116 protein-coding genes, 2 tRNA genes and 3 pseudogenes (2 of these 121 cut by a window edge) are annotated in these 115343 nt (G+C 32.1%); 44 read left to right on the top strand and 77 right to left on the bottom strand.

Features of this window, described 5'->3' with window-relative positions:
- On the bottom strand, nt 1–222 hold the beginning of the coding sequence (locus Q4Q39_RS05330) for a glycogen synthase (RefSeq protein WP_303281359.1). 1182 nt of this gene lie to the left of the window's left edge; the window shows 222 of its 1404 coding nt (coding positions 1–222); it begins with the start codon at nt 220–222; its stop codon lies off the left edge, out of view.
- Nucleotides 223–635: 413 nt separating this feature from the next.
- Here Q4Q39_RS05330 and Q4Q39_RS05335 point away from each other — a divergent pair, with 413 nt between their 5' ends.
- Both Q4Q39_RS05335 and Q4Q39_RS05340 read left to right on the top strand, forming a co-directional pair.
- Nucleotides 636–2528, top strand: a complete 1893-nt coding sequence (locus Q4Q39_RS05335) for a tetratricopeptide repeat-containing sensor histidine kinase (protein WP_303281360.1) — start codon at nt 636–638, stop codon at nt 2526–2528.
- 3 nt (nt 2529–2531) lie between these two features.
- Nucleotides 2532–3197, top strand: a complete 666-nt coding sequence (locus Q4Q39_RS05340; RefSeq protein ID WP_303281361.1) for a response regulator — start codon at nt 2532–2534, stop codon at nt 3195–3197.
- On the opposite strand, the gene lepA is transcribed toward Q4Q39_RS05340, so the two are convergent.
- The 5 genes from lepA to Q4Q39_RS05365 form a co-directional block, all read right to left on the bottom strand.
- On the bottom strand, nt 3194–4990 hold the full coding sequence (lepA, locus tag Q4Q39_RS05345; RefSeq protein ID WP_303281362.1) for a translation elongation factor 4: 1797 nt from the start codon (nt 4988–4990) through the stop codon (nt 3194–3196). The two genes, Q4Q39_RS05340 and lepA, sit on opposite strands and share 4 nt — an antisense overlap.
- A gap of 161 nt (nt 4991–5151) precedes the next feature.
- The gene (locus tag Q4Q39_RS05350) at nt 5152–5352 is read right to left on the bottom strand and encodes a hypothetical protein (RefSeq protein WP_303281363.1); all 201 of its coding nucleotides are present in this window, start codon (nt 5350–5352) and stop codon (nt 5152–5154) included.
- A 10-nt stretch (nt 5353–5362) separates the two neighbouring features.
- Nucleotides 5363–5566: a hypothetical protein gene (locus Q4Q39_RS05355; RefSeq protein WP_303281364.1), complete on the bottom strand. Its 204-nt coding sequence runs from the start codon at nt 5564–5566 to the stop codon at nt 5363–5365.
- Entirely contained in the window at nt 5566–6957 is a 1392-nt protein-coding gene (locus tag Q4Q39_RS05360; RefSeq protein ID WP_303281365.1) for a radical SAM protein, read from the bottom strand. The genes Q4Q39_RS05355 and Q4Q39_RS05360 overlap by 1 nt, the downstream gene beginning before the upstream one ends.
- Nucleotides 6947–7690, bottom strand: coding sequence for a prolipoprotein diacylglyceryl transferase (locus Q4Q39_RS05365; RefSeq protein WP_303281366.1), 744 nt, complete (start codon nt 7688–7690; stop codon nt 6947–6949). The genes Q4Q39_RS05360 and Q4Q39_RS05365 overlap by 11 nt, the downstream gene beginning before the upstream one ends.
- 69 nt (nt 7691–7759) lie before the next feature.
- Between Q4Q39_RS05365 and Q4Q39_RS05370 the strand changes: the two genes are divergently transcribed.
- Nucleotides 7760–8878, top strand: a complete 1119-nt coding sequence (locus Q4Q39_RS05370; protein WP_303281367.1) for a T9SS type A sorting domain-containing protein — start codon at nt 7760–7762, stop codon at nt 8876–8878.
- Nucleotides 8879–8965: 87 nt separating this feature from the next.
- A complete protein-coding gene (gene dusB / locus Q4Q39_RS05375; RefSeq protein WP_303282025.1) occupies nt 8966–9961 on the top strand; it encodes a tRNA dihydrouridine synthase DusB in 996 nt (331 codons plus the stop codon).
- Nucleotides 9962–9982: 21 nt separating this feature from the next.
- Here the strand turns inward: dusB and Q4Q39_RS05380 are convergent, their stop codons facing one another.
- Nucleotides 9983–11188, bottom strand: coding sequence for an ABC transporter permease (locus tag Q4Q39_RS05380; protein WP_303281368.1), 1206 nt, complete (start codon nt 11186–11188; stop codon nt 9983–9985).
- Between the two features lie 47 nt (nt 11189–11235).
- Nucleotides 11236–11631 (bottom strand): 30S ribosome-binding factor RbfA, encoded by a 396-nt coding sequence (gene rbfA, locus Q4Q39_RS05385; protein WP_303281369.1) that lies wholly within the window; start codon nt 11629–11631, stop codon nt 11236–11238.
- Nucleotides 11632–11769: 138 nt separating this feature from the next.
- Between rbfA and mce the strand changes: the two genes are divergently transcribed.
- Complete coding sequence (gene mce, locus Q4Q39_RS05390) at nt 11770–12174, top strand: methylmalonyl-CoA epimerase (RefSeq protein ID WP_303281370.1); 405 nt, start codon at nt 11770–11772, stop codon at nt 12172–12174.
- A gap of 49 nt (nt 12175–12223) precedes the next feature.
- Nucleotides 12224–12297: transfer RNA gene (locus tag Q4Q39_RS05395), tRNA-Ile, on the top strand.
- 218 nt (nt 12298–12515) lie between these two features.
- Here Q4Q39_RS05395 and Q4Q39_RS05400 read toward each other — a convergent pair.
- Nucleotides 12516–12794, bottom strand: a complete 279-nt coding sequence (locus Q4Q39_RS05400) for a sigma factor (protein ID WP_303281371.1) — start codon at nt 12792–12794, stop codon at nt 12516–12518.
- 1 nt (nt 12795) lies between these two features.
- Entirely contained in the window at nt 12796–13164 is a 369-nt protein-coding gene (locus tag Q4Q39_RS05405) for a hypothetical protein (RefSeq protein ID WP_303281372.1), read from the bottom strand.
- Nucleotides 13165–13617: 453 nt separating this feature from the next.
- Between Q4Q39_RS05405 and Q4Q39_RS05410 the strand changes: the two genes are divergently transcribed.
- From Q4Q39_RS05410 to Q4Q39_RS05445, 9 genes are all read left to right on the top strand, one after another.
- Nucleotides 13618–13851 (top strand): helix-turn-helix domain-containing protein, encoded by a 234-nt coding sequence (locus Q4Q39_RS05410; RefSeq protein WP_303282026.1) that lies wholly within the window; start codon nt 13618–13620, stop codon nt 13849–13851.
- Between the two features lie 539 nt (nt 13852–14390).
- A complete protein-coding gene (locus Q4Q39_RS05415; protein ID WP_303281373.1) occupies nt 14391–15377 on the top strand; it encodes an N-acetylmuramoyl-L-alanine amidase in 987 nt (328 codons plus the stop codon).
- Between the two features lie 31 nt (nt 15378–15408).
- The gene (locus tag Q4Q39_RS05420) at nt 15409–16446 is read left to right on the top strand and encodes a hypothetical protein (RefSeq protein WP_303281374.1); all 1038 of its coding nucleotides are present in this window, start codon (nt 15409–15411) and stop codon (nt 16444–16446) included.
- A 7-nt stretch (nt 16447–16453) separates the two neighbouring features.
- Nucleotides 16454–17368 (top strand): hypothetical protein, encoded by a 915-nt coding sequence (locus Q4Q39_RS05425; RefSeq protein ID WP_303281375.1) that lies wholly within the window; start codon nt 16454–16456, stop codon nt 17366–17368.
- Between the two features lie 25 nt (nt 17369–17393).
- Nucleotides 17394–19433, top strand: a complete 2040-nt coding sequence (locus tag Q4Q39_RS05430; RefSeq protein ID WP_303281376.1) for a hypothetical protein — start codon at nt 17394–17396, stop codon at nt 19431–19433.
- 505 nt (nt 19434–19938) lie between these two features.
- Entirely contained in the window at nt 19939–21270 is a 1332-nt protein-coding gene (locus Q4Q39_RS05435; protein ID WP_303281377.1) for a sugar MFS transporter, read from the top strand.
- A gap of 105 nt (nt 21271–21375) precedes the next feature.
- Nucleotides 21376–21519, top strand: a complete 144-nt coding sequence (locus tag Q4Q39_RS05440; protein ID WP_303281378.1) for a glycoside hydrolase domain-containing protein — start codon at nt 21376–21378, stop codon at nt 21517–21519.
- Between the two features lie 10 nt (nt 21520–21529).
- Complete coding sequence (locus tag Q4Q39_RS20595; protein ID WP_367892711.1) at nt 21530–21673, top strand: hypothetical protein; 144 nt, start codon at nt 21530–21532, stop codon at nt 21671–21673.
- 428 nt (nt 21674–22101) lie between these two features.
- Nucleotides 22102–22299 (top strand): PID-CTERM protein-sorting domain-containing protein, encoded by a 198-nt coding sequence (locus Q4Q39_RS05445; RefSeq protein WP_303281379.1) that lies wholly within the window; start codon nt 22102–22104, stop codon nt 22297–22299.
- A gap of 3 nt (nt 22300–22302) precedes the next feature.
- On the opposite strand, the gene Q4Q39_RS05450 is transcribed toward Q4Q39_RS05445, so the two are convergent.
- On the bottom strand, nt 22303–22902 hold the full coding sequence (locus tag Q4Q39_RS05450) for a riboflavin synthase (RefSeq protein WP_303281380.1): 600 nt from the start codon (nt 22900–22902) through the stop codon (nt 22303–22305).
- Nucleotides 22903–22977: 75 nt separating this feature from the next.
- Between Q4Q39_RS05450 and pdxA the strand changes: the two genes are divergently transcribed.
- The 9 genes from pdxA to Q4Q39_RS05495 all read left to right on the top strand — a co-directional run bounded on the left by pdxA (nt 22978) and on the right by Q4Q39_RS05495 (nt 30402).
- Nucleotides 22978–24018 carry a 4-hydroxythreonine-4-phosphate dehydrogenase PdxA gene (gene pdxA, locus Q4Q39_RS05455; protein WP_303281381.1) on the top strand — a complete coding sequence of 347 codons (1041 nt, stop codon included), beginning with the start codon at nt 22978–22980 and terminating at the stop codon, nt 24016–24018.
- Nucleotides 24019–24097: 79 nt separating this feature from the next.
- A complete protein-coding gene (locus tag Q4Q39_RS05460; RefSeq protein ID WP_303281382.1) occupies nt 24098–24634 on the top strand; it encodes a YceD family protein in 537 nt (178 codons plus the stop codon).
- Nucleotides 24635–24643: 9 nt separating this feature from the next.
- On the top strand, nt 24644–24844 hold the full coding sequence (gene rpmF / locus Q4Q39_RS05465; RefSeq protein ID WP_135877381.1) for a 50S ribosomal protein L32: 201 nt from the start codon (nt 24644–24646) through the stop codon (nt 24842–24844).
- 179 nt (nt 24845–25023) lie between these two features.
- Nucleotides 25024–26025 (top strand): beta-ketoacyl-ACP synthase III, encoded by a 1002-nt coding sequence (locus Q4Q39_RS05470; RefSeq protein WP_303281383.1) that lies wholly within the window; start codon nt 25024–25026, stop codon nt 26023–26025.
- Nucleotides 26026–26043: 18 nt separating this feature from the next.
- The gene (gene accB / locus Q4Q39_RS05475; protein ID WP_303281384.1) at nt 26044–26526 is read left to right on the top strand and encodes an acetyl-CoA carboxylase biotin carboxyl carrier protein; all 483 of its coding nucleotides are present in this window, start codon (nt 26044–26046) and stop codon (nt 26524–26526) included.
- 86 nt (nt 26527–26612) lie between these two features.
- Complete coding sequence (accC, locus tag Q4Q39_RS05480; RefSeq protein WP_303281385.1) at nt 26613–27965, top strand: acetyl-CoA carboxylase biotin carboxylase subunit; 1353 nt, start codon at nt 26613–26615, stop codon at nt 27963–27965.
- Nucleotides 27966–28106: 141 nt separating this feature from the next.
- The gene (locus tag Q4Q39_RS05485) at nt 28107–29222 is read left to right on the top strand and encodes an NAD(P)/FAD-dependent oxidoreductase (RefSeq protein ID WP_303281387.1); all 1116 of its coding nucleotides are present in this window, start codon (nt 28107–28109) and stop codon (nt 29220–29222) included.
- Nucleotides 29223–29252: 30 nt separating this feature from the next.
- Nucleotides 29253–29963, top strand: a complete 711-nt coding sequence (gene mtgA / locus Q4Q39_RS05490; protein WP_303281388.1) for a monofunctional biosynthetic peptidoglycan transglycosylase — start codon at nt 29253–29255, stop codon at nt 29961–29963.
- Nucleotides 29938–30402 carry a GreA/GreB family elongation factor gene (locus Q4Q39_RS05495; protein WP_345075328.1) on the top strand — a complete coding sequence of 155 codons (465 nt, stop codon included), beginning with the start codon at nt 29938–29940 and terminating at the stop codon, nt 30400–30402. Before mtgA ends, Q4Q39_RS05495 begins: the two co-directional genes overlap by 26 nt.
- Nucleotides 30403–30549: 147 nt before the next feature.
- Here Q4Q39_RS05495 and Q4Q39_RS05500 read toward each other — a convergent pair whose 3' ends face one another.
- The 5 genes and pseudogenes from Q4Q39_RS05500 to Q4Q39_RS05520 all read right to left on the bottom strand — a co-directional run bounded on the left by Q4Q39_RS05500 (nt 30550) and on the right by Q4Q39_RS05520 (nt 34431).
- Complete coding sequence (locus Q4Q39_RS05500) at nt 30550–30846, bottom strand: S26 family signal peptidase (protein ID WP_303281389.1); 297 nt, start codon at nt 30844–30846, stop codon at nt 30550–30552.
- 260 nt (nt 30847–31106) lie between these two features.
- Complete coding sequence (locus Q4Q39_RS05505) at nt 31107–32015, bottom strand: ABC transporter ATP-binding protein (RefSeq protein ID WP_303281390.1); 909 nt, start codon at nt 32013–32015, stop codon at nt 31107–31109.
- A gap of 202 nt (nt 32016–32217) precedes the next feature.
- Nucleotides 32218–32916 (bottom strand): YARHG domain-containing protein, encoded by a 699-nt coding sequence (locus Q4Q39_RS05510; RefSeq protein ID WP_303281391.1) that lies wholly within the window; start codon nt 32914–32916, stop codon nt 32218–32220.
- Nucleotides 32917–33147: 231 nt separating this feature from the next.
- A pseudogene (locus Q4Q39_RS05515) lies at nt 33148–33702 on the bottom strand (leucine-rich repeat domain-containing protein); the annotation flags it as partial.
- A gap of 240 nt (nt 33703–33942) precedes the next feature.
- Nucleotides 33943–34431 carry a helix-turn-helix domain-containing protein gene (locus Q4Q39_RS05520; protein WP_303281392.1) on the bottom strand — a complete coding sequence of 163 codons (489 nt, stop codon included), beginning with the start codon at nt 34429–34431 and terminating at the stop codon, nt 33943–33945.
- Between the two features lie 365 nt (nt 34432–34796).
- Here Q4Q39_RS05520 and Q4Q39_RS20670 point away from each other — a divergent pair.
- A pseudogene (locus tag Q4Q39_RS20670) lies at nt 34797–36325 on the top strand (IS1182 family transposase).
- A 73-nt stretch (nt 36326–36398) separates the two neighbouring features.
- Here Q4Q39_RS20670 and Q4Q39_RS05535 read toward each other — a convergent pair.
- The 8 genes from Q4Q39_RS05535 to Q4Q39_RS05570 form a co-directional block, all read right to left on the bottom strand.
- Nucleotides 36399–36698 carry a type II toxin-antitoxin system RelE/ParE family toxin gene (locus Q4Q39_RS05535; RefSeq protein ID WP_303281395.1) on the bottom strand — a complete coding sequence of 100 codons (300 nt, stop codon included), beginning with the start codon at nt 36696–36698 and terminating at the stop codon, nt 36399–36401.
- Nucleotides 36691–36939 (bottom strand): type II toxin-antitoxin system ParD family antitoxin, encoded by a 249-nt coding sequence (locus Q4Q39_RS05540; RefSeq protein ID WP_034041375.1) that lies wholly within the window; start codon nt 36937–36939, stop codon nt 36691–36693. Before Q4Q39_RS05540 ends, Q4Q39_RS05535 begins: the two co-directional genes overlap by 8 nt.
- 165 nt (nt 36940–37104) lie before the next feature.
- The gene (locus tag Q4Q39_RS05545) at nt 37105–37779 is read right to left on the bottom strand and encodes a type 1 glutamine amidotransferase domain-containing protein (RefSeq protein WP_303281396.1); all 675 of its coding nucleotides are present in this window, start codon (nt 37777–37779) and stop codon (nt 37105–37107) included.
- A gap of 37 nt (nt 37780–37816) precedes the next feature.
- On the bottom strand, nt 37817–38233 hold the full coding sequence (locus Q4Q39_RS05550) for a hypothetical protein (protein ID WP_303281397.1): 417 nt from the start codon (nt 38231–38233) through the stop codon (nt 37817–37819).
- 80 nt (nt 38234–38313) lie between these two features.
- Nucleotides 38314–39201 (bottom strand): DMT family transporter, encoded by an 888-nt coding sequence (locus tag Q4Q39_RS05555; RefSeq protein ID WP_303281398.1) that lies wholly within the window; start codon nt 39199–39201, stop codon nt 38314–38316.
- A gap of 10 nt (nt 39202–39211) precedes the next feature.
- The gene (locus Q4Q39_RS05560; RefSeq protein WP_303281400.1) at nt 39212–39781 is read right to left on the bottom strand and encodes a Crp/Fnr family transcriptional regulator; all 570 of its coding nucleotides are present in this window, start codon (nt 39779–39781) and stop codon (nt 39212–39214) included.
- A 336-nt stretch (nt 39782–40117) separates the two neighbouring features.
- Nucleotides 40118–40414, bottom strand: coding sequence for a type II toxin-antitoxin system RelE/ParE family toxin (locus tag Q4Q39_RS05565; protein WP_303281401.1), 297 nt, complete (start codon nt 40412–40414; stop codon nt 40118–40120).
- Nucleotides 40401–40655, bottom strand: a complete 255-nt coding sequence (locus Q4Q39_RS05570) for a type II toxin-antitoxin system ParD family antitoxin (protein ID WP_303281402.1) — start codon at nt 40653–40655, stop codon at nt 40401–40403. Before Q4Q39_RS05570 ends, Q4Q39_RS05565 begins: the two co-directional genes overlap by 14 nt.
- Before the next feature lie 232 nt (nt 40656–40887).
- On the opposite strand from Q4Q39_RS05570, the pseudogene Q4Q39_RS20675 reads away from it, so the two are divergent.
- Nucleotides 40888–42462, top strand: a pseudogene (locus Q4Q39_RS20675) (IS1182 family transposase).
- Nucleotides 42463–42554: 92 nt separating this feature from the next.
- Here the strand turns inward: Q4Q39_RS20675 and Q4Q39_RS05580 are convergent.
- The 7 genes from Q4Q39_RS05580 to Q4Q39_RS05610 all read right to left on the bottom strand — a co-directional run bounded on the left by Q4Q39_RS05580 (nt 42555) and on the right by Q4Q39_RS05610 (nt 50533).
- Entirely contained in the window at nt 42555–43010 is a 456-nt protein-coding gene (locus Q4Q39_RS05580) for a hypothetical protein (RefSeq protein WP_303281404.1), read from the bottom strand.
- Between the two features lie 251 nt (nt 43011–43261).
- Nucleotides 43262–43651 (bottom strand): VOC family protein, encoded by a 390-nt coding sequence (locus Q4Q39_RS05585; protein ID WP_303281405.1) that lies wholly within the window; start codon nt 43649–43651, stop codon nt 43262–43264.
- A gap of 779 nt (nt 43652–44430) precedes the next feature.
- A complete protein-coding gene (locus Q4Q39_RS05590) occupies nt 44431–45513 on the bottom strand; it encodes a toxin-antitoxin system YwqK family antitoxin (RefSeq protein WP_303281407.1) in 1083 nt (360 codons plus the stop codon).
- Between the two features lie 213 nt (nt 45514–45726).
- Nucleotides 45727–46809 (bottom strand): response regulator, encoded by a 1083-nt coding sequence (locus tag Q4Q39_RS05595; protein WP_303281409.1) that lies wholly within the window; start codon nt 46807–46809, stop codon nt 45727–45729.
- 4 nt (nt 46810–46813) lie between these two features.
- Nucleotides 46814–49051 (bottom strand): ATP-binding protein, encoded by a 2238-nt coding sequence (locus Q4Q39_RS05600; RefSeq protein ID WP_303281411.1) that lies wholly within the window; start codon nt 49049–49051, stop codon nt 46814–46816.
- Nucleotides 49033–50304: a DNA cytosine methyltransferase gene (locus Q4Q39_RS05605; protein ID WP_303281412.1), complete on the bottom strand. Its 1272-nt coding sequence runs from the start codon at nt 50302–50304 to the stop codon at nt 49033–49035. The genes Q4Q39_RS05600 and Q4Q39_RS05605 overlap by 19 nt, the downstream gene beginning before the upstream one ends.
- The gene (locus Q4Q39_RS05610) at nt 50294–50533 is read right to left on the bottom strand and encodes a helix-turn-helix transcriptional regulator (protein WP_303281413.1); all 240 of its coding nucleotides are present in this window, start codon (nt 50531–50533) and stop codon (nt 50294–50296) included. The genes Q4Q39_RS05605 and Q4Q39_RS05610 overlap by 11 nt, the downstream gene beginning before the upstream one ends.
- A gap of 147 nt (nt 50534–50680) precedes the next feature.
- On the opposite strand from Q4Q39_RS05610, the gene Q4Q39_RS05615 reads away from it, so the two are divergent.
- On the top strand, nt 50681–50884 hold the full coding sequence (locus Q4Q39_RS05615) for a hypothetical protein (protein ID WP_303281414.1): 204 nt from the start codon (nt 50681–50683) through the stop codon (nt 50882–50884).
- Between the two features lie 281 nt (nt 50885–51165).
- Here the strand turns inward: Q4Q39_RS05615 and Q4Q39_RS05620 are convergent, their stop codons facing one another.
- The 4 genes from Q4Q39_RS05620 to Q4Q39_RS05635 are packed head-to-tail and all read right to left on the bottom strand — an operon-like array spanning nt 51166 to nt 56595.
- The gene (locus Q4Q39_RS05620; protein ID WP_303281415.1) at nt 51166–51891 is read right to left on the bottom strand and encodes a hypothetical protein; all 726 of its coding nucleotides are present in this window, start codon (nt 51889–51891) and stop codon (nt 51166–51168) included.
- On the bottom strand, nt 51891–53813 hold the full coding sequence (locus tag Q4Q39_RS05625) for an N-6 DNA methylase (RefSeq protein ID WP_303281416.1): 1923 nt from the start codon (nt 53811–53813) through the stop codon (nt 51891–51893). The genes Q4Q39_RS05620 and Q4Q39_RS05625 overlap by 1 nt, the downstream gene beginning before the upstream one ends.
- A 9-nt stretch (nt 53814–53822) precedes the next feature.
- Entirely contained in the window at nt 53823–56354 is a 2532-nt protein-coding gene (locus Q4Q39_RS05630; protein ID WP_303281418.1) for a DEAD/DEAH box helicase family protein, read from the bottom strand.
- Between the two features lie 25 nt (nt 56355–56379).
- Nucleotides 56380–56595, bottom strand: a complete 216-nt coding sequence (locus tag Q4Q39_RS05635) for a helix-turn-helix domain-containing protein (RefSeq protein ID WP_159245929.1) — start codon at nt 56593–56595, stop codon at nt 56380–56382.
- A gap of 70 nt (nt 56596–56665) precedes the next feature.
- Between Q4Q39_RS05635 and Q4Q39_RS05640 the strand changes: the two genes are divergently transcribed.
- Nucleotides 56666–56938 (top strand): hypothetical protein, encoded by a 273-nt coding sequence (locus Q4Q39_RS05640; RefSeq protein WP_303281419.1) that lies wholly within the window; start codon nt 56666–56668, stop codon nt 56936–56938.
- Nucleotides 56939–57184: 246 nt separating this feature from the next.
- On the opposite strand, the gene Q4Q39_RS05645 is transcribed toward Q4Q39_RS05640, so the two are convergent.
- From Q4Q39_RS05645 to Q4Q39_RS05670, 6 genes are all read right to left on the bottom strand, one after another.
- Nucleotides 57185–58384: a hypothetical protein gene (locus Q4Q39_RS05645; RefSeq protein ID WP_303281421.1), complete on the bottom strand. Its 1200-nt coding sequence runs from the start codon at nt 58382–58384 to the stop codon at nt 57185–57187.
- A 172-nt stretch (nt 58385–58556) separates the two neighbouring features.
- Nucleotides 58557–58949 carry a lipocalin family protein gene (locus tag Q4Q39_RS05650; RefSeq protein ID WP_303281423.1) on the bottom strand — a complete coding sequence of 131 codons (393 nt, stop codon included), beginning with the start codon at nt 58947–58949 and terminating at the stop codon, nt 58557–58559.
- A 175-nt stretch (nt 58950–59124) separates the two neighbouring features.
- A complete protein-coding gene (locus tag Q4Q39_RS05655) occupies nt 59125–59559 on the bottom strand; it encodes a hypothetical protein (protein ID WP_303281425.1) in 435 nt (144 codons plus the stop codon).
- A gap of 326 nt (nt 59560–59885) precedes the next feature.
- Entirely contained in the window at nt 59886–62864 is a 2979-nt protein-coding gene (locus Q4Q39_RS05660; RefSeq protein WP_303281427.1) for a DEAD/DEAH box helicase, read from the bottom strand.
- Nucleotides 62839–63891, bottom strand: coding sequence for a PDDEXK nuclease domain-containing protein (locus Q4Q39_RS05665; protein ID WP_303281428.1), 1053 nt, complete (start codon nt 63889–63891; stop codon nt 62839–62841). The genes Q4Q39_RS05660 and Q4Q39_RS05665 overlap by 26 nt, the downstream gene beginning before the upstream one ends.
- 5 nt (nt 63892–63896) lie before the next feature.
- Entirely contained in the window at nt 63897–64106 is a 210-nt protein-coding gene (locus Q4Q39_RS05670) for a helix-turn-helix transcriptional regulator (RefSeq protein WP_303281429.1), read from the bottom strand.
- A 168-nt stretch (nt 64107–64274) separates the two neighbouring features.
- Here Q4Q39_RS05670 and Q4Q39_RS05675 point away from each other — a divergent pair, with 168 nt between their 5' ends.
- Nucleotides 64275–64478, top strand: coding sequence for a hypothetical protein (locus tag Q4Q39_RS05675; protein WP_303281430.1), 204 nt, complete (start codon nt 64275–64277; stop codon nt 64476–64478).
- Between the two features lie 318 nt (nt 64479–64796).
- Here the strand turns inward: Q4Q39_RS05675 and Q4Q39_RS05680 are convergent, their stop codons facing one another.
- The 6 genes from Q4Q39_RS05680 to Q4Q39_RS05705 form a co-directional block, all read right to left on the bottom strand.
- On the bottom strand, nt 64797–65090 hold the full coding sequence (locus Q4Q39_RS05680) for a hypothetical protein (protein ID WP_303281432.1): 294 nt from the start codon (nt 65088–65090) through the stop codon (nt 64797–64799).
- Between the two features lie 4 nt (nt 65091–65094).
- On the bottom strand, nt 65095–65880 hold the full coding sequence (locus Q4Q39_RS05685; protein WP_303281433.1) for a leucine-rich repeat domain-containing protein: 786 nt from the start codon (nt 65878–65880) through the stop codon (nt 65095–65097).
- A gap of 160 nt (nt 65881–66040) precedes the next feature.
- Entirely contained in the window at nt 66041–66643 is a 603-nt protein-coding gene (locus Q4Q39_RS05690; RefSeq protein WP_303281434.1) for a hypothetical protein, read from the bottom strand.
- Nucleotides 66644–66806: 163 nt separating this feature from the next.
- Nucleotides 66807–67421, bottom strand: coding sequence for a hypothetical protein (locus tag Q4Q39_RS05695; protein ID WP_303281435.1), 615 nt, complete (start codon nt 67419–67421; stop codon nt 66807–66809).
- Nucleotides 67422–67580: 159 nt separating this feature from the next.
- Nucleotides 67581–68078, bottom strand: a complete 498-nt coding sequence (locus Q4Q39_RS05700; RefSeq protein WP_303281437.1) for a hypothetical protein — start codon at nt 68076–68078, stop codon at nt 67581–67583.
- Between the two features lie 431 nt (nt 68079–68509).
- Nucleotides 68510–69379, bottom strand: a complete 870-nt coding sequence (locus tag Q4Q39_RS05705; protein ID WP_303281439.1) for a tyrosine-type recombinase/integrase — start codon at nt 69377–69379, stop codon at nt 68510–68512.
- A 96-nt stretch (nt 69380–69475) separates the two neighbouring features.
- Here Q4Q39_RS05705 and Q4Q39_RS05710 point away from each other — a divergent pair, with 96 nt between their 5' ends.
- Entirely contained in the window at nt 69476–69841 is a 366-nt protein-coding gene (locus Q4Q39_RS05710) for a hypothetical protein (RefSeq protein WP_303281440.1), read from the top strand.
- Nucleotides 69842–69851: 10 nt separating this feature from the next.
- Here the strand turns inward: Q4Q39_RS05710 and Q4Q39_RS05715 are convergent, their stop codons facing one another.
- The 5 genes from Q4Q39_RS05715 to Q4Q39_RS05735 all read right to left on the bottom strand — a co-directional run bounded on the left by Q4Q39_RS05715 (nt 69852) and on the right by Q4Q39_RS05735 (nt 75452).
- The gene (locus Q4Q39_RS05715) at nt 69852–72011 is read right to left on the bottom strand and encodes a prolyl oligopeptidase family serine peptidase (protein ID WP_303281441.1); all 2160 of its coding nucleotides are present in this window, start codon (nt 72009–72011) and stop codon (nt 69852–69854) included.
- Nucleotides 72012–72097: 86 nt separating this feature from the next.
- Nucleotides 72098–73087, bottom strand: coding sequence for an aspartate-semialdehyde dehydrogenase (locus Q4Q39_RS05720; protein ID WP_303281443.1), 990 nt, complete (start codon nt 73085–73087; stop codon nt 72098–72100).
- A 139-nt stretch (nt 73088–73226) separates the two neighbouring features.
- Entirely contained in the window at nt 73227–73631 is a 405-nt protein-coding gene (gene mscL / locus Q4Q39_RS05725) for a large-conductance mechanosensitive channel protein MscL (RefSeq protein WP_303281444.1), read from the bottom strand.
- 74 nt (nt 73632–73705) lie between these two features.
- Entirely contained in the window at nt 73706–74812 is a 1107-nt protein-coding gene (gene alr / locus Q4Q39_RS05730; protein WP_303281445.1) for an alanine racemase, read from the bottom strand.
- Nucleotides 74805–75452: a thymidine kinase gene (locus Q4Q39_RS05735; RefSeq protein ID WP_303281447.1), complete on the bottom strand. Its 648-nt coding sequence runs from the start codon at nt 75450–75452 to the stop codon at nt 74805–74807. The genes alr and Q4Q39_RS05735 overlap by 8 nt, the downstream gene beginning before the upstream one ends.
- Before the next feature lie 105 nt (nt 75453–75557).
- Between Q4Q39_RS05735 and Q4Q39_RS05740 the strand changes: the two genes are divergently transcribed.
- From Q4Q39_RS05740 to Q4Q39_RS05760, 5 genes are read left to right on the top strand one after another with little or no spacing between them, the layout of a single operon-like run.
- On the top strand, nt 75558–76298 hold the full coding sequence (locus Q4Q39_RS05740; RefSeq protein ID WP_303281448.1) for a DUF8457 domain-containing protein: 741 nt from the start codon (nt 75558–75560) through the stop codon (nt 76296–76298).
- 20 nt (nt 76299–76318) lie between these two features.
- Complete coding sequence (locus tag Q4Q39_RS05745) at nt 76319–76675, top strand: DoxX family protein (RefSeq protein WP_303281449.1); 357 nt, start codon at nt 76319–76321, stop codon at nt 76673–76675.
- Nucleotides 76675–77352 carry a 16S rRNA (cytidine(1402)-2'-O)-methyltransferase gene (rsmI, locus tag Q4Q39_RS05750; protein WP_303281450.1) on the top strand — a complete coding sequence of 226 codons (678 nt, stop codon included), beginning with the start codon at nt 76675–76677 and terminating at the stop codon, nt 77350–77352. Before Q4Q39_RS05745 ends, rsmI begins: the two co-directional genes overlap by 1 nt.
- Nucleotides 77352–77714, top strand: coding sequence for a HopJ type III effector protein (locus tag Q4Q39_RS05755; protein ID WP_303281451.1), 363 nt, complete (start codon nt 77352–77354; stop codon nt 77712–77714). Before rsmI ends, Q4Q39_RS05755 begins: the two co-directional genes overlap by 1 nt.
- The gene (locus tag Q4Q39_RS05760) at nt 77707–78279 is read left to right on the top strand and encodes a uracil-DNA glycosylase family protein (protein WP_303281452.1); all 573 of its coding nucleotides are present in this window, start codon (nt 77707–77709) and stop codon (nt 78277–78279) included. Before Q4Q39_RS05755 ends, Q4Q39_RS05760 begins: the two co-directional genes overlap by 8 nt.
- A 73-nt stretch (nt 78280–78352) precedes the next feature.
- Here Q4Q39_RS05760 and Q4Q39_RS05765 read toward each other — a convergent pair whose 3' ends face one another.
- A complete protein-coding gene (locus tag Q4Q39_RS05765) occupies nt 78353–79135 on the bottom strand; it encodes a toxin-antitoxin system YwqK family antitoxin (RefSeq protein WP_303281454.1) in 783 nt (260 codons plus the stop codon).
- Nucleotides 79136–79286: 151 nt separating this feature from the next.
- On the bottom strand, nt 79287–79877 hold the full coding sequence (locus Q4Q39_RS05770) for a carboxymuconolactone decarboxylase family protein (RefSeq protein WP_303281456.1): 591 nt from the start codon (nt 79875–79877) through the stop codon (nt 79287–79289).
- 59 nt (nt 79878–79936) lie between these two features.
- Here Q4Q39_RS05770 and Q4Q39_RS05775 point away from each other — a divergent pair, with 59 nt between their 5' ends.
- The 3 genes from Q4Q39_RS05775 to Q4Q39_RS05785 are packed head-to-tail and all read left to right on the top strand — an operon-like array spanning nt 79937 to nt 83345.
- Nucleotides 79937–80359 carry an OsmC family protein gene (locus tag Q4Q39_RS05775; protein ID WP_303281457.1) on the top strand — a complete coding sequence of 141 codons (423 nt, stop codon included), beginning with the start codon at nt 79937–79939 and terminating at the stop codon, nt 80357–80359.
- 15 nt (nt 80360–80374) lie between these two features.
- Nucleotides 80375–82066, top strand: coding sequence for a single-stranded-DNA-specific exonuclease RecJ (recJ, locus tag Q4Q39_RS05780; RefSeq protein ID WP_303281458.1), 1692 nt, complete (start codon nt 80375–80377; stop codon nt 82064–82066).
- A gap of 10 nt (nt 82067–82076) precedes the next feature.
- Nucleotides 82077–83345, top strand: coding sequence for an MFS transporter (locus Q4Q39_RS05785; RefSeq protein WP_303281459.1), 1269 nt, complete (start codon nt 82077–82079; stop codon nt 83343–83345).
- Here Q4Q39_RS05785 and Q4Q39_RS05790 read toward each other — a convergent pair.
- The 5 genes from Q4Q39_RS05790 to Q4Q39_RS05810 all read right to left on the bottom strand — a co-directional run bounded on the left by Q4Q39_RS05790 (nt 83342) and on the right by Q4Q39_RS05810 (nt 86859).
- Complete coding sequence (locus Q4Q39_RS05790; protein ID WP_303282029.1) at nt 83342–84094, bottom strand: UDP-2,3-diacylglucosamine diphosphatase; 753 nt, start codon at nt 84092–84094, stop codon at nt 83342–83344. The genes Q4Q39_RS05785 and Q4Q39_RS05790 overlap by 4 nt on opposite strands.
- A 174-nt stretch (nt 84095–84268) precedes the next feature.
- Nucleotides 84269–84724, bottom strand: coding sequence for a 6-pyruvoyl trahydropterin synthase family protein (locus Q4Q39_RS05795; RefSeq protein WP_303281461.1), 456 nt, complete (start codon nt 84722–84724; stop codon nt 84269–84271).
- A 107-nt stretch (nt 84725–84831) separates the two neighbouring features.
- Nucleotides 84832–85002, bottom strand: a complete 171-nt coding sequence (locus Q4Q39_RS05800; protein ID WP_303281463.1) for a hypothetical protein — start codon at nt 85000–85002, stop codon at nt 84832–84834.
- Nucleotides 85003–85027: 25 nt separating this feature from the next.
- Nucleotides 85028–86362, bottom strand: a complete 1335-nt coding sequence (locus tag Q4Q39_RS05805; protein ID WP_303281464.1) for an MATE family efflux transporter — start codon at nt 86360–86362, stop codon at nt 85028–85030.
- Nucleotides 86359–86859 carry a GNAT family N-acetyltransferase gene (locus Q4Q39_RS05810; RefSeq protein ID WP_303281465.1) on the bottom strand — a complete coding sequence of 167 codons (501 nt, stop codon included), beginning with the start codon at nt 86857–86859 and terminating at the stop codon, nt 86359–86361. Before Q4Q39_RS05810 ends, Q4Q39_RS05805 begins: the two co-directional genes overlap by 4 nt.
- Before the next feature lie 60 nt (nt 86860–86919).
- Here Q4Q39_RS05810 and Q4Q39_RS05815 point away from each other — a divergent pair, with 60 nt between their 5' ends.
- Nucleotides 86920–87714, top strand: coding sequence for a universal stress protein (locus Q4Q39_RS05815; protein ID WP_303281467.1), 795 nt, complete (start codon nt 86920–86922; stop codon nt 87712–87714).
- 144 nt (nt 87715–87858) lie between these two features.
- On the opposite strand, the gene Q4Q39_RS05820 is transcribed toward Q4Q39_RS05815, so the two are convergent.
- A complete protein-coding gene (locus Q4Q39_RS05820) occupies nt 87859–88716 on the bottom strand; it encodes an alpha/beta fold hydrolase (RefSeq protein ID WP_303281468.1) in 858 nt (285 codons plus the stop codon).
- Nucleotides 88717–88770: 54 nt separating this feature from the next.
- Here Q4Q39_RS05820 and Q4Q39_RS05825 point away from each other — a divergent pair, with 54 nt between their 5' ends.
- Nucleotides 88771–89400, top strand: coding sequence for a TetR/AcrR family transcriptional regulator (locus Q4Q39_RS05825; protein WP_303281469.1), 630 nt, complete (start codon nt 88771–88773; stop codon nt 89398–89400).
- A gap of 117 nt (nt 89401–89517) precedes the next feature.
- Here the strand turns inward: Q4Q39_RS05825 and Q4Q39_RS05830 are convergent, their stop codons facing one another.
- From Q4Q39_RS05830 to Q4Q39_RS05850, 5 genes are all read right to left on the bottom strand, one after another.
- Complete coding sequence (locus Q4Q39_RS05830) at nt 89518–90132, bottom strand: UPF0158 family protein (RefSeq protein ID WP_303281470.1); 615 nt, start codon at nt 90130–90132, stop codon at nt 89518–89520.
- A gap of 15 nt (nt 90133–90147) precedes the next feature.
- The gene (locus Q4Q39_RS05835) at nt 90148–90762 is read right to left on the bottom strand and encodes a hypothetical protein (RefSeq protein ID WP_303281471.1); all 615 of its coding nucleotides are present in this window, start codon (nt 90760–90762) and stop codon (nt 90148–90150) included.
- Between the two features lie 40 nt (nt 90763–90802).
- Entirely contained in the window at nt 90803–91459 is a 657-nt protein-coding gene (locus Q4Q39_RS05840; protein WP_303281473.1) for a hypothetical protein, read from the bottom strand.
- A gap of 170 nt (nt 91460–91629) precedes the next feature.
- Nucleotides 91630–92106: an NADPH-dependent FMN reductase gene (locus tag Q4Q39_RS05845; protein ID WP_303281474.1), complete on the bottom strand. Its 477-nt coding sequence runs from the start codon at nt 92104–92106 to the stop codon at nt 91630–91632.
- A gap of 253 nt (nt 92107–92359) precedes the next feature.
- The gene (locus Q4Q39_RS05850) at nt 92360–93412 is read right to left on the bottom strand and encodes a glycoside hydrolase family 113 (RefSeq protein WP_303281475.1); all 1053 of its coding nucleotides are present in this window, start codon (nt 93410–93412) and stop codon (nt 92360–92362) included.
- A 324-nt stretch (nt 93413–93736) separates the two neighbouring features.
- Here Q4Q39_RS05850 and Q4Q39_RS05855 point away from each other — a divergent pair, with 324 nt between their 5' ends.
- The 3 genes from Q4Q39_RS05855 to Q4Q39_RS05865 all read left to right on the top strand — a co-directional run bounded on the left by Q4Q39_RS05855 (nt 93737) and on the right by Q4Q39_RS05865 (nt 95071).
- Nucleotides 93737–94243 (top strand): RNA polymerase sigma factor, encoded by a 507-nt coding sequence (locus Q4Q39_RS05855; RefSeq protein WP_303281476.1) that lies wholly within the window; start codon nt 93737–93739, stop codon nt 94241–94243.
- Nucleotides 94240–94830: a hypothetical protein gene (locus tag Q4Q39_RS05860; protein WP_303281477.1), complete on the top strand. Its 591-nt coding sequence runs from the start codon at nt 94240–94242 to the stop codon at nt 94828–94830. Before Q4Q39_RS05855 ends, Q4Q39_RS05860 begins: the two co-directional genes overlap by 4 nt.
- A 167-nt stretch (nt 94831–94997) precedes the next feature.
- Nucleotides 94998–95071 (top strand) — tRNA-Ala (locus Q4Q39_RS05865).
- 198 nt (nt 95072–95269) lie between these two features.
- On the opposite strand, the gene Q4Q39_RS05870 is transcribed toward Q4Q39_RS05865, so the two are convergent.
- The 5 genes from Q4Q39_RS05870 to Q4Q39_RS05890 all read right to left on the bottom strand — a co-directional run bounded on the left by Q4Q39_RS05870 (nt 95270) and on the right by Q4Q39_RS05890 (nt 102763).
- Nucleotides 95270–96397: a glycerate kinase gene (locus Q4Q39_RS05870; RefSeq protein WP_303281478.1), complete on the bottom strand. Its 1128-nt coding sequence runs from the start codon at nt 96395–96397 to the stop codon at nt 95270–95272.
- An 11-nt stretch (nt 96398–96408) separates the two neighbouring features.
- Nucleotides 96409–98055, bottom strand: coding sequence for a sodium:solute symporter family transporter (locus Q4Q39_RS05875; protein ID WP_303281479.1), 1647 nt, complete (start codon nt 98053–98055; stop codon nt 96409–96411).
- Nucleotides 98056–98066: 11 nt separating this feature from the next.
- Nucleotides 98067–98672, bottom strand: a complete 606-nt coding sequence (locus tag Q4Q39_RS05880; RefSeq protein WP_303281480.1) for a GNAT family N-acetyltransferase — start codon at nt 98670–98672, stop codon at nt 98067–98069.
- Nucleotides 98673–98678: 6 nt separating this feature from the next.
- Entirely contained in the window at nt 98679–99986 is a 1308-nt protein-coding gene (locus tag Q4Q39_RS05885) for an amylo-alpha-1,6-glucosidase (RefSeq protein WP_303281481.1), read from the bottom strand.
- Between the two features lie 104 nt (nt 99987–100090).
- Complete coding sequence (locus Q4Q39_RS05890) at nt 100091–102763, bottom strand: TonB-dependent receptor domain-containing protein (protein WP_303281482.1); 2673 nt, start codon at nt 102761–102763, stop codon at nt 100091–100093.
- 139 nt (nt 102764–102902) lie between these two features.
- Between Q4Q39_RS05890 and Q4Q39_RS05895 the strand changes: the two genes are divergently transcribed.
- Nucleotides 102903–103931 (top strand): LacI family DNA-binding transcriptional regulator, encoded by a 1029-nt coding sequence (locus Q4Q39_RS05895; RefSeq protein ID WP_303281483.1) that lies wholly within the window; start codon nt 102903–102905, stop codon nt 103929–103931.
- 171 nt (nt 103932–104102) lie between these two features.
- On the opposite strand, the gene Q4Q39_RS05900 is transcribed toward Q4Q39_RS05895, so the two are convergent.
- The 7 genes in view from Q4Q39_RS05900 to Q4Q39_RS05930 are tightly spaced (at most 49 nt apart) and all read right to left on the bottom strand, a layout consistent with a single transcriptional unit that may run on beyond the window.
- Nucleotides 104103–105704, bottom strand: a complete 1602-nt coding sequence (locus Q4Q39_RS05900; RefSeq protein WP_303281484.1) for a phytoene desaturase family protein — start codon at nt 105702–105704, stop codon at nt 104103–104105.
- A gap of 18 nt (nt 105705–105722) precedes the next feature.
- The gene (gene flxY / locus Q4Q39_RS05905) at nt 105723–107012 is read right to left on the bottom strand and encodes a flexirubin biosynthesis putative acyl-CoA ligase FlxY (RefSeq protein ID WP_303281485.1); all 1290 of its coding nucleotides are present in this window, start codon (nt 107010–107012) and stop codon (nt 105723–105725) included.
- On the bottom strand, nt 107009–108667 hold the full coding sequence (locus tag Q4Q39_RS05910; protein ID WP_303281486.1) for a C45 family autoproteolytic acyltransferase/hydrolase: 1659 nt from the start codon (nt 108665–108667) through the stop codon (nt 107009–107011). Before Q4Q39_RS05910 ends, flxY begins: the two co-directional genes overlap by 4 nt.
- A 49-nt stretch (nt 108668–108716) precedes the next feature.
- Entirely contained in the window at nt 108717–110261 is a 1545-nt protein-coding gene (locus Q4Q39_RS05915; RefSeq protein WP_303281487.1) for a phytoene desaturase family protein, read from the bottom strand.
- An 8-nt stretch (nt 110262–110269) separates the two neighbouring features.
- A complete protein-coding gene (locus Q4Q39_RS05920; RefSeq protein ID WP_303281488.1) occupies nt 110270–113950 on the bottom strand; it encodes an MMPL family transporter in 3681 nt (1226 codons plus the stop codon).
- The gene (locus Q4Q39_RS05925; protein WP_303281489.1) at nt 113943–115136 is read right to left on the bottom strand and encodes a DUF2062 domain-containing protein; all 1194 of its coding nucleotides are present in this window, start codon (nt 115134–115136) and stop codon (nt 113943–113945) included. Before Q4Q39_RS05925 ends, Q4Q39_RS05920 begins: the two co-directional genes overlap by 8 nt.
- 20 nt (nt 115137–115156) lie before the next feature.
- Nucleotides 115157–115343, bottom strand: the final stretch of a protein-coding gene (locus Q4Q39_RS05930; protein ID WP_303281490.1) for a hypothetical protein. It continues 311 nt past the right edge of the window; the window shows 187 of its 498 coding nt (coding positions 312–498); its start codon lies beyond the right edge, outside the window; its stop codon occupies nt 115157–115159.

Consider the following 115343-nt stretch of genomic DNA (forward strand, 5'->3'; position numbering starts at 1 on the left):
TAATATTTTAAAAGGATATGATGTATCCGCTAAGTTTAATTGAGATTCATAAACGGTATTAAAAGTATTTGCTTTGGTAAATTTGTTATCATAAAAAGGCATAATAACTTGAGATGAAAATGAGGCACTATTTTGATATTTTGGTAATGCTCCAACAACATCTGCTAACCCTCCTACTTTAGCTACTGGATAACATTCTGCGCTTATGTGTGTAACGTTCATATATAATATTGCATATCTTATAAACTTACAAAATTATTGTCTAAACTTTTTAGCTGATTTTATTTTTAGGGAAAATAAAGCAGATATAGCATTAATTGATGTTATCAATAACAAAAACTTAAAAAAACATATAAATATTTTTGATTTTTCAATGAGAAATGATAAAAACTCAAAAGATTAACTTTTATTCATCAAAGAAATGAAATACCTCTAGAAGGATATGAGATAAATTTTATATTTGTTTTATGCTGTTATAAAAACAGTTTCTAAATATGTTTAAAAGCCCCTTTTTTCTAACATCCCTTTTTCTTTTTTGTTTAAACACAAATGCGCAAAATAAGAACTTTGAAAAGCAGCTAGATACTATACAAGAGTTAAGGGTTATATCTAAAAATCACGACTTAGATATAGAAATGAGAATTCTGTATGCTAAAAAGGCTAGTAAGTTGTCTTATGAATTAGAAGTTGATTCGGTTATTTTGAATTCGAATAAAATGCTTATGGAGGCCTATTTAGAAAGCAAAGACTTTAATAACCTTAAAAAACTTTCTTATAGAAACTTGAATTTGGCTGAAAAGAACAAAGATTCTTCTGCTATAGCTTATAGTCATTATTATTTAGGAGAATTGTATAGATATACTTTTAAAAATGACAGTGCATATTATTATTATCGAAAAGCAGAAAACTTTTTTAGAAGGTTTAGTTATGATTTCGAAACAGTTTTAACCCTTTATGGTATTTCGGGAATTCAATGTGATGAAAGGGATTATAAAGGGGGTGAATCTACTTCAATAGAATCCCTTGTATTACTCGACAGATTGAGAGAGTCAAATGATGTCTACAAATACAAATCTTTTATCTATAATAATTTAGGAATAGTCTTTAATGAACTAGGGCAGTATGAAGAATCTATAAGGTATCATAATCTCTCATTGAGTTTAAAGAGAAGTTTAAAAGGCAATTTTGAAAGAAATATAGGAAATTCTATAAATAATTTGATTAATGTGTATAGCAATTGGGAAAAATTCGATTTAGCTATTGAAAAATATAATGAAATTTTACATACTACAAATATTATTAATGAACACCCTGATATTTATGCTATGTCATTAGACAATTATGCGTATGTTTTATTTTTATCTAAAGATTATAGTCAGTTACCAGAATTATACTTAAGAGCATTAAAAATTTGTGACGGTATAGGGGAAGTCTATAAAACTATAATCATTCACCAACATTTAGCAGAGTATTATGATTATAAAAAGCAAAAAGATTCTGCTTTATATCATGGCTATAAAGCCAAAGAGATTTCAGAACAGTTTTATAAAGATGATTTATTAAAATCACTATTAGTCCTTTCGAAAATAGAGGATGATAGCATAGCAGTAAAACATTATGAGTCTTATATAAACTTAAACGATAGTATTCAAAGAGAAGAACGTTTAAAGAGAAACAAGTATGCTAGAATAGAATTTGAAACAGACCAGTATATAAAAGAAACCAAACGATTAAGTACTCAAAACATTTTAATTACAATAATAGGAGGCATATTAATTTTGGTATTAGGGCTATTGTATTTTATAAGAGTTCAACGCTCAAAAAACAAGACGTTAATTTTTGCAAGTGAGCAAGAGAAAGCGAATCAAGAAATATATAAGTTGATGCTGCAGCAACAAACTAAGCAAGAAGAGGGCAGGTTACAAGAGCGGCATAGAATAGCTCAAGACTTGCATGATGGTATCTTGGGGAGGTTATTTGGAACAAGAATGGCTATGGGGTTTTTAGATATTAAAGGGGATGAGGCAACCTTGAATACATACAAGGAATTTGCAGACGAATTGCAAGATATTGAAAAGGAAGTAAGAGAAGTATCTCACGCGCTTAAAAAAGAGAATGAGTTATCAAAAACCAGTTTCCAATCTATTTTAGAAGAATATATAGAAAAGCAAAGTGTTATAGTGGGTTTTAGTTGTAAGCTTAAAAAAGATGATGGTGTGAATTTTGAATTGTTGCATGATGGGCAAAAGGTGGAAATTTATCGCATTATTCAGGAATCCATACAAAATATTATCAAACATGCTAATGCTGATAATGTTACTGTTTCTTTTTCGTTAAGAGATAATGTTTTAGAGATTAAGATAGAGGACGATGGCATAGGGTTTGATACCACTAGAAATTATAAAGGCATTGGTTTAAAAAATATAGCCTCTAGGGTATTAAAGCTTCGGGGCAATCATCAAATAATATCAATTTTAAATGAAGGAACGGAGCTAAATGTAAGTGTCCCGGTTTACAAGCGTTTTTAGAATATGAATATATTAATAGTAGAAGACCACCCATTAATTAGTAATGCCTATGAGCATGCACTAGACTATGTAAGTTCTAATAATATAGATTTAAAATTTAATATACATAAAGTCACAAATTGTGATGATGCTTATTTGAAAGTAAAAAAAGCTTTAACAGGAGAGGTTATTGATATTGTTTTTTTAGATATTAAATTGCCACCATCTAAAGATAGAAAGATCATTTCTGGAGAAGATTTAGGTGTTAAAATAAGAATGCTTTTGCCAAAGGCTAAAATAATTATTGTTACAACGTATAATGACAACTATAGAATCAATAATATTTTTAAAAGCATAAACCCCGAAGGGTTTTTAATAAAGAATGATTTAAGCCCTAAAGAACTTGTTTTAGCCATTGAAAAAATAATAGATAATATACCCCATTATAGTAAGTCTGTAGTTCAATTGATGCGTAAATTGACTTCTAATAGTTTCGTGATAGATGATATAGATAGAACGTTATTATACGAGTTATCCCGTGGCACAAAAATGAGCGAATTACCACAAATAATACCGCTTTCTAAAGCTGCTATAGAAAAAAGAAAACGAACACTAAAAGAGCTTTTTAATGTAGATAGTAAACATGACAGAGACTTGCTTGAAATTGCAGAGCAAAAAGGATTTATTTAATCATTCAGTTTTAAAACTGCCATAAATGCTTGCTGAGGTATTTCTACATTACCTACTTGGCGCATACGTTTTTTACCTTTCTTTTGCTTTTCTAAAAGTTTACGCTTACGCGAAATATCACCACCGTAGCATTTTGCAGTCACATCTTTACGAAGTGCTTTAATAGTTTCTCTTGAAACAATTTTAGCTCCAATAGCTGCTTGAACAGGAATATCGAATTGCTGACGCGGAATAAGTTCTTTTAGTTTTTCACACATTTTTTTACCAATACTTTGAGCATTATCGGCATGGATTAAAGCAGATAGAGCATCAACAGGCAGTGCATTTAATAAAATGTCTAAACGTACTAGTTTAGAGACTTTCATTCCTATTGGATGATAATCGAAAGAAGCGTAGCCTTTTGAAACGGTTTTTAAGCGATCGTAAAAATCGAAAACAATTTCAGCTAAAGGCATTTCGAAAGTTAACTCGACACGTTCTGTTGTTAAATACGTTTGATTTTGAACAATGCCTCTTTTTTCAATACAAAGTGACATCACATTACCAACAAAATCTGATTTAGTAATAATCGTTGCTTTAATATAAGGTTCTTCAACACGGTTAACAGTTGAAGGATCTGGTAAATCGGATGGGTTATTTACTATGAAAGCTTCATCAGGATTTTTGTTTGTAAAAGCATGGTACGATACGTTGGGAACTGTGGTAATAACAGTCATATCGAACTCACGTTCTAGACGTTCTTGAATAATTTCCATGTGAAGCATGCCCAAGAAACCACAACGAAAACCAAAACCCAAAGCCGCAGAACTTTCTGGAGCAAATACCAACGATGCATCGTTTAGTTGTAGTTTTTCCATCGAATTACGAAGTTCTTCATAATCTTCTGTGTCAACAGGGTAAATACCTGCAAAAACCATTGGTTTAACATCTTCGAAACCTTCAACAATATTGGTTGTTGGGTTTGCGAAATCGGTAATAGTATCTCCTACTTTTACTTCTTTAGCGGTTTTAATACCTGTTATTAAATAACCAACATCACCAGTTTTTACACTTTGTTTAGCAACCTGATTTAGTTTTAATGTTCCAACTTCATCAGCAAAATACTCTTTATCGGTTGCAACAAATTTAATTTTTTGGCCTTTTTTAATTTCGCCATTAAAAACTCTAAAATAGGTTTCAATACCTCTAAAAGTATTATAAACAGAATCGAAAATTAAGGCTTGTAAAGGGGCGTCCGGGTCTCCTTTTGGAGCAGGAACGCGATCTATAATCGCTGCTAAAATATTGTCGACTCCAAAACCAGTTTTTCCACTGGCATGAATCACTTCTTCTGCATCACAACCTAATAAGTCTACAATATCGTCGGTTACTTCCTCTGGATTCGCACTTGGTAAATCTACTTTATTTAAAACAGGAATAATTTCTAAATCGTTTTCTAGAGCTAAATACAGATTAGAAATGGTTTGTGCTTGAATACTTTGAGCGGCATCTACAATAAGTAAAGCGCCTTCACAGGCAGCAATAGATCGAGATACTTCATACGAGAAATCGACATGACCGGGCGTGTCAATTAAATTTAAGATATAATCTTCTCCTTTGTAAACGTACTCCATTTGGATGGCGTGCGACTTTATGGTAATACCACGTTCACGCTCTAAATCCATACTATCTAGTAGTTGGTCTTGCTGCTCTCTAGCAGTTACCGATCCTGTATAATCTAATAAACGGTCTGCGAGCGTACTCTTACCGTGATCTATATGTGCAATAATGCAAAAATTCCTAATATTCTTCATACTCAAAAAAGCCGTTTAAAACAGCGACTGCAAAGATAGTTAAATATGTTTGTGAATGGCAATAGCTAAAGAATCTAAATTAATGTAGTTTACGAACCCAATTAGTGGTTTACAATAAATAAATATTAGACGCTTTTTATAGGTGTTATTTTTGGTATAAATTAAGCCATCATACCGCCACAAATACCTAAACTCACAATAACATAAACAGCAGCTAGAATGAATAATACTTTGGCTGCTTTTTTGTTTTTTTTACGAACAGCAAGCCCAATGATAGCTAATAAAATAGCTGGACCAAACATGACAGCTATAATTAAGACTATCAAGCCATTTAAATTCATGTTTCCTTCTAAAAATATCATAAGTTATGTTTTATATCATTGAAATTCCACAAATACCTAGACCTATTAAAGCATAAACTGCAGCAATTATTAATAGTACTTTTGATACCCTTTTGTTTTTATTTCTTATTGCTAAAGCTACAATAGCTAATAGTATTGGGACACCAAATGCTAAAAAAAACAGCAAAAGGAAAATCCAAATTAAACCATCACCGTTTATAACTAAAGTATTCATTACATGTCGTTTCTTAAAGTTTCCAATGTAGCTTTTTTATCGTCTCTGTAAAACAAATTCATAGTTTCAAAAGGGATAATTTTATTGTCTTTATCTACAATATGAACGCATGATTTCTTAATAGTGCGTACATCAAAATTATAAGCATCAATAAACTGCATGATAATAACGCGAAATAAATTATCGTAACCCAAATTTGGAGCGTCAATATTAGGTAAGCAACACATAATAGACTTTAAATTTTCTTCAGCGACTTCAACAGAATTTCCGGTGCTAAAAAGTTCTATCATTTTATCTTGAAGGTTTTCGTCTTGCTCGTAAATAATAGTGTTTTTACTAGTGTCTAATAAATCATTCGGGTTTATATATCTGGTTAAAGGAAATACCTCATCTCCCAATTTTAAGGCATAGCCCATGACCAATGCATCTGGATTACAGGGAACAGGAAGTAAGTCGTCTGGATTAAAAATATGGGTTTGTTCCATGATTTTCCGACGTACTTCTGTAAGCGTCATTCTATCGGTTTCGGGATTAAAATTCTCTAATCTTCCCGCTATTTGTGTTGGTTGAAGTGTGACGCCACGAACACACTTTTGTTTTAAAGCAAAGTCTATTATTTTGCCTATTTCATGATCGTTTAATCCTTTTTGAAGGGTTACAACCAAAGTGGTTGATAAATTGAGTTGATTTAAATTTTCAAGGGCTTGTTTTCTTATATCATTTAAATTGGCACCACGAAGTTCTTGTAACACACGATTTTCAAAAGAATCGAATTGAAGATAAATTTCAAAATCTGGCGCATAGGTTTTTAATTTTTCCGCGAAAGCAAAATCTTTAGCAATTTTAATGCCATTGGTATTCAACATTACATGTCGAATGGGTAATGATTTTGCATAATCTAAAATTTCAAAAAACTGAGGATGAATAGTAGGTTCACCGCCACTAATTTGTACCACATCAGGTTCTTTTTCGTTAGCGACTATGGTATCCAGCATGGTTTTTACTTCCTCTAAAGTGCGATGTCTGCCATATGTTGGTGATGACCCCGCATAACAGGTAGGGCAGGTTAAATTACAACGATCTGTCACTTCAACAACTGTTAAACATGAGTGTTGCTCGTGATCAGGACATAAACCGCAATCGTAAGGGCAGCCATAATCAGTTTTGGTATTAAACTTATAAGGCGTTTCAGAAGGTTTATTATAGTTTCTTATGTTTTTGTAGTAGTCTATATCGTCGGCAATTAATACTTTAGAATTACCGTGTTCGTTACAGCGTTTTAACATGTAAACATTGTTATTTTCGAACACGATTTTAGCATCGACACGTTTTAAACATTCTGGACAAAGGCTTAGTGTAAAATCGTAGTAGGTATATTTTCTAACGGGCATTTTTAAAGATGTTTAAAATGGTTTTATGGTAATAGAGCAAACAAATTAGACATAATATTTGAATCGTACTTAATCCGAAGAGGTAAAATACATTTGGTTTTAAAAATTCTATGAAAAATCTAAATGTGAAATAGAGAATCATAAACCATTTAAATAGGTCGCCATTTTTTAAAGTTACTTTGTTTTTTAAGCGGTTTAAGCTAAAAAATAAAATGATTAGAAATATCAATTCATATAAAGCTACCGGGTGACGTAATTGTCCATCTCCTAAATTCATACCAAATATAGAAGTCGTTACTATACCATAAGTAAATTCGTTTATGCCAGAAAGAAAGCATCCAATTCGACCAATAAAAATGCCTAAAATAATGGGAGATACAAATAAATCACCTGATGATTGTGTTTCACCTATACATTTTTTGGCAATTTCTACACCAAGCAGGCCTCCAAACAAACCACCCATAATGGTTTTTGTATTGAGTATTTGAATAATATTCTCTTGTGAAATATTAACAAAAGGGTTTTCTAAAAAACCAACGAATCTGGAACCGATTAAAGCACCAAGCGCGGCTCCTAAAATAATAGAGAGTCTATTATTTGATGAAATAACATCATGGCGTTTCCTTCTTAAGAATACATAATAGCGAAAAGCCACAAAAAATGCAAGGTATTCTAAAACCAGATGTATGTTTATATTACAACCGAATACTTGAGGCTCAAAAGGAATGTGCAAAGGATAAAATTTTCATAAATATAGCAGAATTTTTTATGCTAACTTTGTTACTTACAAGATATTCAACTCATGAGAATTATAATTTCAATAATAGCTTTTGTTTTAGGTGTATTTAATGCCACAAGTCAGATAAATGCTGCTGTTGAGAAATTCGCATTACCGAATAATTTAATCGAATCTTCTGGAGCTATTTTTTTTAATAATAAACTAATTACTCACAATGATTCTGGAGGTGAAAATAAGCTTTTCGAATTAGATACTATTTCTGGTATAGTTACAAGAATCGTTACCATTTCAAATGCTACTAATGTGGATTGGGAAGATGTTACTCAAGATGATACAAGTATTTATATTGGAGACATAGGAAATAATAGTGGCAGCAGAACAGATTTAAAAATCTATAAAATCAATAAGACCGATTTTATAAATGCTACAAGTGTAATGGCAGAAACTATTGCCTTTAGCTATGCTTCTCAAGTAGATTTTACGGATAATCCAAACAATACTGAATGGGATTCTGAGGCACTCATTTCTTTTGATGACACTAATTTGTTATTGTTTAGTAAAAATTGGGTTGATGGTATAACAAAAGCATGTTTAATCCCAAAAACGCAAGGTACTTATGCGTTATCGTCGTTGACCACTACGTTAAATAGTGGCGGGTTAATTTCTGGAGGCACTTATAATCCATTAACTAAAAAACTTTTTTTAGTAGGATATACCGCGCTTTTACAGCCTTTTGTCTGGGTAAGCGAAAATTTTAATGGGAGTGATATTTTTTCTGGTACAAATGTACAAACAGCACTTTCTTCGTTTGGTTTTGAACAAACTGAGGCTATTGCATTTGTTAACGAAAACAGGTATTTTATAACGTCAGAATCATTTAATGTCTCTCCTTTTTCAGATTATGCTAAATTAATTTCATTTTCAACCAACGATGTTGCTCTGTCTTCGGAGGAAATTATTACAGAAAAAGACATTGTATTGTATCCAAACCCGGTAGATGCATTTTTATATATAAAAAGCAAACATGTAAATTCTATCGAAATATACGATACCAAATTAGTTCAGCTTTATAAAGGAAATAATATAAGCGTTGATATGAATACTTTTAGTCAAGGCATTTATATTATTAAAATTAATTTAAAAAATGATACTTCGCAGATAAGAAAAATTATAAAGAGATAGTTTTTTGTAGTAAAGCTTAAGGTTACTTTGTTTTTAGGATGGTTTCTGTTTGATTAAAAAACAGTAATTTTGCCCAAAATTTACAACGTGGTAAAAATAGACAACATAGAACTTCCTGATTTTCCATTGCTTTTAGCGCCTATGGAAGATGTTAGTGATCCGCCATTTCGAGCTTTATGTAAGGAACAAGGCGCAGATGTTGTGTATACAGAGTTTGTGTCTAGTGAAGGTTTAATTCGTAATGCTGCAAAAAGCGTAATGAAGTTAGATATTTACGAGAAAGAGCGTCCAGTTGGTATTCAGATTTTTGGAGCCAATTTGGATAGTATGCTACAGACCATTGATATTGTTTCGGCATCAAAACCAGACATTATCGATATTAATTTTGGATGCCCAGTAAAAAAAGTAGTGAGTAAAGGTGCAGGAGCAGGTATTTTAAAGGATATATGTTTGATGGAGAAACTCACCGCCGAAATGGTTAAACGTACAAATATCCCTGTTACTGTAAAAACCCGTTTAGGTTGGGATCACGATTCTATAAGGATCGTTGAGGTTGCCGAAAGATTACAGGATGTTGGTTGCAAAGCTATTGCTATACATGGACGTACCCGAGCACAGATGTATAAGGGTGATGCCGATTGGAAACCGATTGCTAAGGTAAAAAATAATCCACGTATGCATATTCCCGTGTTTGGGAATGGTGATGTAGACACTCCGGAAAAAGCAGTAGAAATGAGAGATAGCTATGGGCTTGATGGTGCTATGATTGGTCGTGCTACTATTGGAAATCCGTGGTTCTTTAAACAGGTAAAACACTTTTTTAACACAGGGGAACATTTAGGGCCTATTTCTTTAGCAGAGCGCGTTGAAGCTGCTCGAAGACATTTACAAATGGCTATTGACTGGAAAGGTGAAATTTTGGGTGTTTTTGAAACTCGCAGGCATTACACCAATTATTTTAAAGGTATTCCGCACTTTAAGGAATATCGTATGAAAATGGTAACTAGCGATCATTCCGCAGATGTATTTGCTGCTTTTGATGAGGTATTAGAAAAGTTTTCGGATTATCAGTTTACTGAATAAATTGTTTCAAACGATAAGGTATTAATAGCCTTTTATCAATGATTTTGATATTCTTACGGATGCAATTTTAGAGGCAATACTACCTAAAACCGAAATGGTTATAAATACAATAAAAAAGCTCTCAATCTTAATGGTCATTGGATAAGCTAATGATGGTGTTATCATAACCAAGCTGAATACTTTTTGGAGCACAGTGATGATTAGTGCGACACCTAAGCCAATAAAACCACCTACAATACTCATTAAGCTGCCTTGCAAAAAGAAAATTCTACGAATATCTTTTATGGTAGCTCCCATATTGAAAAGAGTGCTTAAACTTCTCTTTTTATCTAACATCATCATTATTAATGATCCGATAATATTAAAGAAGGCAATAATTAAAACTAAAGTGAATATTAAATATACCGCAAGATTTTCGGTATTTAACATTTTATAAAGCGCATCATTAAGCTGTGCTCTATTTTTTAATATAACTTTAGAGCCTAAAGCTTCTTGGATTTTTTGCTTAGCAAGACTTTCATCGACACCTTCATTAAGTTTAAATTCTAACGCAGATACTTGATTTGGACTATAACTCAAAAGGTTTTTTGCTAAATCTAAAGACGCATATACATAGGTGTCGTTTAAAGATTCGTTTATATAAAATACCCCAACATTAAGCGCATTAACACTATTAAACGCTTTCTTGCTAGATGTTATTTGTCCTTTACCAGGTTTAGGCACATAAATATTTATAGTTTTTGATAAATCTAAAACCCCTAGAGATAAATTATTTGAAATGCCCCAGCCTACTACAATGTGATTGGATTTTTGACTTAACCAATCGCCATGATCTATTTTGGATTCAATATTTACGACGTCTTTAAAATGCTCATCAACCCCTTTAATGGTTGCTAAATAGTTTTTATCATTACAGGCAATAGCCACACGCTCCTCAATAGTTTTAGAGAATAATGCAACTTCTTCCAAGCCGTTTAATTTAGAAATATCTTCTTCTGTTAAAATAAATGATTTACCTACAGAAGACTCTGCTTTTAAATCAGGATCAACAATACTAGAAAACTCAAGTGTGAAATCTTTTAAACCTGCAAAACCAGAGAGTACAATAAATAATGATCCAGCACCTAATATAACACCAATAATAGCAATAATGGTTATAAAATTAATAGCATTGTTCGTGCTTTTAGAGCGTAAGTAACGTTTTGCTATGTATAACGGGAAGTGCATATTTATATTAAGTAACGGGAAATGGGTTTTAACTTAAAAGTTTAAAGTTAAGATTTTTTTCTTTTATCTAAAGTTTTGGGATCTTTAATAGGGTTTTCTTCCCCTTTTAAAGACTTTTCTATTTTATCAATATATTCTAAAGAGTCGTCTACAAAAAATTCTAAATTCGGCATGCGTCTTAACTGGTGTTTGGTGCGTTGTGCTAATTCATGTCTAATTAAAGGTGTATTAGACTTTATACCTTCAATAAGTTCTTTAGCCTTATCATTCGGAAAGATACTCAAATATACTTTAGCAACCGATAAATCTACCGTTACTTTAACTTTAGATACCGATATTAATACCCCATGCATACCCCCCTGGGTAGCAGCACCTTGCAATACTTCAACTAAATCACGTTGTAAAACAGATCCTATTTTTTTTTGTCTTTGACTTTCCTCCATAATGCAAAAATAATGGATATTTAAAGATTATCTTACTTTTGATTTACATAATTTGTATCTTGACTATAAATGAAGATTCCCTTCTTTATTTAAACAAGTTCAGCACAGGCAAGGGAATGACAAAAAATAACATTAAAAATGAATAAAATTGAACATATAGGAATTGCTGTAAAAAGCCTTAAAAACTCTAATGATTTGTTTTCTAAATTATTTGGCGAACCTCATTATAAAATAGAGGAGGTGAAAAGTGAAGGTGTTAACACGTCTTTTTTTAAGGTTGGTGACAATAAAATTGAATTATTGGAAGCTACGAACGAAGATAGCCCGATTGCAAAATTTATAAATAAAAAAGGTGAAGGTATTCATCATATTGCTTTTGATGTTACCGATATTGAAGCAGAAATTAAACGTCTTAAAAATGAAGGCTTTAAAGTTTTAAACGAAACACCAAAAAAGGGAGCAGACAATAAATTAGTGGCATTTTTGCATCCAAAATCTTCAAATGGCGTTTTAATTGAACTGTGTCAAGAGATAAAGCGATAATTTTTCTTGCTAAGAAATAAAATAAGTAGTAATATTGCACTCCAATTTCGGTCCCATAGCTCAGTTGGTTAGAGCACCTGACTCATAATCAGGTGGTCCTTGGTTCGAGCCCAAGTGGGACCACTTAGAAATTGTAAAGCCTTACAGAGATGTGAGGCTTTTTTTTGCAAACACTCCAAAATTTAACATTTTTTAATGGAAATGAAAAGCCTCCTTTTTTTCGGAGGCTTGATATTTGACTAGTTCCCCTCAATAAAATTGAATAGTCAATTTTGATTGCTCACAATCAAAAAGATATTTTAACAGGTTTTTTCTATGATAACAATTACAGAAGAAAACCTTCAATTTAAAAAAACACGGGTTTTTAAAAGATGTTTGGTTTTTAAATAATTGAGGCATTCATCTTTTACAGCCTTATAAAAATAGCTTGTTCTATGCTTTTTATTTTGAAAAGTAATTTGATCTTCCCAAACCTTTACAAAAATGGCTTGTACTAAGTCTTTTGAGGTATCCAAATCATTGAGATACTTGTCTGCAAACACACAAAGTTGCGGATACAAACTTTCAAAAAGCTGTTTATAACGCTTAAGCGTGATTTCCTTTTTGCTCCCTCTCATCATTTTAAATCAAGATATTTTCTGCTTTATCTTTTGGAGTGCTTACAATCGTATTAGCTTTAATACAAGACTCTATATTTTTCGCTACGGTATAAACACAAATCCATTTTCTGTTCTCTCTTTTTTCGTTATAGTATTTGGCAGGAAAACGAGCAAAGAATAGGTCAAATTCTTTCTCCATTAACAAATGAGTACCCGTATCGTAATTTAAATCTGCTAAAATGATTCCAAAGACTTTCAAGCCCAGTCTACAATGTTTTTTTACGTCATCTTTAAGGGATGTTTGATTAATCAATAGCGTTAAGGAGTTTGAAAGTGCATCGTGTGTTAAAATCAAGATTTCCCGTGAATAATTAACTTTGGTTTTTTTCATGGATTCGGTTTTTTAGATGTTCCTTTATCCTTGTGGTTACGCATCACAAGGCCACTTTAAATAAAAAATAGCGCATAACTATTTAAAGTTAATAAGCTTAATTTTATAATGTTCTACAAAGTTGAAGTCCTTTAAAAATGAGATTAATATCTCATTAAAACCTTTTAAGTGTGGAAACAAAAAGGCGTGGAACTCAACTTAAACGTTTTCAAGGTACTGGTATACCGTCGCACGAATAAGCGAGCCCACGCCAATAGACGTGAGCATCCTACTTATCATCTCGTGCATTTAAAAATTACCAGTTTTTGAAAACGAGATTCAAAGCGATTGCTTCAAATATTTTTAATATGAAGAATCACAAAATTAGTAAATCAATGGCTAATATAATGAAATTATTTGAAATACGGTCGAACGACCGAAATATTTTATACTTCTTACATTTTCTTTGTTATTATGACAAACATTAATATTGAAATATGTGGCTTTATAACGAAAGAATGGTTACACCCATGGTTCAAAGAAGGCAAGTCTCAAAATGCTTTTGCTATAAGGCATAATATTGATGAAAGTACTGTCAGAAAAATAAAGAGTAAAACTGAATATAGAATTCCTGTTGAAACTCTAATAAAAATCTGTGACGCTAGGGGAATTAAATTATCAGATTTTTTTAAAATGATAGATAACTGATTTTAATAATCCGCTCCGCAAAGTCTCCCGACTTTGAGGTCATTATAATTCCAAAAATACTTATATAAAACTTTCATTTTCAATACTGATTATATTTTGTAATTGATGACTTCTTTAAAATATCTATTACTGGGTTATCTGCAATTTCGACTTCAATTAAACCGCTAAGTCGGGAGACTTTGCGGAGCAGGTATTTTTATGTCTAGAAAATTAAAATAACATATTGTTAATATTTGTTTTATTCATTCTAATCAATACTTTTTTAGTTAAAAAGCACACATTGAAAAACAATACAATAAATTAACTTACATAAGCTATAAATAATTCTCACAAATTATTATCTTTAGTACCTCTCCCTAGAATGATGTAGTTAGACAGAACTATATGACGTTTTCTTTCTAATTTTTAGAATTAAATAAAATTGTGTTTTGCTGTTTTTTATGATTTTGTTTACCTAATTAATTGGTGAATTCTTTTTGATATTAAAAGGAGCTGATGCTTTTTTTGTTTCAAATAATTAGAAATCTAATATTATAATAATGGAACAAAGATTTGGATTTAATAAAATGGCTATCAATGAGTTTGAAAGTTGGCTATTAGAATTTAAAATTGCCAGAACCGTTTTAAGCATTCAAGAACATCATACTTGGCTTCCGTCTTATTCAATGTTTAATGGAGCCAATCATTTTGAGTTACAAAAAGGGATGCGAAATCACCATATGAATAAAAACGGATGGAGTGATATTGGACAGCATCTCACTATTTTTCCAGACGGTGAGATTTTAACTGGCCGATCTTTTGAGAGATCTCCTGCTTGTATTTATGGACAAAACTCAAATGCGTTTTGTATTGAAAACCTTGGCGATTTTGATGCTGGTAAAGATGAAATGACCAATGAGCAACGAACCAGTATAATAAAAGTGACGGCTATTTTGTGTAAAAAATTCGGACTACAAATAAACATGAATAGTATTGTGTATCATCATTGGTTTAAATTAGATACAGGAGAAAGAAATAACGGGAATGGTGGTAATAAAAGCTGCCCGGGAACCAACTTTTTTGGAGGCAATAAGCCTGACGATTGTGAGACTAATTTTATTCCTGAAGTCACCTTGGCATATAACGAATTATTTGAATTATCTGCTAACACTAGCGTTTTAAGGTTTGTTTGTGTGAATTCCGAAAGTCTTAATGTTAGATCTGCCCCGCATTATAAAAAATCCTTAGCTAGAAGTCCTTTGTCTAGAGGTATTGTAGTAAGAGTTTTCGAAATTGCAGAAAACGGATGGCTAAAAATATCAAGTAAAAAGGATCATTGGGTGTCCGGGAAATTTACGCATCAAGTGTGGAAAGTATTTATAAAGAATGAAGGGGTCGTTTCTAGAACTGGGTGCGGAATGGAATTTGATAAAGCGTCTGTTTTTATGAAAGACGAAGCGTTATTTGTTAGTGAGAAAAAAGAAGGTTGGTATAAAATAAATATGATTATGGAATGGCTTAATGAAAACGATTTGACTTTTCAATAAGCTATTTATAATACATTCAAAAAGTATAATTATGAAAATAAAAAAGAAACCTAAAACAATTTGGCTCATTTGGGCTTCAACAATTTCTATTCTATTTATTGCAACATATATCGTAACACATGTTTTTTGTTCTTGTTATGGAGAAGAAGAGGTGTTTTTAAATAGAGATCAACTAAGTGCTATTAATTCAATTATTGCTTTAGAAAGTGATTCTACAAATACGAGGCATTCAGAAACTAATGAAATAGCAACTAAAAAATTAATTCGGAACTACCTAAGGAATGTATTAACAGAAAAAGAAGGCAGTGATGATAGTAGTTCAATAGATTCTTTGCTCTATACTTTCAAAGTAAAACATTTACCAACGGTATTACCAAAATATTCGTTTAAAGTTGACTCATTTTTCTGGTTAACAGGACGCAAAATCTTTTTAGAAATAGTGTTTTGGTCTCTTTTTGGACTAATGGCAAACCTCATGTTTAGCGTAACGATAACAGAGAATTTTGATAAGAAAAGAATACCAGAACATATTGGAAAAATATTTTACACGCCTTTTAGTGCTATCATTATTTATTTGTCTATTAATGCACTGGTTAATGGTGGATCTATTGTTTTTGACGGAGTTGGTAAAAGTGTTATAGTGCTTTCATTCATTTTAGGTTTTTTTACAAGGAGAACGATTGTATTAATTGGTAAGATTAAAGACTTGATACTCCCTTTAGGAAAAGAAGATTTAGAAAGAAAAAAGACCATTGGAGAAGTTGGAATAAACACAATTAGAGGCGTTATTGTTATAGATGAGGTTTCAGATGAAGTTAAAGAGCAGAATAATGAGTATGTAGCGATTAAAATTTCAGGAATGGAATCTGATTACATTAATGTTGTTAACCCAGATAAAACAGGTGCATTCTTTTTTAGTGATATACCAAACGGTAATTATAAAATAGAATCAGAATTGGTTATTAATCAGACAAGGTTTTATGATGAAGATGAAATTCAAGTTTTAAATAATGAGGAGCCTTTAGAAGTAAATATTGTACTAAAGAAAAGTGAGCTTATTGTAAAATAAATGTGTTATGCAAAGATTTAATTTTTCAGAAGATCTTATTATTGCTCATACTATTGCTATGAATACGTACAAAAATGACCCAAACGTATTTGGTATTGATATTGGTAATCGTTATGAAAATGATACTCGTAAAAAAGAACTCTGTGTACGAGTGCATTTGAGTTTTGATGGAGGGTATACCTCAACGAATCCCTTAATCACCTTTATTAATTATGCCAATTTTGGAGTTCAAACCAGACGGAAGGTCATTACTGTTAATTCGGAAAGAAGAAAACGATTTCAAACCATAAAACCAGGAATAAGTGTAGGGACTTTTGCATCAGGAACACTTGGCTTAATTTGTTTTGATAAGCTTAATGGAAAAAAACCGTGCTTGCTTACAGCAGAGCATGTTATAGAGGGAAGAGTAGGCACTATTGTATCGCAGCCAGGAGCCGGACTTGATAGAGGGCGCTTCTTTGCGGATGGGATAGCCAATAAATTACGGTCAGACACACATGGTGACGCTGCTATTGCCACATTAAAAAGAAATAGGAAATATACCCTTGATCAGTTTGAAACCAGTAATGTCATTAATGGTACTCAACAAGTAAAGGTGGGAGACGTGTTAACCAAATCGGGAAGAACCACAGGGTTAACAACGGCTTTAGTTGATGGAGTAGGTGTGTATTTTAAGAAAACATCCTATATGCGTAGAGCTATTAAAGGTTTTAGGTTAGTACCTATAGATGATCAAAATACAGACGACATCCAAATTTCTGATAATGGAGACTCTGGTGCCATTTGGTTTGATTCAAAAACTAATAAAGGTGTTGGATTGCTCTTTGCAGGAGAAAATGGTTCAGTAAAAGCCAATCAAGAGTTTTGCTTAGCACAACACTTACCTGATATTATTGAGCGTTTAAACATATCAATCATATAATATTATAATAAATCCAAAAATTAAAATGATAATTAACCAACGTAACCTCCAGAGACTATTATTTATTTTATTACTGAGTCTTTCGTTTTCTCTAAGTGCTCAAAATGCCTATTACGACGCCTTAAAGATAGATTTTTTAGAAGAAAAATATAAGGAATTTAAAAGTAAAGCAGGAATTTCTGCAACTGAAATAAATACAATAGAAACCCAAATATTAAAGGACAAGAATAATTATGATTCATTTCTTGCTACACCGTTCTCTATTGCTTTGTCAAAGGAAAACATAGAGAGTATTAGAAAGAGTATTGTAATCAACGATTTAGGAGTAATCGCATTTTCTTCCAATTTTGTTGCGCTTGCTGATCAGGCTGCAAATCCTGCGACTTCAAATCTTTTTTCTATTCCAGTTTCAGCACAATCTGCCATAATTGATGGTACCGCTAAGTTTCTAGCCGAACGTTTTAAAGAAGATATAACAACCTTATATATAAACAAGTTTAGGGAAAAACTTGAGTCGATTCCAGAACTAAAAGCATTATATCCTAAAACATTTTCATTTCTTAAAACGGCAGATGTGTTTAATTACAGATCCTTAGGAAATGATTTTAAAGAGGCTTTTGAAGAAGATCTTAAAAACATATTAAGTAACCTTGGAATTTATATTAATGATAATGCAAACTTGAAAGCCAAATTAATAGCAAGTAAGGTTTATTACCCATTCGATTTTACACTAGCATTATCAGACAAGTTAATAAATGGGTATCATCCTGTTGAAATTTTAGATTATCTGGAAAGTAGGTACAAAAGTAATCCAGATGTCGGCTTTAGTAATTACTATAACATTACTCATGGCTTAAATATTCTGCAAAAAAACTTACAAAGAAAAAAATCAGATGAACCTAGTCAAAGCATAGAGCTCGTAAAACCATTTGAAAATATTTGGCTACGGTTTTCAGATTTGAAAAAGATAAATACAGCAGATAAAATAAAATATTTTACAGCATTAATTTACAATCAAGATCGAAACTACTTTTCAAATGTTTTAAAAATTGATGCAAATAACGTTTACGACTTTTTTAATAACACAATTTATCCCATTGCAGGAATATTAAATGATATAGAAAATATTCAATCAAAAGGAAAAAGTATGACCGCAGATGATTATGTAGGTGTGATGTCAAATACATTGAAGTTATTAAAATACATAAACGGTAAAGAAGAGATCGGTTTTAGAGTTGGAGAAATTAAGTTTACGGGCAAAGATGGTGAAGAAGTCATAATAGACGTACTAGATTTGATGGATAAAATGGTTGATTTGTATAAGTCGATTCAAAATAAGGATTATGGATATATTGTAACCAACGGTTTGTATGTAACCGAAAAAATATTATTAGCGAGCGGTGAGTCCAAAGCGAATATCATAAAAGTGACTCAAGTCGTTAGTAAATATGGTGGGTTTATGGTAGATGTTGTTACAGCCGATAATTCTGATGAAGTGAAAGATGCCATTAAAAAGAATGTCACAAAGTTTTCATTTTTAGATAAACGAAATAGTTTGTTTAGTCTAACAATTAGCGGACATCCTGGAATATATGGAGGGGTCGAAGAATTAACTAAAAATAATACGTCTCAAGCAAATTTTGGAATCACAGCGCCTATTGGTTTTGAATTTATGTGGGGTTTTAGAACGTGCAAAGGCACAAAGAATAAGCAGTATGCTTTTGTAAATGAAGATGATACCATTAAGTATCTTTCTGGACATGCATGGAGCATTTTTGTCTCTTTTGCCGATATTGGTGCGGCGTTTAACTATAGATTGAATGATACAGAAAGTGAGCTTCCTCAAGAATTGACCTTTAAGCAAATATTTTCCCCTGGAGTTTCTATTAATTATGGATTTAGAAACTCTCCAATAACACTTGGAGCAGGGATACAATATTCGCCAGAATTAAGAAAAGTTACTGTCGAAAATATAGAAACAGGATCAAATTCACTTAGAGCTATGTTAAGATTGAGTTGGGATATCCCTTTAATAAAAATATACAGTAAGCATGTAAAAAAATAGGGTAGACAATTATCCTACCAGCTATGGTTTTATTATTTATAACAGCTAAAAAAGCATCTTATTTTTGTGAGATGCTTTTCAATTTTCAAATGGGTTTGTTTTGGCTTTCAGTATTCCAAGCGTACTGTTTTTATTCAAAATAGTAAAAGTCAAGATGAGTTCAATGATTATTTTCCTAATCAATTTAAAACTCGACGTAAACTTTATTGAAAATGGTTTTATGCAAGATAATAACCAGTTAAAATTCACAATAATTAATAGCCTAAACTCTAATGAATTACAAAATGTTAGTAAGGGAATTGAAAATGAAAATGCAAAACGACGACTAAATTTACTATTTTCGAGTAATTTACATTTTAAAATTGAAAACAATGATTATAACTTGTTCTTAAAAAATCCCTGTTAGTCGCAATTATATAAAGCAAGCCAAAGAACGCATTTTTAGTATTTAAAGACGATAAAGAAAATCAAAACACTAACTATACTCTAAACCTAATTAATAATCATGTCTAATAACCAAGAAACCACATCTCCATCTAAAAACAACACATTAGTTCCTATACTTATTATTGCAGGATTATTTTTTATTTTCGGATTTGTTACATGGATAAATGGCGCATTAATTCCATTTATGAAAACTATAAATGAACTCACCGATGCACAATCTTATCTGGTGGCAACCGCATCTTATATTTCATTTGTTATCATGGCATTACCAGCTTCTTATATTATTAAGAAGATTGGTTATAGAAAAGGCATGTCATTGGGGCTAATAATAATGGCAATAGGGGCTTTGGTTTTTATCCCTGCTGCTGAGGCCAGAACCTATTGGATGTTTTTAACAGCGATTTTTATACAAGGAGCTGGGATGACCTTATTGCAAACGGCTTCAAACCCATATATAACTATTTTAGGGCCTATTGAAAGTGCAGCAAAACGTATTGCTATTATGGGTATAGCAAATAAAGTAGCAGGTGCATTAGGGTCTGTGATTTTTGGAGCGATTTTGCTATCTGGAATAGACGAGATTAAAGAAAAACTAAACCTTGTGGATGCTGCTGAAAAAGCTAACTTATTAAATACAATGGCAGATAGTGTTGTTGCACCTTATGTAGTCATGGCAATCGTTTTGCTTTTACTAGGGGTTTTAATTAGAAAGGCACCTTTGCCACATGTAGAAGCGCAACCTATTGAAGCATCTGAAACTGGAGGAAAAGCAAAATCAAGTATTTTACAATTCCCTCATTTATGGTTGGGTGTTTTAGCCTTATTTGTATATGTTGGTGTTGAGGTTGTTGCTGGGGATACTATCATTGCGTACGGAATATCATTGGATATTCCCGTCGAGCAAGCTAAGTTTTTTACATTGTTTACTTTAATGGCTATGGTAGCAACCTATGCTTTAGGAGTATTTTTAATACCAAAATACATAAGCCAAGCTTTTGCATTAAAAGCAAGTGCTATTTTAGGTATTATATTGTCGTTTTGTATTGTATTTACAGACGGTTTTACTTCTGTACTTTTCGTAGCAGCATTAGGTGTTGCTAATGCTTTGGTTTGGCCAGCTATTTGGCCTTTAGCTTTAACAGGATTAGGTAAATTTACTAAAACAGCTTCGGCATTACTTATTATGGCTATTTCGGGAGGGGCTATTATTCCACCATTATATGGCGCTCTAGTAGATAATAAAAAAGAAGATTTGCTTGCAAGTGGAATAAATGAAGTTGTAGCTACGGCTGATGCTGCATCTTTTGGTTATTGGATTTTATTGCCCTGTTATATCATTATTTTGTACTATGCGTTTTTTGGACATAAAGTAGGGCTTAAAACAGCATAGGAATATTTTATGTATGGTCTGACAAAAAAGAATTGAGTCTGTTGATGTTTTTAAGAGGGTTTACCATTGTCACTATGATTTTTATTGTAACAAACCAGGGGGCTTATGGGAAATGATGATTGTGGTCAAATGCCTGCTTGGTATATGTTTTCTGTCTTAGGGTTTTATCCAGTGAATCTAACAGGAGGTCAATATATCTTTGAAGCTCCACAAATTGAGGAGACTATCGTTCATTATATCCAATGGTAAAAAGTTTCAGATGGAAGCCAAAAACCTAAATAAAGAAAATTATATCGTGAAATCAGTACACTTGACGGGGGTCTTAAACCGTAATTATATCACTCATGAAGACATTCTTAGAGGGGGAGAACTTGTATTCCAAATTGGAAATGAGGTAAATTGATTTTCTAATAGTAATACTAGCTTTATTATGAATTTAAATAGAAAGAAAAAGCTATTAAAACGGGGCTTTAGGAATGGCATTGTCTGCATTCATTTTAAGTGTAACATTATGATTTATAATAAATTAAATAGATTGATAAATGATTTCAATCAATGAGAAAAAAATAATACTTTAAATAATTAGAAATAAGACAGGTATATTTTTTATTAGTTTGACATTAAATTATATATATTTACCAAGTAAATAAAAATGAGGGATTGTTTTTATAAATCGCAATTTTTTAAATAATAAGTGATTTATTAAGAGAATGTTATTAATACAATAAAACTGCATTTCAACGATGATTTATAGCGTTTCGTAGATGTTTTTTTATGAATAATAACATGTTTTTTTTGTAACCTCACTTTTTTTAATACATTTGTGTCCCGATGACAGTAAAGAAAAAAAGAATATTAGCCTCGACCTTATTTGTATTAATAAGCTTTATGTGTATGGCTCAGGTAACTCCCCCACCTCCAGGGCCATCACCAGCTCCAGGTCTTCCTATAGATGGAGGCGTATTATTTGGTATGATTTTCGCTTTGTTTTATGGAGTAAGAAAGGTAATGATTAATAATAAGAGATAATTATTATTGATCTGCCTTATTTAATTCAACTAATTTAGAGACGTACTTTCCCAAAACATCAAATTCTAAATTTACAATAGTACCTATTTTAAAAGTATTAAAATTTGTGTGATTGTATGTGTAAGGTATAATAGCGACACTAAAAGTGTCTTTTTTCGAATTTACAACCGTTAAACTAGTCCCGTTAATAGTTATAGATCCTTTTTCTATAGTAATGTTATTAAGTGATGCGTCATAATTAAAAGTAAATATCCAACTACCGTTAGCTTCTTCTATATTAGTGCAAATAGCGGTTTGATCTACATGACCTTGCACAATATGTCCATCTAACCTATCGCCTAGCTTCATGGCGCGCTCCAGATTCACTTTATCATTAATTGCAAAAGTATTAAGACTTGTTTTGTCTAATGTTTCCTTTATAGCTGTAACCGTATACTCATCATCATTAATAGTTACAACAGTTAAGCACACACCATTATGTGCGACACTTTGATCGATTTTTAACTCCGCTGTAATATTGCTTTTAATAGATATGTGAAGGTTGTCTTTCTCTCTCTTTAAATTAGAAATGACACCTATATCTTCAATAATTCCTGTAAACATATTATTATCTGTTTATTTGGTTAAATTTGCCTAACCAAACGAAATTCAAAATTACGAACAAAAGTTGTTATATTAATGATGAAAACTGAAAATATAATAGTAGGAATATCAATAGGAGATTTAAATGGTATTGGTGGAGAAATAGTTTTAAAAACATTTGAAGATGCAAGAGTTTTAGATTTTTGTACACCCGTAATTTTTGCTTCAGCAAAAACTATGAATTACTTTAAAACACATTTTAAATCAGGTATTAATTTTCATATCGTCAATAATATAAATCAATTAGCAAAAGGAAAAGTTAATGTGTATAATTGTTGGAACGACCCAGTTAAGATTGAATTTGGGAAAGAAGACGTAAAAATAGGAGAATATGCTATAAAATCTTTAGAAGCGGCAACAAAAGCATTAAAAAATAATGATGTTGATGTTTTAGTTACGGCACCAATAAATAAGCATAATATTCAATCAGAAGACTTTAAATTCCCAGGTCACACAGATTATTTAGCTCAGCAACTAGAAGGAGAAAGTTTAATGTTTATGGTAACGGAATCGTTAAGAGTTGGGCTATTAACAGACCATGTGCCTGTAAAAGATATTGTTGATCATATTACAGAGGACTTAATTGTTAAAAAAATAGACACGGTTTACGATTCTCTTAAAAGGGATTTTAAAATAGGGAAACCAAAAATTGCCGTTTTAGGAATTAATCCGCATACAGGTGATAATGGTGTTATAGGTAGTGAAGATGATGCCGTTTTAAGACCTACACTTAAAAAAATTAAAGAAAACGGAAAATTAGTATTTGGTCCATATGCAGCCGATAGTTTTTTTGGATCTAGTAACTATAAAAACTTTGATGCCATAATTGCAACATATCATGATCAAGGCTTAATTCCTTTTAAAACATTGTCTTTTGGACAAGGCGTTAATTATACAGCAGGTTTAAATAAAGTAAGAACTTCACCAGATCACGGTACTGCTTATGAAATAGCAGGAAAGGGAAAAGCTGATTCAAGTTCATTTAAAGAAGCTGTTTTTACTGCAATACAGATATATAAGAATAGAATTGATTATGAAGAACTTACTGCAAATCCGTTGAAAAAAGCAAACAAATAGATATAAACAAAAAAATGTTTATAAGTAATGTTGCATAAATAAAAATTCATATATTTGCAGGCTCAAAATAGATGAAAGAATGAAGTCATTGAAAGAGTTTATAATTCCTTTTGTAGGGTTAAAAATTGGAAAGCATCTTTTTGAGTATAAAATAGAACATGCGTTCTTTGAACATTATGAGTATGAAGAGTTTAACGATGTAAATATTGATGTAAATGTTGAGTTAGAAAAGAAGACAACATTACTTGAATTACATTTTAAAGTTTCAGGATGGGTAAATGTTAATTGCGATTTAACAAACGAGCCTTATAATCAGACTATAGGAAATGAGTTTGATTTAGTGGTGAATTTTGGAGATGAGTATAATGATGAACATATTGATATTCTTATAGTGCCACATGGAACTTACGAAATTAGTATACAGCAATACATTTACGAATTGATTGTGCTTGCAGTACCTACTAAAAGAGTGCATCCAGGTGTTGAAGACGGAACCCTAGACTCAGACATACTTAAAAAATTAGAAGAATTAAGCCCAAAGCTTAAAGAAGATAAAGAAAAAGAGGATATAGATCCTCGTTGGAATACATTAAAGAAACTATTAACGGATAAATAAATATAGAAAATGGCACATCCTAAGAGAAAAATCTCAAAAACAAGAAGAGATAAGAGAAGAACTCATTACAAAGCAACTGCGCCACAGATTGCTACATGCCCTACAACAGGTGAACCTCATTTATACCACAGAGCTCACTGGTTTGAAGGAAAATTATATTACAGAGGTCAGGTATTAATTGACAACTCAGAAGTAGAAAACGTAGCATAAATAGTATGCATGCATATAATAAAACGCTCACCTGTGAGCGTTTTTTTTTATGAAGTGTTTTTTCTAAGACAAAAACAATTAATTTGTGTGTTATTAAACTAAAATTTAGTAGTTTTCACCAAAATTTGAACGTTTTTGTCCAATTTTAATGATTTTTTGGTCGAATTAACTATAAAGTTATGAGTAAAATTTCAGCAGCAATTACAGCTGTAGGTGCGTATGTACCAGAATATGTGTTAACTAATCAGATTCTTGAGACTATGGTTGACACAAATGATGAGTGGATTACCTCTCGTACGGGAATTAAAGAGCGTAGAATTCTTAAAGACGAAGGAAAAGGTACTTCTTATTTAGCTATCCAAGCTGCCCAAGACCTTATTAATAAAAAAGGTATTGATCCCAAAGATATAGAACTTGTTATTGTTGCTACAGCAACACCAGATATGAAAGCAGCCTCAACGGCAGCTTACACGGCATCTAATATTGGAGCTGTTAATGCCTTTTCATTCGATATGGATGCGGCATGTTCTAGCTTCTTGTTTGGTATGTCGGTAGCAGCTAGTTATATAGAATCTGGTAGATATAAAAACGTATTATTAATAGGAGCCGATAAAATGTCTTCTATTATTAATTATAAAGATAGAGCCACTTGTATCATCTTTGGTGATGGAGCGGGTGCTGTTTTGTTCGAACCTAATGAAGAGAATTTAGGACTTCAAGATGAGTATTTAAGAAGTGATGGTACTGGTAGAGAATTTCTACAGGCCACTTATGGAGGATCTTCATTTCCGCTAACACCAGAATCGATGGAAAAAGGCGGACAATATGCTTTTCAGGAAGGAAGAACGGTGTTTAAAAATGCGGTATTTAATATGGCAGATGCCACTGTTAAAATATTAGAACGCAACAACTTAACTAAAGACTCTGTTTCTTGGTTAGCAGCGCATCAAGCCAATAAACGAATTATTGATGCTACTGCACAACGTATAGAATTAGAAGACGAAAAGGTAATGATGAATATTGAGAAATATGGTAATACGACATCTGCAACATTACCGTTACTTCTAAACGATTACGAATCGAAACTTAAAAAAGGAGATAATATAATATTTGCTGCTTTTGGTGGCGGATTTAATTGGGGGTCTATTTATTTAAAATGGGCATATAATTCAGTAAACTAACCAATAATTAGGGAAATCATGGATATAAAAGAGATTCAAAACTTAATCAAGTTTGTAGCCAAATCTGGTGCAAGTGAGGTTAAATTAGAGATGGATGATATTAAAATCACCATTAAAACAGGATCAGAGTCAGATACAACTATTGTACATCAAGTTCCTTCGACTCATATACCTCAAGCAGCTCCGCTAGCTGTGCAACCAGTAGCAACAGAAGCTACACCAACTAAAGCAAGCGAACCTGCCGCTGCTGAAGATTCAAAATATATAACAATTAAATCTCCTATTATTGGGACTTTTTATAGAAAACCAGCACCAGATAAGCCTCTATTTGTCGAGGTAGGACAAACCATTGCTGAAGGAGATGTGCTTTGTGTTATTGAAGCAATGAAACTTTTCAATGAAATTGAATCTGAAGTTTCTGGAAAGATAGTTAAAGTATTAGTTGACGATTCTTCACCTGTAGAGTTTGATCAGCCACTATTTTTAGTAGACCCGTCATAACCTATTAAAAATTCCAATATACAAATCTCGAAATCCAATGTTTGGAATTTGGCGATTGGAATTTGTAATTTTTAATTCAACAAGTTATGTTCAAAAAAATATTAATAGCCAATAGAGGTGAAATAGCATTACGTGTTATTAGAACCTGTAAGGAGATGGGTATCAAAACAGTAGCTGTTTACTCAACTGCAGATGAGGAAAGTTTACATGTTAAATTTGCTGATGAAGCCGTTTGCATAGGTCCACCAGCAAGTAGTGAATCCTATTTAAAAATGTCTAATGTTATAGCAGCAGCAGAAATTACAAATGCCGATGCTATTCACCCTGGGTATGGTTTTTTATCTGAAAACGCTAAATTTTCAAAAATCTGTGATGAACATGGTATAAAGTTCATCGGAGCCTCGCCAGAGATGATTGATAGAATGGGAGATAAAGCGAATGCAAAGGCAACGATGAAAGCCGCAGGTGTTCCATGTGTTCCAGGAAGTGAAGGTGTTATAGAAACTTTTGAAGAGTGTGAAAAAGTAGCTGTAGAAACAGGTTATCCGGTTATGTTAAAAGCATCTGCCGGAGGTGGAGGTAAAGGTATGCGTGCCGTATGGAAACCAGAAGATTTAAAAGACGCTTGGGATTCAGCAAGACAAGAAAGTAAGGCTGCCTTTGGGAATGACGATATGTATATGGAAAAGCTTATTGAAGAGCCTAGACATATCGAAATTCAAATTGTTGGAGACTCTAGAGGAAAAGCATGTCACTTATCAGAAAGAGACTGTTCAGTACAACGTCGCCATCAAAAACTAACAGAGGAAACACCGTCTCCTTTCATGACAAAAAAGCTTCGTGATGATATGGGAATAGCAGCTGTTAGAGCAGCAGAATATATTAAATATGAAGGCGCAGGGACTGTAGAATTTCTTGTAGACAAGCATCGTAATTTCTATTTTATGGAAATGAATACACGTATTCAGGTTGAACACCCTATAACAGAACAAGTCATAGATTTTGACCTAATTCGTGAACAAATATTAGTAGCTGCAGGAGTTCCAATTTCAGGAAAGAACTATACGCCTAAATTACATTCTATAGAGTGTCGTATTAATGCAGAGGATCCGTTTAATGGATTCCGTCCATCACCAGGTGTCATAACAACGTTACATGCCCCTGGAGGTCATGGAGTACGTTTAGATACTCATGTTTATGCCGGTTATGCCATACCACCAAATTACGATTCTATGATTGCTAAGTTAATTACAACTGCGCAAACCAGAGAAGAAGCGATTAATAAAATGAAGCGAGCTTTAGATGAGTTTGTAATAGAAGGTATTAAAACGACCATTCCATTCCATAGGCAACTTATGGATCATCCAGATTATTTAGCTGGAAACTATACCACTAAGTTTATGGAAGACTTTGTAATAGAAAAAGAAATAGAAGAATAAATGATAAACTCCGAAAGCAATTTCGGAGTTTTTTATTAATACCTCTTGTAAAAACAAAAGTCAGGCTGTATGCTCTATCTTTTTATAGAGAAGTAAGTCTAAGAGTTTCTATCCTTAACACGAAAACTGTAACTTCGTAAGATGGACTTATCCTATTGGGAAATAAAAAGCTGGTTAACTAATGTAGATTTTACTATTGTAGGTAGTGGTATCGTTGGTTTAAACTGTGCCTTAAATTTAAAAGAGCGTTTTCCTAAAGTTAATATTCTGATACTGGAAAAAGGTATTTTACCTCAGGGAGCAAGTACTAAAAATGCTGGTTTTGCTTGTTTTGGTAGTCTAAGCGAAATTCTGGATGATTTAAAGTCACATACCGAAGAAGAAGCCATAGAACTTGTGAAAAAACGAGTTGTTGGGTTACAATTATTGCGTAAAACCTTAGGAGATAAGGCAATTAACTATAAAGGGCTTGGAGGTTACGAGCTGTTTACAAAAGAAGACGATTTATTGGAGGAATGCCTTTCAAAAAAAGCACATATTAATAAGTTACTTCAACCAATATTTAAAGACCCTGTATTTAGTGTAAAGCCCAATGATTTTAAATTCCAGAAGATAGAGAATCAATACGTGTTCAATCAATTTGAAGGACAAATTGATACCGGGAACATGATGGTGTCATTAACTCAGTTAGCATTTAAAAAAGGAATAAAAATCCTTAATAATATGACTGTTCAAAGTTTTTCTGAAGATATCAATGCAATAAAAGTAGAAACAAATCAGTTTGTGTTTTCGACGTCTAATCTATTAATTGCTACGAATGGTTTCGCAACACAATTAATAAATGAAAATGTAAAGCCCGCTCGAGCACAAGTATTAATTACAAAACCTATAAAAAACCTTCATATACGAGGAACCTTTCATTTAGATAGAGGGTATTATTACTTTAGAAATGTTGATGATAGGATCTTGCTTGGTGGTGGTCGACATCTTGATTTTAAAAGGGAGGAAACTACAAAGTTTAATCAAACAGACTTAGTTCAAAATAAACTGGAAGCACTTTTAAAAACGACTATTTTACCTGAGACTGATTTCGAAATTGATCATAGGTGGAGTGGTATTATGGGAATAGGTAATCAGAAAAAAGCAGTTGTAAAACAACTATCAAATCATGTGTTTTGTGGTGTACGTCTAGGAGGTATGGGCATTGCAATTGGGAGTTTGGTTGGAAAGGAATTAGCGGATTTAATTTCTGAATAAAAAGGACTCTTAAAAAGTAAACTATTCAAGTTGATAAAACGTTTTTTTAAATTCATATTAAAAATTGCGCTGTGGTTTGTTATATTATCTATAGGCCTTGTTTTTCTTTATAAATGGGTGCCAGTGCCTGTTACCCCTCTTATGGTAATAAGGCATTTTGAAAAATCGGATGTTAAAAAAGAAACATTTTGGAAGCACGATTGGGTTTCGATTGATGCCATCTCCAAGAACTTACAATTAGCAGTTATTTGTAGCGAAGATCAAAATTTCTTAACCCATAAGGGTTTTGATATAAAGGCCATTGAAAAAGCGTATAAGAATAATAAAAGAGGGCAAAAAATTAAGGGAGCTAGTACGATAAGTCAACAAACAGCAAAAAATGTTTTTTTATGGCCACAACGTAGTTGGCTTCGTAAAGGCTTGGAAGCCTATTTTACTTTTTTAATTGAATGGATATGGTCTAAAGAGCGTATTATTGAAGTTTACTTAAATAGTATAGAAATGGGACATGGAATTTACGGTGCAGAGGCAGCATCGCGGTACTGGTTTAAAAAATCAGCAAGTAAACTGTGGCTATATGAAGCAGCTGCTATCGCTGCTATTTTGCCAAACCCAAGAGTTTATAAAGCGAATCCCGCTTCAAATTATATTCAAACCAGAAAGACTTGGATTGTAAAACAAATGAATTATTTTGGATCATTAGATTATTCTAAAAATGATGGAAAACCTCTTAAAAATTAAAGAAGATCTGTATTCACAATGTTTAGACGCTATAAATGATAGATATCGAACTGTGCAGAATACTATAAATGAAATTCAGGTTTCATTGACTTCAGAAACAAAAAGCAGTGCAGGCGATAAACATGAAACTGGACGCGCTATGCTACAATTGGAACGTGAAAAAGCAGGAAGTCAACTAGCCGAAATTCAAAAAATTAAAGAGATTTTATTTAAAATGGATATTTCTAAAACATTAAAAGTAGTTGGTCTAGGAAGTGTTGTTTTCACCTCTCAAGCCAATTATTTTATTGCTATTAGTACAGGTAAATTAATTGTTGATGGGGTTCAATTCTATGCTATTTCACCTAGTACACCAATTGGGCAGTTGTTAATTGGGAAAACGGTTGGTGATAAGGTTGTTTTTAGAGAACAGAAGTTTTTAGTCAATCTAATTATCTAAAAGAAAAACAAACTAATTTAACTTGGGTTGTATACTATGAAAAGACAATTTATTCTACATTTAGAATTCTCTTCAATAGAATTACCAAATGGATTACAGTATGCCGAAAAAGAAGTATTGTAAGTGTTTTTATTCATTAGATAATGTCTATGACATTGGTAATATCTCTATTACTTTTCCATAAACATTTTTAGTCCATCCGTTAATTCTTCCATGATTATTACCAATTAATAAGCCACGCTTGTTATTTTTTCCTTTCACAAGATGTGTAAAGCAATTGCCTCTAACCTTACAATAAACAATATCTCCTGTTTCGCAATCTTCCCATTGAATAGGTTGAAGTTTTACAGGTTGTTTAGACTTTAGCAGAGGTAACATAGAATTACCGGATTCTTTTGAAATAATGGTTTCTCCATTTTGTAGTTTTTGAATTTTCCAATTCATACTATTTAATTTTAAATGTTATGTAAGACATTATTGTCTCACATAGCCTTCAAAATTTTTAAAAAGAATGTTTCCAATGAACTGTTGCAAAGATATGAACTCATTTAGACTTTTTGGATTTAAGTGAAAATTAGAAGTTTTTGCCTATGTTAAAGACTTTTTTGAGTTGCATAGCAGAGCTACAGAAGGAAAAAAAGACAAAAACAGAGTTGAAAACAGCCATTTTTTAGCAAATTGAAAAAGTCTAAATGAGTTCTATATCAAACTTGATATAAAAAGACCGTTTTTCCTTTTTTAAGTTGGACATCATGCTCAAAAAATACGTTTTCCCCATTTAAATCAGCTTCAATTAAATAGAAAGATCCTTTATAGTAAGATTGTTTTACGATTGCTTTTAAATCGGATCTATCAACAGGTTTTAATTGATTGGCATAGATAATTTTACTATTGATCTCATTAAATTCTCCAAAAAAAGAAGCAATAAGTTTGTTTTCAGGATTGTTGTATAATTCTTGAGGTGTAGTATTAGCCATGATTTTTGCATCATGAAGTACAATCATATTATCTGAATATGATAACACATCATCTTTATCGTGAGTTGCAACAATACAGGTAATGTTTTTTTCTTTTAGGTATTTAAATAAACTTCTGCGTAAAGATTGCTTTTTAAAGTTATCAATATGACTAAAAGGTTCGTCTAATAAGATTATTTCGGGCTGTTTTGCAATGGCTCTGGCTAAAGCAACACGTTGTTTTTGTCCACCACTTAATTCTTTAACTTTTGTTTTAGCAAAAGGTTTTAATTCAACAACATCTAATAACTCGTTAATACGTGCTTGTTTTTCTTCAGGATAGAAATTAGACAGGAATGCACCAATATTTTCGGCAACAGTAATAAAAGGCATCAAATCGAACTCTTGAGCGACATACTTCATGAATTCCGGGCCAATAATCAGGTTGTGTTTTGGCCCTAAAATTTCAGAATTATTCCAAAAAATGTGTCCTTTGTGTAAATCATAAGTGCCATAAAGTAGCTTTAAAAGGGTACTTTTTCCAGAACCACTTTCACCTATGATAGAAACATGTTCTCCTGCTTTAACATTAAAACTGATGTTATTTAAAACAGCTTGTTTTTTATAGCTAAATGATATATTTTTTACTTGAAGCATAATCTTTACAGAAATGCAAAAATATGATAAAAAACCTTCTTGGGTAATATTGATATTTTGTTTATCAATTTCTTATTAATGTTTTTCTAATTGCATACAGCTTTTAGTAATTATCTTTATTCAGGACGGGTCAAGCTTGCACACAACGTTTAGTATAACAAGAGAAGCCTGCCGATAGGCGACTATGATTTGTTATACTTTGTTATTTGCTTTTTTTTTCTTGTTCAACTTTCTGTATCGCACTAATATTAGCTTTTTCAATATCCGTCAAAAAATCATCAACATTTTCATAGATTCCTCTATACCATTCCTGTTTTTTAAAGTATCGATCCATTTTACCTCCCTCTCTAAAGATATAGCCATACTTTGCAAATATTTCGTTTCTCATTATTCTTAGTTCCTCTAAAGATAAAGACCTTATATATTCATCTTTCATAATTTCAAATTCGGTTGTCTGTTTATAACTAAAATGGTCGCTGTCTTTTTCGAGAAAACCAAATTCAAACTGTGTTTCTACTCCTCCTAAAGGAATATCTAGTTTTAAATATTTTTGACTCCACCCCCTATTTTCTTTTATCACAAACTCACCACTAGTTTCATTTGAAAAGAATTTATTTCCACTAATTTTTACATTCGTATATGTGAAGTATTCAACATCCCAATCAATTAATTCGATATTTTTAAAAGATCTATATACTGAAACACGCTGTGCGCAGATTATTTTTCCCTCTATCGCAATATTTATTTTGGATTCTTCTTCATCTAAAAACACAAACAAATATGCTCCTTCATATTCAGATACGTCGCTTGCTATCCATGGAATCAATTCGGTTTTATCAAATTTCAGTTGACTTAATGAAACAGTTGGGATTAGTATTAATAAAAACAGTATTTTTTTCATTGTATCAATCTCGATTAACATCAAATTTAGTTATTGATAATCAGTTAATTATTTTTTTCTTTTCTCAGCCTCTTTTTACCTCGTTAGCTCAAGGAATTAATCGGATTCTGATGTGGGGAATTGCAAATAACGGTTCAAATAAAAAGCCGTTTTTAATGCTTTTTATTTTGTGTTAGCCATTGTTTTCTAATTCAAGAAAGCATTAATTAAACTGACTTTTCTTACGAAATACTAATCCCATTCATCCATTTCATCTTCGTCATCTAAATTTATGTCGGAGTCATAAAAATCTCTTTCTTCATCAAAATTAACATCACAAGCTTGTAATAAATCTTCTATTTCCTCTTTTTTATCCTCAGAGATATTATTCTTAAACAAGTCTAGTTCATACAATTGATCTAATTCTTCCCAAGATTCTGGAATACCTGTAATAAGATTTTCTGAAAGATCCATTCTCTCAAGGTTGAATAGACTCCCAATACTGGTTGGTAATTCAGTTAACTTGTTTCGATTTAAGTGTAGGTGGCAAAGTTCTTCGAGTTCTCCTACGGAATCTGGTAACTTAGTGAGTTCATTTTCTGATAGGTCCAGAATGCCTAATTCCTTTAATCCACCAATGGATTCAGGTAAATTTTTGAGTTTGTTATTTCTAATATAGAGAGTCCCTAAATGGTTTAGTTCATTAATCCATTTAGGTATTTCTTCGATTTGATTATCGCTCAAGTCCAGGTATTCCAAATTTGGAAAACTCCTTATGGATTCAGGTATTACATTTAAATTTTGGTTTGTTAATTTTAGGCAAGAGACTTTTTTTTTCTTTTAATGCTTCCTCAATGGAAGAATACATTTTATCATTCATAAATTTTATCAATTAATGTTTAATAATGTTTAACGTTTTTGTATAAGATTTGTAGCGTTGGTTTAGCAGTAAAGCTACTAAATAATTACTGACCAAGAAAGTCCGAGAGGACTTTGCAAGTAAGTAAAAAGCCAGCAATAAAGTTTATATGGTGTTATGGTCTGGTTTTAATTTTTCTCTACTTTTTTGTCAACTAATTCAGAAGAATTATTTTGAGTAAACCTTTTAAATATGGAAAAAGCAAGCGGAATAATTATTGTTAATAATATTTCTTTAACCTGAAAATTAAGTTTAAATATAACAATTGATAATGCACAAAAGAACCATATAATACCAATTGCCAAGAAATAATTATGAAAGAAGTTTTTTGAATTTTTCATTAGATTTATATTTTGAATTTGTTTGTTGAATTTGTCAATTGAATCTTCGATATAGGTCAGTAATCGTTGTTTTTCAGTTAATGATTCATTATTTATATCATAATCGAGTGTTTCGAAGATGAGTTTAATTGTAAAACTTCTAGGATTAACTTCTCCAGATTCGATTCGTTGTAATGTTCTTACATTTATATTGCATTTTTCAACAACTTCCTCTTGGGTTAATCCTTTTTTCTTTCGAAGTTCTATTATTTTTTGTCCTAATTCTGGTTGCTTCATTTTTTTACTAAAATCTATTACAAGAATACAATTTGTTTAATACCCAAAAATAATTTCCACTAGTATTTTTCCCGACATTAACCCGACTTTTAATTTATCTTGCTGATATACAGTTTTATTCTGTTTGACTGTAATGTTTTTTTTGCTAACGTGTTCGTGTATGGTTAGTTGCTTTGGTTAGAACTAAGTTATTAAAAGAAAACGAACCAGAGGAAAATCCATAGGATTTTCCGAGTACACACAGAACAAGCAATTAAATATACACTTTGTGCCTGTTGCACAAGACCAATATATAGATAAAATGATTATCTTTAGTTATGCAAGGCAAGAAAGGTTATCAAGAGAAATTATTTGCTTAATTCCAATTGAGCGATCGTGTTCCCGAGCACAACTTTTATAGGAGATTAAAAGAAGTTCTAGATCTCAACTTTTTATATCCAATGACCAAACCCTATTATGGATCAAGCGGTCAAAAGAGCATCGATCCCGTGGTTTTCTTTAAGCTGTGTTTGGTCGGTTATTTAGAAAACATCATCAGTGATAGACATTTGATACAGCATAGCAGTATGCGTTTGGATTTCCTCTATTTTTTAGGCTATGATATAGATGAGGAACTGCCCTGGCATTCTACCATTAGTCGAACCCGTCAATTGTACCCAGAATCTATATTTGAGGAGGTTTTCACAAGGGTACTAAGATTGTGCGTGGAAAAAGGTATGGTAAGTGGCCATACCCAGGCGATCGATTCTGCACCAATAAAGGCGAATGCCTCTATGGACAGTCTGGAGCTAAAAGTCCCAAAGGAAGATTTAGAAACTCATTTGCATCATATCCGGCATATCAGTAAAATAGATAAAAAAAAACTTCAATAAAGAAGTCAAAAGTTAATAAAACTTTAAGATCACAACAATCTCTAAGTGCTACTAGTCAAGAATTAGCTGCAATTAAAAGCAGAAATGAGAAATGGAGTAAAGATCAAGATCAGCGTCCAGGAGCAGGTAACAAAGCTAGTAAATACACTTCAAATAAAACGCATTATAGTCCTACCGACCCCGATTCACGGATCAGTGTAAAACCCGGTAAAGCAAGAAAGCTAAACTACATGAGCCGATTAAGTGTAGATACCGCTCATCATGTTATTACAGATATCAATGCGTATCACGCAGATAAGAAAGATAATCAGTATTTACAGGATATCACAAAGCGGTTAAAAAACAGATTACATACCCAAGGTTTACTTTGGCACAACTGTGTAGTTGATACAGGTTATAGTAGTGGAGAGAATTACGCCTTTTTAGAAAGCGAAGCTTTAAAGAGTTTTATACCACCGCATGGGACTTACAAAGGTGGTCCAGACGGTTTTACTTACCATAAAAAAGAAGATTATTATGTGTGTTCACAAGGAAAAATTATACCATTTATAAAAGTGTTTTTAGATTATCGTACCAAGCACCAGAAAAAAAGAATATCGAGCAAGAAAGCATGTTTGTTTAGACTGTCCCTTAAAGCGGACCTGTTTAGGTAAAAGTGCTCAAGAGAAAAAATTTAGTGTCACTTATTATCGCGAGCAGTATCAACGAAATAAGGACGTTACATGAAATCAAAGCGACAAAGTACAGTAGAACCAGTTTTTGGAACTTTAAAAGAATACATGGGTCTCAGAAAAATCAATACTATTGGTATTTAGCAAGCTAATAAGGTAATGCACTTATCTGCTATGGCTTATAATTTAAAAAAATACTTGAAATTCATTACAAAAACAGTGAGAAGCGATGCCAAAACAGTCTATCATGTTGTATTAAACATAAAACCCCTAATGACACTTAAAGTAAGACATTTACAAGCTCATAAATTTGAGAACAAACAAACGCGTCTTAAAACAAAAGCCCTTTAAATACAAGCTTTTGAGTTGAATTCTGTGTTTTTTAGAGCCTTGCGCAACGATTACCTTTGTTGAGTGTAGTTTTTTATTCGATTATTCTATTTTTCAAATCCATTCTCTCGTGCAAAATTCTTATAATTTCAATTCTATCGCTTGATATTTGCTGATAAAATATAATGTGCTTTCCAGATTTTAGTCCAAGTAAGTTTCGGCTTATTCCGTTATATTCTTTTCCTATATCTGGATTTTCTCCAATTCCATTACAAGTCATTTTAACGGTTGCATAATATTTATCGGCTTGATTTTCCGACCATTTTTCGAAAGTGTAGTCCCAAATTCCGTTTAAATCATCAATGGCTTCTTGTCTCAATATAACTTTAGCCATTCTTTCTCTTTTCAGCTTTTAGTCTTTTCAGATTTTCATCAAAGTCAAAATCTTCAACTAAAGGACTGTTCAATCCCTCTTGTATGGCATTTCTCAATGCGATTACTTTACTTTCTTCATTTTCTAACATTCTTAGTCCAGCTCTGATGACTTCGCTAACGTTTTTGTATCGACCAGCAGAAACTTGGGTTTGTACAAATTGGTCAAAATAATTTCCGAGTGATATGGATGTATTCTTCATTGTTTGATATTTATTCAAAATTACCAAAAATTGGTAAAAAATCCAAATTTTTCGATTTTCTCTCAAATTACATCCAACGATTAGTATAAGAGTAGTAGCGGATTTAATAAAATTACTTATACATTGTTGTATGGCGTTTTTTTCTTAACGGTATTGTTCAAACATTTAATTCGTTAGTAAGTCTATCATTTTAAGCGCAACACTTGATGCGGATGCAGGGTTCTGTCCTGTTACTAAATTTCCATCATTTACAACATAAGATTTAAAAGGTTCGGTATGCGAAAATATTGCACCCTGTTTTTTTAGTTCATCATCAAGCATAAATGGAATTACGTTTCCAAGCGTATGTTTGTCAATTTCTTCCTCTGTTTTTGTGAATGAATTGATTTTCTTTCCTTTTAAGAAATTGCTTCCATTGGTTAATTTGACATTTAGTAACGCAGCAGGTCCATGGCAAACAGCACCAATAATTTTACCATTTTCGTATGCTTCTTTGATGATTTCTTTAACCAATGTATTGTCAATCATATCTGTCATTAATCCTAAGCCTCCAGGGAAGAAAATTGCATCATATGCAGTGGTATCAATAGAACTTAATTTATGACTAAAACTAAGTCTTTTAAATCCGTTACTTTCTTTAAAACTCCGACTGACTTTTTGAGAGGAATCATAGCCTACATAAGGCGGCTTTCCACCTAAGATACTAGCGAAATCTACAGTATATCCTTTATTGATGAATTCATAATAAGGGTCGGCTATTTCCGAAAATTCATAACCTGCTGGATGTTTTCCATTACCAGTTTTATCAGTACTGGTAACAATAAATAATATATGTTTCATTTTTTATTTATTTAAGTTCAAAAAAAAAGAAACAATACTAACCTTTGCTTATAGCATCGCCTAACTCTTCATTAGTCATTGCAATACCATCTAAGTTCCATCCTCCATTTACAGCATGAACTACGTTTACATAAATATTTTCTTTAGGTTGTACTCCTCCAGATAATTTGTGAATAATTTCTGTTGTATCTGCAAAAAAATGTTTCTGAACATTTCTGTCTGCAAGTGCAAATGATGGAACTTTCCATTCAATCCATGCACCAGAAAACTCTTTTCCTCCAGAGAAGGTTGAACTTTTAGGTAGTACAGTAACAGTAGCAGTCACATTAGGTGTCATTACTTTATTTCCTGTTAAACCATGATTTTTTAAGAATGCATCTGTAATTTGAGCTACTGCTTCTTTTTCTTTTCCTTTAGGCAATACGCCTTCTGTTAATGTCAATGTTAATGGCATAATATTTATTTTTAAAGTGATGAACTTTATTGTTCATCAACAGTACAAATGTCCTATGATTGGAATGTTTAAAAGTTGTCTTATGACAATGTTTTTGAGAATTGTGAAGTACTACTTTTACTAATAAGTAAACCTATTACGATACATATTCCTCCTGTGAAGTGATAGGTGTATAGCTGTTCTTTAAAAAAAACAGCAAATAGTGTGGCGGATAGTGGAATAATATTCATGTAAATTCCAGCTTTATCAGCCCCTTTAGTTTGAACCCCCTTTTGCCATAAAAAATAGGCCAATGCTGTACCTAAACATCCTATACCAAATACTGCAATCCAAAAATTGGTGGTGTGTGATGTTACTACTTTAGTTCCATTAATTGGTAGTAGAATAAAGAATCCAATCAAACAGCATAGGCTTGTTAAAAGTGTAAAATTCAAACTTGAAATTGTAGTAGCATATTTTTTTACCCAAACATGATGTAATGCAAAAAGTACATTGGCTATCAGTATAAGAAAATCTCCATAATTAAATTGAATGCTATCAAGATTTGTAATATTTCCTTTTGAGATTAAATAAGTTACTCCAATGAAAGCGAGAATGATACCGATGAGTTGAATTTTATTGATAGATGTCTTTAATATTTTATGTGAGAAAAGAATCGTCAACGCAGGGTTTAAACTGATAATAAGTGCTGCATTGATTGCTGAAGTATTGAGTAACCCTAAAAAGAAAAATAAATTAAATCCGAAAAGACCAATAAAACCTGTAAGTGAAATACCTTTTAAGTTTTTTCGAATTATTTCAAATGAAGGTAATTTTTTAACTACTAAAATCACCAAAGCTATAACGCCAAATAAGAAACGCCAAAAACCAGCTTCAATAAAATTCACTTCTTCTAAAATTACTTTGGCAAGGTGGAAATTTAGCCCTAAAAGAATAGGTGCAATAATCAAATAGAAAGTCGCTTTCATAAATAGCAGACTACAATTTTGCTCGTAACTTACTCAATGTAGAATTCGTCATTCCTAAATATGAAGCAACGGCTTTACTAGAAATACGAGATAGTAATTTAGGTTCGTGTTCCATAACCCATTTAAGTTTATCAATTCCCTCCATTCCTAAGAAGCTATAAATACGCATTTGTGAATGAATAAAAGCAAACTCTATAAATTTATGATAAACATTAGCAAATTGCGGTACTGTATTAACTAATTTAAAAAAATCATCTCGATAAATTATTAGAAGTTCAGATGGTTCTAAAGAAACAAGACAATCTCTTGATGGTTTTTGAAGTATAAAGCTAGTGTTTGCAGATATGATTGAATCTTCTAATGCAAAGTACCCTGTAACTTCATTTCCTTTATTGTCAATTTCATAGAGTTTTAAACACCCTTTTTTTATGAAGTAAAAATGTTTACATACTTGTCCAATATTACATAGCATTTCATTTCGGGTAGTTTTTATAGGTTTGAAGCTTTTAATTATTTGTTGTAATTCTTTCTCTCCAATTTCTCCGTGACTTTTAATATATTGTTCTAATTCTTGATACACTTTGCGTTTTATGTTTTGTGATTCTGAGTGTAAATGTAAGAAGTGTTAATTGTGTAAAGATTGTCATATGACTATCTTTTTTAATTCCTGATTTTTTGAATTTAGGTGGTGTCTTCTCAAATATTATTTGTAACGTCTCATATAAGAAACGTAGGGCAGGTGATAGGCGCTATCGTTTCGGTTCATTACTTAGCTAAATATAAATATTTTGCTTTTATCTTTTCTTCTATTCTATAAACGCCGAATTTTATATTTAGTGGACTTTGTTAATATTCACAAAACTTTGGATTTAGCACAAACGCCCTATGTTTTTTATAAATTGTTAGCTAATGTCTATTATAATCTATTCTCAATATCCATTCTTTGATGTAGAATTCGAATTATTTCTACCATTTGAGTTTTCTTATCTATTTTATAGAATAAATAATGAAGTCTAACTTTAGTTCTTAAATATCCTTTTCTAACATAGCTAAAGTCTTTTCCTTCTTCTGGTTTTGTTGAGATATACTCAATCTCCTCAAAAATCTGATTTATATACCTGTCAGCTTGTTCAATAGACCAAGTTTCAAAAGTATATGCCCATATTTTTTCAAGGTCTTTTTCCGCTTCAACACTTATTTTATATTTCGTCACTCGAATATTTTTTATGCATTGAACTTAAAAAATCACTCTTATTAAAGTTCTCTACAAATCCTGAGTTTTCTCCTTTTTTTAATTCTCTGATTAGTTCTTTTTTCTTATTTTCCTCTTGTTCAAATAATCTTAGCGCTGTTCTAACAACTTCGCTTGCAGAAGAAAATCGTCCTGAGGTTATTTGTTCACTTATAAACTCATTAAAGTAATCACCCAATAATATTGATGTATTCTTTGCCATAATTATTGTTTTTTACAAATATACCAATTCCTGGTATTTAACACAAATCCTTAATGAATGCTAACCGGTTGGTATAAGATTGGTTGCGTGTGCAAGCACTAAAATAAGTAAATAAACACTGGCTGGAAAATTCCGCAGGAATTTTCCAAGTAAGCACTTACCAAGCAATTAATTTTATACCTTGTGCCTGTTGCACAAGACTAATATATAGATAAAATGCTTATCTTTATTTATGCAAGGCAAGAAAGATTATCAAGAGAAATTATTTGCACAATTCCAATTGAGTGAACGTGTCCCCGAGCACAATTTTTATCGGCGATTAAAGGGAGCTTTAGATCTAGACTTTCTATATCCAACGACCAAGGTCTATTATGGATCAAGCGGCCAAAAGAGTATCGATCCGGTTGTGTTTTTCAAACTGTGTCTGGTAGGTTATCTGGAAAACATCATTAGTGACCGGCAGTTGATACAGCATAGTAGTATGCGCTTGGATATCCTGTATTTTTTAGGCTATGATATAGATGAGGAGCTGCCCTGGCATTCCACGATCAGTCGTACCCGAGGGCTGTCCCGGAAACCGTATTTGAAGAGGTGTTTACTAAGGTATTAGGCCTGTGTGTAGACAAAGGGATGGTGAGCGGCCATACCCAGGCGATCGATTCCGCACCAATAAAGGCCAATGCCTCTATGGACAGTCTGGAGCTAAAGGTACCAAAGGAAGATCTGGAAAGCCATTTGCATAATATCCGCCATATTAGCGAGATGGACAAAAAAAACTCCAACAGGAAGGTCAAAGAAGAATAATGCAAGCAAGCAAACTCAGGGTATTACAGCAAGTTCCAAAGAATTACAAGGGATAGTATCAAGGAACAAGAAATGGTCAAAAGACCAAGACCAGCGGCCAGGAGCAGGGAACAAAGGCTCCAAGTACACCTCCAACAAGACCCATTACAGTCCCACCGACCCCGATGCCCGTATCAGTGTAAAACCGGGCAAGGCACGAAAGCTCAATTATATGAGCCAGCTCAGTGTTGATACAGGCCATCATGTGATCACCGACATCAAGGCCTACCATGCCGACAAGAAAGACAATCAGTATTTACAGGATATCACCAAACGCTTAAAAAGGAGATTGCACGATCAAGGACTCCTATGGCGAAACTGTGTGGCCGATACAGGATATAGTAGTGGTGAGAATTATGCTTTTTTAGAAAGAGAAGGCCTAGAGAGTTTTATACCGCCTCACGGGACTTACAAAGGCGGGCCAGAAGCGTTTGTTTATGATAAAGAACATGACCATTATGTTTGTCCAGAAGGCCAAATAATTCCTTTTAAAAAAGTATTTTATGAGGGTTGCAATAATAACAAAAAGAAAGAATACAGGGCCTCGAAGTATGTCTGTTTAGATTGTCCTATACGGAGACAGTGTTTAAAAAAGAGCCAAGAAAAGCGTATCACGATAACCTTTTACAAAGAAGCATATGAGCGCAATAATAAACGGGTTAATAGCAATCGAGGACGATACATGAAAGGCAAACGACAAAGTACAGTAGAACCCGTATTTGGAACGCTTAGGCAGTTTATGGGGCTTCGAAAAATAAATACATTGGGGATACAACAGGCAAACAAAGTAATGCATCTATCCGCCATTGCTTATAACCTGAAAAAGTATCTGAAATTCACCCCAAAAAGAGTAAAGAGTGGAGCAGGAATACTTTCTTTATTGTTTTTAGTAAAAAATAGTGTGTACAAGCTTAAAAAGTTGTTTTTAAGGAACCTTAAAATAGCTAATTATAAAGTGATCTAAAAAAAGAAACTGCCTTAAAAGGCAGTTATAGAAGTCTGTTTTTTTATAATTTATTAGCTTGTGCAACGGTTACCCGTGTTACCCACAGTATTTTATTCTGCAAATAATCTTTTCGGTACTTGGTAACTTGCTGAATACATTAAATTCTTTTCACGGTTTTTAAATTCAGTAAATGCTTTTTTGTACCATTTTGGATCATTCGCATCAATTTTATAATCTTCGAAACTCAAAACATCATAAAAATCTCCATTTAGCCAAGGTTCAATTCCGAAAATAGCGATTCCGTTTTTTTCTACTCGGTCAAGTACGATTTCAAAGTCAGATTCCGAGAAATAGTAAATCGATTCAGAGTCGAATCCATCATTCAGATTTTTAAGTCCGTTAAACACATTTGCTTTCAGATACTCAAATTCCTTTTTTCGTTCTTCTTCGCTGTAATCTTTTAATTCCATTTCCGTTTCCTCAAAAGTTTTGGTTTCAGTTCTATTTTTGTTGTTACAACTCAATATTAAAAGTCCGATTAATACTATTTGAAGCAGTTTTTTCATATTGTGGGTAACGGTTTGTGTATGAAACGTAGCGTACAAAAAGACACAAACTTTTCGGTTTAACACAGAGCCGAATTTTTATATTTTGTTTTAATTTTTTTCTTTTTAAAAGCCAAATTAAAAATTTGGCGGACTTTCAAAATATACACAAACCTTTGGATTTAGCACCTATTAGCTATGTTTTATACACCGTGTTGTAGTGTCGTTTTTTATTCAGATTGATTTTTCGTCCGTTAAATCTGCAATCAAATTTAAAATTCAAAACCCTTTATTGGTGAAGATATATCAACTAAAGTTCCATTTGGGTCTTTCAGTAATAAACGTCTTTGTCCGTAAGATGTGTCAGTCGGTTCGCTGATGATTTCAAATTTTTCCGTTTTCGCAACTTCAAATATTTCGTCCGCATTATCAACCACAAACGTCACATAAAAGCCTTGTGGATTATTTTGAAAATCATTCGGTACGATTTCATTTGTTCTGTCAATTATTCCCAATTCAAGCTTTTTGTCTTTTGAAATTAAGTGTACGAACCAATCACTATCATAATCCACATTAAAATCAAACAGTTTAGTATAAAAATCACGACTTTCGGCTAAATTGTCCGAACAGATATTTGTCATTATTCTATTAATCGTCTTCATTTATTTTTTTCAGTTTTTGTTTGGTTTAATGCACTACAACGGTCTCGTATAACCGTCAGTTACGGGTTTATATGCGTTAATATTCGGTTTAGCACAGGCTTTAGCAATTCCGAGTGGATTCGGACGTAGTCGAATCCGCCGTAATTGCGGTTATACATTGTTGTGTGCAGTTATTTTATTTCGTTTTCTATTTTTCAATTCTTTAAGTTCCATTATTCTATTTATAATGATTCCGACATATGAAGTCAAAACGATTACAAGAGATAGAATGAATTGCCAAGGTTCAGATTTTAAGTCATCAAATAATAATTCAAATTGCGGGATTTGAATCACAGTCAAGATTATTATCAAAGTCAGAAATATTAGCAACGATTTCAAATTCCGATTTTTTGATTTCGGGTTATACCCAATTAAGAGTTCCTTAGTATAGAAAATCAAAAGTCCTATTGTAAAGATATTCGGCAAGAGTAAATTCCAAAACCCATATTTTTCTTTAAACAGATTTCCAAATGTTAAATAACCAAAAGTCAGCCAACCAAAAATATAGATTGTGAACAGAATCAGTCCAATCCAAAGTATTTTCAATAATATTTCTAAATTCCGATTTTCCATTTACAGATTACTGTTTCTCTAATTGCACACAACGTGTTCGTGTATGGTTAGTTGCGTTGGCTATAACTAAGTTAGCAAAAGAAAACGAACCAGAGGAAATTCCGAAGGAATTTCCAAGTAGACTATAACCAAAGCAATTGGCTATACACGTTGTTGTGTGTAGTTTTTTAATGCATTATTGAGTCAATTGCTATTCCATTTTCTTTAATAACTGTTTTAATAAGCTTTCCACTTTTGTCAAAATGTTTTATTTCTCCTTCTAGTAAATTGTTTTTAGCAAAACCAGTATATTGAAGCTCTCCTGTCTCATAATATACATTTACCTTACCGCTTTTGATATTGTTTTTTATGTTAAATTCTTGAGCTAATTTTCCATTTTTGTGAAATAATTTGGCTTTACCATTTGGTTCTTCATTTTTCATTTCTAGTATCTTTTCAAGTTTTCCGTTTTCAAGATATCTATGAGTAATCCAAGTGGACGATAGTGAAACTGTATCTAATTCTATTATATCAATTGCTTTTAAAATTCCATTTTCATAATAAAACTTACATGTATCCATTTTTTTTCCGTTCCAATAAGTACATTCTGCTTGTAATTTACCGTTAGGATAATAGCGTATTGATTTCCCATGAGCCTTGTTGTCATTTAGGAAATTAATTTCTTCTAAAGCTCCATTTTCATAATAATGAACAGCTTTACCCATTAGTTTTCCATTTATGTAAGATGTAGAATCTCTTTTTTTGCCATTCTCCCAGAAGTCCATTCGAGTTCCATGATATTTATCGTTGACATATCCAATAATCTGTTTTAAGGTTTCTCCATCTTTTCTGTAAAATTTCCATTCACCTTGATACATTCCATTTTCAATCAGTCCTTCTGATTTTAGTAATCCAATATTTGAGTGATAGCCTCTATAGTATCCATTTTCATAAACCGTTTTAAGAACTGAATCAGATTTGAATTTACTAGTGCGGATTAATTTATCTTCTTTATTATAAAATTTAAGTATTCGGTTAGGAAAGCTATCGATAACTTCTAATTCGACATACCTTTTTCCATTTGGAAAGAAGTAAGTTGAATGTGATTTTGGAAGTTTTATTTCTAGTTCAGGATTTATTTTTAACCATTTACCATCTTTTCCATTTTCTTGGTAGAAAACATAATTTTCATTTCTAAATTTTTCATTTGAAATATCGTCTTTACAGGAAGTTAAGACTACTAAAAGAAGTAATAAGTATTTTATTTTCAATTTAGTTGATTGGTTTGGTTCAAATTACACACAACGTTCCATGTATGGTGTCGTAGCTATCCCGCAGGGTAGCTATGCACTATACATATTGTTGTGTTTTCGTTCTTTATTTTTCATTCCGTTATTCAGCGTAGGAGCAAACATACTCTTTGACAAGTTTGGCTCGAGTGATTGGTTTTGAGCGACTTGGCAATGTGTATGATTGCAGTGGGATCAAAACAGTCCTTTATATAATTCATCTGTATCAAAATCCGGTGATCCTTGTCTAGAATAATAATAGGAGAATCGAGCTACAATGTCTTTTGTAAAAGTGCTATTGATTGAAGCTTTACGTGTAAAATTTTGATTAAACTCTTTCGCTCTAATGGATTTCATTTTTTGAAAGTTAATTAGACCGCCTTCAATATCTTTATATTTTGGCAGAAAATGATATTTATTGGAGTAACTATTATGTATTAAACTTTTCAGTACGTATTCAGCTTCTTCTAATACTTCTTTAGAAGCTTTTCCTTTATTTATGACACCAACTTTTTCTTTTAAAATTCCTTCATTGGACGAGTCTATTTGCACAATTAAGATATCTTTTGCTTTTCCCTGTGCTAAGTCACATGAAGGTGTAAGTACAATGTAATTACTTGAAGTGTTGTTTTCAATAACTAGATCGCCAGTGAAAACATTAGGCTTTATACAAGGAGTAATATAAATTTCAGAAGGATGATAATTTTCAAAACCAGACTCTTCATTTAATTCTAAATATTCCTGAATGTGAAGTAGTGTATATCTTAGAAGAGTTCTCTGTTTTTGTTCAGAAGTTCTAGTAGAGTCATTAATCCATAAATCCATAGAATTGGATAGATGATTCCAAAAAATCGTATTTAAATAGTTGTCTACGTCTCCTTTCTTTCCTAAGATTTTTGTAATTCCTGTTTCATAAATGTCGAGAATTTCCTGTAACACTTCTTTGAAGTCACCATCTCTTGATCTTTTTTTGAAGAAAGCATTTTCGTCTTTATCGACTTGTCCTATGCTGCCAGAAACTACAAATATTGGAAACCTTAATGTTGATTCAATTTCATTTACAATTTCTAATCCTTCTAACTCTGTAGTATTAGACGATAACTTTAAATCAACAATTGCAGCATCATAGTCAGGACTAATCAAGGATTCTTTAGCATTCTTAAGCGTTTCAACGATTTTATAAGTGACTTGTACACTAGATTTTTTATTGAAAGAATCTATATTATCTGAATACGATTGAATCGTAGCTTTATCATCTTCAACGATTAGTAAATTCATAGTTCTATTGTATTTTAACTTCTATTTTAAAAAATGCTCCGTCTTCAGAATAAATTGCTTTTAAGTCACCATCATTCCTGCCTATTGCTTCTCCAGAAATAGCTAAACCTAAGCCTGTTCCACCTCCTGTTTTATTACTGAATTCTGGCTCAAATAATATTTCACTCTCAATTAGATTTTTTTCAATTCCTGGTCCAGAATCGCGGTATTCAATTATTAATAAACCATCCTCTTCATAGGCTTTAAATTGAATCTTTTTTGGCTTGTCTTTATTATTTTGAAGCCAATAAATACTATTGTCTACTAAATTTGTAAACACTATATAAAAATCTTCTTTCCATCCGTATCCTTTTAAATTAATATCACAGTCGATATGGATTTCTATATCTTGAGCGGCCAGCTCTGATAAGAATACATCCTTGACATTTTCAATAACATCAACAATAGAAAAATCTTTTTTACGATCTCTTTTCTTTGCAGAAAGTGGATCAAGCTTACCGAAAAGTTTTATGAATATTTTGCCCTGTTCGTCAATTACAGAAAGACGATCAATTATTTTATCCAATAAATCTTGATCAAAATTTTGTTCAAGCTCTTCTTTCCATTCAGTTATTAATGGAATTTGATTTTTGAAATAACCAAGTGGTTTTCGACCTTCATGGAGAACAACATTTACAATTTTCCCAACCGTAGCTTGGCCTTGGTATAGTGCAATTATTTGTTTTAAGTCATTGGCTAGTTTATTATTTCTTTCTTCCTTATCAGAGATAAGTTTATTGATTTTCTTTCTTTTTTCTTTCTCAATTCCTAATGAATCAAGTTCAATATTGATTTTTTCTTGAAGGTCTTTAAAATTGTAGAGCTTGTTGATTTTTTCGTTGACATCACGATTACTTCTTCCTAGACCAACTCTTTGTCTATATGCAAAACGCCTGTTTTCTAACTCCTTTAAGATTTGTTTTGCAATTTCTCTTAATCCAAAAAATTCAGGGTTTTCTTTTAGGCCATCCCTAGCACTTTTCTCTTCTAGGTTTGATTCTGTCTCTGATTCTATATGAATAAAGCCAATCACTTGATCACATCCAACTCTTAATGAAGGGTTCTGGATTCTTTGATTATCTAAGGATAGCCAATCATAACCTGCATCACCTAATGGTCTTATTCTAAACCCTTTACGATAAACTCCAATTCCGTTAAAAGTATCTAGTATTATTCTAGCTTCTCTTTTTCCAACAGACTCTCCTGTAATAGGGTCTTTTAATCCTCTTTCTATTAATGCATCTATCGAACTTGGGTCTCTATCGAAAACTCGAAAATCAATTTTCAAATCTCCTGCAAAAGCTTGTTTTTCTTCATTTTTGTCCTGATTCAATAAAATTTTGAAATCTTTTAAAATTTCTGGAGGGCTATTTTTAATCCTGTTATTTTCAAATCGAATACTTGCAATCCCTTCTTTGGATACGACTCCAGAAATTCTGTAATCATATAATTCAAATAAAGGATAAGGCTCTATGTCTTCTGTAACATTTGAATAGCCCTCAAAAGGAAATTCTCCGAGTTCAAGGGTAATTTTAAAATTCTCTGTATCATCTTCAATTTGATGAATCTCTCTATCAACAGGCGGGATTAATTTCTTTAGTTCAGATTTTAAGTTTTTGAGTTGTTTTTCATTCCAATCATTTAAATGATTTTCATCTCCAACAATTATTATTTCAGTTCCCGAATCAGAACTTGATTTAAAATTTTCAATTAGAACATCAACATCTTCAAGGTATTTTGCTTTTTCAAAATCATCCCAAATTAAGTACAAGGTTGTTAGTTCTCCAGATTCATCAATGGTTTCCAGAATCATATCATCACCGATCATTGAAGCAGAGTATCTTCCAATACCTTTCTTTCCTTGCATTATTCTGCCTCCTGGGCTAACTGCTCGATGGAGTTTGTCGTCAGTCGAAGGAACCATCCATTTATCGGTTACAGTTTCAAAAGACATACCATGTCCTTTGTCTTTTATGACAACTTTTATTCCTTTTACAGTTGTTGGTTTTCCTTCAATTTCTGCCTCTTTTGAAAATGGAAGCAGGGATATTTTACAGGTTTTTGAATCCGCATCATACGCGTTTTTAACTAATTCAACTATAGCAGCATATTTATCCTTAATTAAATCTCGGCCTATAGTAATTATATGTCTTCCTGCAGGCCTTATTTTATAAAGGCCATCTTTTATTTTTTCGTCTGACATAATATTTCTTTAATAATTTTTGAGATTTCGTAAGCCATAAGAGGTGGCACGGCATTTCCAATTTGTTTAAACGCTGGTGTTCGATTAACTCCTTCTCTCACTCCTTCAAAATAATAATCATCAGGGAAAGATTGAAGTCTAGCTGCTTCACGAATTGTTATAGAACGGTTTTGACTTAAATCGGGGTGTATATAATAATGACCATCTTTTGCAATATGTGCAACAACAGTTTGAGAATGAGGTTCATTGGCTGCAACTACTTTAAACCTGTCGAAGAATGATGATCTATTTTTATGCGTTTTTAATTTTTCTGGTAAGTCATTGTAATGCAGCCTCTCTTTCTTTTTGTTCCATTTCTGAACTGCGATTCTATAAATTTCTTTATCCTGATCTGAATGTGGTCTAGCTTTGTGTTGTGTCAAAATATCAATTCCATTTCTGATGAAACTTTTATTCAAATATTCATTAGTAAGTGTTTTATATTTCACAAATTTATCTTGTCCTTCTCCCGCTTGTAGTTTAGGTAAATCAGTTAGTAAATCTTGTACTGAATATTTTGTTGATGAAAGATTTATTGCTTCCAAATCAGGAATTTGAAAATCAAATTTCTTATCCCAACCAATGATAATTATTCTTCTTCTGTTCTGTAATACACCAAAATTATTGGCTTCTACTGTGAAGAGTTTCATGTTGTAGCCTTTTTTGTCAAAAAGTTTTTTCATGTTATTCAGGTAAAGTCCGTCTTTAGCAGATTTTAATCCTATAACATTTTCAAACACAAACACTTTTGGGTTATATTTTTCAAGATAACCTGCATATTGAACATAAAGGAAGTTTCTTGGATCACCAGACATCCCATTTTTAGACCTTGCTCGTCCAACAAGTGAATAAGCTTGGCAAGGAGGGCCACCAATAATTAAATCAACACTTTTGTTTTTTAGATTCTTCTGAATTCTCTCATGGATTACGTCATTGTTTTCCTCTGAGATTGGAAGATTTATAACGGAATTCAATAAGTTTTCTGGTACGAAAGAATATAGTTCAGTTCTTGTTATTTTTCCTTTTAGATACTCGACATAAGTATCATATTGATCTACTGATTTGAGATAATGATATGCTGTACGAGTCTTTAAGGTGTTGCACGCAGCAGTATCTATTTCAACATGAGCAATAGGTTCAAACCCATTTCTTACAAAACCCTCTGATAGCCCACCAGCTCCTGCGAATAGGTCGATATAAGTCTTACCTTTCATCTTTTGTTGGGTTTAATAATTCTCTTATATCAACGTCTAGAGCTTCAGCAATCTCTACTAATGTTTCAAGTGAAGGCTGCATATCGTTCGTGCACCATCTTGAAACAGTAGTTCTGTTTTTGTCTACTTTTTCCGATAGCCATTTGTTTGTTCTGTCTTGTTCAGCAAGCACTACCCTAATTCTATTGATTTGCTTTTTAGATGTCATTTGAATCGTATTATGTTGCATAAATAGCAATTAAGACAAATTTAGTTGATTAAAAACTTTTTATTTTGTTCTTTTTGCGATATATTTGTTTCGTAAAACGATTCATTAGTTGTTTATTTCAGTTTTAATGAATCATATTAAGAATCAAAATTTAAAACTAACTTTTTTATGAGTACGAGATATACCAAAGCCGATTTAGAGCAAATTGTATATAAACAATTAGATAATCTAAACGCAATGCACGATTTACTGAAAATTATGAAAGTTCAAAATGACCTAATTCAAAGTATCAATCAGACACTCAGAGAAGAAATCGGTCAATTCAAAGAACAGCAAGTTATGTATCCAACTAGAAGAAAATCAAAATCGTAACTATTAGGAGCGGTGGGAAGGTTAAGCTCTTTTGGTTTTTTAGGGTCGGATTGTGTGATGGCAAAAACCAAATGTGCTTAATGTGCGGTTGGTTTTCCGAATGAAACACAACGTTCTGTATAAGATGTCGTAGCCATCCCGCAGGGTGGCTATGCATTTTATACCTTGTTGTATGCCGTTTTTATTTTATTCATTTCGTTTTTAGCGTTGGCATAAGACATACTCTTTTGCAATTTTTGGCTTTAGCATTGGCTGGTGCGAATTGCAAATGTGTATGGTTTTTAAGCGTTGGCTTCTTCCTGAGCGTATTCCGTTTTTAATTCTTCAAATATCTTTTCAATTTCGGCATAATTCGGTTCCGCTGATAATTGGGTAATATCATAATCTAAACAAAATTCAATGTCCTTTTGCGACATATAATGTTCGTGTATCAATTCCTCGTTAATCTGTTCTTGAATGTCAATATATCGTCTTTCTTCTTCGTCTTGACTTTCTATTAAAAATTTTTCGAAGCCATCTTGAATTGCTGATTTAGTTTTTTCTTGAATTTCGTCTGCGAATTTCAAAATTTCGGTGATTTTTTCATCAACTGTTTCTTGAGCTTTGAAATAAATGTTTCCATTACTGTGGGCAACTTCATTTCGTTGGTCAACAATTTTCTTGTATTTCCCAATTTGCTCCTTTCTCAATCCGAAAAAAGTAAATAATAGAAATATTCTTCTTTCATTTTCTTTACTATATGTAAATGGTGAAGTCGCTGTTGAAAAACAATCATTGAAACCTAATGTGATTTTATCATAATCAGCTTGATGTATTTTCTTGATTTGCCAAACATTAAAATAAACGAAACTCATAAACAGCATATGATATGCCATAAAAGAAAATTGATACTTTTCGTTTTCATAATTACTTTTGAAAGAATCCCACAAAAATTCAATATATTCTTGCTCTACTTGATTTTTAAAACGATTTGGAAGGTAATTTAATATTTCAGTTGCTTCTTCCATTATTCTGTCCAAACTTTAGCGATACTATCATTAATATTATTCTCCTTTTGTTCAATTTCTTTTCCTAAAGTTTCTATTTCATTCTTGATTTTATCAACCTCATCAATTAGTTTTTGTTGCTCCTCAATACTTGGTAGTGGAATTTTAAGCTCTTTTAAAACTTTCACGGATGCAACATTTTTTATTGCAACACCCATTGTTGTTCTATTAAGGGCTTGTTGAAAAGAATTACTTTCCATTAGTAATTTCAAGTATTTAGGTAAAATATTTTCAAGTGGCGTTAATTTTAGAAGTGCTTGGTTAATAATTCCTTTAGGTGCATTTTCTGGTATAATGGCAACTTTTCCCATAGTACCTGAGCAACTCATAATAATATCATTAGGCTTAATTTCAAAACCTAACATATCATTGAATTTTTCTTCTGTTATAAAATATCTAAACTCCTCGAATTGATTATTTATGGCGTGTGATTGCTCATAAACAGCAAGACCGTTTTCAACAAAAATCTCTTTTTTTAAACTTCCGCCAAAAGGACCTCTCTTAAATTTGCATACGTTACCTAGCTTTTCAAGATTTGAGTTAGTTGAAAAGTTAGCAATTTCCTTGTAGGCAAGTACTCTTAAAGAGTAATCACCATTTTCTGATATTTTTTCTTTTGAAATAGAATAAGCAAAATCTTTATTTTCAAAATCTACTCCTTTTGTTGTTTTATCTTTAAAGTCATTAATTGTTGTAACTGCTAATTCTAATTGCCCTCCTTTTATTGAGTTTCGTTGAGCGCCTAAACTATAACCATCATTTTCAATATCGATGAAAAGTATTTCTTTGCTATTTTTTGCTAAAGATTTATCTAAAATAAGAATTGATGTCTTGACGCCACTATAAGGATTAAAGACACCAGCAGGTAGACTAATTACTGAATGTAGATAATCATTAACTAACAACTTACGAAGGTCTTTGTATGCTGAGCCATTTTGAAAAATAATACCTTCTGGAACAATTATACCAGCTCTACCATTTGGATTTAAATGTTCTGCGATATAATCAACGAAAAGAACTTCACTTCGTTTACTTGAAATTGTAAATTTATTGTGTGGTCTTATACCTCCTTTTGGACTCATAAAGGGTGGATTAGCTAAAATAACATCAAAATTTTCATTCCAGCGGTCTTCACTACTTAAAGTATCATATTCATAAATATGTGGTTCTGTAAATCCGTGTAAGTACAAATTCACTAAACTCAATCGCACCATATCAGGTGAGATATCATAACCAACAAAATTTTGAATGATTTTTTTCTGCTCGTCTGGTGTAAATTGATTGTTGTTTTTTTGTTTAAGATATTTAAAAGCAGAAATTAAAAAACCAGCAGTACCACAAGCTGGGTCCATTACAGTGTCTGTTTTGTTTGGGTCAACCACAGCAACCAAGAAATCAATAATATGTCTAGGTGTTCTAAATTGGCCTGCATCACCTTGAGAACCCATTATTGACAATAAATATTCAAATGCATCTCCTAATTTTTCACTGTGGGTATACTCAAATTCACCTATAGTTTTTAAAAATAGTTTTAGCGTTTCTGGGTCACGATATGGTAAATAGGCATTATTAAAAATATCTCTAAATAATTGTGGAATATTAGAGTTTTTCTCCATATTCTCAATTGAATCAGAATATAAACGTAACATTTCAATCGCTGTTACTTTTGGGTCAAATAAGTTGTCCCAACTATATTTCTCAAAGTTTTCAGAGAAAAATTTAGCTTGACCACCTAGTTCAATGGATTCCTTATCCATATCATCCATAAACTTATAAATTAAGCCTATGGTAATTTGTTCTATCTGTGCTTTTGGGTCAGGAAGTTTGCCAACTAAAATGTCTCGGCAGTCGTCAATTCTTTTCTTTGTTATAGTATCTAACATATATGTTTTTTAAGCAGCAAACTGCTCTAGTTTTATATAATCTTTAATGTACACTGGAATCACTTCACGATATTTTGTTGCAACTGCCTTAAATTGTGAAATGGTCAGTGTAGGATTGGTTTGTAATGCTTGAAAATCTTTTGTTTCAATTATTCTTCTAATGTCTTGGTCAACGATATAGGCTTTAAAAAAATATTTCAAAGCTCTAATGTTAATGTCATTTTCTTCTGGTGGATAAATAGAAATGAATTTGTCAAATTCTTCTTCTAATAATTCATCCTTTGATTTGAATTTTGGAATAATACCAAATACCTTTTCTACAACTTCACGAATAGAAACTTTTCTGTCAATTTTGGCAGCTTTTCGCAGTTTTTCTAAATTGAAATATTCTTCTGGTTTATCAAATATTTCTGCTTGTATATGGCTAACAACGTGTTCCCAATTGCCAAGTTCTACATTCTTTTTTATTATATCATCCATTGCGATTCTGTCTTCAAACTTTTTGAAAAGCTCTCTGTCAATTCGCATTCCTTCATACCCAATTTGTTCTTCATTAACCGTTAAAATTGGGTCAGGTCTTAAACTGTTGTATTTGTCAATGTCAATTCCGTCACCACCATTTTCACCTTTTCCGCTTTTAGGTTTTGGTAGTTTTAGTTTTTCGTCATAATCGAATTTTTCTTCGAAATATTCGCAATTAGCAAAGAAGTCGAATAATTTAAACACTTCTTTTTCTTCTTTAATCGTTTCCTCTTCGTTGAGTTCATTTTTAAATTTGTGTGTAAACGTATGTTTACGAGTTCCACGACCTTTTATTTGTACAAAATCAGCAGGACTAAATATTGGTCGCATCATACATAAATTAAGTAAATCAGGACAATCGTAACCAGTTGTCATCATACCAACCGTTACACAAATTCTAGTTTTACCAGTTTTATAACCTTCTAACCAAGATGATTTTCCATTAAGGTTATTGTTTGTAAAATTGATAGTCATTTGTTGAGCATCACCAACTTGTGAAGTCACTTGAACCGCGAAATCTGAATTGTATTTATTTGGATATAATTGTTCTGCGAAGTCGTTCAGAATTTCAGTTATTTTTCTTGCGTGATTTTGACTAACTGCAAAAATGATTGTTTTGCCAATTTCTTTTGTAATTGGGTCACGTAAAGCATTTTCTAAAAACGTTTTACAGAAAACACGATTTGTTTTTTCTGAGAAAAACTTTTTCTCAAAATCTCTCGAAACAAAGGTTTCGGTTTCTTCTCCTTCTTCTGTTGTAATTGCAACAGAATAGCCTTCGTCAGAAAGTAATTGCGTTGTTATTTCTGTTCTAGCATCTAAAACTCTTGGGTTGATTAAGAAACCATCTTTAACACCATCTAGTAAAGAATAACGAAAAGTTGGGTCGCCACCTTCGCAACCGAAGGTTGCATAGGTGTCTCTGAGCAAACGTCTTTCGATTTCTCTTGGGTCGTTTTCTTTTACTTTGTCAATATCAACACTTTTTAAATAGTCTTTTGGTGTTGCTGTTAAACCTAATTTATAACCGTGAAAATATTCAAAAACTGCTCTTGCGTTACCAGAAATTGAACGGTGAGATTCATCCGAAATAAGCAAGTCAAAATCTGTTGGTTTAAACTCGTATCTGTATTTGTTATCGAACATTAAAGATTGAATAGTAGTAACAACTATGTCTGCTTTTCTCCAATCGCTTTTATGTTCTTTGTAAATAAATGTTGTGTAATCTGGTTTAAGATAATTAGTAAAAGCTTTCCAAGCTTGGTCTTCTAATTCCAATCTGTCTACAAGAAATAATACACGTCTTGCGTTTTGAGTTCTTAGAAAAAGTCGAATTACACCAGCAGCAGTAAGTGTTTTTCCAGTTCCAGTCGCCATTTCAAAAAGAAAACGGTCTTTTTTATTTGCAACAGCTTGTTGTAATTTTTGAATTGCCTTTAATTGGTAATGTCTTAAAAATCGTAATCCATTATTCCAGACAAAGTCTTTACTGTCAATTGGATTTCCTTTCCATTCAGGCCTTTCTGCATAGTCTGGCATTTGAACGATTGCAATAAAATCATTTTTAATTTCTTCGTTTGCCAATGATGTTCTGTCAGGATTCCATTCCTTAATTGCTCCAATTTCACTTGGTGAAGGAAATTTGTAAATAGGTTTAGGATTCCCTTTTTCTAAGTTCCAGAGGAAATGTACAATTCCATTTGAAAGAATTATAAATTGTGCTCCAACTGTTTTTGCATATTTTCTAGCTTGTTCTTTTGCAACAAGTGGATGAAGACTTTCTTTTTTTGCTTCTAAAACGCAAATTGGTTTGTTGTTGCTGTCAACCAATAAAAAGTCTAAAGAACCAGACTTTACTTTTTCAAAATCATTTCCCCAAGCATCAACTTCGGTTTGGGTTATTTTAACATGATTTTCAAGTAAGATATTCGCAGAACCTTGCTCATTGTCAAAGAATCTCCATTCCGCTTCTTCAAGCAGTTGGTTTATTTTAATTCTTGCGTGTGCTTCATTTTTCATAATTCCATTTAGGTTAAAGTGGAATTTAATTCTCCAATTTCAATTCACTAAACACTTCCTTGAACATTTCTCCTGGATCAATATCAATGGCTAGAGCAATCAAATAGAGTTCATCTGCTCGAAGTTTTGTCGATTCATTTGAAGTCAACTGTGATAGTCGAGCTTGACTGATTCCAGTCCGTCTGGAAACCATTGCTCTATTCACAGATTTCTTAGTAAGATATAGTCCTAAAGAAGTCATAATACTTTTGAATTTGTTAAGATAAATATATACTTATTAAATAAAAATGTAGAATATCTAAAGTTTTGTTTTGAATTTAGATAGATTATCATTAGATTTGTTTAGAAAGTCTAAAGAATTATTTATAAAGTATAATGATATGAGCAAAAGATATACCAAAGCTGATTTAGAACAAATTGTATATAAACAATTAGATAATCTAAACGCAATGCATGATTTGTTACGAATTATGAAAGTTCAAAATGACCTAATCCAAAATATCAATCAAACGCTTAGAGAAGAAATAGGTCAATTCAAGGAACAACAAGTAATGTATCCAACAAGAAGAAAGTCAAAATCGTAACTATTGGGAGCGGTGGTAAGATTAAGCTCTTTTGGTTTTTTAGCGTTGGATTGTGTGATGGCAAAAACCGAATGTGCTTAATGTGCGGTTGGCTTTTCCGCAATGGCATACAACGGTCTCGGCTATGAGTAGTTGCGTGGGTTAGCACTTAACTTTGCAAGTACGCACCAAGTTGGAAATTCCGCAGGAATTTCCAAAGTAGGCGAGTAGTAGCAATTACTTATAGCCATTGTTGCCACCAGTATTTTAATTTATTCTAATATAATAGTAAACAGCTATATTTTTTGGTCTTGTTTCTTTTTTAGATTCGTCATTAAGTTCTGTTTTTTTGGTTTCTGTTCTTCCATCTCTTGGAACTTCACTTTGAGACCCAGGTCTTTTAGATACATTTCCATATCTATATGTATCTGTATAACTATGTTTGTGTTCTTTTATCGCATCAGACTGAAATGAGCCAGCTGTTCTATTTCCGCCATCAGGGTCTTTTTGTTCCTCTGAAACTTCATTTGCATAAAATGGGTCAAAACGATTAAGGCCTCTTAAAAATACTCCTCTCAAATCTGGAACATTTGATTTTCCAGTTTTTCTCTGATATTTTGATGATGCCACACTACGTCCATCAGCTGGTGCCCATTTAGATTTTTCAGCGTCCCATTCGCTTGAAGGTTTATCTTCTGTGATTTGAGAAAAGCTATTCCAGTCGAGCACAGATGTCAGAACAGAACCAATTGGAAATTCTTTAGCAAATCCAACATCGCTTCTTTCTACAACGTGAACTAAATTTTCTCTATCTGTGTTAATTGAAAGTATTAATTCATTTTCGGGATATCTCTCACAAGATATACTTATTTGGTCAGGTATTTTTTGACCATCTTCAAGTCCTTGAATTACTTTTGTGCTACCAACAACCTTAAAACTCTTAACTGTCGGCATTGGGTCAGAACTCAATCTTTTTCTGTAACTTATATTGAAGATTACATTTTTTGGTGTTTCAATTACGTCATTTACGAAAAAACCTGATTTTTGATTAACACTAATACATTTTACATATGCTTGCGCTAAGCCAATATCAGGAACGGCTGTGACCGATGATTTGTAAAACTTTTGGTCAATTTGAATATCCTCAGCTTTTCTAATTAGCTCCTGAAACTTATTTATTTCATCTTCGGATGCACCAAAATCAAGTCCAATTTCTTGCATTAAACCCGTTTTACCAACAGGAATAACTCCGTCCACGCCAAGATTCCATTTACCAGATTTAAAGTCGTCTTTGAATGTTTGAGATTCGAAGTATGTTTTCAAGTCTTTATTGAAAGAGGATGTTTCAGTTTTCAATACGTGTTTGTAAAGTCCATCTTTCAAAAGAGGAAGACAATCATTTGTCTGTCCAAACGTTAAGGCAATTCCTAATAAGATGAAAAGGAATGATGTAATTAGTTTTCTCATTTTATTTCGATTTGATTGGTTTCTTATATTGGTGGCAACGGCTACGTATAAGAATAGTTGCGTGGTTTGGTACCTAATTTAGCAAAAGTTAACGAACCAGAGGAAAATCCGCAGGATTTTCCGAGTAAGCAAAGACCAAGCAATTATTTTTATACAATGTTAGCAGCTTTAATTATTTTGAAAAGTACAAAAGAGCATATCCTTCGAATTCTTCTGTAATTTCCACTATCATTTCAGATTCTGTAAGCTTCTTTAAAGTCATATCTTTTAAAACGTATCCATCATTAGTGAATTTGATAGTATTGTTTTCTCTATCCAATTCATATGTTCCACTAAAGGAACTAACAATAGAGTCCGAAGGTGCATTTATTACTACATTATGATACTTTCCATCTTTTTCAAAAGTTAGGTTTTGTATTTGTTCGGCAGTGTATCCAGTACTTTTTTCGGTTTCAGTCCATTTTCCGTAAACTTCAGAGAATTCAATCTTATATTCAGATTTACAAGAGTTTATGAGAATAGTAATTAAAATCAGTAATACTATTTTAAAATTAGTTGATATCATTTTTAGGTTTTGGTCGATTTTGTTGTTTATTGCTGCTAACGGTTACGTATAAGAATAGTGCGGTTTTGTGTCCGAGGATTTTCCGCAGGAAAATCAGAGTGACCAAATACGCACTAACCTTTTGATTTAGGATTAAACTTAAGCATTATTTTTATACAATGTTGTAAAACGTTTTTTATTCTTTCTTCGGTCTAAATAGGTAAGGAATTATTCCAGTCAATGCAATAAATCCTGTCACAAACAGCGTCGTTTTCAATTCAATTCGCAAAGCATAAAACAAGATGAAAACGGAAATACAAGCATAGGTCAAAACTAAAGAGTCCGAAATCAGTTTATTCCGATGGTTTTTAAATCGGTTTAAGATGTTCTTATATCTATCATTTCTTAAAAAGTACAGGTAATTTATTCCAACCAATACCAGAGGAATAGCACCAAATCCTTTTTCTCCAATGGATTCAATATCATACTCGGCATAAATCAAAATAGAGAAAACATTTAGTGCCAGAAGTATCGATATAGCAATAGTGGTCGACCAGTCAGGAATAGATTTATTTGTTATACTCGTATTTCTATAAATACTATAAAAAACGTAATCATAAATTTTACTCATTGGCTTCTCTCAAATGTTTTACAACGTCTCGTATAAGAAACGTAGGGCAGTTGATAAGCACTTTCGTTTCGGTTTATTACTTAGCTAAATATAAATATTTTGCTTTTATCTTTTCTACTATAAATGCCAAATTTTATATTTAGCGGACTTTATTAATAAACACAGACCTTTCAATTTAGCACAGACGCCCTATGTTTTTTATACATTGTTAGGTTTTCGTGCTTTTTCTGTGCGTTGGGGCATACATACTCTTTGACAAGTTTTGGCTAGCGTTGCTGGTTTTTGCGTGACTTGGCAATGTGTATGGATGCTGTGTTGGCGTGTTTTCATAGTAGTCTTTCTTCTAATAAATCTTTCCAAATTATAAAACCTTTCCTCTCGTCAGAATAGTCATGAATTAATCGGCTAAAATTTTCAGGTTGATTTTGAAGGAAGATTTGTCTCCCATTGTTCCTAATATTATTAAGATCAAGGTCAATTGCTTGTAATTTTTGAGATAGAACATTTTTGTTAATGTGCCAAATATATGTAGCTTCTTCAGTATCCAAAGTTTCGAGAACAATATGGTATTGTTCTATTCCCGTTAATAAAAATACAAAAGAAAATGGATTCAAGACAAATCGAAGTTTTAACGTGTTGCTGTCATGATTCATCGCTAAATATCTTAATTGCCGAAAATGTCTAACATTCTCATTTTGTAAAAGAGAATTCAGTAATTCATCCTCCGATTTGTATAACTCGACTCCATTTCTTTCTTGTAGTTGGTCTAAGTCAAGTAAATTTTCATCTTTTTTTTCTGGGTATTTTTTGCCGAGAATTTCTTTTTGAGTAAAACGAAATTTCACACTTTCAATGATTTCTCTATTAATCATTTCCAAATCTGTAGAAGTGGCTATTTGAGAAACTAATTTTCCATCTGAAATTTCTGCAAAGATGTTTGCTCTAACATTTTTAGATTTTAAAAACTTAGCAAAATAAGGTTTAAGGACATCAAACTCTGGTCTTATTTCATCATTTTCTATTTCAAACTCAAGTTCTATTGGGAGTTTTGATTCCTTGTATTTGAAAGCAATAGCTCCATATCGGAAATCAAGTTGGTCAATCGATATTTTTATTTGTTTATCAATGGTAACAATATTTTTAGATACTTCTTCTATGTGGTCTTGTTCATCAAATAACGATGCTTGACGATCAAGATGTCTGTAATAAGTATTTCTTTTCAGGAAAAGTTTATTTAAGTAATCAATTTTCCGATCGTGATAATCATAGATAATAGGAGTTATTTCTGATCTTTGGACACGACCGATATATTGAATGAGTTTTCCTTTGAAAGAGAAAGGGTAGACTAAAAAGAGACATGAAGCATTTTGCAAATCGGTTCCTTCTCCAAAAAATTGTCCTGTAGTTATTAGCGCTTGATAATTTCCTTCATTTAGAATCTTCCATTTGGCTTTTTGATTACTTTCTGAATCCTCTCCACTTAAGATGATAGTTTCAAAAGATTGTTTTAGAAATTGATATAACGTATCAATATGTTCTTTTCGTTCAGTAATTAGGATAACCTTTTTTCCAGAGTTTAATTCTTTGTGTACATCATGAAGAATAAACTTATTCCTAGTAGAATCATGAACAAGCATCTTTGATAATGTTTCAAACGTGTCAGTTTTAGAATTAAAAGGAATATCTAATGTTGTTTCTTGGATGTTAATTCTTGCCCTTTTATAATTTTTAATTTCTTCGGGTTTAATGTCAGCTATAATTTTACCTAAATGAATAAAGATTTGCTTTCCATCACTTCCTTTACGGAAAGGTGTTGCGGTTAAACCATATTGATAATAAGGAGATAGTTTAGAAATGGTTTTTCTGAATGTTTCTGCTGGAATATGATGACATTCATCAATGATTACTGTTCCAAATAATTTGTTTAGATTTTTAATCTCTTGTTTTTCAAGTTGTTTTCCTAAACTCTGAATCATCGCTACTGTTATATGTTTACCAACTTTAGCTTTACCTTGTCCTATTTTTCCAATTTCATTTTTAGGGATTTCAAGAAAAGCCTGAATTCGCTCAATCCATTGTTCTAGTAATTGTTTACGATGTACTACGATTAAAGCTGGTTGTTGCTTTTCTGCGATAATTTTTAGTCCTATCACGGTTTTCCCCGAACCAGGAGGTGCTGTAATTACACCAAGATCTTTTTTAGTTACAATCTCAATTGCCTTATTTTGATGTGGTCTAAGGGTTAAATTGGGAGAGAAAAGTACTGTTTGAAGTTTCTTTCTCTCATCGAGAAATTTAAAATCAATCTTTTGCTGTTTGCAATACCGAATTAGTTTTCCTATAAAACCTCTTGGAATGATGATTTCATTTTCAGTTTCTTCGATGAATTTGAAATACCGTTCTGTACTCCATGTACTTTTATTCGTTTTCTTTTTAATGAAGTATTCTGGATTTGAAAAGTTGAGTTCATCTTTCAGAAAATTGATTAATTCTGATGTTATTCCTGATCTGTTAAGCCGAATAGAATTATTAAGAGTTATATGTAATTTGGTTGAATGAATTCTTCTGGTATCAGAAGAAGGTAGGTCGTTTACTATTAGAGATTCAAATATTTCATCTAGATGAGTAGTTTTTACTCTAAGAATAGAAGATAGAAAATTCCATTGATTTTCTATTGGATTTAAATTCTCATTTACAAAACAACTGTTTCCTTGTTCCCATGCTGTTTTATAAAATGGTAATGCAATTAAATTCCCTAATCCTTTTCCAGAGAGAAAGTTTTGATTTGGAAACAATCGATCAAAACTTGAACTTTTGTCGAAAGCTGAAAAAACACCGATTTCTTCGAGTATAGAAATCAAAATCTTTCTACTTCTTATTGCTGGGTACGGTTGATCAAAAAATATCCAAACGTGACCGCCATTACCTGATTTTGATCGTTCAAGATATGCTGGTATACCTTTACTTGAACATGCATTAATGAATGACCGACTATCTTCTTCCCAGTTTTGTTTATCGAAATCTGAGGCAATAAACCATGAAGTATTGTCCTTGAGTAAAGGGTATATGCCAACTAGTTGTTCACCATTAAGGTGTTTAGTGATTTGTTGGTCTGTAAGCAGGAGGTATGTTTTATCATTATAGTTTTTAAAAGTACCACCTTTCATTTTATGAAGCCGATATCTATATGGATCATAATGATACGCAGGCATGTATCCGCTTTTGTTTCCTTTTTGCCAGTGTATTGCAAAAACGTCTTCTCTACCTTTGAATAAAGTTTTAATCAGGTTGATTTCCTTGTTCATGAGTTCCTGATTTATTCTTAGCGATCTCAATGGCTTGATGTAGCTTATTTTGTAATACTTCTTTAGTAGGAAGAAGTGTTAAATACTCGGCTACTCTTATATTACTTTTGTCCAATTGTAATAGTTCTATATGTTCTTCATTTTTTCCAGTGCATAAAATCAAACCAATTGGACTACCTTCTCCTTCAATAGATTCATTTTTTTCAAGGTAACGTAGATACAATTCCATTTGCCCTTTATATCCAGCTTCAAATTCTCCAATTTTTAGATCTATTGCTACCAATGATTTCAACCTTCGGTGATAAAATAGCAAATCAATGTAGTAATCTCTATCATCTATTGTTATTCGTTTTTGACGTGCCATAAAGGCAAAATCAGTACCCAGTTCTGTAATAAACTTTTGAAGTTCTACAAGAATGGAGCTTTCTAAATCCTTTTCAGAATAGGAGTCTGATAATCCTAAGAAATCAAGAAAGTAGGGATCTCTAAAAACTAAATCTGGTGTAATTTTTTGCTCTTTATTCAGCTGCGAAAGATCATTTTTTACTGTTTGTTCTGGTTTTTTACTTATAGCTGTACGTTCATAAAGCATTGAATTTATTCGTTCTCTAAAAGTACGGACACTCCATTTTTCATGAATACACAACTGGATATAAAATTCACGTTTTAGCGGGTCTTCCATTGGTAGAATAGTCAATAGATGTGTCCAGCTCAATTGTCGTATCAGCGGTACGACAATCTTTTCATCTGGAAAACAATTAGCAAATTGCATCATTCTGCGTAAATTTTTCTCAGAAAATGAGGTTCCATATTCAGTTACCAATTGTCGTGACAGTGATACGACAATTTGTTTTCCATATGTTCCTCTTTCATTTTTTAAGACCTCTTTGTTAATTTTTGTGCCAATCTGCCAATACATTTGACTCATCGTTGCATTAACTGAAAGTGCAATTTGTTGTTTGCTATTCTCTATAAGTAGCTGAATGTCTTTAGCAATACTTTGTATGTTATTTAATTCATTACTCATGTGAATTAGCTTTTTGTTGAAATAAGTAATTCTCTTACCTCTAAGTCGAGTACTTTTGCTATTTGAAATAGAGTTTCAACCCTTGGTTGCATTTCATTCCTACACCATTTTGAAACTGTTGTACGATTCATTTCCAATTGATCTGCCAACCAATTATTAGTTTTCCCCTTTTCTGCTAAAACAGCTTTTATGCGATTGTAAACTTCTTTGTCCATGATAAAATATTATCGTTGAAAATCAAAAGTAATGACTTCATTTGAAATGTTTTTGGCATTATTTTATGCTTTTTAGTATTCAATTAAATATTTTTAATAACTTTGTTATGCTTTAAAAGCATTAAATAAACCTATTAAAGTTTTTTTTGAATATTTAAAACTAATTATATGAGCACAAGATATACTAAAGCAGACTTAGAGCAATTAGTCTATTCACAGTTAGAAAATCTCAATGCTATGCATGACCTATTAAGTATCATGAAACATCAAAATGAGTTAATTGAAAATGCTAATAAGAAATTGAAAGACGAAATATCCGAGTTCAAGGAAAGCCAAGTCAAATATCCTGTTGGTAAACGATCTAGAAAATGAATCTAGGAGGGTGGGAGATTTAAGCTCTTTTGGTTTTTTAGGGGTGGCTTTGTATGATGGCAAAAACCAAATGTGCTTAAATGTGCGGTTGGTTTTTCAGTCACGGTATGAAACCTAACGGTCTTGTGTATGAAACGTAGCGTGTAAAAAGACGCTAATTTTTCGGTTTAACACAGAGCCGAATTTTTATGTTTTGTTTTTACTTTTTCTTTATTAAAAGCCAAATTTAAAAATTTGGCGGTCTCAGCAAATAAGCACAAATCTTTTGGTTTAGCACTTATTAGCTATGTTTTATACACCGTGTTAGGCACTGGCTTTTTATATAATATTTGAATTAAATCCATTTTCTCGTAATACAGCATTTAGATGAATTTTATAATCATACCATTGAGAGCCATTATGATGTTCCGTTTTGTCTATTTCTTTTATTAATCTTTCTATTTTTTTGAAATCAGATTGTGATGGTTTTTCTATTAGTTTAATCATTTTATTAATCTCATTGGAAACTTCGTACTCTGGAAGATATAATTTATTACTCTTCGAGTTTGACTCAAAAGTTCTAGTCATCATATTCATTCTGCCAAAATGTTCTACAGATATTCTTTTCATCATTGAGTTATTTCTCCCAAATTTTACGAACTAACTTTAGAATAGGCAATTTTGTTTTTTCTTTTTTATCAGTGTTAGTTTCTTTTTCAATTTCAGAGTGAGTTTTTTGCTTTTGTTCTTTTATTAATCTAGCTCTTGTGACCGACCAATCTTCAGTTTTCGGTTGTTCCAAATTAGCACCTCCTTTATGGGCTTTTTGAAAATAATTATCAGCTGGTTTTGGTAAATTTCCTTCGCATTCTTTTGAACATAAGTTTGCTAGTAATGGAATAATATCAGTTCCAACCTGCAGAGTAATCCACATTTGATTTGTTTCCTCCTGCGTTATTTCCTTTTCGCAAACACTACATTTTAATTTGTTTTCAAAGTATGTAACAGGATTGTGGTCAAGAAGCGGAAAAAGTTTTCGGTTTTTAAAATTTCCAAAAAGCGCTCTCGTACTAATTCTACTATCTTTTAAATTTTTGCATTTGGTAATTTCGTATGGAAACCATTTTAAATCATAAGAAGTGTAAGGGTCAAAATATTCAAGGGATTCCATTTTTCCGATTTCAGGTGGAATTCTTTTTAACTTACTACCATAGAGTCCAATTTTCTTTACTTTTTTAAGTTTTGCAATAGATTCGGGTAGTGTATATATTTGAGAAAACAATTTGTCACCAAGCGCTTCTCTCGGCACAAATTCATCAGTTCCGTTTTTTGCAACTTCATCTACATATTCACACAACTTTTTCCAAGCAACAGAATTCCTGTCTTGGAAATTGTTTTTTATCTTAGAAATATTGTTATTCATATGAGTGAATTTAGCTTGTGCCTAACGTGTTTGTGTATGGTTAGTTGCGTGTTTCAGCAACTAATTTAGCAAACATTCACGAGCCAGAGAAAATTCCGAAGGAATTTTCCGAGTAGACTTGAACCAAGCAATTAATTATACACGTTGTTGTACAACGTTTTTATTTTAATTCCATTTTTCCCCATCCACAATATGACCTTATCCAATCTACTTCAAAAGCCACTTTTTCCAAATCAGTCGTAAATTGTTTGTCAATTTCATAATCTTTAGGATACATACTACAGCTTAAAAAATGAGCAATAATCCATTTGTCAGTTTGATTAAAACTAATTCCTCCTTTCCAAAAAATCCCGTAATAATCAAATAGTTCTTTTTTGTCTTTCAGAGATTTTTCTGCAACTGTCTTTATTTTATTAAATTCATTTTGAGAATCTGAAGGGTTTTCAAATTCAATAATTAGAAACTCTGAATATCTCTTAAAAGTCTTTACCTTATTTGAATCTATAAGTGTAAAATATTCATCTTTCAATGGCTTATACATCTCTTTCAATTCAAGATTTTCAATTTTAAAAGTTGATTTTATAGTTTCAGATATTTTTTCAAATTTCAATTTTGATTTTGACTTTCCGTTTTGTTTTTCATCAGTTTTAATTATCAATTCAGTTGAATCAACCACAATTTGTACTTCTTCAGTTTCTTTTTCGGTCACATTTTTGCAACTCATAAAAGCTAAAAATAATATCGTTAAAACTTGGATTTTCATTGTTTAGTCAAATGTTGTACAACGTTGTTGTGTATGGTTAGTTGCGTGGTTAAGCACCTAATGTAGCAAATAAATTACAGATAGAATATTCCGAAGGAATGTTCGTAAGTCGGCAGTGAACCAAGCAATTAATTATACATGGTGTTAGGCAACGTTTTTATTCCTATTCAATTGTAATACTCTTTAAAATTTTCTTTATTAATTTTCTGTCATTTCGGTATTGATAACTCGAATCTGGTATTAGATAATTAGTATCTATAATCAAGTCGTAATTATCTAAAGGACTACTATACCTTAATGACTGATACTTCGCCTCTTTATCATTAATATCTTTGAGATAAATATTATGTTCAAAGACATAAAATTTGATACCATTTATTATTTCAATTCTAGAAGTGCTATCAATTTTTTTTCCATCTTCTTTTAAAGTTTTTTCTTTTACTAAATCGTAAAGAATTATTTTGAAATCCTTCCAATAGGTATGATAATTTTGATTTATCTCGTCGTTTAGCTTAGAAGTTTTAGCTTGTAAGGCTGTGAAATCGCCTTTTTTGAAGCTAAATATTAACTCTTGGTTTCGGCTTACATTTAATCCGTTGATACGGATACTGTCAATTCCATCGTTCAGTTTTTGTTTCGCAATTTGTTTATCAATCTTTTCTAATGATGAGGGAATATTAATGCTTAAGTCAAATTTTCCAATATTGTATTTTTCCTTTTCACAGGATAGGTTCAAAAAGATAATTACTATTAAAAATATTTTGAATGAGTATTTCACTTGGTCTTAAATGTTGCCTAACGGTCTCGTATAACCGTCAGTTACGGATTAATATACGCAGACTTTTCGGTTTAGCACAGGCTTTAGCAATTCCGAGTGGATTCGGACGTAGTCGAATCCGCCGTAATTGCGGTTATACATTGTTAGCCACTGGCTTTTTCAGTTCCATATTGCTTTAATTCTGTCAATCCAATTTTTTTTGGCGTGTTCAGTTTTCATTCTCAATTTTTTAATCGGATTGAAGTCAACTTCGTAAGCGGTTTCAATAATTCGCTTTTTCGGTTTGTAAATTTTTCCATTTTCGTCCTCAATAAACGGATAGCAGTAAACTGTATTTTTAAATTTCGGATTGTCAATAGGTATTTCAAATTTCATAACAGCCTTTTTAATAAAGTCCATTTCAAATCCGTTATTCGACAGTTCCTTTTCAAGTATTCCGCGCAATTTTTTCAAATCCGCTTTTAATGGTTTAATATCCGTTTCTTCTGGGTCAATTCCGTTATTCAGAATGTCAATCTCAATTTCTTTTACATTTTTGTCACGAGCTATGAAATTCAGCCAGTCTGCCATATATCCGCCATCATAGTATCCGAGTGTACTCAAATAACTCAAGGCTAAATTTCCTGGTATTCCGTTTAAGTTTCTCGTCTTTCCCATTGTTGCTTTTAGCTTGTGGCTAACGGTTGGGCTATGGTTTGTTGCGAAAAACAGTCACTGTTTTTCGAGTTAAGGGATTAAGATAGTAAAAGGGGAGGAATTTTCCAGCGGAAAATTCCGACGCAATGAACTATAGGTTTTGTTAGCGGCTTTGTTTTTGTATTCAGTTCCCGATTGTTCGTTGAGCTTTTTATTCCGACATATCCAGTTTGGCTAGCGACTTAGATCGCAACGGCACTGAATTTGGCGGACACGAGACAAGTCCGACGTAAGATGTAGTTTTCAGTTTTAGAAGGCTTAAAAAAACAAAAAAATAGCTACGCTAAAAGATGGCAAATAGCTGCGTTTCGCACATTGCCGCTAACAATTATATAAACGCACTTTATGGCGTTTATTTCACTTTCAAATGTAGTTATTTTGAAATGCATTTCCTATAACAAATCTAGCGGGCTTGTAATGCTGTTTAAATGTGATGTACTTACATGTGTGTAAATTTCTGTAGTTTTACTGGAATTATGTCCCAACAGTTGTTGAATATAACGTAGATTAACCCCAGACTCCAATAAATGAGTTGCGAAAGAATGCCTCAAAGTATGTACAGTGGCAGGTTTAACAACCCCTGCTTTGTGTTTTGAACGATAAAATATTTTACGAATACTACTAACACTATATGGAGCTCCCTTAGGCCCCTCAAAGAGCCATTGTTTTGGAGTATACACTTTATAATAGGACCTTAAGAGTGCCAGTAATTTTTTTGAAAGTAAGCTATAGCGGTCTTTTTTACCTTTTCCTTGTCTAACTATAATTCGCATTTGCGCAGAGTCTATATCGGCAACCTTGAGGTGCACACACTCAGAAATCCTTAGCCCAGCTCCATAAATAATAGAAAGTATCGCCTTGTGTTTAATGTTATGGGTCGTGTTAAGTATTTTAGCTACTTCATTTAGCGAGAGTACCTTTGGCAATGAAGCTACTTTCTTAGGTCGCTTTAAATCGTAATAAGATTTAGGGTGTTTCATCACTATCTCTAAATAAAACTTGATGGCATTAATACTTTGATTTTGGTATGAAGCAGACCGATGCCTTTTTTGGATTAAATCAATATGATAATTTGTGATTGTTGAAGTGTCTACTTTGTATAAAGGTTTTGGATGAACAAACTTTAAGAACATGTTAAACATGTGCATATATGTTTTTTTAGTATGGATACTATAATTTTTTAAAATCAGTGCTTCTTCCAATGCTTTTATTGCATGAAGATACTCTTTGGAAAACCTATATTGATGGTCTGAATGTCTCATTTTATAAGTAAATACATGCAAAAATGAGGTAGATTAAAACAATAACCGTATTTTTAAACAACTAAAAACGTATATATACGTATAAAAAGAAATATAATGCAACATAAATTTTGTTTATCATGTAGCAAAGAACTAATAGGAAGAACAGATAAAAAGTTTTGTGATAGCCATTGTAGAGCAACTTTTCATAATAAAAATAAACCTCCTCACGAATATTATATTATAGAAATCAATGGAATACTTCGCAAAAATAGAAGTATATTATCAAGTTTAAGCCCAGAAGGTAAAACAACTGTTAGAACATCTCTAATTAAAAGTATGGGATTTAGCTTTAATTACTTTACAAATGTTTTTAAAACAAAAACGGGAACCTATTATTTATGTTATGATTATGGTTACCTATTACTAAATGACAAGGGACAAGAAAAAATACTTATAATTAAAAAGCAGGATTATATGTAGATAATCCATCTTATCCTTTTATTTTTTCGTTCGCCTTAGTTGGTAATACTTCAAAACCCATATTGTATAATGTAAAACCAAAAATATCAGCATATTGCTCAATAGTTTTACTAACAGGAGTGCCTGCTCCGTGGCCCGCATCCGTTTCAATACGTATTAATGTTGGGTTGCTTCCTGTTTGTTTACTTTGTAATTCGGCAGCAAATTTAAAACTGTGAGCAGGGACAACACGGTCATCGTGATCTCCAGTAGTAACGAGAGTGGCAGGATATTCTACACCCGCTTTAACATTATGTAGAGGTGAGTATGCTTTTAGGTACTCGAACATCTCTTTGCTTTGTTCTGCTGTTCCGTAATCGTAAGCCCATCCTGCACCAGCAGTAAAGGTGTGGTATCGCAACATATCAAGTACACCAACTGCAGGTAAAGCTACTTTGGCTAAATCTGGTCGTTGCGTCATGGTTGCACCCACTAACAAACCACCATTAGAACCACCTCTTAAGGCTAAATAATCTGAAGAAGTATACTTGTTTTCGATTAGGTATTCGCCAGCGGCAATAAAATCGTCAAATACATTTTGTTTTTGCAGTTTGGTTCCTGCATTATGCCATGCTTTACCATATTCGCCACCTCCACGAAGGTTGGGAACTGCCAAAATACCTCCTTGCTCCATCCAAACGGCATTGGTAATGCTAAATGAAGGGTTTAAGCTAATGTTGAATCCGCCGTAACCATATAGTATGGTTGGGTTTTTGCCATTTAGTTCTATGCCTTTTTTATGAGTGATTATCATAGGTATTTTAGTCCCGTCTTTTGATGTGTAGAAAACTTGGTTACTTTCATAATCATCAATGTTAAATTCTATGGAAGGTTTCCAATACAATTCCGATTCACCTGTTTCAATATTCAATTTATAAATGCTGGAAGGCGTGTTATAGTTTGTAAAAGAATAATAATCTACTTTTTCTTCTTTTTTACTGCCAAAACCATTCACATTCCCAACACCAGGTAGTTCGATCTCTCTAATTAATTTACCGTTATAATCGTATTGCATCACTTTAGAAATGGCATCAATCATATACTCAGTAAAAAAGTAACCTCCGCTTATAGAAGGATTTAAGACATCCTTAGTTTCAGGAATCAAGTCTATCCAGTTTTCTGAAGTAGGGTTGGAGGCGTTAACGGTCACTATTTTTTTATTTGGTGCATCAAGATTAGTAACCAGAAATAGTTTGCTGCCTTCGTTTTCAATAACATACGTATCGCTATCTGTATGATCTAAAATAGTAATTAGTTTACTGTTAGGAACGGAAAGGTCTTTTATATATAATTTATTTCCAGATGTAGAGATACGGGGGGTAATAACTAAATAGTTATCATCTTCGGTTACGTTAGCATATATATAGCGATGTTTTTCTTCTGGAGTGCCTCCAAAAACTAATGTGTCTTCTTTTTGAGGGGTTCCTAATTTATGATAATATACTTTGTGTTGATCTGTTTTTGCTGAAAGCTCACTACCTTCAGGTTTATCATAGCTAGAATAATAGAATCCTTCATTTTTATACCACGATATCTGGGTGAATTTCACATCTATAAGTGTGTCTTCTATAATGTCTTTAGTTTCAGTATCCATGACCAAAATTTTTCTCCAATCACTACCGCCTTCAGAAATAGAATATGCTAAAATACTACTGTCTTTTGAAAAACTTGTACCTCCTAAAGATATTGTACCGTCTTTAGAAAAAGTATTTGGGTCTAAAAAAACTTCAGATTCTTCGCTATTCTCTTTTTTTCTATAAATAACGGATTGATTCTGCAAGCCATCATTTTTATAAAAGTAAGTATAATCACCTTCTATAAATGGAGCGCTTAACTTTTCGTAATTCCATAAAGAAGAAAGGCGTTCTTTAAGTTCTTTTCTAAAGGGAATATTGTTTAAATAATTATAAGTTGATTTATTTTGAGTTTTAACCCAAGCTTCAGTTTCTGGGCTTCTGTCATCTTCAAGCCAGCGGTATGGATCTTTTACTTCAATACCAAAATAAGTGTCTAGAGTATCTACAGTTTTAGTTTCAGGGTAATTCACAGTAATAGTTTTTTTCTGTTCGCTTTCTTTTTTACAACTCATGATAGTTATAACGGTTAAAAGACTGATTATTAATTTTTTCATAATTGATGAATTTGATATATCAAAAATAATCAAAAAAAGCCTCTGTTTTTACAGAGGCTTTAAAGTAGTCTATAAAAAAATAGTACTTACACTAAATCATTTTCAATCAAATATTCTGCTATTTGAATGGTATTAGTTGCAGCGCCTTTACGTAAATTATCAGATACAACCCACATATTTAATGTGTTTGGCTGAGTTTCGTCTCTACGAATTCTACCAACAAAAACATCATCCTTATCATGCGCGTAAATAGGCATTGGATACGTATTCGTATCTGTATTGTCCTGTACAACTACACCAGGTGTTTCATGAAGCATTTTGCGAACATCGGCCAAATTGAAATCATCCTCAAACTCTACATTTACAGATTCAGAATGCCCACCTGCAGTAGGTATACGAACCGCTGTTGCGCTTACAGAGAATGTTTTGTCATTAAAGATTTTTTGAGGCTCTCTGGCTAATTTCATTTCCTCTTTTGTGTATCCATTTTCCATAAACACATCACAATGTGGTAATGCATTTCTTCCAATAGGATAAGGATATGCCATTTCGCCTTCAATCCCTGCTATTTCGTTTTCTAATTGTTTCACGGCTTTTACACCAGTACCAGAAACAGATTGGTATGTAGAAACGATAACACGTTTCATTTTATATTCTTTATGCAATGGCGCTAATGCCATGACCATTTGTATGGTAGAGCAATTAGGATTTGCAATAATTTTATCTTCTTTAGTTAATTCGCTAGCATTTATTTCTGGAACTACTAGTTTTTTAGTAGGATCCATTCTCCAGGCCGATGAATTATCAACAACCGTGGTACCAACTTCTGCAAATTTAGGAGCCCATTCTATAGAGGTGTCCCCTCCAGCAGAAAAAATAGCAATTTGTGGTTTCGCTGCTACAGCATCAGCTAAACCAATTATGGTATATTCGTTATTTTTATAAGTCAATTTTTTTCCAACCGAACGTTCAGATGCTACAAGTAATAATTCTGTTACAGGAAAATTACGTTCCTCTAATACTCTAAGCATCACTTCGCCAACCATACCTGTGGCTCCTACAACTGCTACTTTCATTTTGTTTAATTTTTAATAAATTTCTTAGAGTACAAAATTAGGTATTAATTCTATTTTAGAATCTAAAAAAAGACCTCATTTTCTAATAATGAGGTCTTTTTAACAAGAAATAACACAATGTTATTTATTTAACAAATAGTTATTTTTTAAGTAAATCTCGTATTTCAGCGAGTAAATCTTCTTGTGATGGGCCTGCTGGTGGCGCTGGTGCCGCTTCCTCTTCTTTTTTCTTCATTTTATTAACACCTTTTACAATCATGAACATTACAAACGCCACAATAACAAAATCGATCACATTCGTTAAGAAAGCGCCCCAAAGTACAGATACTTCGCCTTCTATAACACCATCGGCATTGGCAATGCCTTCTTTAATAACATATTTTAAGTCTTTGAAATCTGAATTGAAAATTAATCCGATTAATGGAGATACAATACCTCCAGTAAATGAAGCAACCACTTTATTAAAAGCTGCACCCATTACAAAACCGACAGCAATGTCGACTAAGTTGCCTTTCATTGCAAAATCTTTGAATTCTTTAAGCATAATTTTAAAATTTTTAGTTAGCGATTACTAAAATAGATAAAAAAATGTTAAAAAGTTAACATTTGTTAAATTGCTTATTTTAAGAAAACGCGTTTAATACGTTGGGAAAGAGCCGTTATTAGTTCGTAAGAGATCGTATTGGTTGTTTCAGCTAATTGTTCTGCAGAGATCTCTTTTCCGAAAATAATAGCCTCATCACCTTCACTACAATCTATATTGGTAATGTTAACCATAATCATATCCATGCAAACATTTCCAATAATAGGAGCTTGTTGCCCTTTTATGGTCACAAAGCCTTTACCGTTGCCATATTGCCTACCAATACCGTCTGCATGACCAATAGGTAGTGTGGCAGTTTTTAAAAATGAATTAGATTTAAAGGCTCTGTTATATCCAACAGATTCTCCTTTTTCGATACTATGAATTTGAGAAATTACGGTTTTTAGAGAGGCAATAGGGATTAGTTTTTTGTTTTCTTCTTCAGAATTTCCATATCCATAAAGGCCAATACCGCCTCTAACCATATCAAAATGCGCTTCAGGGTAATTTAATATTCCCGAAGTATTACACATGTGAAGCATAGGTTTATAAGCAAGCTTATCAATTAAAATTTTAGAAATAAGATTAAAATTTGCAATTTGATTTAAAGTGAATTCTTTTTCATTTAAATCTTCACTAGCAGCCAAATGAGAAAAGATAGAGGTTATTTTTATAGTGTCTGTTTTTTCTATTTCTGAGAGAATATAAGCGATGTCATTTTTACAAAATCCAAGACGATTTAAACCTGTATTAAATTTTATGTGGACAGGATAGTTGCTTAGTTTTCCTTCTGAAGCAATGTTAATAAACTCCTTTAAGATCTTTGGATTATATAAATTGGGTTCTAAGGAGTATGCTATTAACGTTTTTAAGTTTACTGCTTGCGGGTGTAATACTAAAATAGGTTTTGTAATACCAGCTTCACGTAACGCTACACCTTCATTTATATATGCCACAGCAAAATAATCAGCTCCTAATTCTTGCAAGTGACTTGCTATTTCGCAAGCACCACTTCCATAGCCAAAAGCTTTAACAACAGCTAAGAATTTGGTATTGTTGTCAAGTTTTGATTTTAGATACTCAAAATTGTGTTTAAGCGCTTTTAAATCAATTTCAAGCACAGTTTCTTGCGCTTTAGACATCGGAATTTTTAGGTTTAGAAGTGACTTCTTCAGCGTCTTTAACTTTCATGTTTCTAACTTTATCACGCATCATGGCTTTGTAATAAGCAGCTCTACTTAAAGGTTCGTATTCATCGACTTCGCCAAGAAGTACTAAGTTATCACTTTTGGCTTTGCGGTAACTGTATTGTGCTAAATTGCCAGTTCTGGTACAAACTGCATGTACTTTTGTAACATAATCGGCAGTTGCCATTAAAAAAGGCATAGGTCCAAAAGGGTTTCCTTTAAAGTCCATATCGAGTCCAGCAACAATAACCCGTACACCTTTATTGGCTAAATCGTTACAAACCCGTACAATTTCATCATCAAAAAACTGTGCTTCATCAATACCGATAACATCGCAACCGTCGGCCAAAATAGGGATGTTAGCCGCAGCAGGAACAGGCGTTGAGCGAATTTCGTTAGCATCATGAGAAACAACCATTTCTTCGTTGTAACGCACATCAACCGCTGGTTTAAAAATCTCTACTTTTTGCCTTGCGAATTGCGCGCGTTTAAGCCTTCGGATTAATTCTTCTGTTTTTCCAGAAAACATGGAACCGCAGATAACTTCAATCCATCCAAATTGTTCTTTATGATTTACTGTATTTTCGAGAAACATTTCGTAATTTTAGCACTAAACAAAGCAATTATTTGTTTGTATAAAGGTGACGCAAATTTATTAAAATCAAAAGTCAAAATAGCAATAATTTAAAAATTATAAATAATGAAGAAGAAGTTAGAGTCGGAACTCATTAGTATAGCACATAGAATTCTTAAATTAAAAGGGAAGGAAGATGTTGTTAAAATGCATACAGAAGCATCAGCTCTTTATGAAAAATTGTCGGTATTAAAGTTTGCTCATGAGAATTTTGAAGATGGTATACCTACAATTGGGAGCGACTCGTCCTTTTTTGGTATGCTAGATGAAGCTTTTAACAATAAGGTTAGTGATACTATTGAAATTGAAGACAAAATATATATTAATCTTGATGAGGTAGAAGATGATGATATTATGGAACCTGTTATAGAAAAGATTAAAGACATGGTGGCACAGATGCCTCATGAAACACAACAAGTTGACGCTATTTTTGATGAAGCTATTCCTAAGCGATATCATAAAACGGATTTAGAAGAAATTACTGCAGGATTTAAAGAAACACCAGTTTTTGAACCTGCTTCTAAAATGGCGAAGGAGAAAGTAGATGAAAAAAAATCATTGAATGAGAAATTAAAAACAGGAGGACTTAATATTGGGCTTAATGATAAAATTGCTTTTATAAAACATTTATTTGATGGTAGAAGTGAAGATTATGATCGTGTAATATCCCAATTAAATACATCAGTTACTTTTAATGAAGCTAAACGTCTAGTAGAAGATATAGTTAAGCCAGATTATAACAATTGGCTTGATAAAGAAGAGTTCGAAACACGATTTATGCAAATTGTTGAAAGTAAGTTTGAATAAAATTTCTCGACCATAACCTGATGAAAATAAACAAAATTTTATATTGGACAAGCACAGTACTTTTGTGTTTGTTAATGGGGTATTCTGCCTCTATGTATTTTACGAGTACAGAAATGATTAAAGGTTTTTTTGAAAGCTTTAATTACCCGACTTACATTGTTATTCCATTAGCTATATTAAAAGTTTCAGGTATAGTTATGATTTTATGGCGAAAAAGTACTTGGTTAACAGAATGGGCTTATGCTGGTTTTTTCTTCGATATGGTATTGGCAACAGCTGCACACCATTATGCAGGACATGGTGTTATAGGGTTTTCTCTTTATGGATTATTACTAATTTTCCCATCTTATTTTTTAGGAAAACAAATTAGAGCTTAATGAGTAAACTCTATATTGTACCAACACCTATAGGAAATTTAAAAGATATGACTTTTAGAGCTGTTGAAGTTTTAAAAGAAGTTGATTTAATTCTTGCCGAGGATACACGTACCTCAGGAAAACTCTTAAAGCACTTTGAAATTACAACACATATGCAATCCCACCATATGCATAATGAGCATAAGACGGTTGCCAATGTTATTCAGAAGTTAAAAAGTGGAACAACTGTAGCATTGATTAGTGATGCTGGAACACCAGCAATTTCAGATCCAGGATTTTTACTAACGCGAGCTTGTATAGAACATCATATTGAAGTAGATTGTCTACCTGGAGCAACAGCTTTTGTACCAGCTTTGGTGAATTCTGGATTACCAAACAATAAATTTGTATTTGAAGGTTTTTTGCCTGTTAAAAAAGGACGGCAAACACGATTATTATTACTGGCAGAGGAAACCAGAACCATTATTTTTTACGAAAGCCCTCATAAATTAGTAAAAACACTTGGTCATTTTTGTGAGTATTTTGGTGAAGAAAGGACAGTATCAGTCTCTAGGGAGCTTACAAAACTTTATGAAGAGACCATGAGGGGAACTGCTAAAGAGGTTTTAGAATATTATATTAATAAACCACCAAAAGGGGAAATAGTGATTGTTGTTGAAGGTAAAAATAAAATATAATGACCATAGAAGCATTTAGAAATAAACTCAAAAATACACCAAAGGATATCGAATTTTCCGAGACGATGTGTGTCATTGAAGCACATTATAACTTTTCTCCAGTGGCATTTAAAAATGGTGCGTTGCAAAACGACAGCGGAGAGAATTCAGGTTCTTGCAAATTATTTGCTTTTGCAAAAGCACAAGATTTAACAAAAGAAGAAACTTTGGCTTGTTTTGGTAAGTTTTATTTTGATGAGGTGTTGAATGATCCTGATGGTTCAGGTCATCAAAACATTAGGAACTTTATTAAAACGGGCTTTACTGGGCTTTCTTTTAATGAAGAACCGTTAAGTAAAAAACAGGTTTTATCTAATGGATGACTTACTTTACGATATTAGGCAGTGTACTATATGTTCAGAGCATTTACCATTGGGCCCTCGCCCTATTGTAGCAGCACATCCAGATGCTAAAATTATTATTATAGGTCAGGCTCCGGGCACGAGTGTTCATAAAACAGGTGTTCCCTGGGATGATCCAAGCGGTAGGCAATTACGAAAATGGTTGGGTGTTACAGACGAACAGTTTTACGATGAAACTAAAATTGCTTTAATCCCTATGGGGTTTTGCTACCCAGGAAAAGGGAAAACAGGTGATTTGCCTCCAAGATCTGAGTGTGCTCCACAATGGCATGAGCCCTTATTAAATAAGCTACCAAATATTGAGTTGGTTATTTTAATAGGAATGTATTCCCAGAAGTATTATTTAAAAAAAGAAGCAAAGAAAACGTTAACAGAAACGGTAGCTAATTATAGATACTACTTACCAAAAAACTATTTACCCCTGCCTCACCCATCACCTAGAAATCGGTTTTGGTTAACAAAAAACCCATGGTTTGATGTTGAGGTTTTGCCTGAGTTGCAAGCAAGAGTAAGACGGTTAACCTAGATTTGTTAACATTTTAAAAAAACAAAAACCCCACTAAAAAGCGAGGTTTGTTTATTTATGTAGAAAGATACTGTTAAAGACTACTTATATATTTTCTATACTTTGAGATTTCTCTTGGACTAGTAGCGAAATTAATACGTTTTATTTCTTTACCTTCTTCATTTAGCTCTACTAAAAATGTTTCTGTGCCTTCATCTATCATCTGTAGATAAATATCTAATGTGCTATCGTCATTGTAAAATTTCACACCTTTAAAATTATCATAATTAGAGGCTATTTGTTCCTTAAATACTTTACCATTTTTAATATATTGTGTTATGCTTTGGTCTTCTTCTATATACGTTTTAGATTCAATATCCCCTGTATCGTTAAAAGTTATAGAAGCAATAAGTTTGTTCTCGTTAAATTCCGATTCTGATAGTGTTTTACCATTTTCAAAATAAGAAATACATTTTCCTTCAAGTAAACCGTTTTTATAATTATTGATTTTTTTTAATTTTCCAGAAAGAAAAAATGTTTTTTCTTGACCATGGAGCTTTCCTTTCTTGTATATGGAATGCATAAAGACTTCTCCATTTTTATGATAGAAATAATAATCACCATACAAGAGACCTTCTTCTATATGAAATTCTTCCCATTTAGTTGTTTTGTCTCCAACGATAAAATGGCCATCCATAGGTTTTCTGTAGATATTGTCTCTATAAATTTTTACACTTTGATGATTATCTACGAAGTAGGAGTTTCTTGGAATATACGTGACTTCATTACTATTTTTACTTGCCTTTTCATTGCAATTAAATAGACTTAAGAGCACACAAAAGAGTAGCACTCTAGTAGTTTTTGTAGGTAAATTCATTATAATTGGGTTATAATAGTTGGGGCTAACATAGGTAATAATTAGCGAATGACCAAGTTTTTTAATTTAAAAATACTTATTTTCTCACAGTAAGATTGCTTGTAAAGTGCCTCTATTCGCGCTAAACTACTCTTGTTTAGTAACTAAGTATTTATCCGTGTTTCCCTGTTTCCCAACCATTTTTTTCAAGGTACTTTTCTCCACTTTCAACAGCGCCATCTTCAATAGAAGTTCCCATAGAATCGTTCCAACGGTTTAAATAACCAAATAAAGAAATAACACCTAACATTTCTACAATTTCACCTTCATCCCAATGGTCATATAAACGTTTCTTTATGCTTTCATCTACATTGTTTGGAACCTGTGAAGCTTGTAAAGAGAAATCTAAAGCGGCGCGTTCTGCATCACTAAACGCAGGATGTGTACGATATTCCCATATATTGTCCAATTGTTCTTGCTCTGCTCCATAACGTTCGGCAGCACGAATAGCATGTGCTTGACAATATCTACAGCCTGTTGAATTACTGCTTACCCAGGCAATCATTCTTTTTAAAGCAGAAGTTACACGTCCTTCATTAGCCATAACGGCTTTATTTAAGTTAATAAAAGCTTTGCTTATGGCAGGACGATGTTGCATGGTAAGTACAGAATTTGGGCAAAAACCTAAGGTTTCATTAAAGAATTCAGCAAGTTTTCTGGTTTCTGAATCATGATCGGCAGATAAAGGCGTAACTAAAGGCATATTTTTATTTTTTAATAGTATTTTTGGAGTTACAAGTAACAAAAAATAATTCATAAAAAATGACAAATCATATAACGACAACTTGGTTGGGAGAGATGAGGTTTGAAAGTACGAATCCGTCAGGACATAATTTGTTTATTGATGCAGGAGAAGAAAACGGTGGAAAAAGCGAGGGATATCGCCCTAAAGCTTTAATGTTGTCGGCTTTAGCTGGTTGTTCAGGTTTAGATGTTGCTTCCTTAATTAAAAAAATGAAGTTAAGCGTAGATGATTTTAAAATAGATATTGATGCGAATCTCACTGAGGAGCATCCAAAATATTATGATAAATTGGCTATGCATTTTCATTTTTATGGAGCAGATTTAGACGAAAAAAAATTACAAAGAGCTGTTGACTTATCTATAGAAAAATATTGTGGTGTTATGGAAATGTTCCGAAAATTTTCAGAATTAAGGATAGAAACTCATTTTCATAATAAATAAAAGGTCAATCAATCCATGCGTTGGACATTAAAACCTAAACCAGAAATTTCTAAAATTGAAGCCTTGCAAGAAGCGCTTCAAATAGATGAGGTATTGGCAACATTACTGTTACAACGTGGTATTGAAACGTATGATCAAGCTAAATCTTTTTTTAGACCAAGCTTGGATGATTTGCACGATCCGTACTTGATGAAGGATATGGATAAAGCTGTTGCTCGTATTGAAAAGGCAATAGTAAATAATGAAAACATCTTAGTTTATGGCGATTATGATGTAGATGGTACCACTTCGGTTGCTTTAATGTCTACATATTTAAAAACACGATACAGTTTAGTCCATACTTACATTCCAAATAGGTATGATGAAGGCTATGGAATTTCTTATAAAGGAATCAATTTTGCTTTAGAAAATGACTTTACACTTATTATCGCTTTAGATTGCGGTATAAAATCTGTTGAAAAAGTAGCTTTTGCCAAAGAGAAAGGGATCGATTTTGTTATTTGTGACCATCACAGACCAGGAGATGATATTCCAGAAGCTGCCGCTGTTTTAGATCCAAAACAAGAAGATTGCGAGTATCCATATAAAGAATTATGTGGTTGTGGTGTCGGTTTTAAATTAATACAGGCGTTAGCACAAAAAGAAGGAAAAACATTAGATGATTTAACAGAGTATTTAGATTTAGTTGCAACTGCCATCGGAGCAGATATTGTCCCCATAACTGGAGAAAATAGAGTATTAGCCTATTTTGGACTTTTGGTTATTAATACAAATCCACGACCAGGTATTAGAGCTATTTTGAGTCAGGTAGAAAAGACAGAACTAACAATTACCGATGTGGTGTTTGTTGTCGCGCCAAGAATAAATGCGGCTGGACGTATGAAGCATGGAAATTATGCTGTGGCTTTATTAACAGAAACAGAAGAAGACTTGGCTGTTAAATATGCTTCTGAAATTAACGATTATAATCTTGATAGACGTGAAACAGATAAACGAATTACAGAAGAAGCTCTTAAGCAAATTGAAGAACAAAAAGAACAGGAAGGTTTTACTACTGTTGTTTACGATGAAACTTGGCATAAAGGTGTTATTGGTATTGTGGCTTCTAGATTAACGGAAACGTATTATAGGCCCACCTTGGTGTTTACAAAAAGTGGTGAGAAATTAGCAGCTTCGGCACGTTCGGTTAAAGATTTTGATGTTTATAATGCTTTAGGCGCTTGTAGTGAACATCTTGAACAATTCGGGGGGCACAAATATGCTGCTGGGTTAACATTAAAAGAAGAGAACTATGAGGCTTTTAAAAAGGCTTTTGAGGATGTTGTTGCCAGAACCATAGATAAAAACCTATTAGTTCCTGAGATAAAAGCAGATATTGAAATTGATTTGAATCATATTACTCCAAAGTTCTATAGAGTTTTAAAACAGTTTGCACCTTTTGGGCCAAATAATATGGCGCCCATTTTTATGACTCAAAACTTAAGAGACACAGGTTATGGTAAGTGTGTGGGAGCAGATAAAACACATTTACGATTAACGGCTACACAATCTGGAGCTAATAATATAGTTTGTATTGGTTTTGGTCTGGGAGATAAATTCAATTTAATTACTGATAAAAAACCATTTAGAGCCGTTTATTCTATAGATGAAAATGAATGGCAGGGAAAAGTATCCTTACAACTTAAGTTAAGAGATATTAAAGCGTAATTTATAATTTATGGCGAAAAAAGACCCGTATGCTGCTCTAAGAATTAGAGAATTCAATATTTTTTTATTAGTACGCTTTGTATTGGTTTTTGGATGGTCCATGCAATTTATTGTTATAGAATGGCAGGTTTATAGCCTAACTAAAGATCCGCTTTCTTTGGGGATTATTGGACTTATGGAAATAATTCCAGCGTTTACCATGGCTTTATTCGCAGGCCATATTGTAGACCAGAAAGAAAAGCGAAATTTGTTAGCCACTTGTATTGCTGCGTTTTCATTAATTAGCTTAGGACTCTTTCTATTAACTTGGGATGAAGTTGTTAGGGATTGGAGTACCAAAGCTATACTTTATTCTATTTATGGCTTAGTGTTTTTTGGAGGCTTTTTGCGTTCCTTTTTCGGACCGACCATTTTTTCCTTAGTGGCGTTGATTGTCCCTAAAAAAATATACCCAAATGCTGCTACCTGGAATAGTTCCACATGGCAGATGGCAGGTGTTTTAGGTCCTGCTATTGGAGGCCTTTTTATTGGGTGGATAGGCGTACATTGGTCACTTTGTATTGTTTTTGGCTTAGTTTTATTGTCTTTATTTATTTTATTACAGATAAAAAAGAAACCTATTTTAAATCCTAAAATTGGAGAGTCTGTAGTACAGAGTCTTAAAGAAGGGGTGGAATTTGTATTTAAAACCAAAGCGATTTTAGGTGCTATGACTTTAGATATGGTGGCAGTTTTATTTGGCGGGGCGATCGCCTTATTGCCTGTTTTTGCTCAAGATATTTTAAAAGTAGGGAGCGAAGGCTTTGGTGTATTACGTGCAGCTCCTGCTGTTGGTGCTTTTTTAACGATGTTAGTGACTGCATATATACCAATAAGTAAAAATGCTGGTATGAAATTACTAGCAGCTATTTTTGGTTTTGGTGTTTGTATTATAGTCTTTGGACTGTCGTCTATTTTTTGGGTGTCGCTACTAGCGTTATTCTTTAGCGGGATGACAGATGGTGTTTCTATGGTGATTAGACAAACGATTTTACAGATTAAAACACCTGATAATATGCGCGGACGTGTATCTTCTGTAAACTCAATGTTTGTTGGGTCTTCTAACGAGTTGGGTGCTTTTGAAAGTGGAATAACTGCAAAGTATATGGGAGCAGTTGCTGCCGTCGTTTTTGGAGGCACGATGACGTTAATAACCGTTATAACTACAGGGTTGGTATCACCATCGTTTAGAAAGTTAGACCTAACAAAAGATATTGAGGATCATGAGAATGCCGATTAATACTCTTTTAACTCAAAATTTTCTCCGTCAAAAACACCGTAGGTGTAATATCTAATCCAATCACCAAGATTGATGTATTTTGAATGGTCTTTTAGGTCTATATTTAATGGTAAATGACGGTGTCCGAACACAAAATAGTCACGATGTTTGTCTTCTAACTTTCGTTTGCAATATTGTACCAACCACTCATTATCTTCGCCTAAAAATTTGGCATCTTCATCACCAGAAATAAGTTTGTTTTTAACCGATAAATATTGTGCCATTTTTACACCTAAATCAGGATGTAACCATCTAAATAACCATTTACAAAATGAATTTGTAAATACCTTTTTCATACGTTTATAGCCTTTGTCTCCAGGACCTAAGCCATCACCATGACCAATAAAGAATGTTTTGTCATTAAATGTAAATTCTTTTGGTTTGTGGTACACAGGGATATTAAGTTCTTCTTCAAAATAGCCATTCATCCATAAATCATGATTACCAACAAAATAATAAATTGGAATCCCAGAATCTGAGATTTCAGCTAATTTACCAAGTGTTCTGGTAAAACCTTTTGGAACTACTTTTTTATAATCCATCCAAAAGTCGAATAAATCGCCTAAAAGAAAAATGGCGGCAGCATCTTGCTTTACTTCATCTAACCAAGCTACGAACTTTTTTTCGCGCGGAAGTGATGCTTCTCTGGTTGGTGCTCCTAAATGATTATCGGAAGCAAAGTATATTTTTTTCCCTTTTGGAATTTGGATTTGCATGCTGTAAATATAATATAAATTCCTGCGAAGGCAGGAATCTCATTACTGATAAGTTTTAAATTTCAATTGAAGTTAGTACGCTGATTTAAGATTTTTTTTTGACACGAATTAACACGAATTCTAAAACTGCTAACTGAATACTTAACACTGCCAACTATTAAAAGAACCCTAACTATTATCGGAAGCATACCACTCTGCAAAAGACGTGTCGGTTTCTTGAAGCTTCAATGAGTGTAGCGAAATATGTTTTGGCAGACGCTTTTTTATTTTTTTCGAAAAATCGATAACCATCATCTCGCTGGTAGGTTGGTAATCTACCAATAGCACATTGTGACCTCTGTCTTTTAGTTCTTTGGCAAGCTCTACGTGTGGTGTATTTTTATTAAATACGGTCGCATGATCGAATACATTAACGATTTCTTCTTTTACGATCTTTTTTAAATCTCCAAAGTCGATAACCATTCCGAACTTTACATTGGTATTATCTGTAATAGGTTGTCCTATAACTGTTACCGATAGTTTGTAGCTGTGACCATGCACGTTCTTACACTTACCATCATACCCGTAAAGCGCATGACCTGTTTCGAAAGAAAATTGTTTTGTGATACGAATGTTGTGGCTCATTATCTTCTTTTTCTTTTATTTACAACGTAAACAATTATTAAAACTAAAGCTATTAACAGAAATAATCCGTTTCCACTTATAAATGACATAATTTCCATAATAATTCTTTATTGGTTCTTCTTTTTGTTATATCTATAAATTGAATATGCTATTAAAACGAGAACAACAAACGGTAACATGGAGCCAATAAAAACACCTATTTCATAACCTTGGTCAGGAGCGTTTTGTATTTTTTCTTCTATATTAATTTGTTGAAGGAAGTGGGTTAGTAAAAGCATCTTTATTTTATACTGTACGGCAAAGTTAATGGTTTTGAGAGAGTGGAATAAATATTTTTCTAAATTTTATAATTAAAGGAATACCTCTGGCAATAATCCAGAAAGTAAGTGCAATAAATATACCGTGTAGCTTGTAGCCTAAACTGTCTAACCAAAAAAGAATTGGCACAAAAACAATAAAGGTTGAAAATAATAACACGTTTCTTAAAGATTTCATTTTACCCAGACCTTTAAACATGCCATCAAAAATAAATGCTAATGAGCATAGGGGTTGCATAACAAGTATGATCCAAAACGAGTCATAGAAAAGCGCTAATACTTCTGGGTCTTTAGAAAAAAGTCTTCCTATCGGATAATAAAAAACAGCACCAACTAACGCTAATACAATACCTATAATTATAGCATATTTTATTAATTTATTACTTAGTTTAATAAGTGAACCGTATTCTTTGCCACCAAATAATTTTCCTGATAAAATATTGCCGGCACTTGCATAACCATCAATAAAAAAAGCAGCAAAAAACCATAAGTTTATAGCAATAGTATATGTTGCTATATATGCAGCGCCGTAGCCTGTAGCAAAGCGGGTTGCAAAATAAAGCGTAACATTAAGAGCTATGGTTCTAACAAATAAGTTAAGAATCATTATAAGGAACTTATTGATTTCTTTGTTAAAAGGAAAGCTTACTTTTAAAGGGATTGGTGTTTTTTTAAGCAGATAATACGCTGAAAAAGCCGCCATCATTAGTTGTGCAATAACACTGGCATAGGCTGCTCCTTTTATATTCATAGCAGGAATAAAATCTGAGATACCATATACCAGAATAACGTCTAATATAATATTGGCAGAAGCGCCTATAATGGCAATTATCATAGGATAGTAAGTATTTTGTAAGCCCCTGAAAGCCCCGAAAACTGCTATGGTAAATAATGTAAATGGAAACCCGAAAACACGAATTTTATAATAATCTACGCTATAATCTAAAATGAGTTCGGAGGCATTGTATAGTTTAAAAATACGTTGAGCAAAAGGATAGGTAGCTACTATAATTAAAATACTTAAGGATGTAATAATGAAAATAGCTTGAGCTGGAAGGTTCTTTACTTTGTCAAGTTGATTGGCTCCAACATATTGTGATACAATAGATGATATGGCACTTCGTGTTTGCCCCAATACCCATATTAACATAGATAAAAATGTGGTAACAATACCTACCGCTGCTAAAGATTCTGTAGCAAATAAATCGATGTTGCCAACTATGGCAGCATCAGTTAATGATAGGATAGGTTCAGATATACCAGAGATTAGTGCCGGTATTGCCAATTTGTTTATATGTTTTAGACTAATGTTGCTGCTCAAAATGTTAATTCATAACAATAAAAAGGGTGTTCGCTTTGCTTTGGAAAATAAATGTTTCCTAAGCGCTTATAGCCCCTATGTTCATAAAACTTATGATTTCTTTTATTTTGAGAAAAAGTATCTAATCTCACTGAAATAAAGTCATTTTTTTTGGCATATGTTTCAGCAAAGACCATGAGTTGTTGTGCATATCCTTTTCCTTGATGGGTTGGGTGTACAGCTAACCTATGGATGTAAATATTGTTTGTGTTTTCTGTTAACCATGAAATTGGAACGTATTCTTCATCCATAAATGTAGAAATGGTTATACATCCAATAATCGTGTTTTCAATTTCTAAAACGTATAATTCGTCGCGTTTAATATCTTTCGCAAAAGCTTCTTTAGTAGGGTAGTGTTCATTCCATTGATAGATGTTTTTCTTGATCATATAAGCTGCACAAGCTTTAGTAATGGCTATAATATTATCAATATCTGAAAGGCTTCCTTTACGAATCATTTAAATGTTTTACTTTTGCATAAATATCGTTAAAAATTTAGTCAGTAAACTATATTTATTATGAAGAATATTTTAGTTCCTGTTGGATCATCAAAAAATAGTTTAAATCACTTACAGTATGCTGTAGATTTTGCAGAAGCTTTTGGTGCTAAGCTTTTTATTGTTCAAATATATAATGTCTATACCAAAGCAGGAACCATGATTAAAGTAGATCATATAATTGAACGAGAAAGTAAATCTTTTTTAAACGATTTAGTGTCTAAGATTGATACTAAAAATGTTCAAATTGTTAAAAAGACTTTAAAAGGTAAGTTGGTTAGTACACTTGAATTGGCAAGTAAAACCGCTAATATTGATTTAATTTTGGTTGAACCTAGAACTAATTCTATTAGAGAAGAGGTGTTTTTAGGCAAAACTTCAGGAAAGATTATAAAACAAACCCAGATTCCAGCATTAATTGTACCCGAAGGATACAAGTTTAAACCGTTTAGTCATATTTTATTAGCTATTAAATCTGCGATAATAAAAAAAGACGATGCTTTAGATCCTTTGTTAAGTATTAAAAATAATTTTAAAGCTTCGGTAAATATGTTATTGGTCAAAACACCTTATTATAATGAGGGTGATTTTAATATAGAACAAAAATTGTTAGATACTGCAAATAATATAACCGAGACAGAGAATGCGACAACGTTTCATGGCGTATTGCAGCATTTAAAGTCTTTTAACCCAGACATGCTTTGTGTTGTTAGGCGTAAAAGAGGGTTTTTTACTAAAAAATGGGAAAAGAATGTCATTCTGAAAAAAGACTTCTCAAGTTCCATACCTGTTTTAGTTTTAAGAGGATTGAAATAGTTAATAATCTTCGTATGTAGTGTTGAAATACATACTATCAATATTGTCTGTTTGATTTGTTATATGTTTTAAATCTCGAGATAAATTGAAATTAGTTTAAAAGGAAAGGTTTGTTTTTTTAAGTCAGATCTTTGTTGTAGCACATTATTTTTCCATAATAATATTTTCAATTTCCTCATTTTGTATTTTATTTTGAACGTGTTTAGAATTTTCAAACAATTTACTTTTTTTTAGTGATGGAAATATTCTTGATGCTCTTTTTATCATTTTATTTCCTGGAAAAAGTATGTCATTTTTACCAGCAAATAATGTTATAGGTGTTTTAATAGACTTAGCTTTAGTTTTATTTATTACTGGTAAAGATGTAAAATCCATTTTGAAATGTAAAAATACTTTTGAAAGATATTTAATTGCAAATTCATCACGTTCGGTAAATACTTCATCCAAAAAACTTTCAACATATTTAGTTTTTTGTGTTTTCATGTACCTTTTCATTGGAATAAATATTTTAAATAAAGCTTTAATTGGGTTGCCATTTACAATATAAGCTGGGGATGATAAAAAAACTTCCTTTATTTTACTTTCGTCGTATTCAAGGGTTTTTAATATAACGAATCCTCCAAATGAAAATCCTGCCATTATAACATTATCAATATTTAACGATACAATAACTTCATCCATCCATTTTCCATAAGAACTATCTTTCATACTTAGTCTAGTATTAGCACTTTTATTTGGTTGAGCAAGAACATCAATTGCATAAACTCTAAATTTTTTAATTAAATTAGGATATGTTTCAAATGCAATCGGTGCACAACCATTTGAACCGTGAACTATTATAATTGGTGGATTTGAAGAATTTCCACTTACAATAATATTGGTTTCACCATAACTGGTTTCAACATTTAAATATTGATAGTCGATATTTAAGTGTGCTAATTTTTCATTGTAAAGACTAATAATTTCCTTTTTCCCTTCTTCCGATTTGAATAAAGATTTCATTTTATTATTTTTAGGACAAATTTACTAAAATTAAATATTAGGGCAAGTTTACTAATGAGAAACACTAAAAAAAATATTCTATCTACTTCTAAGCTAATGTTTAACAAGAAAGGATACAGCCATGTAACAATTAGAATGATAGCGTTGAAACTAAAAATTAGTTCAGGCAACCTAAACTATCATTTTAAAAAAAGGGAAGATATTTTGGAAGCCCTATATTTTGAAATGGTTTCAGAATTTGATAGTAGAATTAAACATTTAGATAAAAAAGAGATTACTCTAAAAACCATAAAAAAGGACATACATCTAAGTATGCAAAGAATGATAGATTATCGTTTTTTTTGGACAGATTTATATAATTTACTTCGTCAAAGCAAGAAGATAAAAACGCATTTTGAAGAAGTATATACTAATCGAATTAAAGGGTATCATTTCTTATTGGACACTTTAGTCAATATAGGATTAATTCAAAATTTTGAATTTGTATATGAAAGACAATTCTTGATAGAAAGAATGATAGGTTTTAGCAATACTTGGATATATAATTCTCTAATTTGTAATGAAAAAATAAATGCAGAGTACATAGATTTACAATCTGATAATTTGCTTTATATGTTGTATCCATATTTTACTGATTTAGGTAAAGAGCAATACAAAAGTCTTACTTCACATTTTTTTGAGTAATGTCTAACCTTTTTTAAGGATAGGTTCTTGTAAGTAAATATAAAAAATTAAAATAGTGGTGGAATTTAGTGGTAGCTTTTTGCACTTAAATGATTTTTTAAGCTAAAGAGTTTCCATTCATTTCCAAAACTTCCACCATATCTTTTTGTAAGTACTACCTAATGATTTTCCTTTATCATCTTTTGTGAGGTCAATAGTAATATTACCGTCATCTTCTATTTCCCAAACTTTCGTACTGTTGATATTAATATTATTCAAGTTTAGAAAAGATTCTGCTTTCGATAAAAGGATTTCATTTTTATATTTGTTCCAGTTCTTAATAATATCCTTATTACTTTCAATCTCAAATTTTCGATTAAATATTGTTCTATCTGTGTTTAAATAAAGGTTTTTAATTCTTTCCTTTTCATTCTCATCATTAACAGAATCAAGAAATTCAATCAATATCTTTTTTCTTTCGTTAAAAGATAATCGAGGTACTTCAATTATTTGATTATCATTGTTTTCTATTCTTTGAATTCGATTTATTAAATCATTTTCATTTTTTTTAGAATAGGATGTCGAAGTATTTTTTGCAAGATTAAAATTATCATCAAGCATAAAATAGTCAGTTGCCAAAATGGAAAAAAACTCATTAATTTTTTTATCTAAATAAAATACTTCATTCAAACTAAAAGGTGATTGAGATATTCCTATCATTAACCAATTTAATACTTGATTTTCATTATCCATTTTTAATCGAAATATTTATTTACAATCAGATTGTACAATTTTATTTTTCCATTGAATCCAATATTCTTGCAATCCTTCAGGTGTAGTTTTTAAGTCACTAATATCCAAAGATTGTCCATTTATCAAAACCTTACTTAGTTCCTCTTTTCTTCTAGATAAAGCAGGTTTATGGTTCCACCCACCAGCATGGTCAAAAGATGTATAGGCATCACATTTTGCTTTAACAGCAATAAAAGGTATTGATAATTTGTAAGTTACAATACCAGACCCCATGCCTTCAGTAGTCATAGTAATGTTTGAAAAGTCTACTTTAGAGTATTCGCCTTTCTTATAAAGTTCTTTCAATTTATCACCTACTGCACTGGACATTTTATTCGAAAACTGATGCGCTATGTCTGAGCCATCAATGAATTCTGGTCCATGATATTGTCCTTCGCAACCATAATTGGAACAAGTTATTTCAGTTTTGTCTTTAGTTATATGTGTATTTATGTTTTCAGGTCTGTCATGATTAAGAGTATCCTCACTAAATGTTGTGTTGCTTGACACTATTTTAGGAGACATGTAGGAAATTAAGAGCCCTACAGCAAAAACAATAGCAATTTTGAATATTACAGGTTTCAATTTCATTTTAATTCTTTGTCTTTTTCCTTTTCGGTAATGTTATTTATTAAATCTTAAATTCTTTTAAAGGGATATTAGTATCAATATTAAATAGACTTGAGTCTAATTTCTTGTGAAGAATATGAATTGCTGTATATTTTAGATGAAAGGCTGGTGAAGTCATTTCATATTTTAAACAATGAGACTTCGCTTTAGAATAAACTGTTGACGCGTAACCAAAATTATAATTCTCGAACCGCTCTATATTTAACTTCAAATAATCAGGACTATAATAGTATTTATAAACAAATATGTAATCATTATTATCTATGATATTTTTTGTTTTGAACTCAATCATATTACATTTACGACCTAAAATATTTTCTTCAATAGATTCTTTATTAGTAATCTCGATTAATTTTGATGAATCGTTTTTTTTGATGTTATAAGTGTAGAGTGTATCGACTCCAACTAACTTCATATACATCATTCCTTTATCTGGATGTAATATTTCTTCTTTAATTCCTCCTTTGTGTTTTGTGTTATAGAGGTTTTTGATATAGCCATCTTTAATATATACAGTTAAAGTATCACCGTAGCCATTATCGTTAGATTCAATTTTATAGGTTATAATACCTTCAAAAAAATGTTTCTGTTGTGAATTTGTGTATTGAATTGAGAATAAGAAAAATAGAATAATAAATAACGTTCCTTTCTTTGTCATATAATTTCAGTATTGTTACAAATGGTGTAATAAACACAACAAGGTATTTATTTTAACACTTTTTAAAGATACCTCCTACAAGCAAATAAACATAACTATTTAAAATAATAAATCAAAAAGATGATGGTTTTTTTGTCCAGCTGTCAAAATATTCAACAAAATTTCTTAATTCAGTTTCTGTTTTCTTGTCCGATATTTTTCCCTATTTTACTTTTTACTCCTTGAATTAAAAGAGTTGTTTCGTCCGTAAATTTAGTTTGGATAGTTTCCATAATCAGTTTCAGTTCTTCGTGTCCTTTTAGTCCACTTGCAGAAGCTGTAATAAGTCCAATTGACTTGTCAGAGAAAACAGTTGTCGATACGCACCATTCAATCAAATTTTTTAAACCACTCGGAATACTGAAAACATATTCTGGTGTACAAATGATAATTCCGTCTGCATTCGCAATTCTATTCCGAAAGGCAACAATTTGTTCAGGTACATTTTTGTCCGTCAGTTCTGTATTAAAATGTGGTAATTCGGTCAAATCATCTATAATATCCAAATTGAAATTTGATTTTTTAGATTCCGCTATCCACTTGAGAATTGATAGATTTGCAGAACTTTGACTAGCACTTCCACAAATTCCAATTATATTTTTTATCATTCAATTTGTATTCTTAGTAGCTTTTTCAGCTAGCAAAACCGCACTATTCTTTGATTAAGTACTAACACTTATACATTATTTTTATACGTTGTGGCTGTTGCGCAACTAACTTTTTTAAGTAAATTTTGTTATTTCCACGAATTTCAAAAAACATTACTCCTAAAAATCAGTGATTTGTAAGTTTAATAAAAGCTAAAAATATATGGTTCCTTAATTTTTTGGGTTGTGCAACATTCACCGTTGTTATGGGCTTTTATTTAGAGTATCTTTCTTTTATAATTTTTTCTACGGGTTTGTCATTAACATACCAACCATTTCCATTAGGGTTATTAACCTCTCCGTTTGAAAGTATTTTCCATTCCCAAAAAAAGCCTCCAGCAACCCAATCTTCATCCCAAAAAGTATCATAAAAAGCAGTATAACCGCTGTTTTGAGCTTCAAAATTATGATTAGCTGTAGATACGTCTCCCAATAGCCAAGCTTTCCAAGCTGCATAATCTATACTTCTATACCCATACTCTGTAAATAAGATGGGTTTATCGTAGGTACAGGACAAGTCTTTTAGGTTATTCTTTATTGGGCTTAAAGCTTGTTTAATTTCGTTAACAGTAGGTGTCTCCTTATTAACTAAAGGAAAATAAGAGTTTACACCTATATAGTCTAAATCCTCCCAAAAAGAAACCGATTGATACTCATCCCAATTGGCTGCGTATGTCAATTTTAAATTAGGAAAGTCTTTTCTAATACTAGCAATCAATGTTTTAAAAAATTGAGGGCGTCTTTTTGTAAATTCTTTAAGCTCGTTACCTATGGACAGTAGTTTTACTTCAGGAAATTCTTCAGATAGTTTTGCAAATTCGTAAAACAGTTCTGTATATGTTTTTTCTATGGGCTTCCATTCTTCTTCGGTGTTTACATAAAAATCTCCCCAAAAACCAGAACCATTTACAGTCCAAAAAGACGTCAAAGGTTTCAACATTATATTACTTATTCCACTTTGTATCATATTAGGAATAACAACTTTCATTAGCTCAACTTCATCATTTACATCAAAACAAGGATGATTATCACATAACTCTTCCAATTGTACTAAAGGAGATAGTGCTACCCAATTAATATTAGTTTTTTGAGCTAAATCAATTATCTTTCCATCGATTCTAAGCCTATAAACTTGAAGAATAGAACCGCCTTTTATTTTGTCGTTTGCGTTTATTTTTTCAGTAAGGCAATCTTCAGGAAATCCATCACCCTCCTTTTCACAAGAAAAAAAAGCCATGGCTATACAAAATATGAGTAGTCTTTTCATTTGATATTTAAGTCAAAAGTAGTGCCGATTATGTTTATTAGCAATCAACACTACTTTTTTAATTTTGTGTTTAGGTGAGAGTACTTGTCTATAAACACACCTTATAGTGTCTTTATATAATACTTTTTAAATATAGTTGCTACAGGTAAATAATCATAATTATTTTAAATAATAAATCAAAAACGTGGTGGGTTTTGGTGGTGGGTTTTAGCACTTAAATGATATTAACATAGTACTTTCAAGTTTATAATGTAAAATAATATCCAATAAAGTGTCATATTTTTAAAACTTTGCTAACTAATATAGTAGAGATAAGAACTAAAAATGGAAAAAGAACATAAAACCATATTTCTTAAAGCACTGGAAGAAAATCAGCAGAGACTGTTTCGGATTTGTTTAATTTACTCAAAAGATGGGGAAGATGCTAAAGACCTTTTTCAAGAAGTGTTGGTTCATATATGGCAATCAATGGCTATGTTTAAAGGTAAATCTTCCTTCGGGACTTGGATGTTTAGAATCGCCCTAAATGTTTGTCTTCAATTCAAATCTAAACACACGAAGAACCAAAGTCGGTTAATAAAATTAGATAGTGTTACAATTGCCAATCTCTGGTCTGAGGATAAGATTGAAGAGCCAAATGAAAAGCTAAAGCACCTAAGAAAATGTATAAAAAATCTAAAGGAAGGGAATAAGGCAATTATCTCCCTTTATCTGGAAGAGCTTCCTTATAGGGAAATTTCAAGTATTCTTGGTTTGACTGAAAATAATGTAGCGGTAAAAATCAAGCGAATTAAATCGAAATTATTAAACTGTATAAATGAAATATCATGATAGAAGATGAATTGATTAAAATCTGGCAGTCGTCAAGCAATCAGGAACTTATAAAGTTCGAGAAATCAAAATTGATGATAGAATTACAATCAAGTTTAGGACGTTTATACCGCTGGTGGAAATATATAGAACTTGTAGAGGTGATTTCTGTAATTATTGGTATTCTATCATTTGTTTTCATCGCTTATTGGGTTCCTTTTACTACTTCTAAAATTGCTTCTGTATTAATAATTATCTTTAATATTAATATATTAATTCAAGTGCTTGGCATAAAAAAAATTAAACCTAATGATTTGGAAGAAAATTACCTTGAATATCTCAAAAAGACAAAGAAATATCTTGAATCCCAAAAGAAATTGCTTGAAACTGCTGTTTATTGGGTGGTTTTGCCGATTTATCCAATATTGCTGCTCTTTTTTATTGGTCTTTGGAAGATGTCCTCAACACGCTATTTAATAGTTGTAATTTATTTGGTTGCCATAGGAATGGGGATTTACGGATATTTTTTAAATAAAAAAAGAGTGAAAAATGAAATTGACCCAAGAATAGATAGGGTTGATGAATTGATAAAAACGTTAAAAGAGTAAATCTAATATATTTTTAACGCTAAAAAAATTAAAAATGGTGGTGGGTTTTAGTGGTGGGTTTTTGCAACTAAATGCATACATTTGCATCATTATGCAGGTAAATGCAGCATAACTTAAATGTTGTAAAATACTTGTAAACACTGGAAAGTGTTGTGAATAAAGGTAATGGGGATGTAGCTCAGTTGGCTAGAGCGCTTGACTGGCAGTCAAGAGGTCGTCGGTTCGAATCCGATCTTCTCCACTTAATAATCAGACAGTTACATTGATTTGTGATTGTCTTTTTTTAATTCAGCATTTTTGTTATATGCAGGTTTTATTTCAGTTTTTCAATCCGAAAAATGAGATGGAAAACAAAACGAAATAAAATTTAGCATTTTCTTTCGCAAAATTCTTCATTTGTAAAGCTTGAAAAGTTGGTATAATTTTCAATTTATGAGACTTATTTTAAAAATTCTTTAGCAAACTTAGTGGTCATTGTCTTAACATAGCCATAACCGTTTTTCATGGCGTCTTCCAATCCTTTAGCGTAATTCATAACGGCATCGGCATATTGAATTCCAAAATCTTCTGGATTTTTACCTTCTAAATCTATAGCACCACAAAAAGCTGCTACGTGTATCTGTTTCGCTTTTGCGGAGGCTAATACGCCTTGTATTGTTTTTCCAGACATGGTTTGTGTATCCAATTTACCCTCGCCAGTTATAATCCAATCTGTATTTTCTAGCTTAGTATCAAATTGTGCTAAATTTTTAATCAGTTGGATCCCTGGTTCTAAATTTCCATTTAGAAATACTTTTGAAGCAATACCCATGCCTCCTGCGGCTCCAGCTCCTTTTACAGACTGAGAATCAATATTAAAAACTGCATTTAGAATTTTTGAAAAATGGCTGAGTCCTTTATCCAGCATTTCAATATCAGTTGACGATGCTCCCTTTTGAGCTCCATAAACATGAGCTGCTCCATTTAAACCGTACATCGGATTAGTAACATCGCAAGCGACACTAAAATCAACTTCATGTAAGCCATCGTATACATTGGAAACATCAATAGATTCTATTTGTGATAAATTTGCACCAATAGGTTTTACTTCATTATTCTTGTTATCTAAAAACCGATATCCTAAAGCAGTTGCCATACCAGTACCACAATCGTTTGTGGCACTTCCGCCAATACCTAAAATGATTTTTGAAGCTCCTTTTTTAATAGCATCTAGAATCATTTCTCCTGTCCCTAAAGTCGTAGCATTTTTACAATCAAATTGTTCTGGCTTTAAAAGTTTCACACCCGAAGCTTCTGCCATTTCAATAAAGGCCGTTTTCGAATCTTTAGCATATAAATAAGAAGCTATTATAGGTTGAAAAAACGGGTTGTTAACAGTAACATGAATCACTTCACCTTTGAGATAATAATTCACGACTTCAATAGTACCATCGCCTCCATCGGCTAATGGTAATTTTACGATTTCAACATTAGGCGTTATAGCCTTAATACCAGCTTCAACTGCATTACAAAACTCTAAACCTGTTAAAGAATTTTTAAACTTATCTGGTGCTAAAACAATTTTCATACGTCAAACCTTTAACTTAATAGTGCTGGTAAAAAATAACTAAGGATTAGAATAAATACAAAAAAGGTTAGAAGGATATACACTTCTTTTATCATGAAATCTTTCTTTACTATTTTGACGTTAAAATTGGAAATCTTTTTAATTTCCGTTTTACTTGTTAAAGCGCTAACACCATAAGCGACTACCAATGCTATAATAACACCCGTAAAGTTTAGCCATATCCAAAAGATATTAAATCCTAAATCGAGATGAAATAATTCTTGAATGGTTTTTGAAAACACTAAGTTGATAAGTACAGCAGAGATAATAGCGGCGTTCATACCTATATGATTGACTTTTTTTGAAAAGAAGGCTAAAAAGAACGTTACTAATACCGGACCATAAAATACAGAACCAATAGCATTTATAATTTCTATTACCGCACTTTTACTTCCACCAAATAAGAAGGCACTAGCAATACAAACAGTGCCCCAAAAAACCACTGACCCTTTTGATATAAACATGTATTTCTTGTCTGTTAATTTTACTTTACCTCTATTAAAGAAATCTTCTACTGTTACCGCAGAAAGAGAATTTACCGTAGAACTTAAAGATGACATAGCTGCCGATAATATTCCTACCATCAAAATCCCAATTAAACCATGAGGCAAATATTTCATAATGAAAACAGGCACCATTAAATCTGCTTTTACACCATGTGTAGCGTATTCATCGGGAAAATACTTTTGAGTAGTCATCGCAATTTCTTCAAGAAAATCTGGCGCTAGAGTAATCAAACCTCCAATTACTAAACCCATAATACAGTATATTAAAACCACTGGAAATCTTAAAAGCCCATTGGCTAATAATAGTGTTCTTATTGTTTTTTCATCTTTTGCAGACAACATACGTTGCGCCTGAGTTTGATCGCATCCGTAATAGGAAGCATAAAGAAAAAAGCCTCCTATTATCATTGGTAACAGACCATATTCATTCCCTTCCCCTATTCCTAAATTGTAATCTATAACTTGTAATCTTTCAGCATCAAAACCGGTAGTTAAACCGCCATGTTCTTGGAGTAGATTCCATCCAAAATATAAGCAAATAATTAAGCCTGAAAATAAAATAACCATCTGTATAGCATCTCCCCACACAACAGCTTTCATTCCTCCTTGCCAAGAGTAAATAATAGTAATAACACTTATTATTAGTATTGTATAAACAAAGTCAATATCTAAAACTGCTTGTAATATAATGGCAATAGTATAAACCATTACTCCAGTTCCGAGTGCTCTACTTATTTGAAAAACGATACTTAATATTAATCGTGTTGATGTGCTAAAACGTTTCTCTACAAATTCATAAATACTAACAACTCCTGATCTAAATAAAGGCGGAATTATCACTATCATAATAAAAATCATGGCTAGAGGAACTGCAAACTCAAAGGTTAACCATTTCATTCCTCCTCCTAACTTTAGACCTACAAAAGCAGGGGCTGAAATAAAACTAATAGCAGATAATTGAGTTGCCATAGTTGATAAACTTAATGGAAACCATCCCATACTTTTGCCTCCTAAAAAGTAATCTTTAGAATCTTTATTCTCCTTAAAAAAGAATCCCATTCCTAAGAAAAATATAATATAAAATATGACGATACTATAATCTAGCCAATTCATAATTTAAAGCTTTAGTGTTTAGTTAGTTTATTCTTTAATTCTGTTTTCACTGTTTCAAACCATTCATCTTTTAGAATGCTTAATAAAATGACATCTGCTCTTTCCTTTCCATCAAATGATGGAATAAAATTTCGTAATAGGCCTTCTTCACTACAACCAACACTTTTCATAGCGGCTATACTTATTTTATTTTCGACATGCGCACCAAAACCTACACGTTCTAATTCTAAGATTTCAAAAGCAAAGTCAAAGAGTAAATATTTGCAGCGTTTATTTAACCCTGTACCGCGAAAATCCTTTCCGTACCATGTATGTCCTAATTTAATAGTTTTTAATTCAGATGAATAATCATAAAATCGTGTTGTTCCAGCATATTGCTTTTTTATTTTATCAAAAACTACAAAAGGATATTCTTTTTGAAGCTTTCTTTTATGAACAGTTGATGAAATATAATTAGTTAAGTTTTCTAAACCGTTACCTTTATCAAGAAAATAGGTCCACAGGTTTTGTTCATTTGAAATGCCCAATAAATACTCAATATGTTCTATTTTAAGGGGCATTAGTTTTACATAACCATCCTCTAAAACATAATCCTGTGAGAAATCTAATTGTGGCATTTGTATTTAACTTTCAAGTAAATCTATTAATAAAGCTGCACTCCAAGAAAAATTGTTTCCACCATAGCCTGCTTTTCCATTTTGATGCATTTCTTTTCTTGAATCAAAATATTCATAAAAACCATTCTTTTCCAAAATTTGAATGGTATCATGCTTCACTCGTTCTGCAATATCTTTATAGCCATATCTCTTCAATCCGTTATGGAGCATCCAATTCAAATTTACCCAAACAGGCCCTCTCCAGTATTTTTTAGGATTAAAGCGTTCGCTAGTCGGATCGAATGAAGCACATAAATATTGATGGTCTCCTCCAAACTTTTCCATCATAATCTGTACCATTGACGCTGCCCTTTCCGTACTTGGAATACCTGCATATAATGGAGAGAATGATGATGATGATAAATATCTTAAAGGTCTTTCATTACGCATATCATAATGTACATACGCCCCTAATTCTTCATCAAATAACTTACTATTAAATGACTGTTTACTCTTTTCTTGCCATTCTTTAAGTTGATTTACTTTTTCAGAGTCTCCGAGTTTTTCATATAAATTGATTAAGCTCTCATTAGATTTAATTAACATTGCGTTAAACAGCGGATCTTGCACCAAAAAAGGTGAAAGTTCTGCTATTTTTTCATCACTATAATTATGTTCTTTTGCTATATCAATGATATATAAATAATGATCATACTCTCGTTTTGATGGCCTTTCGGAAGCATCTACATGAGTAGTATCCCTTCTCTCAAAAGTATATTCTGGCGGATTCATAGTATCCCAAATATCGTCCCAAATGGGCGAATTATCTGTGCCAGATTCCCAATTATGATAAATGTAAACTAACCCTTCATTTTGAGGGTCTCTATTCTCATAAAAATATTTATGATTAAAATACACCTTATCAATAAGAGATTTAATAAATTTTAATACGGCATCTTTATCTTTTGCAATGTTATACATTTTCTCTAACACAAAACCTGTTACAGGTGGTTGTGTCATTCCTGTTGATCTGTATTTTTTTGATGATTGTGGGTGTAAATCTGAACGATGAAAATCTGGTCCTGGAAAATAAGAATCACTATCCGTATGGAAAATAATATGCGGAATGAATCCATTTCCCCATTGTGTATCGAGTAAAGTTCTAATCTCTTGTTCAGCTTTTCGCATATCGAAATGGGCAAAACCTATAGCTATTAAACCAGAATCCCAAAACCATTGGAATGGGTATAAGTTTGCACAAGGAACACTAAAGCCAATCTTATCTTTCCAATTACCATTTAGCACCTCGATAGCATGATTTTTTAATCCTTTCATACTTTTAACTTTTTTGTTTATTTCTTTTTTTATAAAAAACTCATCACTTACACTTAGTAGTAAGTGATGAGTAACCAAACTAAACTCGAACTAATCAATATGAATTAAAAGTTAAACGTAGCCGTTAAGAAAAATCTACGTGGTAAAATTGGTCTTCCAAAGAAAAATTCTGCATCTCCCTGTTGGTTTATATTTCTAGGATCGCCTTCTGTAACACCTTCATCATTAAACAGATTAAAAACAGAAAAGCCTAACCTTAATGTATCATCGCTATCTTTATCTCCTACATTAAATTCGTATCCTGCACCTAAACGAGCAATAGTTATAGCATCTAACTCTACATTATTATTATCTGCAGCAAATTTGCTTCCTGTATAATTTAAAGAAAACAAAGCATCCCAGTTACTATCATCAAAATAAACACCTAACGCTCCAATAAAATTAGGCTGTCTTGCTAATTCATTGCCTTCATCTACAGTTGTAGTTGTATTAGCTACTAAATCTGTTCTTTCATTTTTAGTAATTTCATGAGCTTGGTAGGTTGCAGAACCTCTTAAGTTAAAATTTTCTGCAAATGCCCAATCATAAGTAGCCTCTAAACCAATAGTTCTTGTACTTTGATCTGATCTAAATAAATCTACTAAAGTTCCATTACTAAAACCTTGGTCTATCTTAATTCTATCGCTTAATCCAACATAATATGCAGCAATAGATCCTTTTAATTTCTCAGTACCTATCTTAGCTCCAGTTTCAAATTGAATAATTCTTTCTGAATCATACTTACTTCCAGTAACACCTGTTGCTATTGGAGCAAAACCTCTTATTTGAGGAAAAAAGAAGCCTTTAGAAAAGTTGGCATATAAATTAACTTTATCGTTTAATTTGTATAAACCAGCCAAAGACACCGCCCAATCTGTAGCGCTAACATTAGCTCTTGTAAAACTTCCATCTGCAAAATTAACGTTTGCCAATTCCGGAGTTAATGAAGTGTCATCATAAACTTGACTTTCAACAATATTACCATCATTAAACGTGCCTTCAGTATTTTCAATTCTAAAACCAACATCAAAACGCCATTTATCAAACACCATCTCATCTGTTAAATAAAATGCTGATTTATTTTGAGATAAGAATCTATTTGAAGTCATCCCAATTCTGTTATATAATCCTCCTGTAGAAAACGTTACATCGTTACCACCAGCATCAACATAACTTAAATTTACTAGCTTAGGATTATTATTAAATTCTGATAAAACCCTGTATTGATAATTAACATCTTCGGCTTCTGTTCTTGCTAAAAAGAACCCTCCAGTAATGTTATGAGTTCCATTTGTTACTTCTAATGTTTTAGTTAAAGATGCTTCACCGGAATAATCGGTCATTGGTCTTAATCTGTCAATATGTAAATTATCTACTACTAAATCTGATCCATTAATTGCAGTTGATGTTCCTTGGTACTGAGCAGTAAACCCTAAGTTCCCTGGAGCTACATTATCAACATATTCATTTAAAGTAATAGGGTTGTTATTATCTCCATTACCCCCAACATATAGTGCGAAATTGTGTTTGTAATTCGCGTATTTTACTTTTGATTTAAATTTTAAATCATCTGAAAAATTATAATTAAAATCTGCCATTAAATACCCTCCTTGTGTAGAAACACCATCCTCAATTGGACTTTCGTAAACACCTCCAGGTGTTAAAAACGACGTATTTGCTAACTCACCAGACAGTAGTTGCTCAACTTCATCACCATCATTACCTGCAATTCTTTTTCTATTTCCATCTAATGGTAAAGGCATAATGAATTGTGCATTATCATTTATAAATTGTCCATGAACTGTAAAAGATCCATTTTCAAACTTCTTTTTAATATTAGCTCTAAACTGAACCCCTTTTGTAGGTAAACCTGTATCAATAGGACCGTCATCTTTTCTCACAAAACCTGTAAAAGCATAATATGTGTTAGAATCTTCTCCTCCTAATTTTCCACCTGTATAAAAGTCTGTTTTTAAACGCCCCTGATTTGCCCATTCTACATTTATAATGTTTTCATCATTAGAATCACCTGTTTTACTTGTATAGTTAATGATACCCGCAACCGATCCAGCACCATACAAAACGGCAGCACCACCACGAACAAATTCTACACCTTTAAATCCAATATCTGGTCTAGCATAAACATCATGAGCAGAAGAGTTTAATCCAAACGTACTCATTAATGGCATCCCGTCATATTGTAACGGATTAAATACATATTGACCTCCTGAAGGCAAACCTCTAACAAACACATTTGAAGCAGTTTCACCACCACCACCTTCAGCAGTTATACCAGGTATACTTCTTAATATATCAGCTTGACTATTTGCAGAAAGCTTAGTGATTTCTTTTTGCTTAAGTGAACTAATAGACATTGGTATTTCTTTTTGTGACCTAAAGGTTGCCGAAGCAGTAAGCACTACTTCATCTAAAGAGTTCCCTCCTTCTTGCAAAACAAAGTCTAAAGTAATTGGGTTACCGTCAAGAGTGACAGCTTTTTCTTGTGATTCATATCCTAAGTAAGATATTTTAATAGTTTGGGTACCTTCTAGACTAGTTGAGAAACTATAGTTTCCATCAAAATCTGATGTTACACCAGATGTACTACCTACAATAAGCAAGTTTGCTCCTGTAATTGGCACACCAGCTTTGTCCTTAACAGTTCCTGATATATCCGTTTGCGAAAACGTTGCGGAAATGCTAAATAGACATAATAATGTAAAAATAATTTTTTTCATGATATTTAGAATTAGTTAATCTTTTATCAAATTTATAAGCAAATACCTAATAAAAGTTCTGAAAAAATATCATATTTTTATGCAATCGTTTGCGGGAACGTTTGTTTTTTGCATTTACAAAATAAAAAGACGACTTAAAATGAAAAAGGAAGTAGTTACTCTAAAAAAATTAGCACAGATACTCGATTTATCAACCTCAACTATTTCAAGAGCACTAAATGATCATCCCGATATTAGTGAAGTTACAATAAAAAAGGTTAAGCATCTTGCTCAATCCATGAACTATGTTCCAAACATTTTTGCTAAAGGTTTTAGAAAGCACAAGACAAATATTATTGGTGTTGTTGTGCCTAATATTACCCACTACTTTACAACTACCATAGTAAGGGGTATTTTGGAAGAAGCAGCTATAAAAGGATATCGGGTTATTATTTCAGAATCTAACAATGATGTCATAAAACAAACGGAAATGCTTAATACCATGATACAATTTGGTGTAGATGGTATTTTAGCATCTTTAACAAAGATGACTCGAGATGTTGATTCTGTTTTACAAACGTTAAATACATCTCCTTTAATTTTATTTGATAAAGTATCAAGCAAAATACCATGTACGCAAATCACAATTAACGATGAAGAAGCGGCTTATAGTGCTATTGAGCATTTAATAAATATTGGTAAAAAACGTATTGCGATTATTAAAGAGCGTGAATTTTCATATAATTCAGAGAAACGATATGCTGGCTATTTAAGAGCTTTGAAAGATCATAATATTGATGTTGATAAAAAAATAATTATTAGCGTTGATGATATTTCTTTACAACAAGGGAAAAGAATGGCGAATCATTTACTAAGTATGAAAAAAAAGCCTGATGCCATATTTGCAATAACCGATAGTGCTGCTGTTGGTGTAATTAAAACCCTTAAAAAATTCAACATAAAGATTCCAGATGAAATGGCCGTGGTTGGTTATAGTAATTCAAGACTTTCAACAGTTATAGAGCCAAATTTAACAACCGTTAATCAACCTGGAGAAACTATTGGCAAAAATGCTGTAAAATATTTAATTGAAGAAATAGAAAGTAACGCAGACACAATAACTAATAAAATGATTGAAATAAAAGGAACACTAATAATAAGAGATTCAACATTTAAAAGTTTAAAATAAGTGAGTTCGACGTAAGCTTTGTTGAAGACATCATATTATAATGAGATTCTTCCTCGTCCTTCGTTCGGAATTCGAATCCAATCTTCTTCATATAAAAATCAAGTATTTGCAAATTTTTTGCAAGTACTCTTTTTTGTTTTTGACGGTATAGTTGATTAATGAATCCTTTATTCAAGAATCCTGAAAGTTCTTTATATCTTTAAACAAGTGCCTAGATTTCATTTTTAATATGGCAGTTGCACATAATATTCCCGAAAGCATAGCTCCAGAAACACCAACCAACGTAATGTCTTGCCCGACCAATTTCAACCCTTTTATTTTAGTTTTTGGTCTTAAAAAAGGGAGTTTAAATCTTTCAGGGGTATGCTCTAAACCATATATTTCACCATGTTTATAGTTTGAAAAATGCTTCGTAGAAAGCGGTGTGGAAACTTCGGTTTCTATAACATGACCTTTAAGTTGTGGAAATAGATGATAAAGTCTATTAAGCATGGTAGTCTCAAAATCCGCTTTTAGTTTTTTATAAGCTAATTCTCGTTTCATCCAGGGCTGATTTTCATATTCAGAAAACCAATTATAATGACCTACAGACATCGCTTGAATGGTTGATTTTTGGTCATTATTAATATCCCATTCGGGGTCTTTTGCAGAAGGAAATGAAATATATGCAAAATTATTTGGGGCTTCTGAAAGTGTTGTCTTTTCAATTAATTCATCCGTATTTTCATGTGCATAATACCAAACATTGTGCTTGGGTAAATTTAAATCTGCACTAGATTTATTTAACCCAATGTATAAACACATATGACCAGTTGCAGGTTTTACATCTTTTATGTTAAATTTACAATGGTGTTTTGCCTTTTCAGAAAGTAACTGATTGAACGTATTATTTACGCCTACATTGCTAATAACACTAGTGCAATTTATAACCGTATTGTCCACTTTTATTCCAGTTACTTTGTTATTTTTTGTTATAATTTCTTGTACATCGGCATTAATAAAAACCTTGCCTCCAAGCTTATTTAAGACATCTATAGTTTTATAGCTAATTTGGTCAGCACCACCTATTGGATAATAACCACCTTCCATAAAATGAGAAATAACCATAGCATGTGCTCCAAAACTACTGTATTTAGGTGAAAGCCCGTAATTACCACATTGGCCACAGAGTACAGCAATTAATAATTTGTTGCTTGTAAGTTCATGTAAGACATTACTTGTGGTTTTTTGAGAATACTGTGCGTAGCGTTTTCTAATAATCCACCCTAAAGATTTACTTAACCAAGGTTCAAATACTTTTTCAAAAAAGAATAGTGCGCCACGCTTGTTCGCTTTTTCTATTAGAGATAGGTAGTTGTCAATGGCTTGTTCATCTTCAGGGAAATATTCAATAAGCTGCTTTCTGAAGTTTTCTTTACCAGCTCTAAATTCGTATTTTTTATCTCCAACATATACCACGTCATATATGTCTCCCATAAACTCCCATTTAAGTTGTCTATCAGTAATAAAATTGAACATCCCAAGAAGGGATTCTTTTTTATCCAAATTACCAACATAATGAACACCAACATCCCACTGAAACCCTTGTTTTCTTTTAAAACTATGTGTAAAACCACCAGGAACATAGTGTCGTTCCAATACAGCAACTTTCTTACCTGCTTTAGCTAACCAAGTAGCGGTGGTTAACCCACCAATGCCTGAACCTATAACAATATGATCGTAATTAGAAAAATCAATATTTGTAGAAAATGGCTCATAATTTTTTTCAGTCATAGAAAGTTTGTTAGTACGCTATTTCCTTTTATCAATAACCATCATAGGTTTTCTACTCAATTTTGGAAACTGGAGTTTTTGAATCACGCTTTTATCATGAAATTCTATTTTTGGGAGTACTCTTAATTTGGCTCTAAAGTGATCTTTAATCTCTTGTAATAGAGTGTCTGTTGGTTGAGGTGCTGATATTTTTAAAAGAATTTCATCGGTTCCTATATCGTTTTGATAAATTTCAATAATATAAGTGTCTATATTATTAAAGTGATTTAGAACATTATGCATTGCCGGTGGATATAAAGTGGTACCTTTATACTTAATCATTTGTTTTTTCCTTCCAAGAACAGGACTTAGTCTAACCGTATTTCTACCGCACGAACATGCATCTGAATGAGCTTTTACCACATCCCCAGTTTTAAATCGTAATAACGGCATGGCTTCTACACCTAGAGACGTAATGGTTAACTCTCCGGTTTCCCCTTCTTGTACGGGTTTGTCCTCATCATTTAATATTTCTATGATGATTAGTTCTGGGTGATGATGGCCGCCTTGTTGTTGTTCGCATTCCGTAAATGCAGTATTCATTTCTGTGGAAGCATACGTTGAATATAATTCAATATCCCAAGTCTTTTTAATTTTTGTAGCTAGCAGGTTTAATGAGAAATCTTCATTTCTTAATGATTCACCTATGCAAATAGCGCCTTTTATTCCTGAAGCATTAACATCTATATTATTTTGTTGGGCATACTCAATGAGTTTTAACAGAAATGAAGGCACAACAATAATATAAGTTGGTTTAAATTTTAATATGGAATCCCATTGTAATTCTGGAATCCCATTACCAACACGAATAATACCAGCTCCAAGTTCGCGCGCTCCTAAAAAATAGGCTAATCCAGCCATGAATCTTCTATCTATGGTAGTCATAAGCTGAATAATGTCATCCTCATTTATACCTGCACAGGCAAAAGAAATGGCTTCGTTATAAGCTAAACGTTTTAAATCGTTATCGGTTAAAGCAAATGTTACAGGTTCTCCTAATGTTCCGGAGGTCGTTACATAATCAATAATTTCTTTTTTAGGGACACAAATAAAATCGTTGTTGTACTGCTGTAAGTCGTCCTTAGATGTTGTTGGTATAGTAGTTAAGTCCTCAAGTGTATTAATATCATTGATATTAATATTATGTTTATTAAACATGCGCTTGTAGAAAACAGAGTGCTTGTTTAAATAGGTTAAAAGAAGTTTTAACTGATCTTCTTGAAAGCTTTTTATTTCTGATGTTGGGGCTTTTTCTATCTTAGGAATCATAGATTCAATTTCCTTTTTAGTTTTGTAATATACAAATCAATTTCACGTTGATCTGGCACCGTAGTGATTTCTTTAGTGTTCGCTTTTTCAAAAGCATGTAATGCAGCGGTAAAATACCCTCTTTTATAATAGTATTTCCCTACTAAATAATAACCTTCCCAATATTCGGGATTTGTTGTTTGTATTTCTGAAATAATCGATGGATCTACATGCTCATCATTTTTTATTGAAGATTGAATTTGAGTACTTAGCTTTCTGTAAGATTCATAGTTTTTATAGGCATCAGAAAATTGAAAAGGATCTTTTTCTATGGTTAATTGCGTATTGGAAAGTCCCTTTTTTGCTGGATTTTTAAACACATCATTTAAGTTGTAAGCGGCGAATTCACCTAATTGATACGGGTTTGATGATACCCAAACCAACCGTTGCTCTGGTTTAAAAACGATAGCATGATGTGCTAATAATTGGTTAAGTGCTTTTTCATTACCATAACCAATACTTTTGTTTTGCAAACCTTCTTTATTTCGTAATATATCTACAGCAATTTGAGGTGTTATTTTAGGTTGTTGATTCAAAAGTTCTTCCATTCGCTGGTAACGATATTGTGAATGACTTTCGGTTTTATGTTTTATGTTTTTTTTATCATCTGCATAAGCTTTACTTTGAAAATGATTCGAGCAGATTAATTGATTGGAATTAGCAACCTCATATACTCCAAAATTTTCTGGAGAAACTTCTATGGTAATTGCTTTTTTATCTTTAGCACTGCCAATTAATATAGATTCGGATACAAATACCTGGCGTTTCTTTGCAATAGCAATTGCTTCATCAATAGTAGAGGCATACTGGAGTATTTCCCTATTTAAAATAGAAATAGGTGTTTTAGCGATTAAAGGTATTTTAGACTTTCCGGCATTTATAGTAACTGTAATACCATGCTCATTCATTCCCGAAACAACACCAATCATCCCCCCCCAGGTTACAGACATAAATTTGTGTCCATCTGTTGGATTTACAAATGCAATTATTTTTTCTTTTGCGAAATCATCACCAGCATAGAAGTCAAAATTTCTACCTATTATTAAGCTCCCGTCATCTGTTTTTTCTCCCCAAGCAGCAAATGAAGAGCAACCAACTAAAGCCAAATCTTGTAGTGCATGTCCAATATCATGAGCGCCATGTAAGTATAGAACTCTTAAATAAGGGTTGGCGATGTGGTCATAACCTAATGAAGCATATTTAGAAAGTCCGTATATCTCGGTTTTATATTCCTCGGGAATATGTATATACATCTTTCTATTAAACCAAGCTAAAAATTTACGTAATAGTGCTTGTTTTGTTTTTGAAGGTACAAAATCATTAATCTTAGATAAGAAAACCTGTTCTTGATTATGAAATAACTCTTGTGTTAAGTTTCCAATAATTAAACCTCTTTCATACGGATCACCTTCTACATAAAGTTCCCATAAGCCTTGTTTGTTTTTCGTAAGAAAGTTGTCGTGTAAAACATACGTGGAGTCCGAAACCTTAACTCTTTCAGGGATAGATGAATTGTATTTACTAACATCTGGAACATCATTAAGAGATTTTGAGATACCACACGATGATACTAAAAATAGAAGCATAAAAAAGCAAAACCACTTTACTATTTTCATCTTCTTTAAATACATATAATTGAAGTTATTTTAAGGGGTTCATTGCACATTATTTTTGGCTTATTTCCTGTTCGTTATTGGCTTTTAATATTTTATCTAATAAATAGTCTTTACCTAAAATTTCGGAGCATGTTGTAACAGCACTTATTGTAACACCCAGAATACCGTGCATATTTAGACTTTGTCCCGTAAATAGTAAGTTTTTAACTTTTGTTCTTGGCGATAAAAAAGATTGCATGGGTCTATTAATATCTTTAACATAACCATACATAGAACCTCTATTGCTGCCTATATAATCTCTATAAGACAATGGAGTAGATGTGTACATTTCTTGAATGCAATCTCTAATATTTGGAAATTTAAGCTCTAATTCTTTTATCAGTTTTTCAGCTTTTTCTTCTTTAAACTGTTCATAGGTTTGGCCTCTTTCATTTTTATGGGCAACCGTGTTAAATGTATCTACCCAAGGTTTAAGTTCATCATAATGCATGTAGGTCATTACCGTTATATTATCGCCATAATCATCCATATTTTTCTTAACTGACATGGACATCATGTATCCTTCTGGCCAACTTTCCTGTGTGTATTTATGAACATCCCAAACATTATCGGGGTTTTTAAAATGATAGAAGTTTTTATTTTCGTATTTAAATGAATTTGGTTTTAAAACAATGTATAAACTAAATGCAGCAATGGTGCTTTCAATTTTATCAACTCTATTGGTGTAGGACTTTCTAAATTTATCTTCGCCAACAAGCTTTAAAGTGAGTTTAGGTTCAATATTAGAGATAAACAAATCCCCTTTTATTTCTTTTCCGTTCGAGCAAATGGCTGAAGTGATTTTACCAACATCAAAACCAAATTTAACAACGTCATGATGCTTATAAGTTTCTCCACCATGCGCTTTTAATCTTTTAATTAATGCTTTAGTTATTTGGCTGCCTCCATTGATGCATCTATAGGCACTTTCTATATACGAATTTATTGTTAAAGCATGAACATAAAATGGTGTACGTTCACCATCACCAGCATATAAAAAGTTTGTTCCTGCAAGAACCGCTTGCAATTTTTTATTATTAGTAAGTGAATTGATAAATCCTTTTGCCTGAAGCTGAAAAATGGCTGTATTATCATAGTATGGCTTGCCTTGTTTCATGTTATACAACGGAAAACTATCACAGGTTTCCTTTAACTTGTTACAATAAGCTACTATGGCAGATTCTTCTTCGGGAAACTGTTCTACTAAAACTTTAATGAATTTTTTGTAACCTTGAGCATGCTTATATTCGATAGGGTCATTATCGAAAGTAACAATGTCAAACCCATTTTCATCTAGCTTTTTAAGGGATAAATCATCTATAATATCAATATATTTAAAGTATTGATACAGGTTTTGCCCTTTGCTTAGTCCACCAATATAATGTACTCCAGTATCAAATATGGTTTTGTTTCTCACAAAAGTTTGCAAATTACCACCATATTGATTGTTTTTTTCAAGTACACAAACACTATAACCTTCTTTTGCTAAAATGATTGCAGACGCCAAACCTCCTAATCCACTTCCAACTATTACAATATCATAGTGTGCTTTCATCTATTTTTTTATCGTTTAAAAATAATAAGGTTTTCATGCTCATAATACGACTTAAAACCTAAATCATTAATTGTTTCAGAATATAAATTTCGACTTTCTTTTAATAGAATTAAAAGATTAATACGGCTATTCAAGATGCTGTTTATTTGCTCTGAAGAGATCTCGTTTGTATTGATTATTAATACGTTTGCGTGGTTCTTAAGAGCTTCATCGATAGTGTTTTCAAAATGAATACGATGATGCTTATTTGTAATAAAACTATTTTGAAGCATCATGTTAACAGCAGAATCTTCAATATAAGAAATTATTTTTCTGTCGATAGCATCTAAAGACAACAGAAAATCCAGTTGACCATAGTCTTTTGAAAGATGAAGAATCGTATCTTTTTTATCAATCGTATTTAAAATAGCACTATAAGTCTCTTTATATGCTTTAAGGTCTTCTTTAACCGTTTTGTATAAGGCATCTCCTTTATATCTATAATCATCTAAGACTATATCATGAAAGTAAGCATTGTGTTCAACTTCCTGTCTTAAATCATTAAATTGCTGTTTGAAATCTGTGCTTATATTTTTTGTGCGTTGTTTGTAGCTTTCCCCAAATGATTTATTTTCAATAGGAATTCTCTCTAATATTTTTACAGTAAGACTTCCATTTCTAATAAGAAAACTACCTTTTGGATTAACCTCCGAATTACCATGAATAAGTACTGGGATAATATCTAAATTTAATTGTTCTGCTAAATAAAAAGCCCCTTTATGAAAGCGTTTCATTTTATTTGTTAAAGATCTTGTCCCTTCTGGGAAAGCCATTAACGAATACCCTTGATTAACTTTTTCCTGAAGATGAGATACCCCGTTTTCGATACCACTGGAAACAGGGTAAAATCCAGCAGCTTGGACAGCTTTACCAAAAACTGGCGAATTGTAAACCCAATCGTTCACCAAAAATATCATTTTTGGATGGAGCATCCCAACGGCTAAAATGTCTAAAAAGGAGGTGTGATTTGCAATAATTATTGCAGGTTTTTCAAACGTTTCATTACTAAGGTTTATAACGTTCTTTTTTAGAAAAGGATTCGTATATAGAACCGATTTCATAAATTTTGAAACAGCTTTATGAAACCATTTCATCTTTGCTTTTTTGCTCCCAGGAATAATTTTGAGTAGCGTAGCACTAAACAAGGATATAAAAATCCCTCCTAATCCAAAGTATCCGAACGATAGCATGGAATGTATTAATAGTCTTAATGTTATGGGGCGTTTTGTTTTGCTACCAATAAAGAGCTTAAATAATGATGGCTGAATTGAGAATGAAATAATTACTGCAGATAAAATCCCAATAATGGACACTAAAGAAATAGAATATAATGCGGGATGCTTAGCAAATATTAAAACACCAACTCCTAAAATAGTTGTGATAACAGATAAAATGATGGATGTTTTGTGCGTTGTAAAAGCCTTTTCTCCAGTTTTATATTCGTGAAGTAAACCATTAGTAATAAAAATACTATAGTCTATTCCTAAACCAAAAATAAATGTGGAAATAATAATATTGAAAATATTGAATTCAATATGAAATAAGCCCATGACTCCAATGGTCAATAACCAGGTTAATGCTATGGGGATACTTGTTACTAAGGTTAATGAAAGGCTTCTGTAAAACAGTAAAAGAAGTAGTAATACAACAACCAATGAATAAACAACTAAATTATTGAAGTCATTTTTTAGATTCCCTAAAAAAGTTTCATTCATTTGTCGTCTATCAATAACTAAGGTTTGTGGGTTGTTTTTAAAAATATCTATTAATTCTTGTGTCTTTTCATCTTGAACTTTAACTAAAGTAGTTACCGTAATAAAATGGTCTTTTGAAGTAATATAATCTTCGGTTGAAATAGTTTTTAAAGCCTTATAATCTTCAGTTTGTAAAGGTTTAAAGGTGGTGTTTAAAAGTGTATAGAATGAATGAAATGTAGTGGGTTTAAAGCCAAAAGTATTACCGCTTTCAATAAGGTTGTTTTTAGTGCTTGTAATAGTTTCATCATTCCAAAATGTATTCCATTTTGCAATACGTTGTTTTTGTTTTTTTTCTGAATGAATCAAAGTTCCAATAGAACTGAAATCTATAATTTGTTTTTCTTCTTTAAGTACTTGTAGTTTTTTATAAATGTTATCATTTATTTCTAGAGCATCTTTTTCAGAATTACCATAAGCCGCTAAATACACAGATTTTGATGCTATATTAGTTAATGCATCTAAGCGCATCTGAGCTCCTTTAAGATGTTGTGGTTCGTAGTTAAGCTTTGTTAAGTCCTTATTAAAAGTAACTGTATTATAGGTAAAAAAACTAACAACGAATGCCACTAAGAGCGTTATAATGAGTCCCCTTTTTTTATGAAAATGAAAACCAGCAAGGCTGTCTATAAGGGTGTTTTTTTTAACTTTTTTTACAGAATCTTTGTAGGCGAGAGGAATAAAGAGCAAGGCAAAAACAGAAGCGCCTATAACACTTATTGCAGCAAAAATACCTAAATCCTGTAAAGCTTGCGAGTTTAAAAATAACAAACACAAAAATGCCAAAGCAGTCGTTAAGCTGCTCATTAATAGTGGTTTTGTAATCTCTTTATACAGGGCTTTTACATTGTTATTACTTCGTATATGTGTTAATATATGAAGCGAATAATCTAAAGTAACACCAAGTAGGACAGAGCCTATGCCCAGAGATATTGCTGAAATTTTCACACGAATCAGATAAAGCAGAGCAACTGCCAATAAGCCACCAAATAGTGTTGGGACAAACAAGATGATCGGAATGCTTATCTTTTTATAAAAAAGAATGAGTATGATTAGTAAAATACTCATTGCAATACCAACTGTAAATTGAATATCGTGTTTTATTTGTTTGGCATTTGCAACAGCAATTAATACACCTCCAAAGTATTCGCTTTGCGCTTTGTTTTTAAATGTATTATTAAGTTGATTATTTATTTTATATAAATTCTCAGCAAATTTTGCGTTTTCGGCCGTTTCGCTAGAGCCGAAAGTTGGAGTTATAAATAGCAAAACATGACTTTTATCTTTACTAATCAAAAAGCCATTATGAAAAATAAAATCATCGCCAAAACCTAGTTGTTGTAGTTTTTTTAAAGCAATAAACGACAAGCCTAAAGGATCTTTTAAAATACTCTCTTTGGCAATAAATCCGGAAGGAGACACTAAGGTCTTGTAATTGCTATTTGTTATGGCATTAATACTATCTTTTTGAATTTTGTTTTCAATGGTTGTATAATCACTTTCGTCTAAAAAAAGCGGCAGATTTTTATAAACAAAATCTAAAGTTTCAAGAATATCTTCATCTTCAACTTTTCCCTGAATTTGTTTAACATGGTTACTGGACGTTTTATTTATACTGTCCATTAATTGTGATGCATATTGTGTCATATCATCAACAGTACCATTTGGGGTTTTTGTGATATTTACAATAATTTTATCGGCAAAATTTACGGTTTTTAAAACCTTTTGTGCTTCAGAGGTTTTATCATTCGATGGAATGAGTTTCGTGATATCTTCTTCAAATTCAATTTTGGATGCTATAAATAACAATGATACAAGCGCTAGGAGGAAAACACCAAAGCTTGATAGCTTTTTAGTAACAATTTTTTTATATATGTTGTAAAAAACACTATCCATTATTAAGTACCACTTTTTTATCTAAAATTAAAAAAAGGAAATAACTTAAAAGACCGAAGCCAGTTGCGGCTATGATCGCTAAAGAAAAACTACCGACAATATAGGTTTTAAGATGCTTTAAAACTTCAAAATTTTCAATCATTTCTTCTCTGGTGTATTCTAGTTTTATTCCTAAAAGATATTGTCCCATTTTTGAGCTGGCATAAAGTATAAAAGGAATAAAAGGCGGGATGCTTATGTTTGAAAAAATAAAAGCGATGGTTTTATTTAATTTGAAAATAAAAGCTAAAAAAATAACAAGTGCTGTATGAAATCCCCAAAAAGGAGATAGACCAATAAAAAGACCTAAAGCTATAGATAATGCTTTTCTAGAAGCAGGATCTTGTGATCCAAATAAGTCTTCCTTAAAAAAGCGTTTAAATCCTTTTTTTTTTAATTTTCTAAAAAAACCTCGTGGTTTAATATACAGAAGTGTCAGTATTACAAACCATGTGTTTAAAATGCTTATCCGCGTAAAATCTTTAAATGGTCTAAAATGAGAAACACGTTCGGTTTCATCATATAACACGCGAACAGGGATGTTTTTAACGTCCACTCCAGACCATGCTGATTTTACGATGACTTCGATTTCAAATTCAAATTTAGATGTAAAGAATTTAAGCTTTTTTAGTGCTTTTAATGGATACATTCTAAATCCAGATTGTGTATCCTGAAGTTTAATCCCAGTTTCTGCCCAAAACCAAAAGTTTGAAAATTTGTTGCCAAAACTACTTTTTTTTGGTACATCCTTTTGACTCATATTTCGAGCACCTATGAGTAGTATGTTTTTATCGTCACTTTTTTCAAGCTCATCAACAAAAGTAGGAATGTCTTCTGGAAAATGCTGACCATCAGAATCTATAGTAATTGCAAAATGATATCCTAAAGTTTCGGCATGTTTAAAACCCATGCGTAGCGCATTACCTTTGCCTTTATTTTTTTCTATATGGATTTGTTCAAGCTGTGAATATCCTTCAAGAATTTGTGATGTAGTATCTGTAGCCCCATCATTAACGATAATAATGTGTTCTGTAAATTGTAAAACACCATCAATAACTCGCTTTAAGGTACGATCATTATTATATGTTGGAATTAACACACATACGCTTAAATCGATGATTTTTTGTTTGGTTAGGTTAATATTCACTTTATTGCAACCTTAAAGCATTATTGGCCCGAAATTACTGTTTTTTCTTCATCACTAAAAGCTTTGGACTGTAAAATATAATCTTTAATGTGATACTTTAAGTTAGAAGAAGTAATGTCTTTAAAATGTTTTAAAATAAATTGTTTATCTTCTTCAATATGATCTTTGTATTTTAAAAGCTTTGGTGTGTTTTCTTGAATCCCTAAC

Source organism: Flavivirga amylovorans (assembly GCF_030540875.1).
Classification (GTDB): Bacteria; Bacteroidota; Bacteroidia; order Flavobacteriales; family Flavobacteriaceae; genus Flavivirga; species Flavivirga amylovorans.

Bases quoted from the DNA above. Each gene is read 5' to 3' on its own strand.
- Q4Q39_RS05335 (WP_303281360.1), top strand. From the start codon at position 636: ATGAGAATTCTGTATGCTAAAAAGGCTAGTAAGTTGTCTTATGAATTA.
- Q4Q39_RS05340 (WP_303281361.1), top strand. From the start codon at position 2,532: ATGAATATATTAATAGTAGAAGACCACCCATTAATTAGTAATGCCTAT.
- lepA (WP_303281362.1), bottom strand. From the start codon at position 4,990: ATGAAGAATATTAGGAATTTTTGCATTATTGCACATATAGATCACGGT.
- Q4Q39_RS05350 (WP_303281363.1), bottom strand. From the start codon at position 5,352: ATGATATTTTTAGAAGGAAACATGAATTTAAATGGCTTGATAGTCTTA.
- Q4Q39_RS05355 (WP_303281364.1), bottom strand. From the start codon at position 5,566: ATGAATACTTTAGTTATAAACGGTGATGGTTTAATTTGGATTTTCCTT.
- Q4Q39_RS05360 (WP_303281365.1), bottom strand. From the start codon at position 6,957: ATGCCCGTTAGAAAATATACCTACTACGATTTTACACTAAGCCTTTGT.
- Q4Q39_RS05370 (WP_303281367.1), top strand. From the start codon at position 7,760: ATGAGAATTATAATTTCAATAATAGCTTTTGTTTTAGGTGTATTTAAT.
- Q4Q39_RS05380 (WP_303281368.1), bottom strand. From the start codon at position 11,188: ATGCACTTCCCGTTATACATAGCAAAACGTTACTTACGCTCTAAAAGC.
- rbfA (WP_303281369.1), bottom strand. From the start codon at position 11,631: ATGGAGGAAAGTCAAAGACAAAAAAAAATAGGATCTGTTTTACAACGT.
- mce (WP_303281370.1), top strand. From the start codon at position 11,770: ATGAATAAAATTGAACATATAGGAATTGCTGTAAAAAGCCTTAAAAAC.
- Q4Q39_RS05400 (WP_303281371.1), bottom strand. From the start codon at position 12,794: ATGATGAGAGGGAGCAAAAAGGAAATCACGCTTAAGCGTTATAAACAG.
- Q4Q39_RS05405 (WP_303281372.1), bottom strand. From the start codon at position 13,164: ATGAAAAAAACCAAAGTTAATTATTCACGGGAAATCTTGATTTTAACA.
- Q4Q39_RS05410 (WP_303282026.1), top strand. From the start codon at position 13,618: ATGACAAACATTAATATTGAAATATGTGGCTTTATAACGAAAGAATGG.
- Q4Q39_RS05415 (WP_303281373.1), top strand. From the start codon at position 14,391: ATGGAACAAAGATTTGGATTTAATAAAATGGCTATCAATGAGTTTGAA.
- Q4Q39_RS05420 (WP_303281374.1), top strand. From the start codon at position 15,409: ATGAAAATAAAAAAGAAACCTAAAACAATTTGGCTCATTTGGGCTTCA.
- Q4Q39_RS05425 (WP_303281375.1), top strand. From the start codon at position 16,454: ATGCAAAGATTTAATTTTTCAGAAGATCTTATTATTGCTCATACTATT.
- Q4Q39_RS05430 (WP_303281376.1), top strand. From the start codon at position 17,394: ATGATAATTAACCAACGTAACCTCCAGAGACTATTATTTATTTTATTA.
- Q4Q39_RS05435 (WP_303281377.1), top strand. From the start codon at position 19,939: ATGTCTAATAACCAAGAAACCACATCTCCATCTAAAAACAACACATTA.
- Q4Q39_RS05440 (WP_303281378.1), top strand. From the start codon at position 21,376: ATGGGAAATGATGATTGTGGTCAAATGCCTGCTTGGTATATGTTTTCT.
- Q4Q39_RS20595 (WP_367892711.1), top strand. From the start codon at position 21,530: ATGGAAGCCAAAAACCTAAATAAAGAAAATTATATCGTGAAATCAGTA.
- Q4Q39_RS05445 (WP_303281379.1), top strand. From the start codon at position 22,102: ATGACAGTAAAGAAAAAAAGAATATTAGCCTCGACCTTATTTGTATTA.
- Q4Q39_RS05450 (WP_303281380.1), bottom strand. From the start codon at position 22,902: ATGTTTACAGGAATTATTGAAGATATAGGTGTCATTTCTAATTTAAAG.
- pdxA (WP_303281381.1), top strand. From the start codon at position 22,978: ATGATGAAAACTGAAAATATAATAGTAGGAATATCAATAGGAGATTTA.
- Q4Q39_RS05460 (WP_303281382.1), top strand. From the start codon at position 24,098: ATGAAGTCATTGAAAGAGTTTATAATTCCTTTTGTAGGGTTAAAAATT.
- rpmF (WP_135877381.1), top strand. From the start codon at position 24,644: ATGGCACATCCTAAGAGAAAAATCTCAAAAACAAGAAGAGATAAGAGA.
- Q4Q39_RS05470 (WP_303281383.1), top strand. From the start codon at position 25,024: ATGAGTAAAATTTCAGCAGCAATTACAGCTGTAGGTGCGTATGTACCA.
- accB (WP_303281384.1), top strand. From the start codon at position 26,044: ATGGATATAAAAGAGATTCAAAACTTAATCAAGTTTGTAGCCAAATCT.
- accC (WP_303281385.1), top strand. From the start codon at position 26,613: ATGTTCAAAAAAATATTAATAGCCAATAGAGGTGAAATAGCATTACGT.
- Q4Q39_RS05485 (WP_303281387.1), top strand. From the start codon at position 28,107: ATGGACTTATCCTATTGGGAAATAAAAAGCTGGTTAACTAATGTAGAT.
- Q4Q39_RS05495 (WP_345075328.1), top strand. From the start codon at position 29,938: ATGATGGAAAACCTCTTAAAAATTAAAGAAGATCTGTATTCACAATGT.
- Q4Q39_RS05500 (WP_303281389.1), bottom strand. From the start codon at position 30,846: ATGAATTGGAAAATTCAAAAACTACAAAATGGAGAAACCATTATTTCA.
- Q4Q39_RS05505 (WP_303281390.1), bottom strand. From the start codon at position 32,015: ATGCTTCAAGTAAAAAATATATCATTTAGCTATAAAAAACAAGCTGTT.
- Q4Q39_RS05510 (WP_303281391.1), bottom strand. From the start codon at position 32,916: ATGAAAAAAATACTGTTTTTATTAATACTAATCCCAACTGTTTCATTA.
- Q4Q39_RS05520 (WP_303281392.1), bottom strand. From the start codon at position 34,431: ATGAAGCAACCAGAATTAGGACAAAAAATAATAGAACTTCGAAAGAAA.
- Q4Q39_RS05535 (WP_303281395.1), bottom strand. From the start codon at position 36,698: ATGGCTAAAGTTATATTGAGACAAGAAGCCATTGATGATTTAAACGGA.
- Q4Q39_RS05540 (WP_034041375.1), bottom strand. From the start codon at position 36,939: ATGAAGAATACATCCATATCACTCGGAAATTATTTTGACCAATTTGTA.
- Q4Q39_RS05545 (WP_303281396.1), bottom strand. From the start codon at position 37,779: ATGAAACATATATTATTTATTGTTACCAGTACTGATAAAACTGGTAAT.
- Q4Q39_RS05550 (WP_303281397.1), bottom strand. From the start codon at position 38,233: ATGCCATTAACATTGACATTAACAGAAGGCGTATTGCCTAAAGGAAAA.
- Q4Q39_RS05555 (WP_303281398.1), bottom strand. From the start codon at position 39,201: ATGAAAGCGACTTTCTATTTGATTATTGCACCTATTCTTTTAGGGCTA.
- Q4Q39_RS05570 (WP_303281402.1), bottom strand. From the start codon at position 40,655: ATGGCAAAGAATACATCAATATTATTGGGTGATTACTTTAATGAGTTT.
- Q4Q39_RS05580 (WP_303281404.1), bottom strand. From the start codon at position 43,010: ATGAAAAAACTGCTTCAAATAGTATTAATCGGACTTTTAATATTGAGT.
- Q4Q39_RS05585 (WP_303281405.1), bottom strand. From the start codon at position 43,651: ATGAAGACGATTAATAGAATAATGACAAATATCTGTTCGGACAATTTA.
- Q4Q39_RS05595 (WP_303281409.1), bottom strand. From the start codon at position 46,809: ATGAATTTACTAATCGTTGAAGATGATAAAGCTACGATTCAATCGTAT.
- Q4Q39_RS05600 (WP_303281411.1), bottom strand. From the start codon at position 49,051: ATGTCAGACGAAAAAATAAAAGATGGCCTTTATAAAATAAGGCCTGCA.
- Q4Q39_RS05605 (WP_303281412.1), bottom strand. From the start codon at position 50,304: ATGAAAGGTAAGACTTATATCGACCTATTCGCAGGAGCTGGTGGGCTA.
- Q4Q39_RS05610 (WP_303281413.1), bottom strand. From the start codon at position 50,533: ATGCAACATAATACGATTCAAATGACATCTAAAAAGCAAATCAATAGA.
- Q4Q39_RS05615 (WP_303281414.1), top strand. From the start codon at position 50,681: ATGAGTACGAGATATACCAAAGCCGATTTAGAGCAAATTGTATATAAA.
- Q4Q39_RS05620 (WP_303281415.1), bottom strand. From the start codon at position 51,891: ATGGAAGAAGCAACTGAAATATTAAATTACCTTCCAAATCGTTTTAAA.
- Q4Q39_RS05625 (WP_303281416.1), bottom strand. From the start codon at position 53,813: ATGTTAGATACTATAACAAAGAAAAGAATTGACGACTGCCGAGACATT.
- Q4Q39_RS05630 (WP_303281418.1), bottom strand. From the start codon at position 56,354: ATGAAAAATGAAGCACACGCAAGAATTAAAATAAACCAACTGCTTGAA.
- Q4Q39_RS05635 (WP_159245929.1), bottom strand. From the start codon at position 56,595: ATGACTTCTTTAGGACTATATCTTACTAAGAAATCTGTGAATAGAGCA.
- Q4Q39_RS05645 (WP_303281421.1), bottom strand. From the start codon at position 58,384: ATGAGAAAACTAATTACATCATTCCTTTTCATCTTATTAGGAATTGCC.
- Q4Q39_RS05650 (WP_303281423.1), bottom strand. From the start codon at position 58,949: ATGATATCAACTAATTTTAAAATAGTATTACTGATTTTAATTACTATT.
- Q4Q39_RS05655 (WP_303281425.1), bottom strand. From the start codon at position 59,559: ATGAGTAAAATTTATGATTACGTTTTTTATAGTATTTATAGAAATACG.
- Q4Q39_RS05660 (WP_303281427.1), bottom strand. From the start codon at position 62,864: ATGAACAAGGAAATCAACCTGATTAAAACTTTATTCAAAGGTAGAGAA.
- Q4Q39_RS05665 (WP_303281428.1), bottom strand. From the start codon at position 63,891: ATGAGTAATGAATTAAATAACATACAAAGTATTGCTAAAGACATTCAG.
- Q4Q39_RS05670 (WP_303281429.1), bottom strand. From the start codon at position 64,106: ATGGACAAAGAAGTTTACAATCGCATAAAAGCTGTTTTAGCAGAAAAG.
- Q4Q39_RS05675 (WP_303281430.1), top strand. From the start codon at position 64,275: ATGAGCACAAGATATACTAAAGCAGACTTAGAGCAATTAGTCTATTCA.
- Q4Q39_RS05680 (WP_303281432.1), bottom strand. From the start codon at position 65,090: ATGATGAAAAGAATATCTGTAGAACATTTTGGCAGAATGAATATGATG.
- Q4Q39_RS05685 (WP_303281433.1), bottom strand. From the start codon at position 65,880: ATGAATAACAATATTTCTAAGATAAAAAACAATTTCCAAGACAGGAAT.
- Q4Q39_RS05690 (WP_303281434.1), bottom strand. From the start codon at position 66,643: ATGAAAATCCAAGTTTTAACGATATTATTTTTAGCTTTTATGAGTTGC.
- Q4Q39_RS05700 (WP_303281437.1), bottom strand. From the start codon at position 68,078: ATGGGAAAGACGAGAAACTTAAACGGAATACCAGGAAATTTAGCCTTG.
- Q4Q39_RS05705 (WP_303281439.1), bottom strand. From the start codon at position 69,379: ATGAGACATTCAGACCATCAATATAGGTTTTCCAAAGAGTATCTTCAT.
- Q4Q39_RS05710 (WP_303281440.1), top strand. From the start codon at position 69,476: ATGCAACATAAATTTTGTTTATCATGTAGCAAAGAACTAATAGGAAGA.
- Q4Q39_RS05715 (WP_303281441.1), bottom strand. From the start codon at position 72,011: ATGAAAAAATTAATAATCAGTCTTTTAACCGTTATAACTATCATGAGT.
- Q4Q39_RS05720 (WP_303281443.1), bottom strand. From the start codon at position 73,087: ATGAAAGTAGCAGTTGTAGGAGCCACAGGTATGGTTGGCGAAGTGATG.
- mscL (WP_303281444.1), bottom strand. From the start codon at position 73,631: ATGCTTAAAGAATTCAAAGATTTTGCAATGAAAGGCAACTTAGTCGAC.
- alr (WP_303281445.1), bottom strand. From the start codon at position 74,812: ATGTCTAAAGCGCAAGAAACTGTGCTTGAAATTGATTTAAAAGCGCTT.
- Q4Q39_RS05735 (WP_303281447.1), bottom strand. From the start codon at position 75,452: ATGTTTCTCGAAAATACAGTAAATCATAAAGAACAATTTGGATGGATT.
- Q4Q39_RS05740 (WP_303281448.1), top strand. From the start codon at position 75,558: ATGAAGAAGAAGTTAGAGTCGGAACTCATTAGTATAGCACATAGAATT.
- Q4Q39_RS05745 (WP_303281449.1), top strand. From the start codon at position 76,319: ATGAAAATAAACAAAATTTTATATTGGACAAGCACAGTACTTTTGTGT.
- rsmI (WP_303281450.1), top strand. From the start codon at position 76,675: ATGAGTAAACTCTATATTGTACCAACACCTATAGGAAATTTAAAAGAT.
- Q4Q39_RS05755 (WP_303281451.1), top strand. From the start codon at position 77,352: ATGACCATAGAAGCATTTAGAAATAAACTCAAAAATACACCAAAGGAT.
- Q4Q39_RS05760 (WP_303281452.1), top strand. From the start codon at position 77,707: ATGGATGACTTACTTTACGATATTAGGCAGTGTACTATATGTTCAGAG.
- Q4Q39_RS05765 (WP_303281454.1), bottom strand. From the start codon at position 79,135: ATGAATTTACCTACAAAAACTACTAGAGTGCTACTCTTTTGTGTGCTC.
- Q4Q39_RS05770 (WP_303281456.1), bottom strand. From the start codon at position 79,877: ATGCCTTTAGTTACGCCTTTATCTGCCGATCATGATTCAGAAACCAGA.
- Q4Q39_RS05775 (WP_303281457.1), top strand. From the start codon at position 79,937: ATGACAAATCATATAACGACAACTTGGTTGGGAGAGATGAGGTTTGAA.
- recJ (WP_303281458.1), top strand. From the start codon at position 80,375: ATGCGTTGGACATTAAAACCTAAACCAGAAATTTCTAAAATTGAAGCC.
- Q4Q39_RS05785 (WP_303281459.1), top strand. From the start codon at position 82,077: ATGGCGAAAAAAGACCCGTATGCTGCTCTAAGAATTAGAGAATTCAAT.
- Q4Q39_RS05795 (WP_303281461.1), bottom strand. From the start codon at position 84,724: ATGAGCCACAACATTCGTATCACAAAACAATTTTCTTTCGAAACAGGT.
- Q4Q39_RS05800 (WP_303281463.1), bottom strand. From the start codon at position 85,002: ATGCTTTTACTAACCCACTTCCTTCAACAAATTAATATAGAAGAAAAA.
- Q4Q39_RS05810 (WP_303281465.1), bottom strand. From the start codon at position 86,859: ATGATTCGTAAAGGAAGCCTTTCAGATATTGATAATATTATAGCCATT.
- Q4Q39_RS05815 (WP_303281467.1), top strand. From the start codon at position 86,920: ATGAAGAATATTTTAGTTCCTGTTGGATCATCAAAAAATAGTTTAAAT.
- Q4Q39_RS05820 (WP_303281468.1), bottom strand. From the start codon at position 88,716: ATGAAATCTTTATTCAAATCGGAAGAAGGGAAAAAGGAAATTATTAGT.
- Q4Q39_RS05825 (WP_303281469.1), top strand. From the start codon at position 88,771: ATGAGAAACACTAAAAAAAATATTCTATCTACTTCTAAGCTAATGTTT.
- Q4Q39_RS05830 (WP_303281470.1), bottom strand. From the start codon at position 90,132: ATGGATAATGAAAATCAAGTATTAAATTGGTTAATGATAGGAATATCT.
- Q4Q39_RS05835 (WP_303281471.1), bottom strand. From the start codon at position 90,762: ATGAAATTGAAACCTGTAATATTCAAAATTGCTATTGTTTTTGCTGTA.
- Q4Q39_RS05840 (WP_303281473.1), bottom strand. From the start codon at position 91,459: ATGACAAAGAAAGGAACGTTATTTATTATTCTATTTTTCTTATTCTCA.
- Q4Q39_RS05845 (WP_303281474.1), bottom strand. From the start codon at position 92,106: ATGATAAAAAATATAATTGGAATTTGTGGAAGTGCTAGTCAAAGTTCT.
- Q4Q39_RS05850 (WP_303281475.1), bottom strand. From the start codon at position 93,412: ATGAAAAGACTACTCATATTTTGTATAGCCATGGCTTTTTTTTCTTGT.
- Q4Q39_RS05855 (WP_303281476.1), top strand. From the start codon at position 93,737: ATGGAAAAAGAACATAAAACCATATTTCTTAAAGCACTGGAAGAAAAT.
- Q4Q39_RS05860 (WP_303281477.1), top strand. From the start codon at position 94,240: ATGATAGAAGATGAATTGATTAAAATCTGGCAGTCGTCAAGCAATCAG.
- Q4Q39_RS05870 (WP_303281478.1), bottom strand. From the start codon at position 96,397: ATGAAAATTGTTTTAGCACCAGATAAGTTTAAAAATTCTTTAACAGGT.
- Q4Q39_RS05875 (WP_303281479.1), bottom strand. From the start codon at position 98,055: ATGAATTGGCTAGATTATAGTATCGTCATATTTTATATTATATTTTTC.
- Q4Q39_RS05880 (WP_303281480.1), bottom strand. From the start codon at position 98,672: ATGCCACAATTAGATTTCTCACAGGATTATGTTTTAGAGGATGGTTAT.
- Q4Q39_RS05885 (WP_303281481.1), bottom strand. From the start codon at position 99,986: ATGAAAGGATTAAAAAATCATGCTATCGAGGTGCTAAATGGTAATTGG.
- Q4Q39_RS05890 (WP_303281482.1), bottom strand. From the start codon at position 102,763: ATGAAAAAAATTATTTTTACATTATTATGTCTATTTAGCATTTCCGCA.
- Q4Q39_RS05895 (WP_303281483.1), top strand. From the start codon at position 102,903: ATGAAAAAGGAAGTAGTTACTCTAAAAAAATTAGCACAGATACTCGAT.
- Q4Q39_RS05900 (WP_303281484.1), bottom strand. From the start codon at position 105,704: ATGACTGAAAAAAATTATGAGCCATTTTCTACAAATATTGATTTTTCT.
- flxY (WP_303281485.1), bottom strand. From the start codon at position 107,012: ATGATTCCTAAGATAGAAAAAGCCCCAACATCAGAAATAAAAAGCTTT.
- Q4Q39_RS05910 (WP_303281486.1), bottom strand. From the start codon at position 108,667: ATGAAAATAGTAAAGTGGTTTTGCTTTTTTATGCTTCTATTTTTAGTA.
- Q4Q39_RS05915 (WP_303281487.1), bottom strand. From the start codon at position 110,261: ATGAAAGCACACTATGATATTGTAATAGTTGGAAGTGGATTAGGAGGT.
- Q4Q39_RS05920 (WP_303281488.1), bottom strand. From the start codon at position 113,950: ATGGATAGTGTTTTTTACAACATATATAAAAAAATTGTTACTAAAAAG.